The sequence below is a fragment of the Halomonas faecis genome, from assembly GCF_010993975.1.
In the GTDB taxonomy this organism is placed as follows: domain Bacteria; phylum Pseudomonadota; class Gammaproteobacteria; order Pseudomonadales; family Halomonadaceae; genus Halomonas; species Halomonas faecis.
Genome location: NZ_JAACZO010000001.1, coordinates 1 through 114609, shown reverse-complemented (window position 1 = coordinate 114609; position 114609 = coordinate 1). Strand labels below are relative to the sequence as shown.

102 protein-coding genes and 1 riboswitch (1 of these 103 only partly in view) are annotated in these 114609 nt (G+C 65.3%); of the genes, 46 read left to right on the top strand and 56 right to left on the bottom strand.

What is annotated here, in order from left to right:
* The 8 genes from GFD32_RS00510 to GFD32_RS00475 all read left to right on the top strand — a co-directional run.
* On the top strand, positions 1 to 1238 hold the 3' portion of the coding sequence (locus tag GFD32_RS00510; RefSeq protein ID WP_163574235.1) for an L-lactate permease. Its footprint begins 463 nt before the window's first position; the window shows 1238 of its 1701 coding nt (coding positions 464-1701); its start codon lies off the left edge, out of view; it ends in the stop codon at positions 1236 to 1238.
* Between the two features lie 161 nt (positions 1239 to 1399).
* Entirely contained in the window at positions 1400 to 2893 is a 1494-nt protein-coding gene (gene glcD, locus GFD32_RS00505) for a glycolate oxidase subunit GlcD (RefSeq protein WP_163574233.1), read from the top strand.
* An 11-nt stretch (positions 2894 to 2904) separates the two neighbouring features.
* Entirely contained in the window at positions 2905 to 4005 is a 1101-nt protein-coding gene (gene glcE, locus GFD32_RS00500; RefSeq protein WP_163574231.1) for a glycolate oxidase subunit GlcE, read from the top strand.
* 18 nt (positions 4006 to 4023) lie between these two features.
* Entirely contained in the window at positions 4024 to 5256 is a 1233-nt protein-coding gene (gene glcF, locus GFD32_RS00495) for a glycolate oxidase subunit GlcF (RefSeq protein ID WP_163574229.1), read from the top strand.
* A 288-nt stretch (positions 5257 to 5544) separates the two neighbouring features.
* Positions 5545 to 5946, top strand: a complete 402-nt coding sequence (locus GFD32_RS00490) for a GlcG/HbpS family heme-binding protein (protein ID WP_163574227.1) — start codon at positions 5545 to 5547, stop codon at positions 5944 to 5946.
* 71 nt (positions 5947 to 6017) lie between these two features.
* Positions 6018 to 6923 (top strand): DMT family transporter, encoded by a 906-nt coding sequence (locus GFD32_RS00485; protein WP_163574391.1) that lies wholly within the window; start codon positions 6018 to 6020, stop codon positions 6921 to 6923.
* A 397-nt stretch (positions 6924 to 7320) separates the two neighbouring features.
* Positions 7321 to 8148, top strand: a complete 828-nt coding sequence (locus GFD32_RS00480) for a formate/nitrite transporter family protein (protein WP_163574225.1) — start codon at positions 7321 to 7323, stop codon at positions 8146 to 8148.
* Between the two features lie 40 nt (positions 8149 to 8188).
* Positions 8189 to 9910, top strand: a complete 1722-nt coding sequence (locus GFD32_RS00475; protein WP_163574223.1) for a bifunctional protein-serine/threonine kinase/phosphatase — start codon at positions 8189 to 8191, stop codon at positions 9908 to 9910.
* 2 nt (positions 9911 to 9912) lie between these two features.
* Here GFD32_RS00475 and GFD32_RS00470 read toward each other — a convergent pair whose 3' ends face one another.
* From GFD32_RS00470 to GFD32_RS00455, 4 genes are all read right to left on the bottom strand, one after another.
* Positions 9913 to 10758 (bottom strand): carbohydrate ABC transporter permease, encoded by an 846-nt coding sequence (locus GFD32_RS00470; RefSeq protein WP_163574221.1) that lies wholly within the window; start codon positions 10756 to 10758, stop codon positions 9913 to 9915.
* A 34-nt stretch (positions 10759 to 10792) separates the two neighbouring features.
* A complete protein-coding gene (locus GFD32_RS00465; RefSeq protein WP_407081061.1) occupies positions 10793 to 11680 on the bottom strand; it encodes a carbohydrate ABC transporter permease in 888 nt (295 codons plus the stop codon).
* Positions 11681 to 11834: 154 nt separating this feature from the next.
* Entirely contained in the window at positions 11835 to 13124 is a 1290-nt protein-coding gene (locus GFD32_RS00460) for an ABC transporter substrate-binding protein (protein ID WP_163574219.1), read from the bottom strand.
* Positions 13125 to 13128: 4 nt separating this feature from the next.
* Positions 13129 to 14286 carry an ABC transporter ATP-binding protein gene (locus tag GFD32_RS00455; protein ID WP_163574217.1) on the bottom strand — a complete coding sequence of 386 codons (1158 nt, stop codon included), beginning with the start codon at positions 14284 to 14286 and terminating at the stop codon, positions 13129 to 13131.
* Between the two features lie 228 nt (positions 14287 to 14514).
* Between GFD32_RS00455 and GFD32_RS00450 the strand changes: the two genes are divergently transcribed.
* Together GFD32_RS00450 and GFD32_RS00445 are read left to right on the top strand one after the other, a co-directional pair.
* Positions 14515 to 16086 (top strand): bifunctional GNAT family N-acetyltransferase/carbon-nitrogen hydrolase family protein, encoded by a 1572-nt coding sequence (locus GFD32_RS00450; RefSeq protein WP_163574215.1) that lies wholly within the window; start codon positions 14515 to 14517, stop codon positions 16084 to 16086.
* Between the two features lie 3 nt (positions 16087 to 16089).
* Positions 16090 to 16881, top strand: coding sequence for a M90 family metallopeptidase (locus GFD32_RS00445; protein WP_163574212.1), 792 nt, complete (start codon positions 16090 to 16092; stop codon positions 16879 to 16881).
* Positions 16882 to 16891: 10 nt separating this feature from the next.
* Here the strand turns inward: GFD32_RS00445 and GFD32_RS00440 are convergent, their stop codons facing one another.
* The 3 genes from GFD32_RS00440 to GFD32_RS00430 are packed head-to-tail and all read right to left on the bottom strand — an operon-like array spanning position 16892 to position 19371.
* Positions 16892 to 18079, bottom strand: coding sequence for a DUF4236 domain-containing protein (locus GFD32_RS00440; protein ID WP_240455498.1), 1188 nt, complete (start codon positions 18077 to 18079; stop codon positions 16892 to 16894).
* 36 nt (positions 18080 to 18115) lie between these two features.
* The gene (locus tag GFD32_RS00435) at positions 18116 to 18481 is read right to left on the bottom strand and encodes a hypothetical protein (protein WP_163574209.1); all 366 of its coding nucleotides are present in this window, start codon (positions 18479 to 18481) and stop codon (positions 18116 to 18118) included.
* Positions 18478 to 19371, bottom strand: coding sequence for a LysR family transcriptional regulator (locus GFD32_RS00430; protein WP_163574207.1), 894 nt, complete (start codon positions 19369 to 19371; stop codon positions 18478 to 18480). Before GFD32_RS00430 ends, GFD32_RS00435 begins: the two co-directional genes overlap by 4 nt.
* A gap of 126 nt (positions 19372 to 19497) precedes the next feature.
* Here GFD32_RS00430 and GFD32_RS00425 point away from each other — a divergent pair, with 126 nt between their 5' ends.
* From GFD32_RS00425 to GFD32_RS00415, 3 genes are all read left to right on the top strand, one after another.
* Positions 19498 to 20673 (top strand): TauD/TfdA family dioxygenase, encoded by a 1176-nt coding sequence (locus tag GFD32_RS00425; protein ID WP_240455497.1) that lies wholly within the window; start codon positions 19498 to 19500, stop codon positions 20671 to 20673.
* Positions 20674 to 20752: 79 nt separating this feature from the next.
* Positions 20753 to 21682 (top strand): ABC transporter substrate-binding protein, encoded by a 930-nt coding sequence (locus tag GFD32_RS00420; RefSeq protein ID WP_163574205.1) that lies wholly within the window; start codon positions 20753 to 20755, stop codon positions 21680 to 21682.
* Between the two features lie 80 nt (positions 21683 to 21762).
* The gene (locus tag GFD32_RS00415; protein ID WP_163574203.1) at positions 21763 to 22440 is read left to right on the top strand and encodes a TVP38/TMEM64 family protein; all 678 of its coding nucleotides are present in this window, start codon (positions 21763 to 21765) and stop codon (positions 22438 to 22440) included.
* Between the two features lie 4 nt (positions 22441 to 22444).
* Here GFD32_RS00415 and GFD32_RS00410 read toward each other — a convergent pair whose 3' ends face one another.
* On the bottom strand, positions 22445 to 23770 hold the full coding sequence (locus tag GFD32_RS00410) for a glycosyltransferase (RefSeq protein WP_163574201.1): 1326 nt from the start codon (positions 23768 to 23770) through the stop codon (positions 22445 to 22447).
* Positions 23767 to 24717 (bottom strand): LysR family transcriptional regulator, encoded by a 951-nt coding sequence (locus GFD32_RS00405; RefSeq protein ID WP_163574199.1) that lies wholly within the window; start codon positions 24715 to 24717, stop codon positions 23767 to 23769. Before GFD32_RS00405 ends, GFD32_RS00410 begins: the two co-directional genes overlap by 4 nt.
* Before the next feature lie 102 nt (positions 24718 to 24819).
* Here GFD32_RS00405 and GFD32_RS00400 point away from each other — a divergent pair, with 102 nt between their 5' ends.
* Entirely contained in the window at positions 24820 to 25722 is a 903-nt protein-coding gene (locus tag GFD32_RS00400) for an alpha/beta fold hydrolase (protein WP_163574197.1), read from the top strand.
* Positions 25719 to 26792 carry a tartrate dehydrogenase gene (locus GFD32_RS00395; RefSeq protein WP_163574195.1) on the top strand — a complete coding sequence of 358 codons (1074 nt, stop codon included), beginning with the start codon at positions 25719 to 25721 and terminating at the stop codon, positions 26790 to 26792. Before GFD32_RS00400 ends, GFD32_RS00395 begins: the two co-directional genes overlap by 4 nt.
* 75 nt (positions 26793 to 26867) lie before the next feature.
* On the opposite strand, the gene GFD32_RS00390 is transcribed toward GFD32_RS00395, so the two are convergent.
* Both GFD32_RS00390 and GFD32_RS00385 read right to left on the bottom strand, forming a co-directional pair.
* Positions 26868 to 27521, bottom strand: a complete 654-nt coding sequence (locus GFD32_RS00390) for a cytochrome b/b6 domain-containing protein (RefSeq protein WP_163574193.1) — start codon at positions 27519 to 27521, stop codon at positions 26868 to 26870.
* Between the two features lies 1 nt (position 27522).
* Positions 27523 to 29088, bottom strand: coding sequence for a tetrathionate reductase family octaheme c-type cytochrome (locus tag GFD32_RS00385; protein ID WP_163574191.1), 1566 nt, complete (start codon positions 29086 to 29088; stop codon positions 27523 to 27525).
* Positions 29089 to 29480: 392 nt separating this feature from the next.
* Here GFD32_RS00385 and GFD32_RS00380 point away from each other — a divergent pair, with 392 nt between their 5' ends.
* Complete coding sequence (locus GFD32_RS00380) at positions 29481 to 30815, top strand: NAD(P)/FAD-dependent oxidoreductase (RefSeq protein WP_163574189.1); 1335 nt, start codon at positions 29481 to 29483, stop codon at positions 30813 to 30815.
* An 11-nt stretch (positions 30816 to 30826) separates the two neighbouring features.
* Positions 30827 to 31171, top strand: a complete 345-nt coding sequence (locus tag GFD32_RS00375; RefSeq protein ID WP_163574187.1) for a hypothetical protein — start codon at positions 30827 to 30829, stop codon at positions 31169 to 31171.
* Positions 31172 to 31299: 128 nt separating this feature from the next.
* On the opposite strand, the gene wrbA is transcribed toward GFD32_RS00375, so the two are convergent.
* Positions 31300 to 31896: an NAD(P)H:quinone oxidoreductase gene (gene wrbA, locus GFD32_RS00370; RefSeq protein WP_163574185.1), complete on the bottom strand. Its 597-nt coding sequence runs from the start codon at positions 31894 to 31896 to the stop codon at positions 31300 to 31302.
* 90 nt (positions 31897 to 31986) lie between these two features.
* A complete protein-coding gene (locus GFD32_RS00365; RefSeq protein WP_163574183.1) occupies positions 31987 to 32871 on the bottom strand; it encodes a class I SAM-dependent methyltransferase in 885 nt (294 codons plus the stop codon).
* A 270-nt stretch (positions 32872 to 33141) separates the two neighbouring features.
* On the opposite strand from GFD32_RS00365, the gene GFD32_RS00360 reads away from it, so the two are divergent.
* The 5 genes from GFD32_RS00360 to GFD32_RS00340 all read left to right on the top strand — a co-directional run bounded on the left by GFD32_RS00360 (position 33142) and on the right by GFD32_RS00340 (position 37481).
* Positions 33142 to 34137 (top strand): succinylglutamate desuccinylase, encoded by a 996-nt coding sequence (locus tag GFD32_RS00360; protein ID WP_163574181.1) that lies wholly within the window; start codon positions 33142 to 33144, stop codon positions 34135 to 34137.
* 209 nt (positions 34138 to 34346) lie between these two features.
* Entirely contained in the window at positions 34347 to 35117 is a 771-nt protein-coding gene (locus GFD32_RS00355; RefSeq protein ID WP_163574179.1) for an ABC transporter ATP-binding protein, read from the top strand.
* Positions 35118 to 35138: 21 nt separating this feature from the next.
* Entirely contained in the window at positions 35139 to 35843 is a 705-nt protein-coding gene (locus GFD32_RS00350; RefSeq protein WP_163574177.1) for an ABC transporter permease, read from the top strand.
* Positions 35843 to 36574: an ABC transporter permease gene (locus tag GFD32_RS00345; protein WP_163574175.1), complete on the top strand. Its 732-nt coding sequence runs from the start codon at positions 35843 to 35845 to the stop codon at positions 36572 to 36574. The genes GFD32_RS00350 and GFD32_RS00345 overlap by 1 nt, the downstream gene beginning before the upstream one ends.
* Before the next feature lie 142 nt (positions 36575 to 36716).
* Positions 36717 to 37481 carry a transporter substrate-binding domain-containing protein gene (locus GFD32_RS00340; protein ID WP_163574385.1) on the top strand — a complete coding sequence of 255 codons (765 nt, stop codon included), beginning with the start codon at positions 36717 to 36719 and terminating at the stop codon, positions 37479 to 37481.
* An 81-nt stretch (positions 37482 to 37562) separates the two neighbouring features.
* Here the strand turns inward: GFD32_RS00340 and cadR are convergent, their stop codons facing one another.
* Positions 37563 to 38030 carry a Cd(II)/Pb(II)-responsive transcriptional regulator gene (cadR, locus tag GFD32_RS00335; RefSeq protein ID WP_163574173.1) on the bottom strand — a complete coding sequence of 156 codons (468 nt, stop codon included), beginning with the start codon at positions 38028 to 38030 and terminating at the stop codon, positions 37563 to 37565.
* Between the two features lie 244 nt (positions 38031 to 38274).
* Between cadR and GFD32_RS00330 the strand changes: the two genes are divergently transcribed.
* Complete coding sequence (locus GFD32_RS00330; RefSeq protein ID WP_163574171.1) at positions 38275 to 40527, top strand: heavy metal translocating P-type ATPase; 2253 nt, start codon at positions 38275 to 38277, stop codon at positions 40525 to 40527.
* Between the two features lie 6 nt (positions 40528 to 40533).
* Here GFD32_RS00330 and GFD32_RS00325 read toward each other — a convergent pair whose 3' ends face one another.
* Complete coding sequence (locus GFD32_RS00325; protein ID WP_163574170.1) at positions 40534 to 41727, bottom strand: cation:proton antiporter; 1194 nt, start codon at positions 41725 to 41727, stop codon at positions 40534 to 40536.
* A complete protein-coding gene (locus GFD32_RS00320; RefSeq protein ID WP_163574168.1) occupies positions 41717 to 42445 on the bottom strand; it encodes a glutamine amidotransferase-related protein in 729 nt (242 codons plus the stop codon). Before GFD32_RS00320 ends, GFD32_RS00325 begins: the two co-directional genes overlap by 11 nt.
* A gap of 151 nt (positions 42446 to 42596) precedes the next feature.
* Between GFD32_RS00320 and GFD32_RS00315 the strand changes: the two genes are divergently transcribed.
* Positions 42597 to 43391 carry a TraX family protein gene (locus GFD32_RS00315; RefSeq protein WP_205598989.1) on the top strand — a complete coding sequence of 265 codons (795 nt, stop codon included), beginning with the start codon at positions 42597 to 42599 and terminating at the stop codon, positions 43389 to 43391.
* A gap of 87 nt (positions 43392 to 43478) precedes the next feature.
* Here GFD32_RS00315 and GFD32_RS00310 read toward each other — a convergent pair whose 3' ends face one another.
* The 9 genes from GFD32_RS00310 to GFD32_RS00270 all read right to left on the bottom strand — a co-directional run bounded on the left by GFD32_RS00310 (position 43479) and on the right by GFD32_RS00270 (position 52803).
* On the bottom strand, positions 43479 to 44594 hold the full coding sequence (locus tag GFD32_RS00310) for a 5-(carboxyamino)imidazole ribonucleotide synthase (RefSeq protein ID WP_163574164.1): 1116 nt from the start codon (positions 44592 to 44594) through the stop codon (positions 43479 to 43481).
* A gap of 23 nt (positions 44595 to 44617) precedes the next feature.
* A complete protein-coding gene (gene purE, locus GFD32_RS00305; RefSeq protein WP_163574162.1) occupies positions 44618 to 45130 on the bottom strand; it encodes a 5-(carboxyamino)imidazole ribonucleotide mutase in 513 nt (170 codons plus the stop codon).
* A gap of 98 nt (positions 45131 to 45228) precedes the next feature.
* Positions 45229 to 47238 carry a TRAP transporter permease gene (locus tag GFD32_RS00300; protein ID WP_163574161.1) on the bottom strand — a complete coding sequence of 670 codons (2010 nt, stop codon included), beginning with the start codon at positions 47236 to 47238 and terminating at the stop codon, positions 45229 to 45231.
* Between the two features lie 24 nt (positions 47239 to 47262).
* Positions 47263 to 47691, bottom strand: a complete 429-nt coding sequence (locus tag GFD32_RS00295; protein WP_240455502.1) for a DUF1850 domain-containing protein — start codon at positions 47689 to 47691, stop codon at positions 47263 to 47265.
* Between the two features lie 84 nt (positions 47692 to 47775).
* A complete protein-coding gene (locus tag GFD32_RS00290; protein WP_163574157.1) occupies positions 47776 to 48735 on the bottom strand; it encodes a TAXI family TRAP transporter solute-binding subunit in 960 nt (319 codons plus the stop codon).
* A 166-nt stretch (positions 48736 to 48901) separates the two neighbouring features.
* Entirely contained in the window at positions 48902 to 50113 is a 1212-nt protein-coding gene (locus tag GFD32_RS00285) for an NnrS family protein (RefSeq protein ID WP_163574155.1), read from the bottom strand.
* A gap of 169 nt (positions 50114 to 50282) precedes the next feature.
* Complete coding sequence (locus GFD32_RS00280) at positions 50283 to 51272, bottom strand: ABC transporter substrate-binding protein (protein WP_163574152.1); 990 nt, start codon at positions 51270 to 51272, stop codon at positions 50283 to 50285.
* Positions 51269 to 52009: an ABC transporter ATP-binding protein gene (locus GFD32_RS00275; RefSeq protein WP_163574150.1), complete on the bottom strand. Its 741-nt coding sequence runs from the start codon at positions 52007 to 52009 to the stop codon at positions 51269 to 51271. Before GFD32_RS00275 ends, GFD32_RS00280 begins: the two co-directional genes overlap by 4 nt.
* Positions 52009 to 52803: an ABC transporter permease gene (locus GFD32_RS00270; RefSeq protein WP_163574149.1), complete on the bottom strand. Its 795-nt coding sequence runs from the start codon at positions 52801 to 52803 to the stop codon at positions 52009 to 52011. The genes GFD32_RS00275 and GFD32_RS00270 overlap by 1 nt, the downstream gene beginning before the upstream one ends.
* Positions 52804 to 53004: 201 nt before the next feature.
* On the opposite strand from GFD32_RS00270, the gene GFD32_RS00265 reads away from it, so the two are divergent.
* Positions 53005 to 55080, top strand: a complete 2076-nt coding sequence (locus tag GFD32_RS00265) for a TonB-dependent receptor (protein WP_163574147.1) — start codon at positions 53005 to 53007, stop codon at positions 55078 to 55080.
* Positions 55081 to 55176: 96 nt separating this feature from the next.
* Positions 55177 to 55491, top strand: a complete 315-nt coding sequence (locus GFD32_RS20035; RefSeq protein ID WP_320416203.1) for an XRE family transcriptional regulator — start codon at positions 55177 to 55179, stop codon at positions 55489 to 55491.
* A gap of 124 nt (positions 55492 to 55615) precedes the next feature.
* On the opposite strand, the gene GFD32_RS00255 is transcribed toward GFD32_RS20035, so the two are convergent.
* Positions 55616 to 55804: a hypothetical protein gene (locus GFD32_RS00255; RefSeq protein ID WP_163574143.1), complete on the bottom strand. Its 189-nt coding sequence runs from the start codon at positions 55802 to 55804 to the stop codon at positions 55616 to 55618.
* A 187-nt stretch (positions 55805 to 55991) separates the two neighbouring features.
* Between GFD32_RS00255 and GFD32_RS00250 the strand changes: the two genes are divergently transcribed.
* A complete protein-coding gene (locus GFD32_RS00250; protein ID WP_163574141.1) occupies positions 55992 to 56375 on the top strand; it encodes a DUF5362 family protein in 384 nt (127 codons plus the stop codon).
* A 4-nt stretch (positions 56376 to 56379) separates the two neighbouring features.
* On the opposite strand, the gene ilvD is transcribed toward GFD32_RS00250, so the two are convergent.
* Positions 56380 to 58068 (bottom strand): dihydroxy-acid dehydratase, encoded by a 1689-nt coding sequence (ilvD, locus tag GFD32_RS00245; protein ID WP_163574140.1) that lies wholly within the window; start codon positions 58066 to 58068, stop codon positions 56380 to 56382.
* 150 nt (positions 58069 to 58218) lie between these two features.
* Between ilvD and GFD32_RS00240 the strand changes: the two genes are divergently transcribed.
* Positions 58219 to 58893 carry a hypothetical protein gene (locus tag GFD32_RS00240; protein ID WP_163574138.1) on the top strand — a complete coding sequence of 225 codons (675 nt, stop codon included), beginning with the start codon at positions 58219 to 58221 and terminating at the stop codon, positions 58891 to 58893.
* 6 nt (positions 58894 to 58899) lie between these two features.
* Here GFD32_RS00240 and GFD32_RS00235 read toward each other — a convergent pair whose 3' ends face one another.
* On the bottom strand, positions 58900 to 60288 hold the full coding sequence (locus tag GFD32_RS00235; RefSeq protein ID WP_163574136.1) for an SLC5/6 family protein: 1389 nt from the start codon (positions 60286 to 60288) through the stop codon (positions 58900 to 58902).
* A riboswitch (TPP riboswitch) is annotated at positions 60278 to 60394 on the bottom strand. (Overlaps the previous gene by 11 nt.)
* Before the next feature lie 146 nt (positions 60395 to 60540).
* Here GFD32_RS00235 and GFD32_RS00230 point away from each other — a divergent pair.
* A complete protein-coding gene (locus GFD32_RS00230) occupies positions 60541 to 61227 on the top strand; it encodes a hypothetical protein (protein WP_163574134.1) in 687 nt (228 codons plus the stop codon).
* Between the two features lie 16 nt (positions 61228 to 61243).
* On the opposite strand, the gene GFD32_RS00225 is transcribed toward GFD32_RS00230, so the two are convergent.
* Both GFD32_RS00225 and GFD32_RS00220 read right to left on the bottom strand, forming a co-directional pair.
* Positions 61244 to 61843 (bottom strand): peroxidase-related enzyme, encoded by a 600-nt coding sequence (locus GFD32_RS00225; protein ID WP_163574132.1) that lies wholly within the window; start codon positions 61841 to 61843, stop codon positions 61244 to 61246.
* Between the two features lie 153 nt (positions 61844 to 61996).
* Positions 61997 to 63496 carry a CoA-acylating methylmalonate-semialdehyde dehydrogenase gene (locus GFD32_RS00220; protein ID WP_163574130.1) on the bottom strand — a complete coding sequence of 500 codons (1500 nt, stop codon included), beginning with the start codon at positions 63494 to 63496 and terminating at the stop codon, positions 61997 to 61999.
* A 187-nt stretch (positions 63497 to 63683) separates the two neighbouring features.
* On the opposite strand from GFD32_RS00220, the gene GFD32_RS00215 reads away from it, so the two are divergent.
* Both GFD32_RS00215 and katG read left to right on the top strand, forming a co-directional pair.
* On the top strand, positions 63684 to 64631 hold the full coding sequence (locus GFD32_RS00215; RefSeq protein ID WP_163574128.1) for a LysR family transcriptional regulator: 948 nt from the start codon (positions 63684 to 63686) through the stop codon (positions 64629 to 64631).
* A gap of 232 nt (positions 64632 to 64863) precedes the next feature.
* Positions 64864 to 67047: a catalase/peroxidase HPI gene (katG, locus tag GFD32_RS00210; RefSeq protein ID WP_163574126.1), complete on the top strand. Its 2184-nt coding sequence runs from the start codon at positions 64864 to 64866 to the stop codon at positions 67045 to 67047.
* 166 nt (positions 67048 to 67213) lie between these two features.
* Here the strand turns inward: katG and GFD32_RS00205 are convergent, their stop codons facing one another.
* The 6 genes from GFD32_RS00205 to GFD32_RS00180 all read right to left on the bottom strand — a co-directional run bounded on the left by GFD32_RS00205 (position 67214) and on the right by GFD32_RS00180 (position 72921).
* Positions 67214 to 67882 (bottom strand): amino acid ABC transporter permease, encoded by a 669-nt coding sequence (locus GFD32_RS00205; protein WP_163574124.1) that lies wholly within the window; start codon positions 67880 to 67882, stop codon positions 67214 to 67216.
* A gap of 3 nt (positions 67883 to 67885) precedes the next feature.
* The gene (locus GFD32_RS00200; protein WP_163574122.1) at positions 67886 to 68626 is read right to left on the bottom strand and encodes an amino acid ABC transporter ATP-binding protein; all 741 of its coding nucleotides are present in this window, start codon (positions 68624 to 68626) and stop codon (positions 67886 to 67888) included.
* Between the two features lie 19 nt (positions 68627 to 68645).
* Positions 68646 to 69314, bottom strand: coding sequence for an amino acid ABC transporter permease (locus GFD32_RS00195; RefSeq protein ID WP_163574120.1), 669 nt, complete (start codon positions 69312 to 69314; stop codon positions 68646 to 68648).
* 61 nt (positions 69315 to 69375) lie between these two features.
* Complete coding sequence (locus tag GFD32_RS00190; RefSeq protein WP_163574118.1) at positions 69376 to 70233, bottom strand: ABC transporter substrate-binding protein; 858 nt, start codon at positions 70231 to 70233, stop codon at positions 69376 to 69378.
* A gap of 247 nt (positions 70234 to 70480) precedes the next feature.
* Complete coding sequence (locus GFD32_RS00185; RefSeq protein WP_163574117.1) at positions 70481 to 71962, bottom strand: protein adenylyltransferase SelO; 1482 nt, start codon at positions 71960 to 71962, stop codon at positions 70481 to 70483.
* A 56-nt stretch (positions 71963 to 72018) separates the two neighbouring features.
* Positions 72019 to 72921 (bottom strand): LysR substrate-binding domain-containing protein, encoded by a 903-nt coding sequence (locus tag GFD32_RS00180; protein ID WP_163574383.1) that lies wholly within the window; start codon positions 72919 to 72921, stop codon positions 72019 to 72021.
* Positions 72922 to 73031: 110 nt separating this feature from the next.
* Here GFD32_RS00180 and GFD32_RS00175 point away from each other — a divergent pair, with 110 nt between their 5' ends.
* Positions 73032 to 73916: a DMT family transporter gene (locus tag GFD32_RS00175; RefSeq protein ID WP_163574115.1), complete on the top strand. Its 885-nt coding sequence runs from the start codon at positions 73032 to 73034 to the stop codon at positions 73914 to 73916.
* Positions 73917 to 73922: 6 nt separating this feature from the next.
* Here GFD32_RS00175 and GFD32_RS00170 read toward each other — a convergent pair whose 3' ends face one another.
* From GFD32_RS00170 to GFD32_RS00155, 4 genes are all read right to left on the bottom strand, one after another.
* Positions 73923 to 75188, bottom strand: a complete 1266-nt coding sequence (locus GFD32_RS00170; protein WP_163574113.1) for a TRAP transporter large permease — start codon at positions 75186 to 75188, stop codon at positions 73923 to 73925.
* Complete coding sequence (locus GFD32_RS00165) at positions 75185 to 75751, bottom strand: TRAP transporter small permease (protein ID WP_163574112.1); 567 nt, start codon at positions 75749 to 75751, stop codon at positions 75185 to 75187. The genes GFD32_RS00170 and GFD32_RS00165 overlap by 4 nt, the downstream gene beginning before the upstream one ends.
* Positions 75752 to 75760: 9 nt before the next feature.
* Complete coding sequence (locus GFD32_RS00160; RefSeq protein WP_163574110.1) at positions 75761 to 76744, bottom strand: TRAP transporter substrate-binding protein; 984 nt, start codon at positions 76742 to 76744, stop codon at positions 75761 to 75763.
* Between the two features lie 235 nt (positions 76745 to 76979).
* Positions 76980 to 77432 carry a hypothetical protein gene (locus GFD32_RS00155; protein WP_163574108.1) on the bottom strand — a complete coding sequence of 151 codons (453 nt, stop codon included), beginning with the start codon at positions 77430 to 77432 and terminating at the stop codon, positions 76980 to 76982.
* A 312-nt stretch (positions 77433 to 77744) separates the two neighbouring features.
* Here GFD32_RS00155 and GFD32_RS00150 point away from each other — a divergent pair, with 312 nt between their 5' ends.
* Positions 77745 to 78674, top strand: coding sequence for a siderophore-interacting protein (locus GFD32_RS00150; protein WP_163574106.1), 930 nt, complete (start codon positions 77745 to 77747; stop codon positions 78672 to 78674).
* Between the two features lie 113 nt (positions 78675 to 78787).
* Here GFD32_RS00150 and GFD32_RS00145 read toward each other — a convergent pair whose 3' ends face one another.
* Together GFD32_RS00145 and GFD32_RS00140 are read right to left on the bottom strand one after the other, a co-directional pair.
* The gene (locus GFD32_RS00145; protein WP_163574104.1) at positions 78788 to 79399 is read right to left on the bottom strand and encodes a biliverdin-producing heme oxygenase; all 612 of its coding nucleotides are present in this window, start codon (positions 79397 to 79399) and stop codon (positions 78788 to 78790) included.
* Positions 79400 to 79433: 34 nt separating this feature from the next.
* A complete protein-coding gene (locus tag GFD32_RS00140; RefSeq protein ID WP_407081060.1) occupies positions 79434 to 79652 on the bottom strand; it encodes an RNA polymerase sigma factor in 219 nt (72 codons plus the stop codon).
* A gap of 139 nt (positions 79653 to 79791) precedes the next feature.
* On the opposite strand from GFD32_RS00140, the gene GFD32_RS00135 reads away from it, so the two are divergent.
* The 5 genes from GFD32_RS00135 (at position 79792) to GFD32_RS00115 (ending at position 84084) form a co-directional block, all read left to right on the top strand.
* Entirely contained in the window at positions 79792 to 80391 is a 600-nt protein-coding gene (locus tag GFD32_RS00135) for a 2-hydroxychromene-2-carboxylate isomerase (RefSeq protein ID WP_163574100.1), read from the top strand.
* Positions 80388 to 81254 carry an AlkA N-terminal domain-containing protein gene (locus tag GFD32_RS00130; protein ID WP_240455495.1) on the top strand — a complete coding sequence of 289 codons (867 nt, stop codon included), beginning with the start codon at positions 80388 to 80390 and terminating at the stop codon, positions 81252 to 81254. Before GFD32_RS00135 ends, GFD32_RS00130 begins: the two co-directional genes overlap by 4 nt.
* A 25-nt stretch (positions 81255 to 81279) precedes the next feature.
* Entirely contained in the window at positions 81280 to 81786 is a 507-nt protein-coding gene (locus tag GFD32_RS00125) for a methylated-DNA--[protein]-cysteine S-methyltransferase (protein ID WP_163574098.1), read from the top strand.
* 246 nt (positions 81787 to 82032) lie between these two features.
* Positions 82033 to 82692, top strand: coding sequence for a response regulator transcription factor (locus GFD32_RS00120; protein WP_163574096.1), 660 nt, complete (start codon positions 82033 to 82035; stop codon positions 82690 to 82692).
* Positions 82693 to 82701: 9 nt separating this feature from the next.
* Entirely contained in the window at positions 82702 to 84084 is a 1383-nt protein-coding gene (locus GFD32_RS00115) for a sensor histidine kinase (RefSeq protein WP_089685580.1), read from the top strand.
* On the opposite strand, the gene GFD32_RS00110 is transcribed toward GFD32_RS00115, so the two are convergent.
* The 6 genes from GFD32_RS00110 to GFD32_RS00085 all read right to left on the bottom strand — a co-directional run bounded on the left by GFD32_RS00110 (position 84053) and on the right by GFD32_RS00085 (position 89901).
* Positions 84053 to 85081, bottom strand: a complete 1029-nt coding sequence (locus tag GFD32_RS00110; protein ID WP_163574094.1) for an AbrB family transcriptional regulator — start codon at positions 85079 to 85081, stop codon at positions 84053 to 84055. The genes GFD32_RS00115 and GFD32_RS00110 overlap by 32 nt on opposite strands.
* A gap of 3 nt (positions 85082 to 85084) precedes the next feature.
* On the bottom strand, positions 85085 to 86593 hold the full coding sequence (locus tag GFD32_RS00105; protein ID WP_089685576.1) for a tripartite tricarboxylate transporter permease: 1509 nt from the start codon (positions 86591 to 86593) through the stop codon (positions 85085 to 85087).
* Between the two features lie 13 nt (positions 86594 to 86606).
* The gene (locus tag GFD32_RS00100) at positions 86607 to 87062 is read right to left on the bottom strand and encodes a tripartite tricarboxylate transporter TctB family protein (protein WP_163574093.1); all 456 of its coding nucleotides are present in this window, start codon (positions 87060 to 87062) and stop codon (positions 86607 to 86609) included.
* A 64-nt stretch (positions 87063 to 87126) separates the two neighbouring features.
* A complete protein-coding gene (locus tag GFD32_RS00095; protein ID WP_163574091.1) occupies positions 87127 to 88125 on the bottom strand; it encodes a Bug family tripartite tricarboxylate transporter substrate binding protein in 999 nt (332 codons plus the stop codon).
* A gap of 133 nt (positions 88126 to 88258) precedes the next feature.
* Entirely contained in the window at positions 88259 to 88912 is a 654-nt protein-coding gene (locus GFD32_RS00090) for a flavin reductase family protein (protein ID WP_163574089.1), read from the bottom strand.
* The gene (locus tag GFD32_RS00085; protein ID WP_163574088.1) at positions 88909 to 89901 is read right to left on the bottom strand and encodes a 5'-nucleotidase; all 993 of its coding nucleotides are present in this window, start codon (positions 89899 to 89901) and stop codon (positions 88909 to 88911) included. The genes GFD32_RS00090 and GFD32_RS00085 overlap by 4 nt, the downstream gene beginning before the upstream one ends.
* Positions 89902 to 90140: 239 nt before the next feature.
* On the opposite strand from GFD32_RS00085, the gene GFD32_RS00080 reads away from it, so the two are divergent.
* Together GFD32_RS00080 and GFD32_RS00075 are read left to right on the top strand one after the other, a co-directional pair.
* Positions 90141 to 90737, top strand: a complete 597-nt coding sequence (locus GFD32_RS00080) for a cytochrome b (RefSeq protein WP_163574086.1) — start codon at positions 90141 to 90143, stop codon at positions 90735 to 90737.
* A gap of 137 nt (positions 90738 to 90874) precedes the next feature.
* Positions 90875 to 91279, top strand: coding sequence for an NUDIX domain-containing protein (locus tag GFD32_RS00075; protein WP_205598988.1), 405 nt, complete (start codon positions 90875 to 90877; stop codon positions 91277 to 91279).
* Positions 91280 to 91496: 217 nt separating this feature from the next.
* Here the strand turns inward: GFD32_RS00075 and GFD32_RS00070 are convergent, their stop codons facing one another.
* A complete protein-coding gene (locus GFD32_RS00070) occupies positions 91497 to 92087 on the bottom strand; it encodes a TetR/AcrR family transcriptional regulator (protein ID WP_163574084.1) in 591 nt (196 codons plus the stop codon).
* Between the two features lie 94 nt (positions 92088 to 92181).
* Between GFD32_RS00070 and GFD32_RS00065 the strand changes: the two genes are divergently transcribed.
* Positions 92182 to 92685, top strand: coding sequence for an HPP family protein (locus GFD32_RS00065; RefSeq protein WP_163574082.1), 504 nt, complete (start codon positions 92182 to 92184; stop codon positions 92683 to 92685).
* An 85-nt stretch (positions 92686 to 92770) separates the two neighbouring features.
* Positions 92771 to 96436 (top strand): exodeoxyribonuclease V subunit gamma, encoded by a 3666-nt coding sequence (recC, locus tag GFD32_RS00060; RefSeq protein WP_163574081.1) that lies wholly within the window; start codon positions 92771 to 92773, stop codon positions 96434 to 96436.
* Positions 96437 to 96451: 15 nt separating this feature from the next.
* On the opposite strand, the gene GFD32_RS00055 is transcribed toward recC, so the two are convergent.
* Together GFD32_RS00055 and GFD32_RS00050 are read right to left on the bottom strand one after the other, a co-directional pair.
* Positions 96452 to 98602 (bottom strand): protein-disulfide reductase DsbD family protein, encoded by a 2151-nt coding sequence (locus GFD32_RS00055; RefSeq protein WP_205598985.1) that lies wholly within the window; start codon positions 98600 to 98602, stop codon positions 96452 to 96454.
* A gap of 52 nt (positions 98603 to 98654) precedes the next feature.
* The gene (locus GFD32_RS00050) at positions 98655 to 99752 is read right to left on the bottom strand and encodes a TlpA family protein disulfide reductase (RefSeq protein ID WP_163574079.1); all 1098 of its coding nucleotides are present in this window, start codon (positions 99750 to 99752) and stop codon (positions 98655 to 98657) included.
* Positions 99753 to 99886: 134 nt separating this feature from the next.
* On the opposite strand from GFD32_RS00050, the gene pdxR reads away from it, so the two are divergent.
* The 3 genes from pdxR to recD all read left to right on the top strand — a co-directional run bounded on the left by pdxR (position 99887) and on the right by recD (position 108082).
* Positions 99887 to 101308, top strand: coding sequence for a MocR-like pyridoxine biosynthesis transcription factor PdxR (gene pdxR, locus GFD32_RS00045; RefSeq protein ID WP_205598983.1), 1422 nt, complete (start codon positions 99887 to 99889; stop codon positions 101306 to 101308).
* Positions 101309 to 101618: 310 nt separating this feature from the next.
* Positions 101619 to 105743: an exodeoxyribonuclease V subunit beta gene (gene recB, locus GFD32_RS00040; RefSeq protein WP_163574077.1), complete on the top strand. Its 4125-nt coding sequence runs from the start codon at positions 101619 to 101621 to the stop codon at positions 105741 to 105743.
* Positions 105740 to 108082 carry an exodeoxyribonuclease V subunit alpha gene (recD, locus tag GFD32_RS00035; protein WP_163574075.1) on the top strand — a complete coding sequence of 781 codons (2343 nt, stop codon included), beginning with the start codon at positions 105740 to 105742 and terminating at the stop codon, positions 108080 to 108082. Before recB ends, recD begins: the two co-directional genes overlap by 4 nt.
* 149 nt (positions 108083 to 108231) lie before the next feature.
* Here recD and GFD32_RS00030 read toward each other — a convergent pair whose 3' ends face one another.
* From GFD32_RS00030 to GFD32_RS00010, 5 genes are all read right to left on the bottom strand, one after another.
* Complete coding sequence (locus tag GFD32_RS00030) at positions 108232 to 109080, bottom strand: DUF2726 domain-containing protein (protein WP_163574073.1); 849 nt, start codon at positions 109078 to 109080, stop codon at positions 108232 to 108234.
* A gap of 97 nt (positions 109081 to 109177) precedes the next feature.
* A complete protein-coding gene (locus GFD32_RS00025) occupies positions 109178 to 110329 on the bottom strand; it encodes an SIR2 family protein (protein ID WP_163574072.1) in 1152 nt (383 codons plus the stop codon).
* Between the two features lie 93 nt (positions 110330 to 110422).
* A complete protein-coding gene (locus GFD32_RS00020) occupies positions 110423 to 112174 on the bottom strand; it encodes a hypothetical protein (protein WP_163574070.1) in 1752 nt (583 codons plus the stop codon).
* A 112-nt stretch (positions 112175 to 112286) separates the two neighbouring features.
* On the bottom strand, positions 112287 to 112853 hold the full coding sequence (locus GFD32_RS00015; RefSeq protein ID WP_163574069.1) for a hypothetical protein: 567 nt from the start codon (positions 112851 to 112853) through the stop codon (positions 112287 to 112289).
* A 299-nt stretch (positions 112854 to 113152) separates the two neighbouring features.
* Positions 113153 to 114124: a permease gene (locus GFD32_RS00010; protein WP_163574067.1), complete on the bottom strand. Its 972-nt coding sequence runs from the start codon at positions 114122 to 114124 to the stop codon at positions 113153 to 113155.
* A 99-nt stretch (positions 114125 to 114223) separates the two neighbouring features.
* On the opposite strand from GFD32_RS00010, the gene GFD32_RS20095 reads away from it, so the two are divergent.
* A partial coding sequence (locus GFD32_RS20095) for a LysR family transcriptional regulator (protein ID WP_163574065.1) occupies positions 114224 to 114609 on the top strand: 386 nt, incomplete at its 3' end.

The following is a 114609-nucleotide window of genomic DNA, read 5'->3' as shown; positions in this document are numbered from 1 at the left end:
CGGTCTCCTTCGGTGCCGTGGGCACGCCCATCGTGGTCGGCGTCACCGGCGGCATCGACCGGTCCGGCATCAGCGAGGCACTGGAAGCGGGCGGCTACACCTGGCTCGAGTATTTCCGCCTGATCGCCGCCGAAGTGGCCATCGTGCATGCTCTGGTCGGCGTGCTGATGCCGCTCATCATGGTGGTGATCATGGTGCGCTTCTTCGGCGCCAACCGTTCCTGGAAGGAGGGGCTTTCGATCACGCCGTTCGCCCTGTTCGCCGGCGTCGCCTTCGTGGTGCCCTACGCCCTGGCCGGCGTGCTGCTGGGACCGGAATTCCCGTCGATGATCGGCGCCATGGTCGGCCTGGCCATCGTCGTGCCGGCGGCGCGGCGCGGCTTCCTGCTGCCCAAGGACACCTGGGACTTCGCTGAGTCCAGCCAATGGCCGGACAACTGGATCGGCAATCTCGAGATCAAGCTCGACGACGTCACCGGCAAGGCTCCGATCTCTACCTTCATGGGCTGGGTGCCCTACGTGCTGCTGGCCGTCTTCCTGGTCATTTCGCGCACCGTCGAACCGGTCAAGAACGCCCTGACCTCGTTCGCTTTCGGCTGGAGCGACATCCTCGGTGAAGCCGGCGTTTCCGGCAGCATCCAGCCGCTCTACCTGCCTGGCGGCATCCTGCTGATGGTGGTGCTGGTCACCGCAGTGATCCATCGCATGCGCGGCAGTGAACTCAAAGCCGCCTTCGGCGAATCCTCCAAGACCCTGCTCGGCGCCGGCTTCGTGCTGATCTTCACCATCCCCATGGTGCGCATCCTGATCAATTCCGGGGTCAACGCGTCCGATCTGGTCTCCATGCCGGTGGCCATGGCACGCTTCGTCGCCGATGGCGTGGGTGACATCTACCCGCTGTTCGCACCGGCCGTGGGCGGCCTGGGCGCCTTCATCGCCGGCTCCAACACGGTGTCGAACCTGATGCTGTCGGACTTCCAGTTCAACGTCGCGCAGCAGCTCGGCATCTCCACCGCCATGATGGTCTCCCTGCAGGCCGTGGGCGCCGCCGCGGGCAACATGATCGCCATCCACAACGTGGTGGCCGCCTCGGCCACGGTGGGCCTGCTGGGTCGCGAAGGCGACACCATCCGCAAGACCATTCTGCCGACGATCTACTACCTGCTGTTCGCCGGCGTGATCGGCCTGGTGGCCTTCTACGTGCTGGGCGTCTCCGACCCGCTGCTCAGCCTCGGCTGACCGGCATAAGCCTGGCAACTCACCGGCCCCGCCAAGATTGGCGGGGCCGTCGTCGTTGTCCTCCGACCGATTGGCCCAGAATATCTGAAAATATTTTCCATTTACATATCTCAACCTCTCCACCTAGAATGCAGTCAGGCATCGCCACCTTGGGAGAGACCATGAACATCCTCTATGACGAACGGCTCGACGGGCCGCTCCCCAACCGCGACCCGGCCGAGGTGCAAGCCGACCTGGCCCGCCACCTGCCCGACATGACGCTGCTCCATCGCGAGGAGGACATGCGCCCCTTCGAGTGCGACGGCCTCTCGGTCTACCGTGCGCTGCCCATGCTGGTGGCCCTGCCCGACACCCTCGACCAGGTGCGCACCTTGCTGGCCCGCTGCCATGCGCTTGGCGTGCCGGTGGTGACCCGCGGCGCCGGCACCGGCCTCTCCGCGGGCTCGCTGCCGCTGGAGCAGGGCGTGCTGCTGGTGCTGTCGCGCTTCGCGCGCATCCTCGAGATCGACCCCGAAGCGCGCACCGCCCGCGTCCAGCCCGGCGTGCGCAACCTGGCCATCTCCGAAGCGGCGGCCCCCTACGGTCTCTACTACGCCCCGGATCCCTCGTCGCAGATCGCCTGCTCCATCGGCGGCAACGTGGCCGAGAACGCCGGCGGCGTGCACTGCCTCAAGTACGGTCTCACCGTGCACAACGTCATCCAGGCGCAGGTGCTGACCATCGAGGGCGAGACGCTGACACTGGGCAGCGATGCCCTGGATGCCCCCGGCTTCGACCTCATGGCGCTGTTCACCGGCTCCGAGGGGATGCTCGGCGTGGTCACCGAGATCACCGTCAAGCTGCTGCCCAAACCCGAGACCGCCAAGGTGCTGATGGCCAGCTTCGACGACGTGGAAAAAGCCGGCCTCGCCGTGGGCGACATCATCGAGGCAGGCATCATCCCCGGCGGGCTGGAGATGATGGACAAACTCGCCATCCAGGCCGCCGAGGACTTCGTCAAGGCCGGCTATCCGGTCGGCGCCGAGGCGATCCTGCTGTGCGAACTCGACGGCGTGGAGGCCGACGTCGACGACGACTGCGCGCGGGTCCGTCGGGTCCTGGAAGCAGCCGGCGCCACCGAAGTGCGTCAGGCACGCGACGAGGCCGAGCGCGCCCGCTTCTGGGCGGGCCGCAAGAACGCCTTCCCTGCCGTGGGCCGCATGTCACCGGACTACTACTGCATGGACGGCACCATCCCGCGTCGCGCCCTGCCCCGCGTGCTCACCGGCATCGCCGAACTCTCCGAGCGCTACGGGCTGCGCGTGGCCAACGTCTTCCACGCCGGCGACGGCAACATGCATCCGCTGATCCTCTTCGACGCCAACCGCGAAGGCGAGCTCGACGTCGCCGAAGCGCTGGGCGGCGAGATCCTCGAGCTCTGCGTGGCCGTGGGCGGCACCATCACCGGCGAGCACGGCGTGGGCCGCGAGAAGATCAACCAGATGTGCGCCCAGTTCCGTCCCGACGAGCTGGCCACCTTCCGCGCCGCCAAGGCCGCCTTCGACCCCGCCGAACTGCTCAACCCGGGAAAGAACATTCCCACCCCAGCGCGCTGTTCGGAGTTCAAGACCATCAAACAGGCGGCGGACGCCCCCGCCACCAGCGAGCAAGGCTGACAGGATCGCCCATGGCTAGCACTGCACCCACCGACTATCCCGGCCACGACGCCAGCGCCGCGCTTGGCGAGCGTCTTCGCCAGGCCGCCGCCGAGCGCACCCCGCTACGCATCGTCGGCGGCGACACGCGCCACTTCTACGGTCGTCCGGTGGAGGGCGAGACCCTATCCACCGCCGAACACCGCGGCATCACCTTCTACGACCCGGTGGAACTGGTCGTCTCGGTGCGTGCCGGCACGCCGCTCACCGAGCTGGAAGCGGCGCTGGCCGAGCACGGCCAGATGCTCGGTTTCGAACCGCCGCGCTTCGGCGAAGCCAGCACCGTCGGAGGCATGATCGCCACCGGACTCTCGGGACCGCGCCGTCCCTGGGCCGGCGCCGTGCGCGACTTCGTACTCGGCATCCGCCTGATCAACCACGAGGGCATCGAGCAACGCTTCGGTGGCCAAGTGATGAAGAACGTCGCCGGCTACGACCTATCGCGGCTGATGGTCGGCGCCCAAGGCTCTCTGGGCGTGATCGGCGAGGTATCGCTGAAGGTGATCCCGCGCCCGCTCACCACCCACAGCCTGCGCCTGGAGCTACCGCTGGCCGATGCCCGCCAACGCCTCGCCGAGTGGGGGCGCGAGCCGCTGCCGATCAGTGCTGCCGCCTGGCTAGACGGTGCATTGCACCTGCGTCTCGAAGGCGGCCCCAGCTCGGTGGCCGCGACCCGTGAGCGCATCGGCGGCGACGACCTGGACAACGCCTGGTGGGACGCCCTGCGCGATCTCGCGCTGCCCTCCTTCTCCGCCGACGATGCCCGGCCGCTGTGGCGCCTCTCGCTGCCGCACCGCGCTCCCGACCTGGGGCTGGCCGAGATCGACGACACGACCATGCTCCACGACTGGGCCGGCGCCCAACGCTGGCTGCGCACCGAACTCGACCCCGAGGTGCTGCGCGAGGCGTGCCGCGAAGCCGGTGGCCACGCCACCTGCTACGGCCCCCGCGCGGCCGGCGTCGAGCCCTTCACGCCCTTGCCCGCGGTGCTGATGAAGTACCACCGCAACCTCAAGGCCGAGCTCGACCCGCACGGCATCTTCAACCCCGGCCGACTCTACGCCGACCTCTGAGATTGACGAGAAGCTGACATGCAGACGCACTTCACCGAGGAAGCCCTCAAGCAGCCGCACATCCGCGAGGCCGACCGCGTGCTGCGCAGCTGCGTGCACTGCGGCTTCTGCAACGCCACCTGCCCCACCTACCAGCTGCTCGGCGACGAGCGCGACGGGCCGCGCGGGCGCATCTACCTGATGAAGCAGATGCTCGAGAACCCGGACGACGACGGCCTGGTGACCGAGCAGACCCGGCTGCACCTGGACCGCTGCCTGACCTGCCGCAATTGCGAGACCACCTGCCCATCGGGCGTGGAGTATCACAAGCTGCTCGACATCGGCCGTGCCGAGATCGAACGCCGCGTGCCGCGCAAGGCCAGCGAACGGGCGCTGCGCTTCGGGTTGCGCAAAGCCCTGGTCGATCCTCGACGTTTCCAGGCACTGCTCAAGCTGGGGCTGACCTTCAAGCCGCTGGTGCCGGGTGCGCTCAAGGACAAACTGCCGCCGGCCCCGGTGGATGCCGGCACGCGCCCCGACCATCAGCAGCACGCCCGACAGATGTTGATCCTCGAGGGCTGCGTCCAGCCGGGACTCTCGCCCAACACCAACGCTGCCACGGCGCGGGTTCTAGACCGCCTGGGCATCGGCCTCACGCCGGTCGGCGAGGCGGGTTGCTGCGGGGCCATCGACTTCCACTTGAACGCCCAGGACGACGGCCGGGCACGAGCCAGGGCCAACATCGACGCCTGGTGGCCCCACATCGAGGCCGGGGCCGAAGCCATCGTGCAGACGGCCAGCGGCTGCGGCGCCTTCGTCAAGGAGTACCGCGACATCCTCGCCGACGACCCGGCCTATGCCGAGAAGGCGGCACGGGTCAGCGAACTGGCCAAGGACCTCGTCGAGGTGCTGCGCGACGAGGATGTCGCGCCGCTCGCCGTCAAGGAGAGCCGCAAGCTGGCCTTCCACTGCCCCTGCACCCTGCAGCACGCCCAGCGGCTCGGCGGCGCCGTGGAGGGCGTGCTCGCCAAGCTCGGCTTCACGCTGACGCCGGTGGCCGACGCCCACCTGTGCTGCGGCTCGGCGGGCACCTACTCCATCACCCAGCCGGAGCTCGCCACCCAGCTGCGCGACAACAAACTCGACAACCTGGAAGCAGGGCATCCGGAAACGATCGTGACCGCCAATATCGGCTGCCAGACCCACCTGGCCAGCGCCGGCCGCACCGAGGTCAGGCACTGGATCGAGATCGTCGACGAAGCGCTGACATGAATCGTCACCGCGCTCATGCATTCAGCTGCCAGACCCACCTGGCCGGTGCCGGCCGCACCGAGGTCAGGCACTGGATCGAGATCGTCGATGAGGCTTTATTGCCAACATGAGGGGCGCCGGGGACAGGTCGAAGAGGAGGTCCTTCGCCAGGAATGGCAAAGGTAGCGCCCAGGGAGGGGTTCACAGCGCCTCCTCGCAGACCTGTCGCCGGTACAGCCCCGGTGATGGCGACACCATCTGCGACGGCTCTCTTCATAGCCAATCGCATCATCCAACCAGGAGTCCCTGATGAATACCAAGCCCGTACTGACCCTCAGCGAGGTCAACGCCCTCCTCGACGCCGCCCAGCAGGAAGCCGAAGCCAACGGCTGGAAAGTGACCATCGCCGTGGCCGACGACGGCGGCCACCTGCTCGGCCTGCGCCGCCTCGACGGCGCCCCGGCCATGACCGTGGGCATCGCCACCGAGAAGGCACGCAGCGCCGCCCTCGGCGCCCGCGAAACCCAGCAGTTCGAAGAGATGATCAACGGCGGCCGCAACGCCTTCCTCTCGGTGCCGCTGCAGGGCATGCTCTCCGGCGGCGTGCCGGTATGGGTCGAGGGTCAGATGGCCGGCACCGTGGGCATCTCCGGCGTCAAGCCCGACCAGGACGTGCAGATCGCCAAGGCGGCCGTTGCCGCCATCGCCTGACACCCACCTCTGACGTATCCTTGAAGCCCCGCCTCGTGCGGGGCTTCACGCTTACCACCGTCGAGGATGCCATGCCGCTGCTGTACTTGCTGCCACCGCTGGGCGCCGTGCTGATCTGGTCCGGCAACATGACCATCAACCAGCTCACCGTGGGCGCCATCGCGCCGAGCAGCATCGCGTTCCTGCGCTGGGTGCTGGCACTCGCCGTGCTCACCCCCTTCGTCGCCCCCAGCGCCTGGAAGCACCGGGCCACCATTCGCCGCGAATGGCCCAAACTGGCCACCCTCGGCATGCTCGGCATGGCGCTGTGGCAGGGCCTGGCCTACGTCGCCGCGGAGACCACCAGCGCCACCAACATGGGCATTCTCGCGGCCATGGTGCCCTTGCTCACCGTACTGCTCAGCGCCCTGATCCTGCGCGAAGCGCCGACCCTCGGCGGCACTCTGGGCGGCGGCGTGGCACTGATCGGCGTGCTGGTGCTGCTGGGCCGCGGCAATCCGGCCTCCTTGCTCGGCCTCGAGGTCGCGGTGGGCGATGCGCTGATGGTGGTCGCCGCCACCTGCTACGCCCTCTACGGGGTGATGCTCAAGCGCTGGCCGCTGGACCTTCCGCCCTGGGTGGTGCTCTATGCCCAGGTATGCTTCGCCGTGCTGTTGCTCCTGCCCCCCTACCTGCTGGGGCCCATGACGCCGGTGGATGCCGGCAACGTCGGGCTGATCGTGTACGCCGGCATTCCCGCCTCGATCGTCACCACCTACCTGTGGATGCGCGCCATCCGCCAGATCGGTGCCAGCCGCGCCAGCATCTTCATCAACCTGATGCCGCTGTTCAGTGCCATCATCGCCATGCTCGCCCTGGGCGAACGGCTGGCCGTCTTTCATGTCATCGGCGGCGCCCTGGTGCTCGCTGGCGTGCTCATGGCCCAAACGCTGACCCGGCCGCTCGCTCGCCGCCCCTCCCTGCGCAGGGAGGGCTGACTGCCCTGCCGTATACCGGTTCGCCGATGCACAGCCGCGAAGCATGAGCGGCGGCGGATGCCCCATCATGCAACCCGATGGCGCACCGGCTCCGTGCGGCAGGACGCCTGCCCCCCCCTTCGACACACCCCATCTATCTGAAAAAAGACTCGTTTTCTTTGCTTCGCCGCCTTGGGCACGCCACTTGCTAGGGTCACTGGCAACGGTGATCTCCGGCGATCGCCCGGGCAATGCGGCCCCGACACACTCGACTCTGGCTGGACAACGGCGTCCTCACTCACCTGGCTACAGGTGCGTGCGGACGCCGTTTTTTTGCGTGTCGCCAGTGCCGAAGCGTTCGACCCGGGATCGAGGCTCGCCGATATCACGAAACCCTGCTCAACGCATGAGGAAGATCATGTCTTATCTGGTTCCATCGGAATTCGTCACCAAGATGGTCGACGCGGGCGAATCCAAGGTACACATGTCGACGCGCGACACCCTGATCCGCGGCTTCATGGCCGGCGCCATTCTCGCCCTGGCAGCGGTCTTCGCCGTCACCGTCGCCGTAGAGAGCGGCTCCTTCCTGCTCGGCGCCGTGCTCTTTCCCGTCGGCTTCTGCATGCTCTACCTGATGGGCTTCGACCTGCTGACCGGCGTCTTCATGCTCACCCCGCTGGCGCTGCTCGACCGCCGCCCAGGGGTGACGCCACAGGGCATCCTGCGCAACTGGGGCCTGGTGTTCGTGGGCAACTTCGCCGGGGCACTGACCGTCGCGGCGATGATGGCGTTCGTCTTCACCTACGGCTTCAACACCGACCCGGGGGCGGTGGGCGAAAAGATCGCCGGCGTCGGGGAAGCGCGCACCCTGGGCTACGCCGACTACGGGCTGGCCGGCTGGCTCACCATCTTCATCCGCGGCATGCTGTGCAACTGGATGGTTTCCATGGGCGTGGTGGGCGCGATGATCTCCACCCACGTCAGCGGCAAGGTCATCGCCATGTGGATGCCGATCATGCTGTTCTTCTTCATGGGCTTCGAGCACTCGGTGGTGAACATGTTCCTGTTCCCCTCGGCGATGATGATGGGCGGCGGATTCTCGGTGATGGACTACCTGCTGTGGAACGAAATTCCCACCGTGCTGGGCAACCTGGTGGGCGGCCTCGCCTTCACCGGCCTGACCCTCTACACCACCCACGTGCGCACCGCCCCCAAGCGTGCTGCCGTGCGCCCGGTCACCCCTTGATGCGACACGCAAACGCCCCGGCCACGACCGGGGCCACCGCATGAGCCAGCTGCGCATCGCCCTGGGGCAGCACACCGAGCCTGGACGCAAGGCCCGCAACCAGGACTGCCACGGCTGCCGGGTGCCGCCCGGCCCCCAGATCGGGCTGAAGGGCATCGCCCTGGCCATGGCCGACGGCATCAGCAGCAGCGAGGTCAGCCAGGTCGCCAGCGAAACGGCGGTCAAGAGCCTGCTCGACGACTACTACGCCACCTCGGAGGCCTGGTCGGTTCGCCACGCCGTGGAGTGCGTGTTGACGGCCACCAATGCCTGGCTGCATGCCCAGTCACGCCGCGGCCCCCACCGCTACGCACCCGACAAGGGCTACGTCTGCACGTTCAGCGCCCTGGTATTCAAGGCGACCACCGCCCACCTCTTCCACGTCGGCGACACCCGCATCTACCGGCTGCACGGTGGCGGGCTGGAGCCGCTCACCCACGACCACCGTCTGTGGGTCTCGCAGGAGGAGAGTTACCTGAGCCGGGCACTGGGCGCCGACGCCCTGGTGGAGATCGACTACCGCACCTTGCCGCTACAGGTCGGCGATACCTTCCTGCTGGCCACGGACGGCGTCTACGAGCACATCGAGGCACAGGACATTCTGCACACCATCGAGGTGCACCGGGGCGACCTGGACGAAGCCGCCCGGCGCATCGTCGCCCAGGCCTACCGGCAGGGCAGCGCGGACAATCTCAGCGTCCAGATCGTGCGCATCGAGGCGTTACCGCGAAGGGAAGTCCCGTCATCCCTGCACGGGGAGGTCGAACGACTGCCCTTCCCGCCGCTGCTCGAACCCCACGACCGTTTCGACGGCTATCGGATCCTGCGCGAACTGCACGCCAGCAGCCGCAGTCACGTCTACCTTGCCCTGGACGAGACCGATGGCTCCCGGGTGGCGCTCAAGACGCCCTCCCTCGACCTGCGCGACGACCCCGGCTACCTGGAGCGGCTGCTGATGGAGGAGTGGATCGCCCGGCGCATCGACAACCGCCACGTGCTCGATGCCGGCCCACCGGACCGCGAGCGCCGCTACCTCTACACCGTCACCGCGTTCATCGAGGGGCAGACGCTGGCGCAGTGGCTGAACGACCATCCCACGCCCGACCTCGAAACGGTACGCGGCATCGTCGAGCAGGTCGCGCGGGGCCTGCAGGCACTTCACCGCCACGAGGTCCTGCACCAAGACCTGCGCCCCGAGAACCTCATGATCGATGCCAACGGCACGGTGACGCTCATCGACCTGGGCTCGGCGCGGGTCGCCGGCATCGTCGAGTCGGCCACCACCCTCGAACCGCCCGCCCTGCCGGGTACGGCCCTCTACATGGCGCCGGAATACTTCCTGGGCGAGGTCGGCACGACGCGCTCGGACCTCTACTCCCTGGGGGTACTGACCTACCGAATGCTCTCGGGTCGCTATCCCTACGCCACCCGGGTCGCCCGCACGCGCACGGCGGCGACCCAGCGGCGCCTCACCTATCGCTCGGTACTCGACGAGGAACGGGCGATTCCCGCCTGGATCGATGCGACGCTAAAGAAGGCCGTACACCCCAATCCCGAGAAGCGCTACCAGGAACTCTCCGAATTCCTCCACGACCTGCGCCGCCCCAACCCGGCCTATCTCGAACGCACGCGCCCACCGCTGATCGAGCGTCACCCGGTCGCCTTCTGGCAAGGCGTATCGGCCATCCTCGCCGTACTCCTGCTGCTCGCGTTGCAGCGCTGAACTCAGCGTATCCCCGCCCGCAGGAACGACTGCACGAACTGGCGCTGGAAGAGCAGGAAGGCGACCAGTAGCGGCGCGATGCTGAGCAGGGTGGCGGCACTGATCGTGGCCCAGTTGACGCCCGTCTCCGGTGCCGAAAAGATCCCCAGCCCCACGGTGAGTGGACGGCTTTCCACCGAGTTGGTGACCACCAGCGGCCACAGGAAGTTGTTCCAGTGATGGCTGATCGAGACCAGGCCGTAGGCCAGGTAGGTGGGCTTGGCCAGCGGCACGTAGACCTTGAGCAGCACCGCCATCCAGCTGCACCCTTCGACCCGGGCGGCGTCTTCCAACTCGCGGGGAATGGTCTTGAAGGTCTGGCGCAGCAGGAAGATGCCGAAAGCGCTGGCCACGTAGGGCAGGCCGATGCCGGCGATGGTGTCGACCAGCCCCAGCCCACTGGCGATGCGATAGTTCTCGACGATCAGCACCTCGGGAAACACGAACAGCTGGATCAGCACCAGCATGAACAGGAAGTCCTTGCCGGGAATGGGAAAGCGCGCGAAGGCGAAGCCCGCCAGAGTGCACACCACGAACTGGGCGGCAACGATGCCGGTGACCAGCAGAAAGGTGTTGAGGTAATAGCGCGCAAAAGGCGCCTGCTCCCAGGCATCGGCGAAGTTATCCAGGGTCAGCGGCGTCAGCAGGTCGAAGCGCACCATGAACTCGGCCGGGTGGAAGGCCGCCCACACGGCGTAGAGCAGCGGAAATATCCACACCACCGCCAGCAACCAGGCGGCCGTCGTCTCCAGCCTGGGCAGGCAGGTAACGAGGCGGGGCGCGGGTCTAGCGGCGTCGGCAGCGGTCATGGTCGAGCTCCCGGCAACATCATGATGATCGCTCTCATTGATAGTGAGTCCGGCGGTCGAGCACACGGAACTTGATGGTTGCCACCACGGCCAGCACCAGCAGAATCACCACCGTGATGGTGGCCGCATAGGTGCGGTCGAAGAACGAGAAAGCGTTCTCGTAGACGTAATAGAGCAGCAGGTTGGTGGCGTTGTTGGGCCCGCCCTTGGTGAGGATGAATAGGTGGTCGACCACGCGCACGGCGTTGATCAGCGCATTGATCAGCACGAACAGCGTAGTGGGCATCAGCAGCGGAAAGGTCACCCGCCAGAAGAAACTCCAGCGACTGGTACCCTCCAGGCTCGCCGCTTCCTCGAGTTCGGGTGGAATGCTCTGCAGCGCCGCCAGATAGAAGATCATGAAGAAACCGGCCTCCTTCCACACCGTCATCACGATCACCGAGGTGAGCGCCACTGCAGGGTCACCCAGCCAGTTGGGGCCGCTGATGCCCAGCAAACCGAGCAAGTGGTTGAACAGCCCGATCTGCGGCGCGTAGAAGAACATCCAGATGTTGGCCGCGGCGATCATCGGCAGGATCGTCGGCGTGAAGTAGGCCATGCGCACCAGTCCCCGGCCCGGCAGGCGGCCGTTGACGAACAGTGCCATGCCCAGCGCCAGGGCGATGGAGGTGGGAATGGTGCCCAGGGCGTAGAAGAGGTTGTTGCGCGCCACTTGCCAGAAAGTGCTGTCCTCGAGCAGCAAGGCATAGTTCTCCAGCCCGACGAACTCGGTCGGGGCGCCGCGAAAGCCGGGCAGGAAGAGGCTGTTGATCAGAGTGGCGACGGTGGGCAGGTAAGCGAAGGTGCCGAGCAGCACCGCCGCCGGCAGCAGCAGCAGCGCGCCGTAGATCTGCATGCGGCGGTCGGAGGTCGGGTTCACCATGGTTCGTCCTGTCGTGGGGGCTACCCGGGGACAAAGGCCTCTGAGGAGGCGCTGTGAATCCCTCCCTGGACGCTACCTTCGACATCCTGTCGAATGACCTCCTCATTGGCCTGTCCCCGCGCCCCCTTGATCGCGGTTATCAGCTCTCAGGGCGTCAGCGCGCGTAGCGACGCAGTGCCGCGTCGGCCTCGGCTTGAGCCTGGGCCAGCGCTTCCTGCGGCGTCATCTGGCCGGTCAGTGCTGCCTGGACGGCGTTGTCCAGCGCGCGGCGCACCCGTCCGCCCTGGTAGGTGGCCAGCTCCGCGGTGGCGTGCTCGAGCTGGTCGCGGGCCACCGCTGCCGGCGGGAACGCCTCGACGTAGTCCTGCAGCGCCTCTGTCTCGTAGGCCGCCGGGCTCACGCCCATGTAACCGGTCTCGATGGACCAGGCGGCGGCGCGCTCCGGGGCGGTCATCCAGCGGATGAAGGTCATGGCCGCACGCCGCTCCTGCTCGCTGGCATCCTTGAAGAGATAAAAATTGCCGCCGCCGGTCGGGCTGCCGCGCTGGACGTTCATGGGCAGCATGGCCACGCCGAGGTCGAAGTCGGCCTCGTTCTTCACCGCCGTGAGGTTGCCGGTGCTGTGCCACATCATCGCGGTGGACTCCTCGATGAAGTTCTGACGCAGCGTGCCCCATTCGATGGTTCCATCGGGCATCGCCGCGTGCTCGCTGGCCAGCGACACCCAGTACTCCAGAGCCTCGACGGCCGCCGGGTCATTGAAGTGGACCTCGGTCCCGTCCTCGCTCATCAGGCGGTGGCCGTTCTGGAAGGCGAAAGCCTGGAACATCCAGTAGGGATAGCCGGTTGAAGGCACCATCACGCCCCACTGCTCGCCATCGGAGGCCTCGCGCACCGCGGCGGCCATCTCGGCCATTTCCGCCCAGCTCTCCGGCGGCGTATCGGGATCGAGGCCGGCCGCCTCGAACGCCTCCTTGTTCCAGTAGAGCACGATGGTCGAGCGCTGGAAGGGGATGCCGTAGGTCTGGCCGTCGAGAGTGCCGTTCTCCATCAGTGCCGGGTAGAAGCTATCCAGCCACTCGCGCTCCTCGTCGCTCTCGACCACCTCGTCGAAGGCGACGATGACGTCCTGCTCGATCAGCTCGTAGAGGTCGATGGAGAACATCACCGAGAGCTGCGGAGCGTCGCCGGCCTCGACCGCCGACATGGCGCGCACCCGGGTGTCGTCATAGTTGCCGGCATAGATGGCATCCACCGCGATGTCGGGGTGCTCGGCCTCGAACTCGGCCACCAGGCCATCGATCACCTCGGTCAAGGCCCCGCCGACTGCCACCGGGTAGTACATGGTGAGTTCGACCGGCTCCTGCTGGGCGGCGGCTTGCCCGGCCACCAACAGGCCGGCAGCGGCCAGACCGCTCAGGGTACGTGGAAGGAAAGCGCTCATGGGTTCACTCCTGTGGATGGGTGCCGTGCAGGGAGGACACTCTGCGTGCCTCGCCCGGCGTCAGCGGATGCGGCGGAGCCGCGACGTCATGACCGGAAAGAGCCAGGCGCTGCCCGCTCTCGCCATCGAAGAAGTGCGCCGAGGCCGACGCCCACTGCAGCCGGCAGGCATCGCCGGGCTGCCGGTCGGGCACCCCCGGCACCCGGGCGCGCAGCTGCTGACTGCCCACCTGCAGGCGCACGATGGTATCAGCGCCCAGATATTCGGCATCCAGCACCTCGGCAGGTACCCCGGGAGCGTCGGGCGGAGCCAGCTGAACCGACTCGGGACGCAGCCCCAGCCAGTGCCCCTTGGCGGCATGGTCGGCGACATGGCAGCGGGGCTCGCCATCGATCACCGCGCCGTCCGCCGCCGCGGCCAGTGCCACCAGGTTCATGGCCGGGCTGCCGATGAAGCTCGCCGCAAAGGCCGTGGCCGGGCGGTCGTAGAGTTCGCCGGGAGTGCCGTCCTGCACGATGCGCCCCTCCTGCATCAGGATCACCCGATCGCCCATGCTCATCGCCTCCACCTGATCGTGGGTGACGTAGATCACCGTCATGCCCAAGCGCTGCTGGAGCGCCTTGATCTCGCGGCGCATCTCGCCGCGCAGGCGCGCATCCAGGTTGGAGAGCGGCTCGTCCATCAGGCAGATGGGGTGCTCGGAGATGATCGCCCGGGCCAGCGCCACCCGCTGGCGCTGGCCGCCCGAGAGCTGGGCCGGCTTGCGTTCGAGATACTCCGTGAGCCCGACCAGCTCGGCCACCCGAGCGAGACGTTCGCTGCGCTCGGGCTTGGGTACCTTGCGGCTGCGCAGGCCGAAGACGATGTTGTCGGCCACGTTCAGGTGGGGGAAGAGCGCATAGGACTGAAAGACCATGCTGATGCCGCGCTCGCCCGGTGCCAGCGGCGTCACATCGCGCTCACCGATGTGGATGCGCCCGGCGCTGGCCGGCTCGAGACCGGCGATCATCCGCAAGGTGGTGGACTTGCCGCAACCCGAGGGGCCCAGCAGGATCACGAACTCCCCAGGCGACACCGTAAAGGAGACGCGGTCCACCGCGGCCACCCCGGCCCAGTGCTTGCTGACGTCTTCGAGTGTGATTCGCTTTTTGTCGTCGCTCATGCCTTGCCCGGTATCGCTGCCCTTTGCCTTCACAGGCAGGGGAATCACCTGCTGGGTCACTTGCCGCTCCCCTCAAGCGTAGCCGCTCGCGCCGGTTTGTCTTCCCTGCAGGATGCGCACGCCTCATGACCCCGCGATGACCGACCGATGACGCATCGGTGACATCTCGCAGGGCGGCCGGGCGAGCGTGCTAGAATGCCGCACCTCCTAGGCTCAGGAAGACTTGCCATGTCCCTCGACGACCTGCACCTCAACCTGCGAAACCTGACCCCGGACGACTACCCGCAGCTTCAGGCACTGATGGACCGGGTCTACGACGACATCGGCGGTGCCTGGCCGAAACCGACCATCGACAAGCTGATCAAGGAGTTTCCCGATGGGCAGATCGTCATCGAGGATGACGAGACCATCGTCGGCGTGGCCCTGACCGCCCTGGTGGACTACGACACCTTCTCCAATCCCCACCGCTACGACGACCTGATCGGCAAGCGCGAGACCATCCTCAACGAACCCGATGGCGACGCCATGTACGGGCTCGACGTGCTGATTCATCCGGACTATCGCGGCTACCGACTGGGCCGGCGCCTCTACGAGGCGCGCAAGGAACTGTGCCGCTCCATGAACCTGCGAGCGATACTGGCCGGCGGACGCATCCCGCAGTACCACGAACACGCCCACGAGCTCACGCCGGCCGAGTACCTCGACAAGGTGGCCCGCAAGGAGATCCACGACCCCATCCTCTCCTTCCAGCTGGCCAACGACTTCCAGGTCAAGCGTCTGCTGCGCAAGTACCTGCCCGAGGACGAGAAGTCCCAAGGCTATGCCACCCTGCTGGAGTGGAACAACATCCTCTTCGAGCCCGCCGAGCGGGTGCTGGAGAACCGCCCCACCCAGGTCCGCGTGGGCGCGGTGCAGTGGCAGATGCGCGAGTTCGAGTCCGTGGAAGCGGTGCTGCAGCAGGTGGAGTACTTCGTCGACGCGCTCTCCGACTATCAGAGCGATTTTGCCGTCTTTCCGGAGCTGTTCAACGCCCCGCTGATGGGCCTTCAGGATCGCGCCGCCCAGCAGGACCAGCAGGCGGCGATCCGCTTCCTGGCCGGCTTCACCGAGCAGTTCGTCACCGAGCTGTCGCGCATGGCGGTGGCTTACAACATCAACATCGTCGCCGGCTCGATGATCGAGCTGCGCGACGACGACCGCCTCTACAACGTCAGCTACCTGTGCCACCGCGACGGCACCATCGAGCATCAGGACAAGCTGCACATCACGCCCCAGGAGCGCCGCGACTGGGTGATCGACGGCGGCGACGAACTGCGCGTCTTCGACACCGACGCCGGCCGGGTAGGCATCCAGATCTGCTACGACGTGGAGTTTCCGGAGCTGTCACGACTGCTCGCCGACCAGGAACTCGACATCCTCTTCGTGCCTTTCTGGACCGACACCAAGAACGGCTACCTGCGAGTGCGACACTGCTCCCAGGCGCGCGCCATCGAGAACGAGTGCTACGTAGTGCTGTGCGGCAGCGTGGGCAACGTACCCTCCATCGAGAACCTCGACATCCAGTACGCCCAATCGTCGGTGTTCTCGCCCTCGGACTTCGCCTTTCCCCACGACGCCGTGCTCTCCGAGACCACGCCGAATACCGAGATGGTGATGTTCTCGGACCTCGACCTGACGCGACTCACCGTGGTGCGCGCCGAAGGCTCGGTGACCAACCTCAAGGACCGCCGCAAGGATCTCTTCGACCTCCGCTGGCGCGACTGGTCGTGGAAGTCGGGGGCCGACCTGGAGGAGAACTGAGCCGTGCTCGGCCGCCTGAAACGGTGGCGCGACGCGCGCTTCGCCACCCGCCACCCCCTGCCCGAGGCGGACTGGTCCGAGGCGCGCACGCGCCTGCCGCTGCTGGCGGCGCTCACCGACGGCGAGGCCGAACGGCTGGGCTGGCGGGCCTGGCGCTTCCTGCACGCCAAACGCATCAGCCTGCACCCGGATCTGGCCGAGCGCACGCCCTTCGATCTGCCCGCCCGCCTGGCACTGGCCGCCCAGGCCTGCCTGCTAACCCTGGGCTGGAGCGATGCCGAACACGATGAGGCCTTCGCCGGCGTGCACGAGATCCAGATCCTGCCCGACGCCTTCCGTCGCCAGGTGGAGGAGATGGACGAGTTCGGCGTGATGCACGCCTACGAGGACGAGCGCGCCGGCGAGACCTCCCACCAGGGGCCAGTGGTGCTCTCCTTCACCGACCTCATGGAGAGCGGCGGCTTCGATGGCTTCAACGTGGTGATTCACGAGCTCGCCCACAAGCTCGACATGGGCAACTCGCTCGACGTCGACGGCTTCCCGCCGCTACCCCGGGACATCGACCCCAGGCAGTGGCACCGCGTGTTCACCGTGGTGTGGGACGACCTGCAGGCGCACCTGGATCGCGGCGATGACACGCCCATCGACGACTACGCTGCCAGTCATCCCGGCGAGTGCTTCGCGGTGTGCTGCGAGCACTTCTTCACCGCCCCGGACGTGCTCCACGCCGCCTACCCCGAGCTCTACGCCTTGCTCGAACGCTACTTCCGCCAGGCGCCGCTAGCGCGGCTGTGATGCATGCAGCCTACACCAGCTTGAACGGTTCGATAGCCCTGAAGATGCCGGTCTTGGTCATGTCGCGGCGTAGCGTGAAGGCCTCCACGGCGGCCACCGGATCGACCCGGTCCAGGCTGTCGAAGTCGATCGCTTTCCATTGCTGGCGAGTGACCTTCACGCTATAGAGATACTGGTCGCGCTCGCTCCCAGTGGCGGGGTCGGTCACCTGGCGATACCCGGAAACACGAACTTCCTGGACGGCGGGAAGGCGAGCGAAGACCGCCCCCAGCACGCGGAAGGCCATGCCATGCACATGGTCTCGGTAGAGCTTGCGCTGTCGGGTGGCGCTGAGTCGTTTCGGGGTGAGCTTCACCTGTTTGGCGGGCATGGTCCAGTCGCGATCTGGCATCTCGTCCTCAGCGGGCAGCTCGATGTCCACGGCAAGGGTGCGGTCATCCTGGCCCAGATCGAAGTCGATGACGGTCTCGCACGGCCAGTCGATCTCTTCCAGCCGCTGACACAAGGTTTTCTCCATCGCGCCCCGATCGTGCCACACCTCCTCGTTTTCCCGACGATAGCGCGCGAACTCGGCGGCATCATGCTCGGCCTTTCGCCATTCCCAGTCGCGGTAGGCCTGGTCGAAAGCCGCCCGTCGGTGGCGGTTCTCCGCTTCCCGGCGGTGCTTCATCGGTGGCCACAACGCATGCCACCAGGCCGGCTTCCGCGGCTCGGGCGGCACGGGTGGTGGCTCTTCGAAGTCACTCGGGGTGTAGCGGCTCATTTGCGGCGGTGGCGTATCCTCGTGCAGCCGGCCCAGATATTCGAGATTCTCGTTCAACCGCTGGCAGTATTCCTCCAGCCGCTCGCGCAGCGACGCCCGTGCATGGCGGCGCAGCACGCGCGCCTCGCTCTCGCTCAGCCGAGTCCCATCGCCGTGAAAATAGCGAATGGCGCCACGGTCATCGATCTCGAGCCGCAAAGGCAGGGCGTCACCTCGAGCCAACCGGGCCTCCAGTGCCGAGGCAGAACGGGAACGCCCGCTGCCGCCATGCGGCCGGATGTCGTGACCGACCCCGTTCGAGCTCACCGAGACCTCGAGGCTCCGTTTGCTGCGGTTCAAACGTATGCCTGGTGCCAGTGTGATTCGACGCTGGAAACGAAAACCCAAGGCGACCTCCTTGTCGATCCATTCTAGTGAACACAGGGGAGCGGACACGACGCACGCACCGCCAATCGGAGCCGGCACATCGTGTCACTCCTCCGGGCGCGTGGACCAGCGGCGTACCCCCTCTTGGGGCAGGCGGTCCGGACACGCCAGCTGCCGTGTCGACCAGGTGATCTGGCCACGCTGGCGACACACGTCGGGACCGCCTCGATCTGCGGGGAACGCCAAGCCACGCCACCGCTCCAGCCATTCGCCATCGACGAGCACCCCGATTTCCACGTCCCGCCCGTAGCGTTCGAACTTCCGGTCTCGCCACGGAGCGCGCTCCTGCCAGCTGCGTGCGGGCTCAACGCTAGGTCCTTCGCGCCCCTCGCGGGCATCGGCCAGTGCGACCCCGGCCATGACCGACCACACGGCGGCAACCGTCAGCGCAACGCTGCGATATCGACTCATGCTCGTTCTCCCCCTGACGGCGGCCATGGCCCCGTCGGCTGCAACCATTCCCACAATAGCATCACGTCGGGATGGGCGCCGTGTCGCGCCGGCCGCACCAGCCAGAAGGCCTCTTCGCTGGGCACGGCCAGGGAAAAAGGCGCCACCAGGTCGTCACGGCCCTCGAGCAGGCGTCGATGGGTCAGCGCCACGCCGCCACCCCGGCTAGCCAGCGTCAGGGTCATCACCTGGTTGTCGCAGGTCAGAGCCGGGCACTCCTGCTCGAGCCCGGCCACCCCGGCCCGTTCCAGCCAGGTCGTCCAGCCCACGGCGAAGCCCACCGCGTGCAGCAGGGTACGGCCGGCTAGGTCGGCCGGCTCATGCAGCATCGTCGCCAAGGACGGCGCACAGGCCGGCAACAGACTCTCGTCTCCCAGCGACACCGCCTGCATGTCCGCCCAGTCGCCCAGCCCGTAGCGAATCTCCAGGTCGGCGCCCTGGGGACCGAAGTCGTCGGGCCAGATGGCGCTGACCAGGCGCACGGCCACTTCCGGGTGGGCGCGGTGGAAATCCAGCAGGCGCGGCGCCAACCAGCTCTGCTGGATGACCGGCGTGGTGCGCAGGGTCACCGCCCGCGACGGCGTACCGCCGAACACTTCCTGAGTGCCCTCGGTGAGCCGCGCGAAGGCGTCGTGGATGCTGGGCAGCCAGGCCTGTCCCGCCGGGGTCAGCGTCAAGCTGCGCGGGTGACGCACGAAGAGCTTCTGCCCCAGGCGATCCTCGAGCAGCCGGATGCGCTGGCTGATCGCCGCCTGGGTCACGCCCAGCTCACGGCCGGCGGCGGTGAAGCTGAGAGTGCGCGCTGCCGCCTCGAAGGCCTGCAGCCAGATCAGGGGAGGCAAGGCATCCATGAGAAAGTAAGCTATAAGCTGAGTTTGGCCATAGGGGCCAGATTAATCGTTTGTCAGCGTCGTTACCACATCCCACCCTATTGAGCCTTGATCGTCATCAACCCGTCAGCAACCGTGGAGGCTCGGATGCACACCGCCCCTTCCCCCGATGCGCCTGTCGACTCGCCGGCCATGCACGAACTCGCACCTTACGCCGACGCTCCCCGACTGAGCGACGCCCAGCCCAATGCCGATGGGCTCAGCCTGTTCTGGGAAGATCATGCCCAGGCCCGGTTGCCCTGGCTGTGGCTACGCGACCACTGTGCCTGCACCGAATGCCGACATCCGCAGACCCGTGAGCGCCTGGTACTGCCGCGTGCCGAAAGCGATCCGGCCAGCGACGTCCAGGTGCAAGGCGGCCACCTGCAGTTGACCTGGTCCGATGGCCACCAGAGCCACTTCGACGGCGGCTGGCTGCATCAGCGTCGCCCTGGAGCCGCCCCTGCCTCGCCGCTGCCCGCCCCGCGACCGTGGGGCGACGACTACCGCCTCGAACGGGTCGACCACGCTGCTTTCACCGGCAATGCGGCCGGCGAACGCGCCTGGCTGGAAGCGCTGCTGCGCGACGGCCTGGTGCTGCTCGAGAACGGCCCGCTCGCCGATGAAGAAGTGAGCCGGCTGGCCACGCGCATCGGCCCGCTTCGCGCCACCAACTTCGGGGCTCGCTTCGACGTCCAGTCCAAGCCCAACCCCAACAATGCCGCCTACACCGCCATCGCCCTGGCCCTGCACACCGACCTGCCCAACTGGCAGCACCCGCCGGACATCCAGTTGCTGTATTGCCTGGAGAACGATGCCGAAGGCGGCGAGTCGCTGTTCGCCGATGGCTACCAGGTCGCCGAGGCGCTCCGGCAGGAAGACCCGGAGGCCTTCCGCCTGCTCAGCGAGATGCCCATCGACTTTCGCTTCCAGGACGAAGACCAGGACATCGCCGTGTGCGCACCGATCCTGACCTGCAATGCCGAGGGCCGGGTCGTCGACGTGCGCTTCAACAACTGGATTCGCGACACCCTGCGCCTGCCCGCCGAGGTCATCGAACCGTGGTATCGCGCCTACCATCGCTTCTGGACGCTGCTCCACGACCCTCGCCATCAGTTGGACCTGACCCTGCGTCCCGGCGACATGATCGCGTTCGACAACCGCCGCGTACTGCACGGACGCGGCGCCTTCGACCCCAACACCGGACGGCGCCACCTGCAGGGCACCTATCTCGACCGCGACATGCTCGAATCGCGTCTGCGGGTGCTGGCCCGCCAATCTTGATTCGCACGAGATCCCACTGACCCGGCGTCACACAAACCAACCACAAGGCGCCGGTAACAACCACGACGAGGAGACTCGCATGAAACTACCCTTGACCGTTACTTTCTCCGCCCTGGCCTGCGGCCTGGCTACTCACGCCACCGCCGACGACGCCACCCTGGACTTCGGCGTACCGGCCTGGCCGGGCATCACCGTCAAGACAGAGATCGCTCAGCAGCTGCTGGAACCGCTGGGCTACGACACCCGCCGCCACGACGTCGGCCTGCAGGTGATCTACCAGGGCCTGGAAAGCGGCGACGTCGACGTCTTCCTGGGGGGTTGGATGCCCGCCCAGCGCGAGATGTTCGAGCCGCTCGAGGCCGACGGCACCATCCAAAGCCTGGCCAACAACGTCGACGGTGCCCAGATGACCCTGGCCGTGCCGGAATACCTGTACGAGCAGGGCATCCGGAGCTTCGCCGATCTCGACGAGAACCGCGACCGGTTCGACGGCAAGATCCACGGCTTCGGCGCCGGTTCCGCGGCCAGCGAAATCCTCAACGCGGCCATCGGCGACGATGCCTGGGGTCTCGGCGACTGGCAGCTGGTGGATACCAGCACGGTCGGCATGCTCGGCGCCGCTCGCGACGCCATCGAGCGCGAGGAAGCCATCGTCTGGGTCGGCTGGACGCCGCACTGGATGAACCTGGAGCTGCCGATGCGCTACCTCGACGACCCCGAAGACCTGTTCGGCGAGAACAACGGCGAGAGCGACGTGCTGACGCTGATGCGCGGCGACTACGCCGAGTCCCATCCCAACCTGGCCGAGTTCTTCTCCCAATTCGCCTTCAGCGCCGAAGAGCAGAGCTGGATGATCCGCGAATACGGCCAGGAAGAACGTGACGTCGATGACGTGGCCAGCCAGTGGATCCGCGACAACGCCGAGCGCGTGGAAGCGATGCTCGCCGACGTCACCGACCGCGATGGCGAACCCGCCTGGTCGACGGTGCGCGAATCGCTTTCGCTTTGACGCCCCAACCGCGGACGCCATTGGAAGGCGGGCTCTGCCACCGTATCCTGTAGCCCCCTAGGCAGCCCAGGCGTCCGCCCATGCCCCGTTCGGTCATTTTCCTGCTGGTCGCCCTCGCCATGCTGGTGGCGCTGGGACTCGGCTGGCAATGGCTGGCGCTGGAAGACGTGCTCACCGTCGAGGCGCTGCAAACGCTGGCAAAGGGTTCCGTCGCCTGGCGCGACGCCAACTGGGCGGTACTGGTGATCATGGCCATCTACGCCGGCGCCTCGCTGGTGATGTTCCCGCTGAGCCTGCTGGTGGCACTGACGGGGCTACTGTTCGGTCCCTGGTGGGGCTTCGCCTATGCACTGGCCGGCACGCTCGCCGCCTCGGCGCTCACCTGGTGGGTAGGGAGACGCCTCGGCCGCGAGACCCTGCTGCGCCACGGCGGCCAGCGCCTGCGCGGCCTGTCGCGCTACCTGGCCGGCCGCGGCATTCGCACCATGACGCTGGTGAACCTGCTGCCGCTGGCCCCTTTCACGCTCACCAATCTGATGGCCGGCGCCTTCCGGCTGCGCTTTCGCGACTACCTGATCGGCTCGACCCTGGGCATCGTTCCCGGTCTGGCCGGCGTCACCCTGCTGGGCAGCCAGCTCGGCGAGCTGGCCACCGCCGACAGCCGTGGCGACCTGGCATGGGCCCTGGGTGGGCTACTGACCGGCGTGATGCTGCTGGCCGGACTCAAGCGCTGGGCCAAGCGTCGCCGCCGGCGCTGAAGCGTCATTTCTCGGGCAGTTTCGAGGGGGCGTGATGACGACGCGGCCACCAGTCGGGGCGGTCGTGCTCCCACTCCTCCTGCACCAGCTGTTTCAGCAGCCGCCCGCGGTGACAGAGCATGCGCCATTCGGCACCGAGCCGAGCGCGCACCCGCTCCCAACCGCCGTCGTCGGCATGAGTGAAATCGCCACCGCGTGCGATGGCGGCACGGTAGACGGCCAAGCAGCGCTCGGCACAGCTCGCTTCATCGTAGGCCGCTGCGGTGGAGCGAGCGCCCTCCACCAGGGGCCTGCGTACGGCGCGAGCCGACAGCGACACCAGGGCCTCGGCGAAGTCATCGGCATCATCGTGGTCGAGCCGTCGCCCGTTCGCGCCGTCTCGGACCACCTCGCGAACACCGGGAGCGTCCACGGCCACCACCGGCAGCCCCGTCGCCATCGCTTCGGCGATCACCATGCCCTGGGTCTCGCTGTGCGAGGCGAAGGCGAAGACGTCCATGGCGTGGTAGGCATCGATGAGCGACTGCCCCTCCAGACGACCGGTGAAATGCACCCGCGCGGCGACCCCCTCGCCCTCCGCAGCCTCGATCATCGCCCCGCGCGCGTCACCCTCGCCCACCACCAGGAAGTGCGCCGTCGGCAGGACGGCCAGCGCCTTGGCCACTGCCACGGCGAGAAAGGCGAGGTTCTTCTCCCGGGCCAGCCGCCCCAGGTGGCCGATCACGTAGGCGTCGTCCGTGATGCCGAACCGCCGCCGCCAGGCCACGCCGCTACCGGCCGCGAAACGCACCGTATCCACGCCGCTGGGCACCACGTGAATGGCCGGGTTGGCGTCGCGCTCGAGCAGCAGGTCGCGGATGCTCTCGCTGGGCGCGATCACCGCATCGCACAGGTGGGTGTACTCAGTGGCCAGCGCCTTGGCAAAGCGTTGCATGCGCGGTGAGTCGCCGGGCACGTAGTGGGTGTAGTGCTCGTAGAGGGTGTGGTGGGTGAACACCAGCGGCAGCCCATAGGTCTCGGCGGCCCGCACCGCGGTGTCGCCGAGCAGGAAAGGGTGGTGAGCATGCACGATATCGGGGTCGAAGGCCTCGATGGCCTCGAAGAGCTGGCCGGGAATGGGCACGGGCAGGGAAAAGTCGCTGCCGTTGAAGTGCTGAACCGCCGTGACCCTGACCACGTCGGCCTCGTAACGCGGCTGCCCCTCGAGGCGCGGCGCCACCACCAGCACCCGGTGGCCGGCAGCCTGCAGCTGCGCCTTGAGACGCTGCACCGATTCGCTGACTCCGCCGACGATCGGCAGATAGGTGTTGGTGAACATCAGGACGTTCACGTTGAGGTCGCTCCTTGCTCGGCGGTTTCCGTGATCGGCAGTGGGGGTACGCGACGCCCCATCTCTTGCTCAAGATAGGCGATGAAGGCACGAATCCGCAGCGGCACGTGACGCCGCTGCGCGTAGATGGCATGGAAGTCGGCGCGCACACCCTGCCAGGCGGGGAGTAGCTCGACCAGTGCACCGCTTTCCAGGTAGGCGTGGACATCCCACCAGGATCGCAGGGCGATGCCGTGGCCATCCAGGGCCAGACGCACGATGACCTCGCCGTCGTTGCTGGCCAAGGGGCCATCCACCTTGACCGTCTGCCTGGCGCCAGCGCCGTCGCGATGCTGGAAGCGCCACAGCGCATAGTCGCTGGCGTTCTCGCGCAACACCAGGCAGGGATGGGCGGCCAGGTCGGCGGGGCTCTCCAGCGGCGACATTCGTGCCACGTAGTCGGGCGACGCGCACAGCACACGGCGGTTGTCGAGAATGCGGCGTGCTACCAGGCGCGAATCCGGCGGCTCGCCCACGCGAATGCCCACGTCTACGTCGCGCTCGCCGAGATTCAAGGGAAAGTTGGTGAGCTCGAGCCCGGCCTCGATGCCGGGGTGCTGGCGACAGAAAGCCGAGAGCAGCGGTGCCACGTGACGCCGACCGAAGCCAAAGGTGGCATTGACCGTCAGTGGCCCGGAGAGCGCCGCACGCTGCTCACCCAGCGTCTCTTCCAGCTCGGTGAGTTCTTCGAGAATCGCCGCGCCACGCGCCAGATAGCGCTCGCCCTCGGCGGTCAGCGTCAACCGCCGCGTGGTGCGGCTCGCCAGCGTCACGCCCAGCCGCGTTTCGAGCTGCTTGAGGCGCTTGCTCACCGCCGACAGCGACAGTCCCAACGTGCGCGCCGTGGCAGTAAGGCTGCCGGCACGCGCCAACTGCTGAAAGAAGGCCAGATCGTCGAGCGGGGCCACGACATTCTCCACTTAAACGCAACAATGCCTTTCCATTCAGCCCGATTATCTCCCATCCAACAAGGGCTAGACTGTCACCGCCACCCCCGAGGGAGAGAGACGATGTTCACGGGCTTTCGCACCTTCGACATCGCCACCGATGACGACGTGCACGTCCACGGCCGGATCGGCGGCTCCGGGCCACCGCTGCTGCTGCTCCACGGCCACCCCCAGACCCACGCGATCTGGCACCACCTGGCCGAACCGCTGGCACGCCACTACACCGTGGTGACCACCGACCTGCGCGGCTACGGCGACTCCGCCAAGCCCGCGGGCGAACCGGACCACGCCAACTACAGCAAGCGTGTCATGGCCGCCGACCAGGTCGCCGTCATGCGCGAACTGGGTTTCTCGCGCTTCTCGCTGTGCGGCCACGACCGCGGCGGGCGTGTCGGCCACCGCCTGGCCATGGATCATCCCGAAACGCTCGAACGACTGATGCTGCTCGACATCGCCCCCACGCTGGCCATGTACGAGCAGACCGACCGCACCTTCGCCACCGCCTACTTCCACTGGTTCTTCCTGATCCAGCCGGCGCCACTGCCGGAGACGCTGATCGAAGCCTCGCCCGAGGACTACGTCACCCGCACCATGGGCGGCCGCCACGCCAGCCTCGACGCCTTCGACCCGGCGGCCATCGCCGAGTACCAGCGCTGCCTGGCCCAGCCCGGCGCCGCCCACGCCCTGTGCGAGGACTACCGCGCCGCCGCTACCATCGACCTGGAGCACGACCGCGCCGACCGCGACACGGGCCGGCGCATCGCCTGCCCGCTGCGCGTTCTGTGGGGTCAGCACGGCGTCATCGAGCGCTGCTTCGACCCCCTCGCCGAGTGGCGGCACGTGGCCGAGCGGGTCGACGGCGAGGCCCTGCCGTGCGGCCACTACCTGCCCGAGGAGGCGCCTGAGACGCTGCTCGCGCAGATCACCGACTTCTTTCCCCACGACCAACCAGGAGACACCCCATGACCCATCGCATCGCGGTCATCCCCGGCGACGGCATCGGCAAGGAGGTGATGCCCGAAGGACTTCACGCCCTGAAAGCCGCCGCCAAGCGCTTCGCCATCGATCTCGAACTCGAGCACTTCGACTTCGCCAGCTGCGACTATTACGCCGAGCACGGCCAGATGCTCCCCGACGATTGGTTCGAACGGCTGAAGGACTTCGACGCCATCTTCTACGGCGCCGTGGGCTGGCCGGAGACGGTGCCCGACCACATCTCGCTGTGGGGATCGCTGCTGCAGTTCCGCCGCCGCTTCGACCAGTACGTCAACCTGCGTCCTTGCAAGCTGCTGCCCGGCGTGAAGAGCCCGCTGGCCGACCGCGCCCCCGGTGACATCGACTTCTACGTGGTACGCGAGAACACCGAGGGCGAATACTCCAGCGTCGGCGGCAAGATGTTCGAGGGCACCGAGCGCGAGGTGGTGATTCAGGAAACCGTGATGACCCGCACTGGGGTCGACCGGGTACTGAAGTTCGCCTATGAGCTGGCTCAGTCGCGCCCACGGAAAAAGCTCACTTCGGCCACCAAGTCCAACGGCATCGCCATCACCATGCCGTGGTGGGACGAGCGCGTGAAGGCCATGGGGGCCAACTACCCGGAGGTGAGCGTCGATCAGTTCCACATCGACATCCTCACCGCCAACTTCGTCATGCATCCCGACTGGTTCGACGTAGTGGTAGCCAGCAACCTGTTCGGCGACATCCTCTCCGACCTGGGCCCGGCCTGCACCGGCACCATCGGCGTGGCCCCCTCGGCCAACATCAACCCCGACGGCACCTTCCCGAGCCTCTTCGAACCCGTGCACGGCAGCGCGCCGGACATCGCCGGGCGCGGCATCGCCAACCCCATCGGCCAGATCTGGTCGGGTGCCATGCTGCTCGAGCACCTCGGTCACCGGCAGGCCGCCGATGCCATCGTCGCCGCCTTCGAGGCGGTGCTCGCCGAGGGCGACCCGGCGGTGCTGACACCGGATGTCGGCGGCCAGGGCTCCACCGAGAGCCTGGGCCGTGCCATTGCCGAGCGCATCGCCGGCTGAGACCGCCCACCAGCGCAACGCGGCCACCCGACGATGCCGGGTGGCCGCCATGCGCTCTATCGCCGGACCTCGAGCCTAGCGTCCCGCCGAGCCCTTGCCCGATGCCGGTGGCGGTCGCTTGATCGCCGCCTCGTCGTGCACCTCCTCCCAGCCGGTGATCATGGCCTTGATATACGCCAGGGGCGTGTGGCCGGCGGTCGCCAGGTAGACATGCATGATCAGGAAGGCGAGCATCAGGAAAGCGCCCAGGGTATGCAGGCGTGCCACCCGCTCCAGATCGAGGAAGGCAGGCATGCTGGCGTAGAGACTTCCCCAGAACAGGTAGAGCAGACCGGATATCCAGATCAGCGGATTGATCACCAGCTTGACGCCCAGATAGGCCAGCCGCTGCAGCGGGTTGTGCTTGTGTGCCACGGTGACCCGGTAGGGGTGCGGCGCACCGACGAAGATGCCGTGGACGTAATAGCGCGTCACGGCACCGATGCGCTCCAGGGTAGGCAGGTACTGCTTCCACTGGCCGGTGGTGAAGTGCCAGAAGATGGCGAAGATCCACAGGCCGATGAGCAGCCAGGCCGCCGTCTCGTGGACCCGTACCGCCAGGCCGAACTTGAGCAGGTCGTGCACGCCGTGGATACCGAAACCGGTGAACAGCAGGGTGAAGATCAGCGCCGCCTGGGCCCAGTGCCAGAAGCGCTCGAAGCGGGTGAACAGGTAGAGTCGCTCGCTCATGTCAATGCCCCTTCTTGCGACGGTTGCGGTTCACGAAACGCAGAGCGCCATGGCCCAGCGCCCCCAGCAATACCAGGCCGGCGAGGCCGAAGCCGAAGCGGTCGAGCCCGGCATGGCGGTCGCGCCCCGGCATCCACACCCCGTCCACACCGGCCAGGCGGCCGTCGTCGCTGTGGCACTGGCCGCACTTCAGGGCGTCCTCGCCGGGCGCCACCATGTGAGTGATCGGCCACAGCATCGCAGTATCGACGAAGTCGTACTCGCCGCTGAACGGCTGGCCGGCGATGCGGGTGCCCGCCTCGAGCGCCTTGTCCCAGTCGAAGTTGTACCAGAACGCAGTATCGTTGCCGGGAATCGCCACCTGGGGCCTCAGCAGCGTCTGGTGCACGGTGTCGTAGGGCTGCTTGCCGAGCGCCCGCTTGACCGGCCAGATGCGTGAGTCTTCCCCGCCCGGCGTGCCGTGATACGCATTGATCAGCACGCGCTCGCTGGGGTCGATCTCGGTCTCGGCAGTGACGAAGGTGGTGTTGCCGTTCCACCACAGGTACTCGGGCACTACGTTCTCGCCGAGGACGAAGTCGCCCTTCTTGCTGTCGTAGATGACGTGGCCCTTGTCGTCCTTGCGCTGGATGGGCTCGCCGTTCTCGTCGAGCTGCCCGGCCGTGGACCAGTCCCAGGCCATCTTGGTGGGCACACCGCCGCGGGCGAAGGTGGGAATGTGGCAGGTCTGGCAGGCCAGCGCCCGGGTGTGCTCGTTCAGGCGCTGGGCATGGCTGCCGTCCTCGTGGGGCGAGCTGCCGTGGCAGGCCTGACAGGTGGTGGGGTTGCGATCCTCGTGGGCACCACGCAGCAGCGCCCCGCCGACATCCACCGCCGTGCCCTGGATGCGGCTGCCAGGCACGTCATGACTTTCGGTCTGGTGGCATTCGCTGCAAGCGAAATCGCCCCCTTCGGCGTCCATGTGCACGTCCAGCGCGTGGTTCGCCTCGACCAGCGAGGAGTCCAGGTCGCCGTGCTTCACGCCGTCGCCGCCACCGCCGTAGAAGTGACAGGCGCCGCAGGTTTCCCGCGAGGTCCGCCCCACGTTCTGCGACGCCTTGACCAGATCGGTCTGCTCCGCGTTGGGATAGCCGGCCCAGCCGCCCTTCTTCACGTAATCGCCGGTGTTGTGGCAGGCCAGGCAGTCGACGCGGCTCTCGTCGCTGAAGTCGAAGGTGTCGTCCTCCCAGCCGTAGCCCACGTGGCAGGACTGGCAGAACCCCTCGTTGGACTGATCGGAGATGCAGAAGGTGTTGATCATCGACTTCTTGCCCAGCGTCTCGCCGCTGTGCGGATTCTCGTACTCCCAGGTCCAGTGGCGGGTCGCCATCACCTGCTGCGACGCCTCGGTATGACAGCCGAGGCAGGCCTCGGTGACTTGTTCGGCCCGATCGAACGGGCCTTGGAGTTCCTCGAAGGCGGTGTGATCGGCGGTGCTGGCGAAAGCTCCGGAGGCCAGCGCCAGGCACCATAGCCCCAGCACCACGCCTGGCAGCCCTCGCCATCGTTGATTGTCGGTATCGTTCATTCCCTTTTCCCTCACTGCAGCCTGCGCCTCTCGTTGTCGGGGCGCTTTGTCGTGTTGTCTCGGCTTTCCCCCTTCACCGGCAGCGCCGGGGCGGGGCGTCACTGAAAGTCTGGCAGAGAGGGGGGAAGGGAAACTGACCGGGGTCAACAAACCACGCGACAGAATTCAAGACTTTTGTCGCGCCAGGCCGGCATTAAATTGCGACAATCTGACCTGCGTCAAACGACCGCAGACCGCTCACACGACTATCTGCACACAAATGACACCGCAACGGTTGAGGAATATTGATATGCGTCAATAAACCGCAGTCGATGAGGCTACAGAATCCCCCGAAGGAGAAATAAAATTATAAAGATATAACTATAAGCGCTTCCAAGATCACAGGAGTCCCCATGACACGCCAACACTCTCCCGCTGGCCAGCTCGACCGGCGCCAGCTCCTCAAGCTGGGGGCCGGTCTCGGGGCAGCCAGTTTCTTTTCTGCAGCCAACCTGCAGGCCAAGACCATCGCTACCCGAGCCCGTATCGTCATTCTGGGCGGGGGCGCCGGCGGAATGGCCATGGCCAATCGCCTTTCCCAACGCCTCGACGGTGCGAGCATCACCATCGTCGAACCACGCGAGCGGCACCACTATCAGCCGGGCTGGACCTTGGTCGCTTCCGGTGTGTGGAACCCCGAGCGTACCGTGCGAGCCAATACCGATTTCTTGCCCCGCAGAGTGGACTGGACGCGCACGCCAGCGGTAGGCATCGACGCCGAGCAGCACCGTGTCACCCTGGCCGATGCCAGCACATTGGACTACGACATCCTGATCGTTGCCACGGGGCTGCAGCTCAACTACCACCTGATCGATGGCATGTCACCAGAACTGGTTGGCGACCACGGCATCGGCAGCGTCTATGCCAGCCTCGAAGCTGCCACCCGAACCCGCGATGCCATCGATGCCTGGATCGCCGGGGGCGGCGGTCAGGGGCTATTCACCACACCCCCCACCGCCATCAAGTGCGCTGGCGCACCGATCAAGATGGCCTTCACGACCCTGTCCCGCATCAAAGCTGTTGAGAGGCGAGACGCCTTCGCAATGGACTACTTCACTCCCAGCGACGGTATGTTCAGCCAGCCCTGGATCAGCGACTTCCTAAAGCAGCGCTTCGACCGTGAGGGCATCACTCGTCACCACGGCCAGCACTTGAGCGCCATCGACCCCGGCGCCCGTCAGGCCGAGTTCACGCTCCGTGATGGCTCCACGGAAGTGCGTGACTTCGACTTCATTCACGTGGTCCCCCCGATGAGCGCTCCGGACTTCGTCAAAGCCAGCGACCTGATTGCAAAACAGGGCCCCTTCGCTGGCGAGTGGCTGGATGTGGACATCCACACGCTACAGCACAACCGTTACCCCGAAGTGTTCGGCATTGGCGATGTGATCGGAGCGCCCATCAACAAGACCGGAGCCAGCGTCAAGGCCCAGGCACCGGTCGTGGAGGCCAACCTAGTTGCCCACCTCCAAGACCAACCCCCCTCGGCGCGCCACGACGGTTACACTTCCTGCCCACTCATCACCGACATCGGCAAGGCCATGCTGGTGGAGTTCGGCTATGACAATGACCTGGCCTTCCTGCCATCGTTCTCTTTCATCGACCCCAAGGAGGAATCCTGGGCCGCCTGGGTGCTCAAGGATTACCTGCTACAACCCGCCTACTACGCCATGCTCGAAGGCCGCATCTAAGGAGTTACGCCATGTCGTTCACGCTCTCGGGCATCCTCGCGGTACTGGCCAATGCCCTCCCCCCTTTTCTTCCGCTGATCCTAGCGATGGTGGCACTGTTGATTACTGTCCAACTGATCGGCCACTTGCGTGGCTATCGCTTGGTCAACCATCACTGCCAGCTGACCGCCATCGTCTCCCTGCTGGTCGGCATTTCGACTCTGTGGTGGCTACCTTGGCTCACGCATTCTCGCCTGGCATTCGTGGCCACTCTCACTGACTGGGCTGCTTTGATCGTGGCAGCCCTGGGCGTGGCCATAGTGACCTGGCTGGTATTGCATCCGCTGAGCTATCTGGTTCGTGGCCAGCTGCGCTGATTGAGCCGACGATGGCCCCTTCTGCTCCTGCCTAACGTCTAAGGCCCCGTCCGGCATCGCTCGGACAGGGCCTTTCGTGATGGCACGTTACCCAGGCTACAATCAGTAGCCGGAGGTGCATGTGCCGTTCAGCCAGCCAGCTTGCTAGCGATCTTGGCCACGTGTTCCCCCTGGAAGCGGGCTATCTTCCGCTCGCGCTCGTCGGGCTGGCGCGAACCGTCGCCGCCGGCGATGGTCGAGGCGCCATAGGGATTGCCGCCACCGGCCTGGTCGAAGACGTACTGCTCGCCGATGCCGTAGCCCAGCGGCACGATCACCATGCCGTGGTGCGCCAGTGTGTTCCAGAATGACGTGATGGTGGTCTCCTGGCCGCCACCGGTACCGGTGGAGGTGAAGACGCTGGCCACCTTGCCGCGCAGACCGCCCTTGGCCCACAAACCGCCGGTCTGGTCGAGGAAGGTACGCATCTGGGCCGACATGTTGCCGAAGCGAGTGGGACTGCCGAAGATCACCGCGTCATAGTCACCCAACTCCTGAGGCGCCGCTTCCGGGGTATCGAACTGCTGACCGCCGGCCTGGGCGAATGTCTCATTGTCCATGGTTTCCGGCACCCGCTTGACGGTGACTTCGACACCAGGAACCTGGCTCGCGCCTTCGGCGACCAGCTTTGCCATGGTGTCGATATGGCCGTACATGGAGTGGTAGAGCACAAGCACCTTCGTCATAACCGTTTTCCTCCGTTGGTTGTTGATGGTCACAGGGTACGGCATAACGTAGTGCAAAAAAGCGAAGGTTTTCGTTGGCGAGGTTCGAATTCATCGATTGCTGCGACGCCACACCCCTTCCAGAATGCGCACCTTATCGGCAGCCAAGTTGTCGCGCAGGTTTCGCCCCATGCGCGGAAAATCATCGCCGAAGAGCAGGGGTGGCCCCGGCAGGCTCGGCTTCACGGGCGGTACCGCAGCACCGCCCTCCCGGTCGCTGCGTGTCTGCCGCCAGGCCAGCGCAGCTTCGGTGACATCGCGCAACGTCTCGGGCACGAAGCCGGCCATGGCCAAACAGCGCTCGAGCTGCTCGCGACTGCGCAAATGACTGGTCGTCTGGCTACGTGCCCAAGGTACCGGCAGCGCCAGTGGCTCTGGGTTGTCACCGGTCACCACCTCGTGCAGCAGCACCTTTCCGCCCGGCCGCAACAGACGCTGCCACTCGGCCAGGACACGCGGCACCTGGGGCATGTTCATCAGCGCATGCTGACACCACACCACGTCGAAGCTGGCGTCGGCGAGCGGCACGACAGCGGCATCGGCACACAAAAAGCGGGTGCGCTCGGCAAGCCCGGTGGACGCGCTGAGCCAGGCGGCGACCTCGACGAAGGCAGCCGTGATGTCGACCCCGGTCACCGTGGCGCCGTACTCGGCGGCCAGCAGCCGGCTCGCCCCGCCGGTGCCGCAGCCCACGTCGAGCACGCGCTCGCCGGGGCCGACGAAACCCAGCGTGGCCAGGGAGCGGCTGGCCGTGCGCCCGCCCAGGTGCAGCTGATCGATGCCGGCAATGACATCCAGCGTCAGCCGATCCGGATCGTGGCCGGCCTCACGAAAGGCATCGCGTAGCCGCGCTACCAGCTCCCGGTCGCCGCCAACGCCGACCGCTGCATAGTGATCGTTGAGTTGGCGGCTGAGATCGAGCGTATCCTTGGACATGAGGACTCTCTCAACGTTGGCGGATGAAAATGTAGTCTACCGACACCCGGTCCGGGCCCCCATTGGGCCATGGTCAGGGGCAGCAGCGTCATTTTCACGATCGCACCGGCGTTTTCACCAGCCCGACGCCGGGGCTTGTGAGCGGCCACGCTCCGCAGGATGGTGACAGAGCTTCGCTCGCTACGACCCAACGGGATCTGCGCATGCCCTCAGTCCACGTGCCATACCCGACGCTCTGCCGCCCCCACACCAGCCGGTCCGGAGGCCGCCATGCTCGCTGAGTGGCTCGATACCAGCCTGGACGGCAAGCCGCCGGCAACTCGATGGGGAAGCGTGAACGGGGGGCGCTTCACCCTGGTCGGTCCTGGGCTGCTGGAACTCGTGCCCGATGATCCCGGCCCAGCCGCCCGCGCCTGCGTGCTCTCGGCCGGCATCCACGGCAACGAGACCGCGCCCATCGAGCTGCTCGGCGATTGCCTGGCCCGACTCGAGGCCGGCAAGCTCCGCCTGGGCGCGCCGCTGCTGGTCATCCTCGGCAACCTCCCCGCCATCCGCGCGGGGGTGCGCTTCGTCGACACCAACCTCAACCGGCTGTTTCGCCGTGACCTCGACGAACGGGGCGACGAGCCCGACCGCGCCCGCGAACTGATGGCCGCCGTGGATGCGTTCTTCGCCCGTCATTCCGAGTGCGCACGCCTGCATTACGATCTGCATACGGCGATACGCGACAGCCGCTACCCGCGATTCGTCGTCGAACCCTGGGCCGAGTCCCGCACGCCAGCCGAACAGTGGCATTGGCTGGCTGCCGCCGACATCCAGGCCGTGCTCCATCAGCACCAGCACAGCTGGACCTTCTCGCACTATTCCAAGCATTACCATGATGCCGCCGCCTTCACCCTGGAACTCGGCCGCGTGCGCCCCTTCGGTGCCAACGACCTGTGCGCCCTCGCCCCCATGGGGCGGCTGCTCGCGGCGCTGGTTGCCGGTGAAACGCCCCCCGCCGCCGACCCGGCACGCATGGCCTTCTTTCGCGTCTCACACGAGCTCAAGCGCCAGGGGGAGGCGTTCCGCCTCTGCTTCCCCGACGACACGCCCAACTTCACCGAGTTCGCGCCCGGCACACGGCTCGCCGAGGACGATGTCGGCGGCCCCTTCACGGTGGACGAAGCGCCGCTGCACGTGGTGTTCCCCAATGCCAACGTCGAGCTCGGCGCCCGTGCGGCACTGCTGGTTCGCCCCGCGCCACGGCCCGATGGAAGGGACTGAGCGGCCGATCGGCCGATTGCCGCCATCACCCTCGCACCGTCACAATCGGCGATAACAACAATCAGGAGATCGCTCATGTCACACCATTCGTCACTCACCGTTCCCGGTCCTCGAAAGGGCAACGACGGCCTACCTGCCGAAATCCCATCGGCCTGTTAGAATCGCCCACTTTCCGTGCCCGTCCGTTCGTCCCGACCTGGAGCCATCCCATGGCCGATACCCCGCTACCGCTCGAGGTGCGCAACATCAAGAAGCGCTTCGGCGATACCGACGTGCTCAAAGGCCTGTCGCTCACGGCCCACAAGGGTGACGTCATCACCCTGATCGGAGCCTCCGGTTCCGGCAAGAGCACCTTCCTGCGTTGCATGAACCTGCTGGAGCAGCCCGACGAGGGCGAGCTGATCGTCCATGGCGAACCCGTCCGCTTCAAACGGACCCGGCACGGACGCGAGCCGGCGGACTGGAACCAGGTGGTGCGCATGCGCGCCAAGCTCTCCATGGTGTTTCAGAGCTTCAACCTGTGGGCCCACATGACGCTGCTGGAAAACGTCATCGAAGCCCCGGTGCACGTGCTCGGCAAACCCAAGAAAGAGGCCATCGAACACGCCCGCGCCCTGCTCGAGCGCGTCGGTCTCACCGAGCGTGCCGATGCCTATCCGGCGCAAATGTCCGGCGGCCAGCAGCAGCGCGGCGCCATCGCCCGGGCACTGGCCATGGACCCGGAAGTGATGCTCTTCGACGAGCCCACCTCGGCGCTCGACCCCGAGCTGGTCGGCGACGTGCTCAAGGTGATGCGCGATCTGGCGGCCGAGGGCCGCACCATGATCGTGGTCACCCACGAGATGGCCTTCGCGCGCGACGTCTCCAGCCAGGTGATCTATCTCCACCAGGGAGTGATCGAGGAATCCGGGCCACCCGACGAGGTGATCGGCAATCCCCAGTCGGAGCGCCTCCGGCAGTTCCTGGCGCCCAAACACTGACGGGCACGTGAGGAGAACGTCATGATCGACCTGCATGGCTACGGCCCGCGCCTCGCCGAGGGCGCCCTGATCACCATCGAGCTGGCACTGCTGTCGCTGGTGCTAGCCGTCGTGCTCGGCCTGCTCACCGCCAGCGCCAAGATGTCGCGCAGCTGGCTGGCCCACCGCCTCGGCACCCTCTATACCACCGTCATCCGTGGCGTTCCCGACCTGGTGCTGATGATGCTGCTGTTCTTCGGCGGCCAGATGGGCGTCAACCTGTTCACCGACTGGCTCTATTACCAGTTCGACATCGACATCTTCATCAACATCAACGAATTCGTGGCCGGCGTGGTCACCATCGGCCTGATCTTCGGCGCCTACATGGGCGAGACCTTCCGCGGCGCCTTCATGGCGGTGGACTCGGGACAGATCGAAGCCGGTCGCGCCTACGGCATGGGCCCCTGGCTGGTGTTTCGGCGCATCCGTTTCCCGCTGATGATGCGCCACGCGCTGCCAGGCATTTCCAACAACTGGATGGTGCTGCTCAAGACCACCGCCCTGGTGTCGGTAATCGGTCTCTCCGACATGGTTCGCGTGGCGGCCGAGGCCTCCAAGGCCACTCGTGAACCCTTTACCTTCATGCTCATCGTGGCAGCGATCTATCTGCTGATCGCCAGCGTCTCGGAGTGGATCTTCGCCCGACTGCAGAAGCGCTACAACATCGGCTACGGGGAGGTGGAGTGATGGAAGCTCTGCTCGAACGCCTGGAAGGCCTGCTGGCCGACAACAGCATCTTCACGCTGCAGACCCTCTCCTATTACGGTGAGGGTCTGGTGACTACCGTGCAGCTGGTGTTCCTGTCGCTGGTCATCGGCCTGGTGGCGGCGGTGCCGCTGGCCATCGGCCGGGGGTCCCAACGCTCCTGGGTCAAGTGGCCAATCTTCGCCTATACCTACGTGTTCCGCGGCACCCCCCTGCTGGTGCAGCTCTATCTGATCTACTACGGCGTGGTGTTCGTGGAGGGCATTCAGGAAACCTGGCTGTGGGCGATTCTCGAAAAGCCCTTCGTGCCGGCCCTGATCGCCTTCACCCTCAACACGGCGGCCTATACCACCGAGATCTTCCACGGCGCCATCAAGGCCACGCCGCGCGGCGAAATCGAAGCGGCGCGGGCCTACGGCATGTCGCGTCGCCTGATGATGCGGCGCATCGTGCTGCCCAGCGCCTTCCGTCGCGCCCTGCCCGCCTATGGCAACGAGGTGATCTTCATGCTCCACGCCAGCGCCATTGCCAGCGTGGTCACCATCATGGATCTGACCGGAGCGGCCCGCTTCGTCTACGCCCGCTACTATGCGCCCTTCGACGCCTTCCTGTTCGTGGCGGCCATCTACCTGTGCGTGACCTTCGCCATCCTCTTTTTCTTCCGCTGGCTGGAGAAGCGGCTGCTGGCTCACCTCAAGCCGGCCGGCGGCTGAGCCGAACGTAAAACGTGCGTTGGGAACCGGCGTTTAAACCCGCGCCGATTCCCCCTTCCGGGCCATCCGGCTATCCGCTAAGGTTGGCCTGTCATCACCCACGAGGTGCATCCACCCAACACAGGGGACAACAACCATGAAGATCCAGAAGATCCTGAGCCTCGGCGCCCTGAGCGCTGCCCTGATCGCCGGCACCGCCAACGCCGAGGTTCGCGACATTCGCATCGGCGTCGACGTACCCTACGAGCCCATGGAGTACCGCACGCCGGACGGCGAACTCACCGGCTTCGACATCGACCTGGGCAACGCCATGTGCGCCGAGATCGGCATCCAGTGCGAGTGGGTCGTGCAGGGTTGGGACGGCATCATCCCCGGCCTGATGGCCCGCAAGTACGACGCCATCATGTCGTCGATGACCATCAATGAAGAGCGCCGCGAGCAGGTGCTGTTCTCCGATCCCTACATCACTCCGCCCTCCGCCTGGTTCGCTCCCGCCGACGTGGAGATCGGCACGCCCTCCGACGAGACGCTGGAAGGCATGACCATCGGCGTGCAGCGCGGCACCCTGCAGGACAACTACGTCACCGACATGTACGGCGACGTGGCCGACGTCAATCGCTATGCCACCGCCGACGACATGGTCCTCGACATGGACTCCGGCCGGCTCGATGCCGTCTTCCTCGACTTCCCCATCGGCAAATCCACCCTGCTGGACAGCGAGGCCGGCGATTACAAGGTGGTCGGCGAGATGATCACCGAACCCAAGGAGTACTTCGGCGAAGGCTTCGGCATCGCCTTCCGCCAGCGTGACGAGGCACTGGCCGAGGCCTTCAACCAAGCGCTCGCCACCCTGCAGGAGAACGGCACTTACGACGAGATCCACGCCAAGTATTTCGGCGAGGAATGAGTGCCACGGCGGATGACCGCCAGCGCGTTCGATGAGCCTCGACTCCCACATCGCCCCGGCCTTGGCCGGGGCGATGTGCGTTCAGCCCGCCCCACCGCCACGGTGTGCCCCCGGCACATGACTCGCCTCGTTCGGCACCGCCAGCGCCGCGTCGCCCAGCGGCTGCGATAGCTCCTGCAGAATGCCGCAATGCGCCGAGTCCGCCGCCCCCTCGCAACGCGCGCGCAAATTGATCAGGGCCTCGCGCAGCGCCTCCAGCTGAGCGATGCGCGCCTCCACGTGGGCGAGATGCTCGTCCACCAGGCCGTTGACAGCATCGCAGGGCTGGCGGGGGCGGTCGTGGTAGTCGAGCAGGGTGCGGATCTCGTCGAGGGTCATGTCGAGCGCCCGACAGTGGCGGATGAAGCGCAGCCGCTGAGCGTGGGCATCGCCGTAGAGCCGATAATTGGCCGCACTGCGCGCCGGTTCGGGCAACAGCCCCTCACGCTCATAGTAGCGGACCGTTTCCACTGCGCAGCCGGTGGCTGAGGCGAGTTCGCCGATTTTCATGACATCTCCCTACCAAGCAGCGATATCACTCGGGGCTGATCCGTCGACAGGTCTACAAGGAGGCGCTATGAATCCCTCCCTGGACGCTACCTCAGCCATCCATGGCTGAGGACCTCCTTTCCGACCTGTCCCCGGCGCCCCTCGTTGCCTCCGGCCATGGCCTTGCACTCGAGCAGCAAAGAAACCTTGACCCTATAGCCACTACAGGGTGTGTCATGTAGACAGAATTGGCAAGGAGCCCGACATGACCACACGACCGACCTGCGATGGCTGCTGCGAGGCACGTGAGTTCGACTCATCCTCCACCGCCGAGGGCGCTCCAGCCGGGACGCGCCCACTGCGCCTGCACATTGCCGACATGTGCTGCCCCACCGAAGAGGGACTGCTGCGCCGCGCTCTCGAGGGCATGCCCGGCATCGAGGCCCTCGAGTTCGACCTGATGGGGCGCGTACTCACCGTGCACCACCGCGACGCCGACGAGGAGACGATCCGTCAGCGCATCGCCGCCACCGGCATGACGGCGGAAACCCTGGACGCAACCCGTCGTTCCGAACCGCCCAGCGAGCGCGAACCCTGGGGCAAGCTGGTCGTGGCGGCCCTGATCGCCCTGACCGCCGAAGCGAGCGAATGGGCCGCCCTCGCCACACCCTGGCTGCCCGGCATTCTGGCACTGACCGCCATCCTGCTGGTCGGCCTGCCCACCTGGAAGAAGGGCTTCATCGCTCTGCGCCACCGCACGCTCAACATCAACACCCTGATGAGCGTGGCCGTCACCGGCGCACTGCTCATCGGCCATTGGGCCGAAGCGGCCATGGTGATCGTGCTCTTCACCCTCGCCGAACGCATCGAGGCGCGCTCCCTGGGCCGCGCTCGACGCGCCATCCGCGAGCTGCTCGACCTGGCCCCGGAAACGGCCAACGTGGCCCAGGCCGACGGCCGTTTCGAACGCCAGCCGGCCGAATCGGTTGGCGTGGGCAGCCTCGTGCGGGTACGCGCCGGCGAGCGCCTGGCTCTGGATGGCGAGGTGGAAGCGGGTCACCCGACGCTGGACGAATCGCCCATCACCGGTGAAAGCCTGCCGGTGGACAAGGCACCCAGGGCGAGCGTCTTCGCCGGCAGCATCAACCGCAACGGCGAATTCACCTATCGCACCACCCGCGCCGCCAGCGACACGACGCTGGCACGCATCATCCACGCCGTGGAACGGGCCCAGGCGAACCGTGCCCCCACCCAGCGCTTCATCGACCGCTTCGCGGCAATCTATACGCCCGCGGTATTCGCACTGGCCATCGTCGCCGCGCTAGCCTGGCCGTGGCTGTTCGGCGTCGGCTGGTTCGAAGGCATCTACCTCGGCCTGGTGCTGCTGGTGATCGCCTGTCCCTGTGCGCTGGTGATCGCCACTCCGGTGACCGTCGTCAGCGGCCTGGCCGCCGGGGCGCGGCGCGGCATCCTGATCAAGGGCGGCGCCTTCCTCGAGCAAGGCCATCGCCTGGCCTGGCTCGCCCTCGACAAGACCGGCACCCTGACCCGCGGCAAGCCGGTGCAAAGCCACTGGGAAGCCGTCGACGACAGCCTGGACGACGCGACACGCCAGCGCCTGACCGCGCTCGCCGCGGGGCTCGCCACCCGCTCCGGGCACCCGGTTTCCGCCGCCATCGCCACGGCAGCGACAGAGGCCGGCATCGCCCCGCTCGAGGTGAGCGAGGTCAACGAACGGCCCGGCCAAGGCATCGTCGCCACCTTCGAAGAGCGCCCAGTGTGGCTCGGCAACCGCCGACTGCTGGAGGCGCACGCCAGGCTGGACGAGGCACTGGCCGAACGGCTGGCCGAGCGCGAGGCGCGAGGGGAAACGGTGGTGCTGCTCGGCGAAGGAGACAGGCCGCTGGCACTGTTCGCCGTCAGCGACCCGCTGCGCGAGACGAGCCGCGCCGCGGTCGAGGCCCTGCACGCGCGCGGCGTGAAGACATTGATGCTCAGTGGCGACAACCCGGCCAGCGTCGCCCGCATCGCCGAAGCGGCGGGCATCGACGAAGCCCGCGGCGCCCTGCTGCCTGACGAAAAGCTGGCCATGATCGAGTCGCGCTCCCGCCAGGGATCCGTGGGGATGGTAGGCGATGGCATCAACGATGCACCCGCCCTGGCCCGCGCCGACATCGGCTTCGCCATGGGAGCTGCCGGTAGCGATGCCGCCATCGAGACCGCCGACGTGGCGCTGATGGACGATGACCCGCAGCGCTTGAACGACTTCCTCGACCTGTCGCATGCCACGCATCGGATACTGATCCAGAACATCGTTCTGGCGCTGGGCATCAAGGCGGTCTTCCTGGTACTGGCCTTCAGCGGTCACGCCACGCTGTGGATGGCGGTGTTCGCCGACATGGGGTCCAGTCTGCTGGTCGTGGCCAACGGGCTACGCCTGCTCACCGACTCGCCGTCGCGCGCCGGTGAAGGCCGCGCCAGCCGTCAATCCAAGGATCCCCAGCCTGCCCAGCCATGACGGCAGTCAGCGCAGAACGCGGCGCACCATCAGCGGTCCCAGCACTTCGAAGACCACGGTGGACGCCACGACGGCAGCGATCAGTACGCCACCGTGCTCCGGAAAGCGTTCCATGGCCAGCAACGCCATGCCCATGGCCACGCCGGCCTGGGGCGTCAGCGCCAGACCGATGTCATGGGGTAGCTCGGCCTGGCGAGAACGGGCCAGGCGCACGCCGAGCACGCCGCCCAGATAACGCCCGCCCAGGCGCAGCAGCAGATAAGCCAGCGTCAGCCCCAGCGCATCGTCCAACCGCATCAGGTCGACGCTCGCCCCGGAAAGCACGAAGAAGAACACCAGGAAGGGCCACTCGATGTGCTCGATCTCGCTGAACGAGCGGGTGTGGTGGCGCGACAGGTTGGCCACCAGCGCACCCGCCACCATGGCAGCAAGCAGGGCAGAGACATCCAGCCAGTCGGCCAGGCCGGCGAGCAGCAGGATCAGCGCAATGGCCTCGACCTGAGTGGGCTCGCCGGGACGCAGGCGTCCCGTCAGCCAGGCTGCCGGTAGCCCCACTAGGGCACCGAGCAGCAGCGCTCCGCCCAGCTCCCAGGCGGCATGCAGCAGCGCCAGACTGCCTTCCCCCGAGAGCCACCAGCCCAGCAGTGCCATGGTCAGCCCGAAGGCCAGCACGCCCCAGCCATCGTCGATGGCAACGATGCCCATCAGCAAGCGGGCACGCAGTCGAGTGTCGCCGCTCTCGCGCACCGTTTCGCTCACCGCGGCCGGGTCGGTGGCCACCGAAATGGCTGCCAGGCTGGCCGCCACCACCAGGGGAAACCCCAGCAGCCACAGCCCGATGCCAACCGCCAGCACCCCCACCGCGATGACCGACAGCGAAACGATGAGAATCAAAGGGCCGGTATGCCGCAAACGATCCCGGGTCAATTCCCCGCCCAGCAGGAAAGCGACCATCACCAAGGCCACTTGAATCAAGGGTTCGCCAAGCCCGTCCAGCGGACGTGCGTCCGAATGCCCAAGCAGCGCCTGCTGCACGAACGCCACCCCCACGCCAACCAGCACCAGCAGGGAAATGCGCGGCAGCCGGGTGCGTGCTGCCAGGGCATCGGCCAGGATGCTGCTGGACAGGATCACGCCCAGCAGCACCAGGGCTGCCGTCGCCGATGACGGTGCCTCCCAGGGTAGCGAACTAGCCGACATGCACTGGGTGGTGCATCGCACGACGCAGGAAGGCGAGAATCCAGCGCGCCATCAGGGTATCGTCCACCGGCGACGTCAGCGACGCCTCGCCTTCCCGCACGCGGGCGTCGCCGATGTCCCCGGCACGCAGCGCCATCAGGTCGCGGGAGTACGCCTTGGTGAACTCGGGATGGCCCTGCACGCCCAGGAAGTGCTCCCCTACCTGCATCAGGTAGGCAGGACAGAAGTCGCTGCCGCCCAGCACCCGCGCACCGGGCGGCAACTCGACCACCTGATCCTGGTGGCTCACCACCAGGTCGAGCGTATCCTGCGCCGGCGCCATCCACTCGGGCCGCTCGGTCACCTGGTTGAACGACAGGCCCACGCCCCAGCCTCGGGGGCTCTGGATCACCCGGCCACCCAGTGCCTTGGCGATCAGCTGGTGACCGAAGCAGATTCCCACCAGCGGCTTGCCGGCCTGCCATAGGGTCCGCACGAAGGCTTCGAGATCGGCGATCCACGGCAGATCGTCATTGACGCTGAATTTCGCGCCGGTGGTCATCCAGGCATCCACCGCCTCGACGCCATCGGGGAACTCGCCGTCGAGGCAGCGCCACACGCGCCAGCTCAGGTTCGAATCCACGGCGGCAAACAACTGCGCGAACATCTCGGGGTAGTTGCCGTGCCGCTCGCGCAGCTCCGGGGCCACATCATCGCACTGCAGCAGACCGATCCTCATTCTTTATCCTTGCGCCTCCTCGTCGTTGGCCTTCGCATACCGGCCGGTGTCGCGCCCTGGCAACAGGGAACCCCAGAGTACAGCCGCCGGTCAACGCATCGCTATCGTCATCGGAAAGACCCGGGAGGACAGGATGTATGTCCCAAGCCCCATGATCACACGCCCCGTCACTGCCCCATCACGCCCCGCCTCCACCTGGACCGGCTGGGGACAGTGGCTGGCGCTCATCACCATGACCTTCGACCACCTGACCCGTTACGTGCTGCCCAACGACTGGCAGCTGGAGTCGGCGGGCTCATCCTTCGGACGCATTGCCTTCCCGCTGTTTGCCGCCATGGTCGCCTGGCACGGGCTGTTCAACACTCGCAACCCGCTTCGCTACGCCCGGCGCATACTGGTGATCGGGCTGATCGCCCAGTTGCCTTACATGATGATGCCTCGGGCTTCCGACGCCTTCATCCTCAACGTCTGCTTCACCCTCTCGCTCGGGCTGAGTTGGGGAGCCATGCTGAACGCCCTGCTGGAACATCACCGGCGACGGGACGTCGGTGCGCTCTGGCTGGTGCTGGCCACGCTGGCCTCGCTGCTGGCCTGGCAGTGGCTGGGCGACTGGGTCGAGTACGGTCACGAGGGCCTGCTGCTGATTCCGCTGTTCATGCTGGCCATGCACCGCCTCCACCACACCGGACCCGCCATGCCCCAACGGCTCACCGCGGTGGCTTGCGCCATACCGGCGCTGGTGGCGACCGGCCTGCTCAACAGCAGGCCTATCGCCAAATCGTTCGCCATCGCCACCAGCCTGGCGGTGCTGGGACTGGCCGCCGGTGCCCACCGCCTCACTCCGGCCGTGCCTTTCGCCATGCCACGCTGGCTGTGGCTCGCCTGGTACCCCGGCCACTTCGCTCTCATGGCGTTGTGGGTGTGGGGCCTCGCCTTGTGGGAATGACCAACGGTGCGGGGACGCCTGGCCTGCTCGGACGACACGACGGCCCCGCACGGGCGGGGTCTTCGCGGCTAGCGGACGCGCACCCGGCTACTCGAAACTGAAGCGCGATGCCGGCGCCTCGGGCAGCAGGGCCGCGCAGGTACGCACCTTCTCGAGCAGCTCGGCATGAGTCGGCGCCAGCAGATTGACGTGCGCCAGCTTGCGGCCGGGACGCTCGCCCTTGTCGTAGCGGTGCAGGTGGGCGTCGGGGATCGCCAGGAGATCGGCGCTGTCGCCCTCGCGGCCGATGACGTTGACCATGCAGGTGGGCATCCGCGCCGCGGTATCGCCCAACGGCAGGCCCTGGATGGCACGCAGGTGGTTCTCGAACTGGCTGGTCACCGCGCCGTCGATCGACCAGTGGCCAGAATTGTGTACCCGGGGGGCCATCTCGTTGGCCATCAGGCCGCCGTCGCGGGTCTGGAACAGTTCGAGAGTCAGCACGCCCACGTAGTCGAGCGCATCGAGCAGCGCCCGGATGTAGTCATCGGCGGTCTGCTGCACGGTGTCGTCCAGGTCCGGCAGGGGGGCGAGCGAATAGCGCAGGATACCGTCAACGTGGACGTTCTCGGCCATGGGGTAGAAGACCACCTGGCCGTCGCGGCCCCGCACGGCGATGATCGACACCTCGCGCACGAAATCGACGAAGGCCTCGACGATCAGCCGCGGATGACCGATGGAGCGCCACGCATCGCCCGCCTCGGCCGGGTCGCGGATCACCGCCTGACCCTTGCCGTCGTAGCCCTCGGTAACCGACTTGGCCACCACCGGGCAGCCCAGCTCACGGGCCGCCGCCTCCAGCTCGTCGGCGTGTTCCACCAGCCGGTAGACCGGGGTGGGAATGCCCAGGCGGTCGAACAGCGCCTTCTCTTCGGCGCGGTTCTGGCACACGCGGATCGCCTCGCTCGACGGATAGACCGGCTTTTGCTCCTCGATGGCCTGGACCAGCGCCACCGGCAGGTGCTCGAACTCGTAAGTCACCAGGTCGACCTTGGCCAGGAAGTCGTCGAGAAGATGGTGCTGGTCCGTATACAGCATGACATCGCCGATGCCTGCGCTGGGGTGGCCGGTGGTATCGAGGAAGGTGAAGCGGTTGGCCAGCGGATAGCCGGCCAGCGCCAACATGCGACCGAGCTGGCCGGCTCCCAGTACGCCAATGTTCATGTCACGTGTCTCCTCTCGCTGGCTCACTCGGCCGCGGGACGCGGGTCAGGGTTGTCGAGCACCGTCTGGGTCTGCTCGGCGCGGAACGCCGCCACGGCCGCTTGCACCGTCTCGTCCTGCAAGCCGACGATCTGGGCGGCCAACAAGCCGGCATTGGTGGCTCCCGCCTTGCCGATGGCCAGCGTTCCCACGGCGACGCCGCCGGGCATCTGCACGATGGAGAGCAACGAATCGAGCCCCTTGAGCGCCTTGGATTCCACCGGCACCCCCAGCACCGGCAATGGCGTCTGCGCGGCCACCATGCCAGGCAGGTGGGCTGCACCGCCGGCCCCGGCGACGATCACCTGGATGCCGCGCTCGGCGGCACCTTTCGCATAGTCGAACAGCAGGTCGGGGGTGCGATGGGCGGAGACGACGCGGGTCTCGCAGGCCACGCCCAGACGCTCGAGCATCGTCACGGCGTGCTCCATGATCGGCCAATCGGACTTGGAACCCATGATCACGCCAACGCGCGGCGCCTGGTTGGAGGTCGACATCGGAGGCTCCCGGTTACTGTCGGCAGGAAACGAAGGGCAGACATTCTAACGGCGCCTCTCGGCGCCGTCATCTTGACCAGTCGTGCAGACCGGAACGATCAGCCGTGAGCGGCCCGTCCCTCGCGGCGGCTGGCCAGCCAGTTACCGGCCAGCGCCAGTACCATCACGGCCGCTCCACTCGCCTCCACCAGCAGATTGGGGTAGAACACCGCCACGATGGCCGGCAATAGCAAGGCACGCACCGGCCACGACATGCGCGTGAAGAGGTACCCCTCCAACGCGGCGGCAAAGGCCCCCAGCGCCAGAAAGGCGATCACCGCATTCCATACCACCACCGGCACCGGCCCGCCCATGATGATCTCCGGGTTGTACACCATGAACACCGGAATCAGGTAGAGCCCCTTGGCGAACTTCCACGCCTGGAATGCCGTATCCATGGGTTTGGCACCGGCAATCGCCGCCCCGGCGAAACCGGCCAGAGCGATGGGCGGGGTGACGTTGGAGTCCTGGGAGTACCAGAACACCACCAGGTGGGCGATCAGCAGCGGCACGCCGAATTCGGCGGTGAGGGCGGGGCCGACCAGCACGATCAGCACGATGTAGCTGGCGGTCACCGGCAGGCCCATCCCCAGCACTAGGCTGGCCAACAGCACCATCACCAGCGCCAGCAGCAGGTTGCCGCCGGAAAAGGCCAGCATCATGGAAGAGAATTTCAGCCCCAGTCCAGTCAGGCCGACCACGCCGACGATGATTCCCGCCACGGCACAGGCCATGGAGACCGCCACGGCGTTGCGAGCGCCCAGCTCCAGGCCGCCCATCAGCTTTATCAGGCCCGCCTTGAACGCCTCGCGAAGCGTCTCTCCGGTCACCCTCTGGCCCTCGCGAGGAGCGATGAACAGGAACCACACCGCGAAGCGCAGTACCGCCACGGCCAGCATGGTGAGGATGGCGTAGTAGCCCACGCGCATGGGCGACATGTTCATGACCAGCAGCCAGATCAACACCGCCAGCGGCAGCAGAAAGTGCCAGCCAGATCCCATCACATCGCGCATCTGCGGCAGCTCCGCACGAGACATGCCCTGCATCCCCTGCTTCAAGGCGATGATGTGCACGAAGAGGTAGACGACGCCGAAGTACATGATGGCCGGCAGGATGCTGACCTTGACCACTTCCAGGTAGGGCATCCGCGTATACTCGGCGATCAGGAAGGCCCCGGCCCCCATCAGCGGCGGCATGATCTGACCACCGGTGGAGGCCGCTGCCTCGATGCCGCCGGCCTGGTGCGGCTTGTATCCCAGGCGCTTCATGAGCGGGATGGTAAAGGCCCCGGTGGTCACCACGTTGGCGATGGCGCTACCGGAGATGGAACCCATGCCCGCCGAGGCGATGACCGCCGCCTTGGCCGGCCCGCCCCGCTGCCGACCGGTGGCCGCATAGGCCAGGTCGATGAAGAACTTGCCGGCACCGGTGACTTCCAGAAAGGCGCCGAACAGCACGAAGATGAAAATGTAGGTGGCGGCCACACCCATGGGCAGGCCGAAGATGCCCTCCTGGCCCAGATAGAGCTGGCCGACCAGACGATCCAGGTTGTAGCCACGATGCTCGAGAATGCCGGGCAGGAACTGCCCCAGCCACGGCAGCTCGCCGCGGGGGCCGGAAAAAGCGTACAAAATGGCGATGAGGCCAATGACGGTCATGCCGAGCCCCACCGCCCGGCGTGCCGCCTCGAGTACGGTCAGGGTGGCGATGCACCCCACCACGATATCGGTCTGGCTCCAGAAGCCCGCACGGTTGATGATCTCGTCCAGGTAGAGCGCCAGGTAGCCGCCGGTAATCAGGGCGCCGACGACGAACAGTAAATCGACGAGGCCGCTGATGGGGCCGCGGGCGCGCGCGGCGCCCAACAGCGGAAACATCAGGAAGGCCAGCACCATGATCAGCATCAGGTGAATGCTGCGCTGGTAGAACAGCCCCAGCGGCTGAATGCCGGCGGAATAGAGCTGGAACAGCGACAGACCCACTGCCACCAGGGTGATCAGCCACAGCACCGCACGGGAGTGAGGCGCCTGACTGCCGGGAATGACGGGGGAGGTTCCCGAATCACTCATCTGCATTCTCTCTAGGATTTTCGTTCACTCGCGGGCATCGTCGGCGGAGTTCAAGCGCACGGTGACGCGCTCGCCCTCAGCCAGGGCACTCAGGCTGATACGCCGGGTATCGACCACCAAACGATGATCGACGCGCATCGACCCGACACGCAGCACGTAGGCGTTGCCCGGCACCGGCTCGTCGATGTCCTCGATCCAGTATCCGCCCTGGCCGTCGGAGACCTGCCGCCCTCGCCCCAGCACGTGATCGAGCCCGGCAGCAAAGTCGGGCAGGTGGCTGCGCTCGAGTACCATGTGCCCGTCGTCATGACGGTAGCAATCGAGCACCGCGAAGCCCTCGACGGAATGATTCCACTCCAGACACCAGCGACTGCCTTCCGGCATCGCCAGCGCAACCAAGGGTTCGCCCTCGGCATCCAGCACTTCCAGCCGCGCGGGCGCCGGGTCGGCCATCGCGACCACCGACAGACACGACAGCAGGGCGGGCAACAAGGCCCACCCTGCATTCGGGTGTCGTTCAGGCATCGCCAACCACGCTCAGGGGCGTTGGTGGTCGGCGATCTCGGCATCCACTTCTTCGTAGTAGCGCAGCGCGCCGGGGTGGAAGGCGATCGGCGTGGAGTCGGTGCTGAACTTCACGGTGGTGTCGTTGGCCGCCGGATGCACCTCGATCAGTTCGTCGGTGCGCTCGAAGAGCATCTTGGTGATCTGGTAGGCCAGTTCTTCGTCCATCTCGCTGCTCACCGCCAGCACGTTGGGAATGCCGATGGTCTGGACGCCTTCCTCCATGCCTTCGTAAAGGCCGGCGCGCAGCTCGTAGGGAGCGAACACCGACACGGCTTCGCGAGCGTTGGCGACCTCTTCGTCGGACAGGCCGATCAGGCGAATGTCGCGGGTGGTAGCCAGGTTCATGATGGAACTGGTGGGCGGCCCGACGCTCCAGAAACCGGCGTCGATGTCGCCATCGCGGATGGCATCGGCAGTCTCGTTGAAGTTGAGGCGCCGCGGATCGATGTCGTCGTAGGTGATACCGTTGGACTCGAGCACCGCGCGGGCATTGAGCTCGGTACCGCTACCGGGTGCGCCCACGGAGACCACCTTGCCCTCGAGATCGGAGAGCGACTCGATGCCGGAATCGGCCAGGGTGACGATCTGCACGGCGTTGGGGTAGACGGAAGCCAGGGCCCGGATGTTCTCGAGCTGACGGCCCTCGAAGTCGCCGGTGCCACTGTAGGCCTGGTGGACGGTATCGGCCAGGGCCAAAGCGAGGTCGGAATCGCCACGCCATACCAGCCCCATGTTCTCTACCGAAGCACCGGTGACCTCGGCCACGGCTTCATAGCCCTCGATGTGCTCGCCGATCATCTCGGCCATGCCACCCCCCAGGGGGTAATAGGTGCCGCCGGTGCCGCCGGTGGCAATGGACAGCTGCTGGGCCGAAGCCAAGGGCGCCGTGGCCAGCAGGGATACTGCCGCAATGTATGTCAGAGCTCGCATGGGATGTCTCCCTCCTGAAACGGGATCGTTTGTGATTATCGACTCCTGCCCGATGCCGTCGGGCACTGCAAGAACCTAGCATGCCCGCATCGGACACGGCCAACCGGTCCTTTCTACGTTTCAGGATAGTCACTCACGAGGCAGCGCCAGGCTGGCCGAGCCGACATCATCCAGGCAGGCCATCCGGCCGCGCCCGACACAGCATGCCCGCATAGCTCAGCACATAAAGGCCATAGGCCAACAGCCATAGCAGGGCCGGAAGCACCACGCCCAGCACCAGGTAGTGCTGCGGCCAAGCCAGCGGCACGCCGTTGCGCAACAGCGTGGCGGCAAGCAGACAGCCGAGTGCCCCCCAGATCGGGCGCGGCAGTTGCAGCGGACGCCCGGTATGGCGCAAGCCAGCGATGCAGAACACTGCCAGCACGGCCGTGCCGATGGCGCCGAGGAACAGCACATGGCGGCCGGCATAGGAGGGCAAGCCGTCGAGCAGCGCCGACAGCCCTACCAGCACCAACCCCAACGTGATCCACACGTAGGCCAGGGTGAGCAGCAACAGGTAGAGCCGTCCCATGGCCCGCCCCCAGGGCCACTCGGCGAGACGATCGGCCTGGGCCGCAGCCGCCGCCAGGGCGATCCAGCCGGTAACCGGATGGCCACGCGCCACGAAATCGGCAACCACGAACACCAGCAGGGTGGCCACCGCCAAGTGCTCGCGCGCCGGGGTGAATCGCACCGACCCCGGGGCGCCGCTGTCGGCGACGGCGGCCATGGCCACTACCCTCACGATGCGCGAAGCGGTCACGGCGATCGTCACCAGCAACAGATTGGCCGCCAGATGCAGCCAGTCCAGCGGTACCAGGCGCACGGGCAATGCGTCCAGCCAGGTCAGATAGAAGCCGAGCTGCGACACGACGAACGCGATCAGCAGCCCTCCCAGGCTGAGATGACGCCGCCCGTCGAGGGACACGAGGGCGGGCAGCGCCCAGGCCACCAGCGTCAGCGGAAACGCTAGGTTGGCAACCGCCACCACGGCTGGCGGAAACCAACCGGCTAGCCACATCGCCAGGCGCCCGACCAGCCACAGCAGCACCAGCGCCAATAGGGGCAGACCGGTGAGCGGCGCCAGCTTCGCCCAGGAAGGAATGGCAGTGAGCAGAAAACCGGCGAGCGCCGCCGCCACGAAACCGAAGAGCATCTCGTGGGCGTGCCACAACAGGGGCGGCATGCCAGTCTCCAACGTCAGTTGCTGCAGCAGCCCACCCACCCAGGGCACCAGCGCCAGCGGCGCATAGAGCGCGGCGAGCAGGAAGAAAGGGCGAAAGCCGTAGGCCAGCAGCGCAATGCGCTGGCCGGGAATCGCCGCTGACGAAACGGACATGGGATCTCCTCCGAGAGGCTAATGCAGTTAGCGGCACGGCTCGAGGCGGATCCGGCGACGGGGCTGCGAGGGGGCGCTGTGCTCCCTATCCGCCCTGTCCCCGGCGCCTCTCGCTTGGGCAACTGTGCAGCCTCGAAAACGACCGATAATCAACTGGCAACACAGCGATTCAAGCCTTGTCCAGATAGAAGCCATCGTCAGGCAGCCCGCCACCGATGAAACCGCTGGAGAGCTCGGCCAGCGACGAGAAGAAATCTTCCAGCGCCGGACGCGCCTCCTGGGCCGTGCGCATCTCCAACCGCGTGCGCGCGATGGCCCCTTCGAATACCGGAGCCGGCAGCGGCGCATTCTCGGCCCCAAGCTGCGCCGCCGCATCGGGGTTGGCATTGACCCACGCTACCGCCTCGCCCACGGCGCGCTGTACGGCGGCGATCCAGTCGGGGTGTGCGTCGAGCAGCTCGCGACGACAGATCACACCGGCCTGAGGCAGCGCCGGAGCCTCCCCAGTGAGACGCGCCCACTCCTGCTGCAGATCGAGCTCGCGAGGCTCGAGTCCCAGCGAACCGGCCTGGCGACGGGTCGCGGTGCGCATCGGTTCCGGCAGCACGGCAGCATCCAGGCGCTGGGCCAGAAACAGTTGCACGGTCTCGAAGGGGCTCGCCTGATAGGTGATCCGCAGGTCGCGACCCACCTCCAGACCTTCGCGGGCCAGCAGGTAGCGCAGCACCAGGTCCGGCATGTCGCCGCGCCACGGCACGCCGACCTGACGCCCGGCCAGATCGGCGAGGCGGGTCAGCGGCGCTTCGCGGGCCAGCACCCCCAGGGTGCCCCACACGTTGACGTTCATCAGCACCACCGGCACGCCGCGGTTGTAGAGGTTGGCCGCCACGTTGGTAGGCGTGGCAGTGAGCTGCACCTCGCTGCCGGCGATCCAGGCACGCAACTGGTCGGGGTCGCGCCAATCGCGCAGCTCGCTGCCGCCCACCAGGGCATCCAGGCGTTCGTCCCGCAAGGCACGGGCCAAAATCACCTGGGGCAGCCCCAGCGGCGTGGCGGCGCGCAGGCCAGGTTCGGAAGCCAGGCCGATTCCCGGCAGAACGGCCAGAGAGGCGGAAGCGGCGGCGAATTGCAACAGTTGGCGGCGTCGGCGGTCGATCATGCATTTACCTCATCGGGTCGAAACAGGAAGCTCTCGGCGACGGCAGGATGCCGCAGAAGCGCCCCGGCAGCCTCGTAAAGGAAGGCGGCGTCACGCTCGGCGAAGGGGCGCTCGACGTACGCTTCATGGACGATGCGCCCCGGCGCTGGCGACAGCACCACGATCCGGTGTCCCAGGCGCAACGCCTCGGTGAGATCGTGGGTGACCATCAGCGAGGCGATACCGCGACGCGCCAGCAAGTCGAGCAACAGCGCCTGAGCTTCGCTGCGCAGGCCCACGTCCAGGGCGCTGAAGGGCTCGTCGAGCAACAGGCAGTCGGCGTCCACCGCCAGGGCGCGGGCCAGGGCGACGCGTTGTTGCATGCCGCCGGAGAGTTCGTGGGGAAACTGGTCGTGGCACTCGGCGAGGCCCAACTCGGCGGCGAGCGCCCGGGCACGAGCCAGTCTTTCGCGACGCGGCACGCCGACCGCCTTGAGTCCCAGGGCGATGTTGTCGAGCAGGCGGCGCCAGGGCAGCAGGCGCCCCTCCTGGAAGACCACCGTGCTGCGGCGAAAGTCGTCATTGACGTGACCCTCGGCGGGGGTGACCAGACCTGCGGCGATGCGCAGCAGGGTGGTCTTGCCGCAGCCCGAGGGGCCGACCAGGCAGACCGACTCGCCCGGCGCGAGCGTCAGACTCACGCCGTCGAGCACGCGACTCATGCCGAACGTATGGCCGATGGCATCGAGCTCGAGCATCACGCCTCTCCCCGCCCTGTCTGGCGCCAGGGCTCCATGCGTCGCTGCAGCGGACGCAGCAGACCATGCTCGGCAACGATCAGCAGCAGCACCACCAGTACGATCCAGGCCATGGCCGCCGCGGTATCGAGGTTGACCCGCGCCACCGCCAGGCCGGCACCGATGCCCTCCTCGGCGGCGAACAGCTCGGCCATCACCGCTACCTTCCAGGCCACGCCCAGGGCCGTAATCAGCGCCGGAAAAACGTAGGAGACGATGTGCGGCAGGTGGAAGTCGACCAGCCGCATCAACGGCGGCACCCGGAAGGCGTCGGCCATCTCCTGCAGGCGCCGGTCACGCGTCAGCGCTCCCATCTGCGCCCCGGCGAAGGCCACCGGCAGGGTGGTGGCCATCACCGTGTAGATCGTCGCCGCCGAACCGCTGCCGAACCACAGAATGGCGAGCACGATCCAGGCGATGGGCGGAATGCCCAGCAGCACCGTGGAGAGCGGCTCCAGCGCCCGCCCCAGGGTGCGCGACAGCCCCGCCAGAAGGCCCAGCGCGATGCCCGCCAGCGCCGCCAGGGCGAAGCCGGACATGGCACGCCAGGTGGTGGCCCACACCGCAGTGGCCGCCTCGCCTTGCCGCGCCAGCTGCACCAGCGCTCCCAGGGCATCGCGTGGCCCCGGCAGCAGGAAGCTGCCATAGGCCTCACTGCCCCACTCCCACAGCGCCACGAACAGCAGCACGCCGGTGAGACTCCCGCCCCAGCCCAGCAGCGTTGCGACACCCCGCGCCGTCAGCGACCGCTTCATACGTCTCTCCACGAAACGAACAAGAATGATTGCATTTTGCTTCAGCAGGCGAAGCACCGCGTTGACGCCGGTCAATCGACGATGCGGTGCCGATACCCTCCTTTCCGCCTGGCGCCCTGAACGACGCTCTTCTGACATGGATCAAAACGCGAATCTATATAAATTGCATTATAGTTGCATCTTTTGATCAGGAGGAACCCCATGCGACCATCGACCACCCTCGCCCCGCTGGCCCTGGGCGTCGCGACGGCAATCAGCCCCCTGGCAGGCGCCGAGACGACGCCTGACTACGCTCTGCCCAGCCTCACCGTCACCGCCAAGGGCTATGCCGCCGACGAACTGGACACGCCCAAGGCCACCCTGCGCCTCGACCCCGGGTCCGTCGCCGTGGCCGCAAGCGTCGGCAGCCTGTTCCGCGGACAGCCGGGCACCGCCGTGCACAGCGACGGTGCCTGGGGGCAGAACCCGGTACTGCGCGGTTTGAAGAAGGAGAGCATCGTGCTGCAGGTGGACGGCGTGCGCATCAACTCGGCCCAGCCGGCCGGCGCCCTGGCCTCTTTTGCCAGCCTCGGCCTGCTCAACAGCGTCGAGGTGGTCAAGGGCCCCGGTTCGGTGCTGCATGGCAGCGGCGCCCTGGGTGGCGCAGTCAACCTGCGCACCCCAGACGCCGAGTTCACCGCCGAGCCCTCGATCACCGGGCGCTTCGCGACCAGCGCCGGCAGCGTCGACGAGAGCCTCGGCGGCGGCGCCGTGGTGCAGCTCGCCAATCGCGATCACGCCCTGGTGCTGGGCGGCACCGCGCGTGACGTGAGCGACTACGACACCCCCGAGGGGCGGGTCGACGACAGCGGCTTCGAGTCCGGCGCCTTCCTGCTCAAGTACGCCTTCCGCCTGGCCGACGACCACCGCCTCACGCTCAACGTCCAGAACCAGGAGGACCGCGACGTCTGGTATCCCGGTTCACGAAAGCTCGGCCCGGCCGCGCCGCTCGGCACCCTGACCATCCATTCGCCGCGCCAGCAGCGCGAACTCTACGAGGTGGGATACGCAGGCAAGGTGGGCCCCGGCACTCTGGAAGCGAGCCTGTATCGCCAGGAGATGTATCGCGAGATCCGCGCCTGGTCCAGCGGCCTCGAGCGCAACCAGGTGTGGAACGACGTCACCTTCACCACCGATGGCATCCGCACCCAGTACCGTCTGCCGCTGGGTGAGCGCCACCTGCTCACCCTGGGTGCCGAAGCCTGGGAGATGAGCGGCGATCCGCAACGCTTCAGCTACCGGGGCATGAGCAACGATGTGGTCGCCAATTCACCGTTCCGCGACGGCGAGATCGAGAGCCGCGGCCTGTTCGTCCAGGACGAGGTGCTGTTCGACGACTGGACGCTGCTGGCCGGCGCCCGCTACGACAGCACCAGCGGCGATGCCGCCATCAAGGGCAGCGGCGCGAATGCCACCCGCGACGGCCTGAGCGACACCAGCGACACCCTCTCCTGGTCGCTGGGTGCGATCTACAATCTCTCACCGCTGGTCAACCCCTACGTCAGCCTGGGCTCGGCCTACCGCGCCCCGGACATGCGCGAGCGCTTCGAGGACGCCACCCGCGGCGACGGCTATTACCACGTGGGCAACCCGCAGCTCGATCCCGAACGTTCCACCAGCCTGGAAGTCGGCCTGAAGGGGCGCAGCGAACGCGGCGAATACCGCCTGGCGGCCTTCCATACCCGCATCGACGACTACATTGCCGGGCGGGTGACGGGCGACATCAATCCGCAAGGGCTGCCGATCAAGCGCACCGAGAACCTCGACCGGGTCGAGATCCAAGGCGTGGAGGCGGGCTTCACCCTGCCCCTGGATGGACAACTGGCCGGCGGCCACTGGCAGCTCGACGGCAGCCTGACCTGGCTGCGTGGCACCAACGAGCAGGACGACGAACCGCTGTACCAGATGCCGGCCCCCGAGGCGACCCTGGGCATCGGTCAGCAGCCGCCGTCCGGCTTCCACTGGCATGCCCAGGTGCGTGCCGTCGATGGCCAGGATCGCACCGCCGACACGTTTTCGGGCGGTAACGAACGCACCACGCCGGGCTATGCCACGGCCGATCTCGGCCTGGGCTGGCGTTTCGGCAAGACCGCCGGTCTGTCGTCCCTGGAGGTAGGGCTGGACGTCAACAACCTCTTCGACCGCGGCTATCGCGAGCACCTGACGGACCAACCCGTTGACGGCGAGCTACTGGCGCCCGGCTTCGGGGTCGTGGCCACCCTGCGCGGCCGTTTCTGACTGCCGCTCCGCCGCCCGCTGGCCGGGCGGCGGGGTTCCGGCGAGCCGACGAAAAACGTCGATCGACAGGGCTGGAAAAAATGCCGCTTTCCTTCCATGATGTGGAGGTCGTCATTTCCTCACTGGAGCAACATGAGTACGGCACGTCCGATCCCCAGCGCGGAGCGCAGCGAACCTCCGCCTAGTTGCCCTGACCTCGACGTCAGGGATCTGGAAAAACGTACACGCCTCATGCGCATCGTTACCCGGCTGATCGCGGTTTCCGACCTCGGCAGTCGCGACATCGCCCGCCGCGCCGGCCTGCCGGTGCAGAAGATCAGCGACCTGCTCTCCGGTCGCCTCGAACATCTCTCGCTGGACGAGCTGCGCCTGGTCTATCGCACCATCGACCCGGACGGCGCTCCGCACTAGCCAGCCCTCTCACGGCCGCCCCATGACGAAACGCCTCGTCCGTACGACGAGGCGTGCTCGGGTTTTTATCGAGCGGAATGGCCACGGGAGTGACTGACACCGGCCCGAGCCAGTGGATGCCGGGTCAGTTCTCGCGCTGCTCGTAGGCTTCGGCTGCCTGCACGGCATCCTTCTTGCTGTCGTGCTGGGAGACAACGACCTCGTTCTCGGGTTCCGTCTCGTCGACGACGTTCCACCCGGTGACATTGTGGTGGATACCGTCGACATCGTAGATGGGCTCGATGCGTGCTTGCTTGTTGCTCGCTTTGGGCATTCTCCCTCCCGATTCGGAAACGGAGCCGGGCACCACCGGCATGGTTGCCCCTCTCACGCTAGCCAAACGTTCGGGGGATTGCCAACCCCTGCCGGACCCATTCGGGAGCCGTGCTGAGGCAGAACCGCTTCGACAGATGGTAAAATGGCGTAGGCAACGCCATTCCCTATCGACAAGGAGCATGACCATGGACAAGGACGCCTCCCAGGAGTCCCTGCGCAATCTCATCGAGCCGCTCTACCGCGGCAAGTTCTGGATGCAACTGACCGGTGTGATGCTGATCCTTTCGGGCATCATGACCGCACTCTCCATCATCGGCCTGATCGTGGCATGGATTCCCATCTGGGCCGGCGTGGTACTGATGCAAGCCGCCGGAGCCACCCATCGCGTCTACACCGGCAGCGATGCACACGAAATGAAGTACGCCATGAGCAAGCTGAAGACCTACTTCACCATCTTCGGCGTACTGATCCTGATCTACCTGATCTTCGCCGTGCTCGGCATGCTGATGGGCATTGCTGGCATGGGCTTCGGCATCATGGGCGGCCACGGCGGCATGGGCAACTGGTGAGCCGTCACTCCCACTGATCCGTTACCGCCCCGGTGCTGGCCGAACTGACCAACCGAGCGTACTTGGCCAGCACGCCACGAGCGTAACGCGGCGCCGGCTGACGCCAGGCGGCGCGGCGGCGCATCAGTTCCTCGTCGGAGAGGTCGACGTCGATGGTGTCGGCCATGGCATCGATGGTGATGGTGTCGCCGTCCTCAACCAGAGCCAGCGGGCCGCCGTCGAAGGCTTCCGGGGTGACGTGACCCACCACGAAACCGTGGCTGCCGCCTGAAAAGCGGCCGTCGGTGATCAACGCCACCTCGTCGCCCAAGCCACGCCCCATGATCGCCGAGGTGGGAGTGAGCATCTCGCGCATGCCGGGTCCACCGCGCGGCCCCTCGTAGCGAATCACCACCACGTCGCCGGCCACCACGGTGCCGTCGTTGATACGTGCCTGGGCCTCCTCCTCGGAACCGAACACCCGTGCCGTGCCGAAGAAGCGGGTCCCCTCCTTGCCGGTGATCTTGGCCACCGCCCCTTCCGGCGCCAGATTGCCGTAGAGCATGCGCAGATGGCTCTCGGCCTTCACGGGGTGATCCAGCGCCGCGATGATTCGCTGGTCATCGGGATAGGGGGCGACATCGGCCAGATTCTCGGCGAGCGTCTTCCCCGTCACCGTCAGGCAGTCGCCGTGGAGCAGGCCGGCATCGAGCAGCGTTTTCATCAGTGGCTGGATGCCGCCGATGGCCACCAGCTCGCTCATCATGTAATGACCGCTGGGGCGCAGGTCGGCGAGCACCGGTACGCGCTTACCGATGGCGGTGAAGTCGCCCAGAGCGAGAGCCACCCCGATGGTGCGGGCCATGGCGATCAGGTGCAGTACGGCGTTGGTGGAGCCGCCCAGGGCGATCACTACGGTGATGGCGTTCTCGAAGGCCTCCCGAGTCATGATATCGGAGGGCTTGAGGTCGCGTTCGAGCAGCTCGAGCACCGCGGCGCCGGCCGCCTCGCAATCGGCACGCTTGTCCTCGGAAACGGCGTTCTGCGCCGAACTGCCGGGCAGGCTCATGCCCAGCGCCTCGATGGCCGACGCCATGGTGTTGGCGGTGTACATACCGCCGCAGGAGCCGGGACCGGGAATCGCCGTCTCCTCGATCTGCTTGAGCTCGATCCGATCGATATCGCCGCGGCTGTGGGCGCCCATGGCCTCGAATACCGAAACGATGTCGGTATGTCCCTTGCCGGGCAGGATGGTGCCGCCATAGACGAAGACGCTCGGCCGATCGAGCCGCGCCAGGCCCATCAGGCAGCCCGGCATGTTCTTGTCGCAGCCACCGATCGCCACCACGCCATCGAAGCCCTCGCAGCCGGCCACCGTCTCGATGGAGTCGGCGATCACCTCCCGCGAGACCAGCGAGTACTTCATGCCCTCGGTACCGTTGGCGATGCCGTCGGAGATGGTGATGGTGTTGAAGATCACTCCCTTGCCGCCGGCACCGTCGGCGCCGCGACAAGCCTGCTCGGCCAGCTCGCCGATATGACTGTTGCAAGGGGTGAGATTGCTCCAGGTGGAGGCGATACCCACCTGGGGCTTGGTGAAGTCGCTGTCGGTGAAGCCCACCGCACGCAGCATGGCGCGACTGGCCGCCTTGCCGGGGCCATCCACCACCGGAGCGGAGTGACGACGGCGTGAGTCCTTCGGGGTATCGCTCATGGGCGGCCTCCTCGGTTCGGTCAGGGAATCCTCTGAGGGTGGCTGCCCGAACGCCGCCTGACAACTCCCCCGTCGAAATACAGGGGTCAAACGCTGACGTTTGGCTGCTAGGCTGGGTACCCACCATCTCGAGAAGACACAGGAGACGCTATGCGACCTCTCATCACCGGCCTGCTGATGGCCACCGCCCTGCCCGCCCTCGCCGACGGCACGGCCACCATGGAAAGCGGTAGCGGCCAGAATCATGCCGTTGTGGAAGTGAGCTGGGCGGGAGACGACCTGCGCATGGATTTCCCTGACCAGTCCCAGGCCGGCTTTATGCTGCTCAAGGACGGCAAGGGCTACATGGTCAGCGACATGCAGGGACAGACCGTGATCATGGAAATGGCCAAGCTCAGGGAAATGGCGGAAGGCATGGCGGGTGATGCCGGAGCCGAAACCCCCATGGCCGATGAACAGGCCAGCGAGGTCAATTCGCTGGAGGCCACGGGCGAGACCGAAACCGTGGCGGGCGTCGAGGGCGAACTCTACCGCATGTCCTGGACGGACAAGGCCGGCAACCGCCACGACAACGAACTGGTGCTCAGCGACGACGCCCGAGTGCGCGAACTCTCGGCCGGCTTCGACGCCTACCAGCAGTCGATGACCGGTGAAGCGGATGCCGTTGCGGCCGCCCTCGCCGAACGTGAGCTGGGCCTGTTGCGCTTCGGCGACCGCTTCCGCCTGACCTCGCTCAGCGGCGAGAGCCCCGACACGGCACGCTTCGAGCTGCCCGAAGATGCCCAGACTTTCGAAGACATGATGGGCTCGGCACTGTCTCAGTAAGCCACCTCAATGAACCGCCTGGCGGCACGCCGGCCTGCCCCAGGCGATCGACACGCTGACCAGCGTGGAAGCCACCAGCGCCCCCAGGAAAGGCGGCAGCGTCGGCACCCCGCCGGGGAAGCTGGCCGCCACCAGGCCAGCCGCCAGACTGCCCTGGGCCACCCAGCCCGGTAGCACGGCGCCGGCCATGCCCGCCACGCCGCCGGCCACGGCAGCCAGCGGGCTCATGCGTCGCCACAGTCCCAGCAGCACTGGCACCACGATGGCCGCGCACAGCAGGTCGGCGATCAGAAACAGACGCAACACCGACAGCCCCTGCAGCGCCACGACCACCACCGGCACCATCAGCACCAGGGTGACCCAGCGGGCCCCGCTGATCGCCAACCCTCTGCGGCCACTGCCGGTCACGGCCAGCGAAGCGATACCGTTCTGCAGGGTATCCACACTGGAGGCCACCAGGGTCACCGCCAGTACCAGTGCCGGTAGGGCGAGCCATCCTGGCGCCTCGGAAAGCAGCGCGAAGAAGGGAATCGGCGGGTCGCCCAACGCCACGCCGCTCATGGCGGCCAGCATGCCCAGCCCGCCGACCAGCGCCACGACCAGCACGGTGGTACCCCCGCCCAGCCAGGCACCACGCCCCAACGCCCGATCGTCCCTGGCCGCCCACACCCGCTGCCAGTAGCCCTGATGAAAGAGGTTGGCCGCCGTCACGGCGATGATCAGGGTCAGCGCCACGCCCAGGGCACTGCCGACGGCAACCGACGGCAGTGCCGCGGCGTCGGGCATCGCAGGCAGCCGCACTAGCGCCACACCCCCCACCACCAGCAGCAGGACGATCAGCAGCCATGCCTGCCAGCGATCGGTCGCCAGGCTCGCGCGCAACCCACCCACTGCGGTGTAGAGCAGCGTGGTCACGGCCACACCGATGATCACCAGGCTCGGCGGCACGTCGGAGAGCAGCGCGGTGATCGAGCCGATGGCGGTCAGCTCCGCTGCCAGGAAGCAGGCCATGTAGAGGATCGACACCAGCGACACCCAGCGGCGCACGCCGGCCCCATAGCAAGCCTCGGCGAACTCGCCGATGCTGCGCCCTTCCGGCAGGCGGCGCCGAATGGCCGGCCCATAGAGCCCCAGCACGATGAACGGCAGTGCCGAACCGATGGCATAGCCGGCCAGCGCCAACGGGCCCACGAAGGCGCCGATTTCCGGCGGAGCGAAGAGAATCCAGGCGCCCATTCCGGAGGCAAGGAACGACAGCCCGAGGGTCTGCGCACCCTGGGAATTCCGTGCCGTCACATAGTCGTCGAGGGGGCCATCGGCGCGGCGCGCCCGCAGCCCCAGAACCGCAAAGCACAAGAGCGCCGCGCCGAGCACGGCAGACGTCAGGTAGGGCATGTCGCACTTCCTCCGCCGGTATCAACCGGATCAGGTTCCAGGGTCAGCGCATGGCGCTTTCTCAGTCTCCGGCCTCTCAATGGCCGAGACTCCCCTGGCGACAGTGAATGAATGCTGGCCCGGCAGTGCCGGGACGCTCATCTTCGGCCGAGACGATGTCACTGTAAAGGCCACTCAGGCTTCCATCAGCCAGCACCAATGGTCATACTCCCTTTTAAATGCCTGTCGCACGCCAACGACACCGAGACCGCCATGTCCTACTCCGAAGCCAAGGAACACGCCTCCGGGCGATTGCACGACATCTTCGCCGAGCCCTACACCGCCTTCGGCAACGAGGTCATCGAACGCCTGCTGCACCTGCGCGTGGCCATCGAGGCGCTGATCCGGCAGCCCATGGATGAAGCAAAGCTCTGGGTACGGATCATTCATGGGTGGGAAAATGGTGGCTTCGAACCGGCGGACCTCGAGCACAGCGACCACCGCATCGCCTCGCTGAGCGACTTCGAGAGCGTGACCCAGCGCTATCAACGCGCCTTCGAGACCCAGCAGCCGCTGCCTCAGGACGACGCCACCTCCCTGCTGGCCCAGCCGCTGGCCGAGGCCATCGCTCGCACCGAAGCCTGCGGTCAGCACCTCGATGAGGAGACACGCAGGAGTCCCGCACGCTGGCCTGCCTTCGAGCAGGGTCTCTACCTGTATACGTTCTTCAAGGTCTATCACCGCCTCACTTACGGCGAGGACGACACCTACCGCTCCATCTTCTGCGAAACCCCCGACGGCCCTCGCGAGATTCACGAGTTCCACGTCGAAGAGGGCGAGTTCGCCGTGGTGGCCCCCACCCATGGGGCCAGTGGCGACACGCTGCTGGTCCTGCACATCAGTCAGCTGGCGCCGGTGCTGCAATTGCTGGAAGAGTGCCAGCTAGCCGCCAAGCGCTAAGCAGGGCGTTGCCCCGCTATTGCGCTGCCGGCTTCTCCCGCGGCACCCGCCCCATCAGGTAGAACTCCGGGTTGGGCGGCGTGCCGGTCAACGAGACCAGGCGATTGGAGAGGGCAAAGAAAGCGGCAATGGCACCGATGTCCCAGATGTCGTCGCGGGTGAACCCCACCTCGATCAGGCGCATTTCCCATTCATCGTCGAGCTCCCCCACTTCCAGACCACAGTACACAGCGAAATCGAGCATCACGCGGTGCCGCTCGCCGAGCGGCGCGGTGCGGTGGTTGACCGCGACCTGGTCGGCGAGCAGCGGGTTCTTACTGTAGATGCGTACCAGCGCGCCATGGGCCACCACGCAGTAGAGGCAGCGATTGCGGGCGCTGGTGGCCACCACGATCATCTCCTTTTCGGCTTTGGTGAGGGTGTCCGACTCCCGCTCCATCAGCGCATCGTGGTAGGCGAAGAAAGCACGGAACTCGTCCGGTCGATGGGCCAGCATCAGAAAGACGTTGGGCACGAAGCCGGCCTTCTCCTGCACGGCGAGAATGGCATCGCGTACGTCGACGGGCAGGTCCTCTAGGCTCTCGGGAATCGGAAAGCGGCTGATGGCGGCGGTCATGACGGCTCCTGGCATTGTGATTGTTCGGGCAACATCATTCCAGTTAACGTCAACGTCAATCTCGTGTCCATACACCCTGGGTATTAGTCGCGCCGCAACGAAACGGCCCCGCCTCTGGCGAGGCGGGGCTGTGGTGCCGCTGAGCGGTAACAGTCAGCTCAGCGAGATGGTGCTGTTGATGCCGCTGGAAACGTTCTCGGGCTCGAACCAGCGGGCGGTGACGGTCTTGGTCTGGGTCCAGAAAGCGATGGCCTGCTTGCCGTTGGGACCCAGGTCGCCCAGCTTGGAAGCGCGGGAGCCAGTGAAGCTGAAATAGGCCACCGGCACCGGAATCGGCACGTTGATCCCCACCTGGCCGACGTCGATGTCGGTCTCGAAGCGGCGCGCCACCCAGCCGGAATTGGTGAAGATGGAAGTGCCGTTGCCGTTGGGATTGGCGTTGATGAACTCAATCGCCTCGTCGAGGGTATCGACGCTCACCACGCACAACACCGGCCCGAAGATCTCCTCGCGGTAGATGGTCATTTCGGCGGTCACATCGGCGAACAACGTGGGGCCGACGAAGTTGCCGTTCAGGTAGCCCTCCACCTGGCAGCCGCGACCGTCCACCAGCAACCGGGCGCCTTCCTGCTCACCGGTGGCGATCAGCCGCTCCACGCGCTCCTTGGCCGCCGGCGATACCAGCGGGCCGAGATCGGCATCGCGCTGCGTGCCGGGCCCCACCTTCATGTTGCGTGCACCCTCGACGATGTCATCCAGCCATTCGCGGGCATCGCCCACCAGCACGACCACGGAATTGGCCATGCAGCGCTGGCCGGCGGCACCGAAAGCGGAGCCGAGCAGGTTGTTGATGGCCTGGCTGCGGTTGGCGTCGGGCATCACCACGCAGTGGTTCTTGGCGCCCATCATCGACTGCATGCGCTTGCCGGCGGCAGCGGCGCGATCGTAGAGCAGCGAGCCCACGTGGGTGGAACCGATGAAGGAGAGCGCCTTGATGTCGGTGTGATCGGCGATCTGGTTGGCCACATCCGGACCGCCATGAACGACGTTGAGCACACCCGCGGGCACACCGGCCTCATGGGCCAGCTCGACCAGCCGCATGGTCGAGCTCGGGTCTTGCTCGGAGGGCTTGAGCACGAAGGTGTTGCCCGTGGCGATGGCCAGCGGGAACATGAAGCAGGGCAGCATGATGGGAAAGTTGAAGGCGGTGATGCCGGCGCCCACGCCCAGCGGCTGGTGCATGGTGTAGACGTCCACTTCGCTGGCAGCGTTCTCGGCCAGCTCGCCCAGCTGCAGGCTGGTGATCGAGCAGGCATGCTCGACCACTTCCAGACCACGCCCCACTTCGCCGGCGGCATCGGGCAGCGTCTTGCCGTGTTCCTCGGTGATCAGCGCGGCCAGCTCGTCGGTATTGTCGCGGATCAGCGCCTGGAGCTTGAGCATGATGCGCATGCGCTTGGCCAGCGGCACCTTGCGCCACTCCTTGAAGGCCGCCTTGGCACTGGCCACGGCACGCTCCACTTCATCGGCAGTGCAGAACGGTACCCGGGCGACCACTTCCTGGTTGGCCGGATTGACCACGTCGCGCCAGTCCCCGCTCTGGGACGGGACGGCCTGGCCGTCGATGTACATGGGAATTTCGCGAACGGACATAATGGCGTGCTCCTCTTTCGAGACGATCTTGAGGTTGTTGTGGCGACACGGCGTGCGATTAGACTTTATGTGTATAAAAACACGAAGTGAGTTAACATCGAGTCTATCCAGACGTCGGATGGCGTGACAACGGGCACTCAGGCACATTGCTTGTGTACTCACGCACAACACGCTCGGGAGCCACCTCATGCTCGACTGGCAGGACATCCACATCTTCCTCGAGGTGGCGCGCAGCCAGCGCCTGACCGATGCCGCCCGCCGCCTGGGGCTCGACCACTCGACGCTTTCCCGGCGTACGCGTCGCTTCGAACGGCAGCTCAACACCCAGCTCTTCGAGCGTAGCACCCACGGCTACCACCTGACCGAAGCCGGCCAGCAGCTGCTCGCCCATGCCGAAGAAATGGCCCGCCATGCTTTCGAGGCCAGCGAGAACCTCACCGACAAGAATCACCAGATCAGCGGCCAGATTCGGCTTGGGGTGACCGAGGGTTTCGGCACCTGGGTGATCGCCCCGCTGCTCTCGGCCTTCTGCGAGCGACACCCCGGCATCACCCTGGATCTGCTCGCCCTGCCGCGGGTGGTCAACCTGAGCCGCCACGAAGCGGATCTGGCCATCACCGTCGAGCGCCCGGCAAGCCCCGGCCTGGTGATCTCGCGGCTGTGCGACTACCGCCTGCGTCTCTACGCCAGTCACGACTATCTCGCTCGCCACGGCGTTCCCAAAGACGTGGCCCAACTGAGCCACCACCGGCTGATCGGCTACGTCGACGACCTGATCTTCAGCGAGCAGCTCAATTACCTCGATCCCCTACTCGACCCGGCGGTGGTCGGCCACCCCGGCCCGCATTTCGCCATGCGCAGCACCAGCGTGACCACCCAGCACGCCGCCTGCCTTCACGGTGCCGGGCTGGCGGTACTGCCCTGTTTCATGGCCACCCCCACGGCTTCGCTAGTCAACGTGCTGTGCGGAGAGGTCGAAGTGGTGCGACAGTTCTGGATCACCGCCCGTCAGGAGCAGCGCCAGCTGGCCCGCGTTCGTCTGTTGTGGGACTTCTTGCGCGAAGCGCTGGAGATCAACCGTGGTTTCCTGATGGGCGAGGCCGAAACGCTGAACCTGATCGCCACCCCTCCCTGAAGCACCGCAAGACTCGGGCATGCCCGTTCGCATCGGCGATAAGTAATACCTATCGCAACCTTCATGAATACCACATTGAGGCGGAGAGTCAGCGCAAGGTAACTTGTCGAAAGGTAGACGAGATGCCGCGAGGCCTGATCAGTCGCCGCATCCCCACTTCGATCGACGGCAACAGAAGGCACGCTCGTTTATTGGCCAAAACGCCATACAGCCTCAAAACCGGGAGAACACCATGAGCGAACAAAACACGGCAGGCAAATGCCCAGTGATGCACGGCGCCAACACCGCGGAAGGCAGCGACAGCCTGGACTGGTGGCCGGAAGCCCTGAACCTGGACATCCTCCATCAGCACGACCGTAAGACCGACCCGATGGGCGAGGACTTCGACTACCGCCAGGAGGTCAAGAAGCTCGACTTCGAGGCGCTGAAGAAGGACATGCACGCCCTGATGACCGATAGCCAATCATGGTGGCCGGCCGACTGGGGGCATTACGGCGGCCTGTTCATCCGCATGTCCTGGCACGCGGCGGGCACTTATCGCGTAGCCGACGGCCGCGGCGGTGGCGGCACCGGCAACCAGCGCTTCGCCCCCATCAACTCCTGGCCTGACAACGCCAGCCTCGACAAGGCACGCCGGCTGTTGTGGCCGATCAAGAAGAAGTACGGCAACAAGATCAGTTGGGCCGACCTGATCATCCTGGCCGGTAACGTCGCCTACGAATCCATGGGCCTGAAGACCTTCGGCTTCTCCTTCGGCCGCGAAGACATCTGGCACCCCGAGAAGGACATCTACTGGGGCGCCGAGAAGGAGTGGCTGGCCCCCTCCGACGAGCGCTACGGGAACGTCGACAAGCCCGACACCATGGAAAACCCGCTGGCCGCGGTGCAGATGGGCCTGATCTACGTCAACCCGGAAGGCGTCAACGGCCAGCCGGATCCCATGAAGACCGCCGAACAGGTCCGCGAAACCTTCGCCCGCATGGCGATGAACGACGAGGAGACTGCGGCGCTGACCGTTGGCGGCCACACCGTCGGCAAATGCCACGGCAACGGCGATGCAGAAGCCCTGGGCGCAGAGCCCGAAGCGGCCGACGTCGAGGAACAAGGCCTCGGCTGGTCCAACCCCAACATGCAGGGCAAGGCCTCCAGGGCGGTGACCTCCGGCATCGAGGGCGCCTGGACCAAGAACCCAACCCAGTTCGACATGGGCTACTTCGATGCCCTTCTCGATCATGAGTGGGAGCTGAAGAAGAGCCCCGCCGGCGCCAACCAGTGGGAACCGGTGGACATGAAGGAGGAGGACAAGCCGGTCGATGCCAGCGATCCCTCCATTCGCCACAATCCCATCATGACCGACGCCGACATGGCGATGAAGGTGCACCCTGACTACCGGAAGATCCTGGACGCGTTCCGCCAGGATCCCGAGTACTTCAAGGACTGCTTCGCGCGAGCCTGGTTCAAGCTGATCCACCGTGACATGGGGCCAAAGTCGCGCTACATAGGCCCGGAAGCCCCGGAAGAAGACCTGATTTGGCAGGACCCGGTACCGGCCGGCAGCACCGACTACTCCGTCGAGGCAGCCAAGCAGAAAATCGCCGAGAGCGGTCTGTCCATCGGTGAGATGGTCAGCACCGCCTGGGACAGCGCGCGGACCTTCCGCGGCTCCGACATGCGCGGCGGTGCCAACGGCGCGCGCATTCGCCTGGCCCCACAGAAGGACTGGGAGGGCAACGAGCCGGAGCGTCTGGCCAAGGTACTGACGGTTTACGAGCGGATTGCCGCCGATACCGGTGCCAGCGTGGCCGACATCATCGTACTGGGCGGTAGCGTGGGCATCGAGCAGGCCGCCAAGGCTGCCGGCCACGACGTCCTCGTTCCCTTCTCGCCGGGGCGTGGCGACGCCAGCGACGAAATGACCGATGCCGACTCCTTCCAGTATCTGGAGCCGCTGGCCGATGGCTTCCGCAACTGGCAGAAGAAGGATTACGTGGTAAAGCCCGAGGAGATGCTGCTCGACCGCGCTCAGCTGATGGGGCTTACCGCTCCCGAGATGACCGTGCTGATCGGCGGCATGCGCATGCTGGGCACCAACCACGGAGGCACCAAGCACGGCGTGTTCACCAACCGTGAAGGCCAGTTGACCAACGACTTCTTCGTCAATCTGACCGACATGAACAACGCCTGGAAGCCGGCCGGCAACGGTGCCTACGAGATCCGCGACCGCCAGAGCGATCAGGTGAAGTGGACCGCCACCCGCATCGACCTGGTGTTCGGTTCCAACTCCATCCTGCGCTCCTACGCCGAGGTGTACGCCCAGGACGACAACCAGGAGAAGTTCGTCAAGGACTTCGTCAAGGCCTGGACCAAGGTGATGAACGCCGATCGCTTCGATCTGGAGAAAGTGGCAGTGTCATAAGCCAAACGCCATGCCTGGCAGCATGGAAACGCCCGGGTGCCTGTGAACTGACACCCGGGCGTTTTTTCGTCTTCGGTTCCGCACTGCATGGAGAGGCACTCGACGGCCTTGGCGTCCTTCTGTGCCGCTACTCTCCCCGGCACTTCACTCAGCCTCCCCTGATCGCTCAGTGGCTGGTCACCCCCGGTACGTAAGTCCGCCTCTCGAGGAGCCCCAGCAGACTCGCCACCGTGGAAGTGAGCACCAGATAAATCAGCCCTGCCCAGAGAAAGACCAGGAAGAAATCCAGGGTGCGCGAACCGATATCCGAGGCAATGGAGGTGATCTCCACCACGCCGATGGCATAGGCGATGGAAGTGAACTTGAGCTCGATGATCGCCTCGTTGGACCATTGCGGGATCACCCGGCGTAGCGCCTGAGGCAGCATGATATGGCGAATCGCCTGCCACTGGGTCATCCCGCATGCCCGTGCCGCCACCAGCTGTCCCTTGGGCACCGACAGCACCGAACCGCGGAAGTACTCGGCCTGGTAGGCCGCACTGTTAAGGGTGATCGCGATCACCGCGGCGGTGAAGGCGTCGAACACGATGCCTACGTGGGGCAATCCCAGGTAGATGAAGAACATCTGCACCAACATGGGCGTGCCGCGAAACAGCTCCACGTAGACGGTGCTGATCCAATAGAAGAGCCGATTGCCGTAGACCCTGGCCCAGCAGAGTACCAACCCCAGGAAAAAGCCCAGCGTGATGGCGATCACCCATAGCGACAGCGTGACCGGTACACCCTTGAGAAGCTCCGGCAACCACTCGATGCCGAATTCGATGAATTCCCGCATGGCTCACCCGTGCTCCGCAATGACGTTGAGGAAGGCCCGGGTCCGCTCGTGAGTGGAGTCGTTGAACATGGACTCCGGAGGCCCCTGCTCGACGATGACGCCGTTCTCCATGAAGATGATCTCATCGGCGGCCTGCCTCGCGAAGCTCATCTCGTGAGTGACCACCACCATGGTCATGCCCTCGACGGCCAGTTGCTGCATCACCCTCACCACCTCGCCGGTCAACTCCGGGTCCAGCGCCGAGGTAGGCTCGTCGAACAGCAGTACGTCGGGGTCCATCGCCAAGGCCCGGGCAATGGAGACGCGTTGCTGCTGGCCACCGGAGAGCTCGGCGGGATAGGCGTCGGCCTTGTCACCCAGGCCGACCCGCTCCAGTTCACGATGCGCCCGCTGGGTAGCGGTTTCCTTATCCGTGCCATTGACCTTGATCTGGCAGATACGCACGTTGTCGAGCACCGTCAGATGAGAGAAGAGATTGAAGTCCTGGAAGACGAACCCCATCCGCGCCCGCATGGCGTCGATGTTGGAATCCAGCACCTCATCGCCGTTGAGATAGATGCGCCCGGCATCCGGCACCGTCAGGTGATTGATACAGCGCAGCAGGGTGCTCTTGCCGGAGCCAGAGGGACCGATCAGCACCTTGGTCTCACCCTTTTTCAGACTGAAGCCGATGCCCTTGAGCACCTCGAGGCCGTCGTAAGCCTTCTTTACATCCTGCACGTCCAGAATCAGATCGTCGGCCATTATCGGCGTTCCTTTCGCATCATTTTTCGAAGCCCGGCACGGCCAGCTTGCGCTCAAGGGCATACAACAGGCTGTTGCCTGTCCGATTGAGGATGAAGTACAGCAGCGCCACCACGGCGAATACCGTCAACACGTTGCCCTGGGTGCTGGTAATGATGTAGTGCGCCTGGCGGGTCAGCTCGACCACCCCGATGACGTAGGCCAGGGAGGTCTCCTTGATCTCCGAGGAGAACTCGTTGGTCCAGGGACCGATGGCATGCCGCGCCGCCTGAGGAAAAACGATGTGGCGGATCGCCTTGACCTTGGACATGCCCATGGCACGGGCGGCCATCATCTGCCCGGTTGGCACCGACTGGAAGGCACTACGGAATATCTGCGACTGGTAGGCTGCCGAACGCAACCCCATGGCCAATACGGCGGCGCCGAAGGCCGAGATATCGACAATACCCGAGAGGCCATAGAAGAAGATGAACAGCATGATGATGATCGGCACGCCCCGGAAGACACGCTCGTAGAGCGTGAGCGGCCACTGTATCAGCCGGGTCCTGGGGCCATAGAGCTGCACCAGGCAGATCGCCATGCCCAGCACGAAACCGATCGCCAACAGGGCGGCCAACAGCACGATGGCCACCCCCAACCCCTTCAGCAGGAAGGGGAAATCGCGTAGCAGTACGTCGTAGATATCCATGCCGACTTCCCTGACGTGACGGGCGCCCTCCCTGATGGAAGGGCGCCCATGTCACGGCGACTCATTCGTTACCCAGCTCGGGAAGACCGGCCACCGGTTTCTGGTAGGTGTCGACGAAAGCGGGCATGTGCCCCGGAATGGCAGGAACGGTGACACCGGGGATGTAGTCGTCGACAATCTCGCCCCACTCGCCGGACTCATAGATGGCTAGGATCCCCTGGTTGAGGTCACCGAGGATCTCCTGAGGATCGCCCTTGGATACCGCCAGCGCCAGTGGTGCGCGGATAAATATCTTGCCCGCCATCTTCACCGGCTTGCCAGCGTTGATGTACTCCTGGGCAGAGGTATCGTCGACGATGACCGAGGAGATACGACCGATCGCCATGTCGTCCACGGCGGTGACGTAATTGTCGTACTTGGCCAGCTCGACGTCGATATCACTGGAGTTCACCACGTTCTCTTCCATCCAGGCCTGCTGTGAAGAGCCGCCCTGAACGCCAATGCGGGCCCCGCAGCATACGGCGGTAAAGACATTGAGGTCGGAGTCTTCGGGCACCAACACCACATCGTTGGTTTCCCACCAGGGGATGGTGAAATCGATGTTTTCGCTACGCTCTTCGGTGACGGTGAGGCCAGTGGCGAGGATATCGATCTTCTCCGCCGCCAGTGCCGGAATCAGAGACGGGAAAGGCATGTCCTGGAACTCGATCTCGATGCCGACCTCCTCGGCAATCGCCTCCATGGCGTCGATGGCAATGCCCTTGAATTCTCCCCCCTCCACATAGGCCCAGGGCGGGAAGGAGGCCTCAACACCAACCGTGTAGGGGTCCTGTGCAGAGGCCGTCGTGGCCAGCCCGCTGCCGATGACCAGGGTTCCCATCAGGGCGGCAGGCAGAAGCGATGCTTTTATTCCTTTCATGACATTCTCGCGTGTTGGTGAGTTTTATTATTCCGCCACGTCAATATGAGTGCCCCTTTTCACGGCTGTCAAATCGCCGAGGGTGCCATGGAGCCAGTTCGAGCCCCCTCCAACGGGAGTATCGCGTCGAGTGCGGGCAGGACGACACCAGCCATTACCGTACCCATGGCCTGCAGGAACCGCCACTCACCCAAGCTTCGTGAAGCGCACCGAACGTGGCCCGCAAAGCCGCCACCCGGCCCCCAGCTCAAGTGCCGCAGAAGGTGCGCAACACCCGTTCGGCCGGCTCGGCCGGCCGGGCATGGGCCTCACGGCCGGACTGCTGGGAGAAGGGCGCGGCCAATACCTCGCGCAGTGTCTCGAAGGGGCCGAAGTCGTCCTGCTCGGCGGCATCGATCACCGCCTGCACCTGGTGGTTGCGAGGAATATAGAGCGGATTCGCGGCTTCGAGCCGGGCGACGATCTCGTGCGCCGTCACCGCCTCGCTTGCCAGACGCTGGCGCCAGCGCGGCAGCCAGCGCTCGATGCCCTCGGCGCGCTCGAAGAGCTCGAGCAGACCAGGGGCATCCGACTCCACCGCCTCGGCCAGGCGGCGAAAGCCCAGGGTGAAATCGGCGCGGCCAGTCTGCAGCGTCTCGAGGAAGCCCTCGGCCAGTTCGCGGTCGCCCTCCTCTTGCGTTGCCAGACCCAGCTTGGCACGCATCACCGTCAGCCATTCGGCCTCATAGCGCGGCTCGTACGCCTCGATGACCTGGGTAGCCTTGTCGATGGCCGCGTGCTGATCGTCGTCGATCAGCGGAATCAGCGTCTCGGCGAAGCGCGCCAGGTTCCACTGGGCGATCCACGGCTGGTTGCGATAGGCATAGCGGCCCTCCTCGTCGATGGAGCTGAACACCGTGGTCGGCGAGTAGGCCTCCATGAAGGCACAGGGGCCGTAGTCGAGGGTCTCGCCGGCGATGGCGCAATTGTCGGTATTCATCACTCCGTGGATGAAACCCAGCCCCATCCACTGGGCCACCAGCGCCGCCTGGCGATTCGCCATGGCCTCGAGCAGCGCCAGGTAGCGCTCCCCGGCGGGCTCGGCGGCGGTCGACTCCAGCAAGCGTGGGTAGTGGCGCTCGATGGCCATGTCGGCCAGGGTACGCACCGCTTCGACGTCGCCGCGCGCGGCGAAGTACTGGAAGGTCCCCACGCGCAGGTGGCTCGCGGCCACCCGCGTCAACACCGCACCGGGCTCCGGCACTCGGCGGAACACCCGCTCGCCGGTGGTCACCGCGGCCAGCGCGCGAGTGGTGGGCACGCCCAGCGCATGCATCGCCTCGCTGACCAGGTACTCGCGCAGCACCGGGCCCAGCGGCGCGCGTCCGTCGGCACCCCGCGAGAATGGCGTCATCCCCGCCCCCTTGAGCTGGATGTCGCGCAGCCGGCCCTCACGGTCGGTCACTTCGCCGAGCAGTACCGCACGACCGTCGCCCAGGCGCGGATTGAACTGGCCGAACTGATGCCCGGCGTAGGCCTGGGCAATGGGCTCGGCGCCTTCCGGCACCACGTTGCCGGAAAGCCACGTCGCCGCCTCCTCGGCAGCGAAGCGGCCCAGGTCGAAGTCCAGTTCTTCGGCCAGCGGCCGGTTGAAAGCCACCAGTCGCGGTTCGGGCACCGGTACGGGCTCGAAGCGCAGGAAGAAACGCTCGGGCAGGCGGGCATAGCGCAGGGTGAACTCGGGAAACATGGCGACTCCGATCGTCGGGCCTGCACGGCCGATGAGTGGATACCCGAGTATAACGGTCAGGATTGGAGTCTTCGAGCCGGCATCGCCGTTCCGTTCACGTCCCTTGGCGACAGCTCTTCCCGGATCAGCTCGGCCAGCCGCCGGGCCGGCTCGGTGGGTCGCCGCGCCGCGCGGTGCAAGGCCAGCTCCACGGCGGGCAGCGGCGGCAGGCCGCTGGTTTCGTCCAGCGCCCGCAGCTGAGGGCCGAGCATGCTGCGAGTGACCACCACGATGGCCAGCCCCGCCTGCACCACCGGCGCCAGCCCGGCCATGGACTGACTGGTGTAGGCCACCCGCCAGTCCCGCCCCGCCGCGGCCAGCGCCTCTTCCGCCACCTCGCGGAACAGGTCGGCCCCCGGCGAGTAGAGCGCCAGCGGCAGTGGGTCCGAGAGCGAGGGCTGGCGTTCCAGCCCCACGGCCCAGGCCAGCGGCTCGCGACGGATCACCTCGCCACCCGGTGAGCGACGCTGACGCGTCACCAGCGCCATGTCCAGCTCGTCGGCGCGCACCCGCTCGACGAGATCGGCACTGGTGCCACACGCCACCTGCAGTCCCACGTCGGGATAGAGCTGGTGGAAGTATGTGAACACCGCGGTGAGCAGCGGCGCATAGTCCTCGGGAATGCCCAGGTTCAGCTCGCCGGTGATCCGCCGCGTGCGCATGTCGGCCAGCGCCTCGTCGTTGAGCGCCAGCAGCCGACGCGCATGCCCCAGCAACCGCTCCCCCTCGGCCGTGAAGCGAATGCGCCGGCCTTGTCGCTCGTGCAGGGAAACGTCCAGCAGGCTCTCCAGACGACCGAGCTGCATGCTCACGGTGGACTGGGTATAGGCCAGGCGGCGTGCCGCTGCCGTCACGCTGCCGGTATCGGCCACGGCCACCAGGGTACGCAGCAGGCCAAGGTCGAGGGTCGGCGCACGCATGAATTCATCACCATCATTGATCAATGACATCAAGAACGATCGTTATCGTGATGATTGTGGACCGGCTAGCATGGCGACGCCACCCCCCCCCGACACAGGAGGTAGCCACCATGCAGCTGCAAACTCCACGGCTCACCCGAACGACGTGGCATGGCGCCGGCGCGGCCGGACTGGCGGTCGTGCTGTGGGCCTTGGTGCCGCTGCTGGTGGCCGCTGCCGGAAGCGTTCCTCCCCTGAGGCTTTCGGCACTGGCGTTGCTGGCCGGCGCACTAGGCACCCTGCCCATGGCACAGCGCCGGCGGCGGACCGAACCGCCCCTGGCGAATCGGCATGGCGTGGCGGTGTACGGCGGGGTTTCGCTACTGGTGGCCGGTGCCGTGGGCGCCTGCTTCGCCAGCCTCTCCTTGGCACCGGCCGCCGAGGCGGCACTGATCACCTACACCTGGCCGGTCCTCTTCCTGCTGGCGAGCCAGTGGCTGGCGCGGCGGCGGCTGTCACCGGCCACGCTGGCCGGTACCGGCCTGGCATTCTCGGGGGGTGCCCTGCTGGTGCTTCCGCAAGCCATGGCGGGCGGCTTCTCCGGCGCCTGGCACGGCTACCTGCTGGCGCTAGCGGCAGCCCTCTGCTGGGCGCTTTATTCGCTGGCCTGCCAGGTGCCCGGCTGGCGCCTCGGCGAGCGCATGCCGCACCTGCTGCTCATCGCCAGCGTGCTCACCGGCAGCGCCAGCTTGCTGCTGGAAGGCGTCAGCGAGATGCCCTCGGCTCCGGCGTTGCTGGCCATGGCGGCCCTGGGCCTGGGCCCCTACGGCATCGCCATGCTGGCCTGGGACTACGCCCTGAAAGCGCCCAATGGTCGGCACCTGGGCAACCTGGCCCACGGCGTACCGGTACTCGCCACCCTGTTCCTGGTAGTGAGCGGAGTGACGACCCCGGACTGGCGCCTGCCGGTAGCCGCACTGTTGGTGGTGGCTGGGAGCCTGACGGCCAGCCGGTGACGGCCCTCAGCGCGAGATGAGCCACTCGGTCAGCCACGGCTGCCAGGCCAGCAGCACCAGGGTGGCCAGGCTCGCCAGCAGGAACGGCAGCAGCGCGCGAAAGATGCGCAGGGGTGGCGTGCCGGTCATCGACGAGGCGATGTAGAGCCCCGCCCCCACCGGTGGCGTCAGCAGGCCCAGCACCAGAGTCAGGCACACCACCACCCCGAACTGATAGGGGCTCACGCCGAACTGTTGCTCGGCGATGGGCAGCAGGATGGGCACCACCAGAATCAGCGCGGCAATGCCGTCGATGATCATGCCCACCAGCAGCAGCACGCCCACCAGCAGCAGCAGGAACAGGAACGGATCGGTGGTCAAGGCGGCGATTCCCGCTGCCGCGAGCTGCGGTAGGCGCTCGTAGGTCACCACCCAGCCGAACACGCCGGCGGCGGCGATGAGCATGATCACCAGCCCGGCGTTCATCGCCGTGCGCTGCAGCACCGCCGGCAGGCACGCCAGGCGCAGTTCGCCGTAGAGGAAACGCCCCAGCAGCAGCGCGGCGAGCGAGGCCAGCGCCGCCGACTCGGTGGGCGTGGCCACTCCCAGCAGGATGCCGCCGATGATGATCAGCGGAATGCCGAGCGCCGGCAGCCCCATCACCAGCGCCCGACGCGCCTCGGAACGGCTCGGCCAGCGACCCTTGGGATACTGCTGACGGATGCCCACCACGGCAATGGCCAGAAAGAAGGTCAGCCCCAGCAGCAGCCCCGGCAGAATGCCAGCGATGAACATCTCGGCGATCGGCACCTGGGCCATGACCCCGAACAGCACGAACAGCATCGAGGGGGGGATGATCGGCGAGAGCAGCCCGCCAGCGGCGGTGATCGCCGCGCTATAAGGACGGTCGTAGCCCTCGGCCTCCATGGCCGGCACCATGGCCCGCGACATGATGGCGATCTGCGAGGCGGCCGAACCGACGATGGAGGCCATCATCATGTTGGCCACCAGATTGATGTAGGCGAGCCCCCCGCGAAAGCCACCCACCAGCAGTCGCGCCAGGTCGATCAAGCGCCGCGTGACGCCGCCCTCGTTCATCAGCTCGCCGGCCAGCATGAACAGCGGGATCGCCAGCAGGCCGTAGCTCTCGATGGCAGAAAACAGCTGTTGGGGGTAGGACTCGAACAGCACCGTATTGTCCGACGCCTGGATGTACACCATGGCAGTGAGTCCCAACACCAGGGCGATGGGCACGCCCCCGAACAACAGCAGGACGAAGGCGGCAATGGTCATGGGCCAGTCCCCGGGGGAGCGGAAGCCGTCTGGGGTTCGCGCAGCCTGCGCAGGGTCTTGCCCAGATTGACCAGGCCATGAAGGGTGAGCGACACCGCGAACCACGGCACGATCAGCCACACCCAGAACTTGCGCACCCCCAGGGTCTGGGTGTTCTCGGCATAGATGAAATTGAAGGTCTCACCCTGGAACGCCTGGAGGTCGAAGCCCAGTCGGGCGAGGGTCAGCGGTTGGTACCAGCGCCAGCATAGCCACAGCAGCAGCACGGCGAAGAGCAGTACGACGGCGTCGACGAAGGCCTCGAGCCAGCGGCGTGCCGCCTGGGGGAGGGCATCGGCGAGCAGCGTCACGGCGATGCCCTGACGTCGCTTGAGCACCGCCGCAGCGATCAGGAAGGTCATCCAGATCATGGCATAGATGGCCAGTTCGCTGACCCAGTAGAGCGGACTGCCCGCGGCCCGAAAGGCCACGTTGAGCAGGATCAGCAGGGTGACCGCCGCTGCCAGAGTGGCGGCGGCGATCTCCTCCAGGCGGGCCAGGCGGCCGGAGAGGTGCGACAGCATCGGCTCCCCTTACTGGCGCAGCTGCTCGGCTTCCTCGCGCAGCGCCTCGAGCATCGGCGCTTTCTCGGCCCAGGTGGCCTCCCACTCGTCGATGGCCTCGGAGAAGAACTCGGCGTCGGCCTCGACGATGTTCAGGTCGAGCTGACGAATTTCCTCCTCCTGAGCGGCGTCCATCTCCTGGAAGCCGGTCAGCACGTTCTCCAGATGCTCCGACATGGTCGTCTCGATCAGCTCGCGATCCGACTCGTCGAGCTCGCGCCACACGCGGCCGGAGACTACGCCAACCATGGGAAACATCATGTGATTGGAGATCAGCAGATTCTCGGCCTGCTCGTAGAATTTGAGGATCAGGATGGAATCGAAGTCCATGTCGATGGCGTCCACCTGGCCGTTGGCCAGGGCATCGTAGACTTCGAGCAGCGGCATCGGCTCGGGGGCGGCACCGGTGGCCGTGTAGAAGTCGCGAATCGGCTCGAAGGGGGTGATGCGCAGGCGCATGCCTTCGAGACCCTCGGCGCTCTCGATGGGCTCGCGGCTGAGCACCTGGCGCATGCCCACCATGCCGTACCCCATCCCCACCAGGCCCACGCCCTGGGGCATCAGTTCGAGGAGCTCGCCGGCGGTGTCGGAGCGCAGCAGCGCCGCCGCATGGTCGACGTCATCGACCAGGTAGGGAGCGTAAAGCGCACCGAAGTCGGGAATGCGGTTGGAAATCTCGGCGATGGTCAGAAACGCCATGTCCAGCGCGCCGGTCTGCAACTGCTGGACCATCTGCGCCTCGTTGCCCAGTTGCTGGGCCGGGAACACGCTGACGCTGTGCTCGCCGTCGGAACGCTCAGCGAGCGTCTCGGCGAAGGCCTCGGCCTCGGTGGACCACAGGTGCTGCGGCGGGGTGATCAGCCCCAAGCGGAATTCCCGCGCCTGGGCGGAGAGCGAGGAGGCGGCCAGGGCGGTGGCGACCACGGCCAGGGTCAACGTCTTGATGCGGTTCATGGCAGGGTTCCCTTGTCTGTCCAGCACGGCGGCGCGGGGCCGCGCTCATTCGTTATGAACCCCAGAGCGTACCGCAAGCCAGGCGTTGATGGCACCTGGTACGCCGGCGCCATGGCCTACGCTGCCTCTCCGCCCTACCGGCCTTGGCGCAGGCAAGGGGGAGAAGCAACGCGTCGAGGCGGAATCGCGGAAAGCCGACAGCGCCGGCCCTTTCACGGGCCCGGCGGCCGGAGCATCACTCGAAGCTGGTGCAGACGGGCGCCTGCGCGGAGGGGTCGTGGCCCACCTCGAGATCGAGCGCTTCGCTGACGTCCGTCAGCGCCACGCGCCACTGGTGATCGACGCTCACCGGATCGCAGCGGCCCTCGCTGCCCTCGCCGAAGTTGGAATCGATCCAGTAGTGCACGTCGTAGAGCCTGCCCGCCTCGAGAACGCCCTCGAAGCTGACGGAGAACGCCGGATCCTCTGTCTGCTCCACGGTGGTGGATTCGGTGGCCACCACCTCGCCCGCCGTGACGTCATACACCGCCACCTCGACCGTCTGGCCGCCGTGGGGCGTGTTGAAGGTGCCGTCGCCGGCGAAGGTCAGGTCGTGGCCCTCGGCGGCCAGCGCAGGGGCCGCCGCAACCAGCAGCGCGGCGGGCAGCAGGTGCAGCGTTCCATGGCCAAGGATGGTCGGTAGTTTCATGACATACCTCCCGTATGCGTTCCAATGAATGCAAAGGCCACGCGGGCCCGTGCCCTCAGCATAGTTCATGCAGTTTTCCCCGAGCGGACCGTCCTCTAGTCCTGCCCCAGGTCTCCTCGCCCCACGAACTGATTGAGCTGCCCGAACGGTACGTGCACAGACGGCTATCCGTTTCACTCCCGGTTGGACGGCGGTTCCGTAACAAGGGGCCGACATGACGCGTTAGCCGGCACGGCCCCTCAAACCGACCAAGCATTGAGAATCATTATTATCATTGGTAGTGTTCGACTCTCCCAACAGGAGTTCCATGTCATGGCCGGACGCAGCAGCTATCGCCTCTTCGATATCACCCTGGCACGGCGCACCCAGGTCGGCGCGTCGCTGGTCAGGTTCACCTTCACCGGTCCGGACGTCGGCCAAATGGCCACCCATGCGCCCGACCAACGCATCAAGCTCTTCTTCCCCACGGCCGACGGCGACCTCGAGAGGCTCTTCGAGATCGCCAAGCGGGAAACGCATGACTGGTACGGTGCCTATCGCGCCCTGCCCGAGCAGGAGCGACCGCCGATGCGCACCTACACCATTCGCGCCCTGCGCCCGGAGCGGGGCGAGGTCGACGTGGAATTCGTGCTGCACGGCGACACCGGCCCCGCCTCGCGCTGGGCGTTGCGCGCCCGCCCCGGCGACCGCCTGGCCATGACCGCACCCGTCGCCGATGCCGAAGCCCCGGCGCTGGGCTTCGAATGGAAGCCGCCGCGCGATGTGCGGCGGGTGCTCATCGTCGCCGACGAAACCGCCCTGCCGGCGGCGGCCGGCATACTGGAGAGCCTGGCGTCGCGCTCCCAACGCCCCAGGGTCGAGGCCCTGGTCGAGGTTCCGCTCGATGCCGACATCCAGCCGCTGGCGCACGGCGCCAAGCTGCACTGGCTGCCGCGCGAAGCGGAACCGGGGTGCAGCCACGGCGAGCGCTTGCTTCAGGCCGTACAGAATATCGACCTCAGCGACGAGATCCGCGCCCTAGGTGGCACCCCCGAAACCGCGGACGCCCCCGACGACCTCGACGACGAGCGCCCCTTCTGGAAGGCGGCGACCCTCGATGACACCGCGCCCTTCTATGCCTGGATCGCCGCGGAAACCCGCGTGGCAAGAAGCATTCGCCGCTACCTGGTCAACGAGTGCGGCCTGCCCAAGCGCTACGTCACCAGCATGGGCTACTGGCGAGAGGGCAAAGCCATCGGTTGAGCCTCGTTACGCTGCTGTGCACCTGCCAGCTTCCTGGCCGGAACGTTCGATGCCGGACCACGTAGGACACGTCAACCGCATCCGCTGGTGACATCTCTCGGTAAAAGCTCTCGCTACTCGTTCGATATGTGCGCAAGCGGGCGAGCCAGAGATTCGACATGGACGAAGGCGTCGCGGGCTCCGGCGATGGCCCAGGCCTTTTCGGAATCGCTCAGCGGTATCGCATCCAGGTACCGGGTGAAGGTGCGCCAGTGCAAGCCTCGCCCCGTCTCCCGGGGTGCCAGATGGCGTGCGCCGAAGGATTCCGACATCCCCAGCTCGACGGCACTATTGAACAGGAAGGCGGCCCCGAGATTGGAGCCCTCGTTGACGTACAGCCAACCGAGAGCGGCCGGGGAACTGAGGGGTAGCGCCGGCGGGCACTGGGCGTCCAGCGCGGCCAGGTCGATGCCCAGATCTTCACAGTCGCGGCGGGTGTCGGAATAACGGCAACGTTCCGGCAGGTCGGGAATCCACTCGACCAGAGCCGCATCACGATAGAAGGCCATCATGTAACGCTGGAAGCCATACTGGACCGTCAGCAACCTGACATAGCCATCGCGACTTTCGAAAGGGCGTAGCGCCGACATCGAGCGTTCAACGCTGTCGTGCTGCCACTGAGTGGCCTGCTTCAGTCGCTTGCTCAAAGGATAGGTCGCGACGTCTTGCGGGTCGAGGGTTTCCATATCGAGCCTCCTCGTTAGGGAATACCGTGATGCCTCATATGTCAGGAGATGTCGAGATCCAGACGGTCCCCGACAGGCGTTTCCCGTGACGCTCACTCGTGGACTCAGCTTTGCGCCGCCACAGCTTGACGAACGCCTCCTGAACCAGATCTTCCGCCACGGCTTCGTTGTTCACGAGATGATCGATGCGCTTGATCAAGCGCGACCGCTCACTGAGGAACAACTGCAACAGGGCGCGAGGTGAGGTAGGCATGACAAGAGGGGTCGAAGTGGCATCAGAGGGATAGATATCATCGTACAAATGATATGCATTATCAATCGACCGACATTTCCCTACTCCAGGGCGAAATTCCAACTGCTAGACTGTGACGAGCCTGCATCGGAGAACAGCCATGTCGACCGCCGTTCGCTACTACTACACCCACGTTTCGCCGTGGAGCTACCTGGGCCATGCCCGCCTCGGCGAGATCGCCGCCCGGCACGGCGCCAACGTCGACTACGTGCCGATCACGCTGAGCGCCATCTTTCCCAAGACCGGCGGCGTGCCGCTGCCCCAGCGCTCCCCCGAACGTCAGGCCTACCGCCTGGTGGAGCTGCGGCGCTGGGCCCCACGCCTCGGCGTACCCCTCAACGCGGAGCCCAGGCACTTTCCCACCGACGACCGCCCCGCGGCTCGCCTGGCACTCACCGCCAAAGCCCACGGTCATGACATCGCCGCACTGTCGCTGGCCCTGATGCGCGCCTGCTGGGCCGAGGAGCGCGACATCGCCGCCCCCGGCACGCTGATCGAGATCGCCACCGCCTGCGGGCTGGACGGGCAGCGCCTGTTCGAGGAAGCGGAAGGCGACGCCGGCCAGCAACGCCTCGACGATGCCTGCCAGGCCGCCCTGGACGACGGCTGCTTCGGCGCCCCCTGGTACGTGGTCGACGGCGAACCCTTCTGGGGGCAGGATCGCCTCGACATGGTGGAAGAGGCACTGCACACGCTTTGACCGACGAGAACGCCACGACCGCCGCTGCGGAAGGCGTGCACCGCCACGCCGGGGAAGCCGGCGAGGCGCTGACGCTGTCGTATCGCCCGCCCTATGCCTGGCCGGCCCTGCGCGACTTCCTCGCCGGCCGGGCCATCGACGGCCTGGAGTGGGTCGACGAGGCGCACTATGGGCGGACTTTCCGCTGGGGACAGGCCCGCGGCCACTTCACCGCCGAGCATCGTCCCGAACATCACGCCTTCCGGGTATGGCTCGCCCTGGATGCCCCGAGCGCCCAGGCCCCGGTGGTACGCCGCATCCGCCGCCTGCTCGACCTGGACGCCGACACCGCCACCGTCGAGGCCCACCTCGCTCGGGCCGTGCCCACACTGGCGCTGACCGAGGGGTTGCGGCTGCCCGGCACCTGGAGCCCCTTCGAAGCGGGCGTGCGCGCCATCCTCGGCCAGCAGATCTCGGTCACCGCGGCGCGACGCCTCGTCGAAACGCTGGTGACGAACCTCGGCGAGCCGCTGGGCGGCCGGCGGTGCTTTCCCACGCCCGAGGCCATCGCCGCTAGCGATCTGGCCTTCCTCGGCATGCCCGGGTCGCGCCGCGCCACCCTGCGCCGCTTCGCGGCCTGGTATGCTGCAGGAGAGGCCGGCGACGAGCCGCTCGCCTGGACGACGCTCAAGGGCATCGGGCCCTGGACGGCGCGCTACGCCGCCCTGCGCGGCACCGGCCACCCCGACATCTGGCTGGCCGGCGACGCCGCGGTGCGTCGCGCCCTGCCGCACCTGGGCGACACCGACCCGGCCGCGGCCGCCCCCTGGCGCAGCTACCTGCCCCTGCAACTCTGGTGTCACGACACGCTGTCACGAACCTAGTGTCACGAACCACGGAGCCACTACCATGACCACCGAGGCCTCGCCGCACGACGCTCTGGACTACTACCGCCCTCCCCATGCCGATGCCCTGGGCCTGATCCGAGTCCGCGCCGATGACGAGGGCATCACCGAGGTCGAGTTCGTCGCCACCGAGGACGAAGCCCCCCGCCCGAGCGCGCTCACAGCACGAGCCAGGCAGCAGTTCGACGAGTACTTCTCCGGCACCCGCCAGGCCTTCGACCTGCCGCTCGCCCCGCAAGGCACCGACTTCCAGCGCCGGGTATGGGATGCGCTGGCCACCATCCCCTTCGGCGAGACCCGCAGCTACGCCGAGATCGCCGAGCAACTGCGTTGCAAGGGCGGTCAGCGCGCTGTGGGCGCAGCCAACGGCAAGAACCCCATCGCCATCGTGGTGCCCTGCCACCGGGTGATCGGCAGCGACGGGCGGCTGACCGGCTATGCCGGCGGCATCGGCCGCAAGCAGTGGCTGCTGGCCCACGAAGCGGGCGAAATACCGCTGCTGCTAGAGTGAGAAACGGATACCAGCGGCCGATGACGGCTGGCCAGCCGTGCCGAATGCGGCGAAGCTAGGGTCCGACATTCCCCGGTAAGGAGCCGCATGATGAAGATCGTGATCCCCGACGACTGTCAGGACTGCGTCCGAACCCTGGACGCCTTCGACAACCTGCTGGCTTTTCTCGACGGCCGCCCAGTGAAGAACCTGGCCGGCTGAGTCGCTCGGCCACGGCCCCAGCGCCGAAAGTGATAACATACCGCCATGAAAGTGCTCGTCGTCGAAGACAATCTCAACCTCGCCCGCTCGATCTCCTCCTTCCTGGAAGAGTCGGGCTTTCAGGTCGATGCCTGCAGCGACGGCGAGTCGGCGGAGCACCTGCTCAAGGGCTCCAATTTCGACCTGGTGCTGCTCGACCTCGGCCTGCCCAAGGTCGACGGCATCCACCTGCTGCGCCGCCTGCGCGGCCGGCAGGACCACACCCCGGTTCTGATCATCTCCGCGCGCGACGACCTCGATCAGCGCGTACACGGCCTCGAGGTCGGCGCCGACGATTACCTGTGCAAGCCGTTCTCTCTGGTCGAAGTGGCGGCCCGCGCCAAGGCACTGGTGCGGCGCGCCAGGCAAGCCGGCAACGAGAGCCTGAAATGCGGCGCGCTGGAACTTCGGCCCGACAGCCACGAGCTGCTGGTCAATGGCGAGCCGGTCATCCTGCATCGCCGCGAGCGCGAAGTGCTGGAATACCTGATGATCAATCAGGGGCGTCTGGTCAGCAAGGAACAGATCATCGACCGCCTCTCCAGCCTCGACGACCCCATCACCCACAGTGCCGTCGAGACCTACGTCTCGCGCCTGCGCAAGAAGCTCGGCACCCATGCCGCACTGAAGACGGTGCGCGGCCTCGGCTACCTGCTCGATGGGTAGGGGCGCGCCATGATCTCCATTCGCACCCGCCTGCTGGTCTGGATCGGCCTGCCGTTCGTGCTGCTCGGCGTTGCCGCGCTCATCGTGGGCAACCTGCTGCTCTCCCGGCAGATCAACAGCACTTTCGATGCCATGCTGCTCAACGCCGCCGAGCGCGTCGAGAGGCGGGTCTACTCCGTCGATGGCGAGCTGCGCATCAACACCCACTACTTCAGCATCAGTACCCTGGGCAGCCGCGGCGAAGGCAAGATCTTCTACCGAATACGGGATGCCCAGGGCAAGATGCTGGCCGGCTTCCAAGGCCTGGAAGGCCCACCAACGCCAGTGGAGGAGCCGGTCTTCTACGATACCCGCTACGCCGGCAACGCCTTGCGCGCCGTGGCCATCACCTTTCCCGTTCAGCGCTCGACCCAGCGCAGCACCATCGAGGTGATCGTCGCGGAATCGACCGAAACGCGTCAGGATCTGATCAACGACTTCCTGCTGACGCTGTCGGGCCTGGTGGCGGCCGGAGGACTGATCGCGGTGAGCATCGCCCTGCTCGCCATCTATCAGGGCCTGGCTCCCCTCAAGGCGATCAGCCGCTCGCTGCGGCGGCGCTCACCCAACGACCTGGAGCCCATCGAGGCCGCGGTTCCCCGCGAAGTCTCGGCGCTGGTGGCCAGCATCAACGGCCTGATGGCCCGAATGCGCCAGAGCATCCACAACACCCAGCAGTTCAACGCCGACGTTTCCCACCAGCTCCGCACCCCCGTCTCCGAGATTCGAGCGCTCGCCGAACTCACCGGCCGGCAGTGCGAAGACGCCGCGGCACGCCGCAACCTGCAAGAAATCGAGCGCATCGCCGAAGGCGCCGGCTACACGGTGCAGCAGTTGCTCACCCTCGCCAAGACCCGTCACGAACTGGTGGACACCGCTTCACTGGCCCCGGTGGACCTCGGCGAGGTCTGCCGTGACGCCTGCACCGAGGCGATCGCGCGCATCTACCAACGCGGCCAGGAACTCGAATTCCACGACAACGACAGCGGTAGCCGCGTCATGGCCGATGCCATCATGCTGCGCTGGCTGATCCAGAACCTGATCGAGAACGCCAGCCAGCACGCCGGCGGCGGTCAGCCCTATCGCGGCACCATCCACGTGGCGGCGCTCCATCGTGACGGCAAGCCCGCCCTGCGGGTCAGCGACGACGGGGTGGGCGTCTCGCCCGATGAGCTGCAGCACCTCACCGAGCGCTTCTACCGCGCCAGTCCCGAAACGCCGGGCAGCGGCCTGGGTCTGGCCATCGTCGACGAGGTCGCCAGAGCCCATGGCGCCACTCTGGAACTCGCCAGCCCGCCGGGCAAGGGACTGGCGGTCACGGTCACCTTTCCGACGGCCCCGGCCGCTGGCTGATCCGCTGCCCCAGGGAGATGATCAGGGGCCCCATCAGGATCAGCAGAAGCAGCCTCAGCACGTGATGCGAGACCACATAGACGGGGTCGATGTCCAGAGCCACGGCGATGACCGCCATCTCGCCCACCCCGCCCGGCAGCAGAGCCAGCAAGGCTGCCGTGAACGTGAGATCCGTGAAGGTGCCGATCGACCAGGCGAACGCCACCGCCATCGTCACCGCATAGGCGCCGAACAGCACGCCGTAACGCCCCACGCTGACGATTCGCGACCAGGTCGTATTGGCAAAGCGCGACCCCACCGAGCTGCCCAGAACCAGGAAGGTCAGGATCAGCACGATATCGGGCATGACCACGCCATGGCCCAGGCTCGACATGGCCGCCCCGACCAGAATGGGCCCCAGGAACTCGGGAATCGGCAGACGCAGGAGCTTCCCCAGCCACCAGCAGGCGGGCGCCAGTACCAATAGCGAGAGATCCCGCCACGAGGCGCCATTGCCTTGCCCCACGACGATGTCGCCCGCCATGTGACTGGCGAGCAAGGCCGCCGAGGCCACCACCATCACCAAACGCATGGCGTGGGTGATGGCGATCCAGCGAATGTCCGTCCCCAGGCGCTCGGCCAGCACCACGGCTCCGTTCATGCTTCCCGGGAAGGAACAGAACACCGCGCTCAGGCGACTCATGCCGCTGCGCGAGAACAGCCAGGTGCCACCGAGCAGCATCAGCACCATGTAGACCAGCATGGCCAGTACGCTCGGGTACCACTCCACCAGATGCCACAGTTCGGAGAGGTCGATGCGATTGCCGATGAACAGGCCGAGCATGGCGATGGAACTGCGGTGCAGCCGTTTGTCGACCCCCGTTTTCACGCCCCACAGTGAGGCGGCCAACACCATGAACAGCGGCCCCAGCATCCAGGCGAGGGGCAACGACGCCAAGGTGGCGATGCCGCCCCCCACCACACCGATGGCCAGCGTGACGACGGAACGCTGCCCCACCGGTCAGGCGCTCGCCCGCGGCTGACGGCGCGTGATCCGTTTGGCCAGGCGCTGACCGAACAGCGACAGCACCAGCAGCACCAGGATGACCAGCGTCATGGGGCGCTCCAGCACGTAGGCGATGTCGCCGCCGCTGATCTGATAGGAGTGCAGCAGCGACTTCTCCGCCATAGCCCCCAACAGCATGCCGATCACCATCGCCGGCACCGAATAGCCGTAGTGACGAAACAGCCAGCCCACCACCGAGAACACCAGCACCGTGGCCGGCCCCGTCATGTTGCCGGTCAACCCGAAGGAGCCCATCACCGCCAGCACCAGCACCGAGGGGATCAGGTAACGCATCGGTACCTTGACGATGTTGGCGAGCAGCGGGATGAACAGCAGCCCGATGACGACCAGCAGGAAGACCTGGGCGAAGTTGGCGAAGATGATGGCATAGACCACATCGGTCTGCTGGCGGATGAACTGCGGCCCCCCGGTGATGTTGTGCATGGCGAAGGCCGCCAGCATCACCGCCGTGGCCCCGCCGCCGGGAATGCCCAGGGCCAGCAGGGTCGCCATGGAGCCGGCCTCGGAGGTGCTGTTGGCCGACTCCGAGGCGACGACGCCCTTGGGGTTGCCCTTGCCGAACGAGTCGGGATCCTCGTCGCGGCGCTGGGTTTCGACATAGGAGAGCAGGTTGGAAACCGACGACCCCACGCCCGGCACGGCACCCACGAAGACGCCGATCAGTCCCCCTCGGATCAGCACCCAGGGATAGCTGACGGCCATCTTGAAGCCCTGGAAGATCTCCGAGATCTTCACCTTTCGCGCCGCTTCGGATTCGACGATGAAGCCCTTGTTGGCCAGCTTGAAGAGCTCCGAAGCGGCGAACATCCCCATCATCGCCGGGATCACCGGCACGCCGTCGAGCAGGTAGGCCTGCCCCATGGTGCCGCGCGCCATGCCCAGCTCGTTGAAGCCGATGGTACCCACCAGCAGCCCGACGAAACCGGCCATCAACCCCTTCAAGACCTGTTCGCCCCGGAGGCTGGCGATCAGCGTCATGCCCCACAGGATGACCGCGAACATTTCCGCCGGCCCCAGCTTCAGGACCATGAACGACAGCGGCTGGATCATCACGAACAGGATCAGATACCCCATCAGGACGCCCAGCACCGACGATACCAGCGCCACGCCGAGCGCCTGGTTGTGTCGCCCCTGGCGGGCCATGGGATAGCCGTCGAACGCCGTGGCGATCGCCGACGACGTACCGGGAATGTTCATCAGAATGGCGGGGATGCCGCTACCGAACGAGCCCCCGGTGAAGATGGCGGTCAAGAAGAGCATCGCCTGCACGAAATCCATGTAGAGGGTCATCGGCAGGAAGATGGCCATCGACATGGAAATCTGCAGCCCCGGCGTCGCGCCGAACACCAACCCGATGACGATACCCGGCACGACCACCATCCAGGGCGAGAAACTCGAGAACAGCAGGGCCATCGCCTGCTCTACGGCGGCAAGATCGATCATGGTGTTCCCCTCCTCAGCCCTGAAGGATCAGCATGTGCATGGGATACGGCAGCATCTGGGCGAAGAAGAACGCCACGCCGAAGCCGAACGCCAGGCTGTAGCCCGCCAGAAGCGGCCACTTGCGCTCGCCCTTCAGCACCAGAAAGGCCGCGACGAACAGCACCGTGGCCACGTCGAAACCGATCGTTTCCAGGGAGATGACATAGGCGGCGAACAGGCCCACCACGGGCAGAGTCCGATGCAGCGGTTCGGCCTCTTCCTCCAGTCGCTGGAGCAGGGTTCCCCGCTTCACGCGCAGCACCACCTCGAGGGCCACGATCGCCAGCACCACGAGGGAGAGCGGCAGAATGAGCAACAGATTCTGAACGGTCGAGGAGACTCGGATGGCATCCAGCAGGTACCACAGGGTGAACACCGCCAGGGCCATGAGGATCGCGAGATCCCCATAGTCGCGTTTCTTGGCAGACATGGGACGACTCCAGGCGGCCCCGGTACACGACGGTACCGGGGCCGCACTTCGCTGAAGGGTTCGCTCAGAGCAGGTCGGCGTACTTCTTGAAGACTTCGAAGTTGGTCTTCATCAGCTCGTTGGAGCGCTCGGGACCGACCCACACGCCGCCGATGTCATTGGAGGAGAGGTGCTCCTGGACGTCCTTGCGGGCCAGCGCATTCTGAACCGCCTCGGCGAGGACCTCATAACGCTCGGGATACTGACGCTCGGTCTCGGCGGTGACGGCAAAGCCGCGCATGGAACCCTGCAGAACGGGCACTTCCAGGTCGAGCGGTTCCAGCGCTTCGTTCACCGTGGGCACGTCCCACTGGTCGATGCGCTCGTCGTTGACGATGGCCAGCGGCGTGAGGAATTCGCGAATGCCCTCGCTGCCCTGGGCGCTGATGGAGGTGAAATCGACCTGGCCGCCCGCCACGGCGGAGCGTGCTTCGCCACCGCTGTTGTAGGTCACCAGATTGAGGTTGTCCTGCGGGATGCCGGCTTCCTCGAGCAGCAGACGCACCATCATGTGACCGGCCGAGCCCTGCACCACCGAGGCGCGCACCTCACCGGGATTCTCGCGAATGGCCTCGAGCAACGACGGCAGATCCTCGTAGCCGGTGTCCTCGTTGGCGGCGATGAGATCCAGGTCGAACCACTGCAGGTTGATGTAGGAGAAGTCGTCGATCTCGTACTCCGCCCCGCCATTCAGGATGGTGTTGGTCAGGTAAGGGGCGAAGGTGGAGGCGTAGACGGTATAGCCGTCGTCCGGCTGGGACAGGACGTAGTTCGCGGAAATCTGGGTGCCCGCACCGGGACGGTTGGTCACCCGGACCGGCACTTCCAGCTCCTCGGAGAGGTAGTTGGACATGGCACGGGTCATCCGGTCGGCACTGCCACCGGTACCGAAGCCGACGATCAGGTCGATCGGGCGGTCGGGATAGTCGGCCGCCGCCGGTGCACTCATGGCCAGCGAAGCCAGCATGGCCGTGGCACCGACCGCCAGGGATTTTCCGCCGAGTTTTGCAAATTGTTCGATCATGGCGTGACTCACCTCATGTTATCGCTTTCGTTGTCAGGCCGATGTGCCTGTCAGCGAGAACCTTAGAGGCCCAACCTGTCACCAACCTTGCATACTGCCAATCTCAGACCATGGTCTAATGACCTAGCAGACATCATCGACCGCCGCGCCGCTGACCGCTCATCGCACTGCCCGACTCGGGGCGTTCCACCTCGAAACGGTCGGTGCAGCGTGCATAGTCGTTACCGGCCATGCGCCCGATGGGCCGCAACTCCTCGACGCTGACGTGGCGGCCGTCCCACAGGGCGTCGTCGACGTGGATCGACACCACCTCGGCGAGCACCAGGTTGCCGGCCAGCGGCCGGTCGCCGAAGCGCACGATCTCGCGCAGCCGGCAGCCGAAAGCCACCGGCGCGCTCGCCACCCGCGGCACCGAGACCCCGGCCATCGCCGCCTTCTCGAGCCCGACGTGAACGAACTCGTCCTCGCCGTGGTCCAGCCCCGCGCTGGTGGCGTTCATCTCAGCCACCAGTCCTTCGCCGCCGATGTGCACCACGCACTCCCCGACCTCCTCGAGGTTGCGGATGGTGTCCTTGGGGTTGGCGTCGCCGTCGAGCAGCGGCGAGAACCCCAGCACCGGCGGGTTGACGCTCACCACGTTGAAGAACGAAAACGGCGCCAGGTTGGCGTTGCCCCGGGCGTCCAGGGTGGAAACCCAGGCGATGGGGCGCGGGCACACGCTGCCCGAGAGCAGTCGGTAGATCTTGCCCGGGCTGAGCCCATCTTCTTCCAGCAGGTAATCGCTCATGGAATATTCTCGTCACCCGATGTGTGAGGATGTCGGCCTTGCCTCTTCTCGCCGACGCTCAAACCTTGATTGAGCTGCCCGAAAGGTACATGCACCGACGGCAGAATGTCGCTGGTGGCCGAGAGATGGGACGCCTGGTCGTCGAAGAAGATGTGCGGCTCGATGATGCCGAGCACATGTTCCTTGGCGATGCCGCCGAGGAAATAGGCCTCGTTGACGGTCACGCCCCAGCTGCGCATGGTGTGGATGACCCGCTCATGAGCCGGTGCATTGCGGGCGGTCACGATGGAGACCCTGACCCTGGGACGATAGCGGCCTTGCGTCTCCTCCTCGCGCTGCTTCTCCAGCGACTGGATGCGGGCCAATTTACGCAGGAAAATAGCCAGCAGGCCCGCTTCGGCCGGTACCTGGGCATGGGTTCGCTCGTAGTCGCGAAACGCTTCGATCCCCTGCTCCTGGTAAATGGTTTCCGACTCATCGGTGACCAGCACGCCGTCGAAGTCGAAAGCGATGCGTAGCTCCTCCTCATCGGTCAGATCGAGATCCCCCGACGACAGCACCTGCCCCGCCGGATGCCCCGCCAGGATCGCCTGGTCGACGTCCTGGCGATTGGCCGACAGGAATAGGCTGATATTGAGTGCCGGGATAAAACGGTGGGGATAGCGCCCCTGCAGGAAGATCGCCCGCGTAATACCCAACTCATGGTGTTCGATCGACTTCATGACGCGCAGCCCGGTTTCCGGATCGTTGCGCGAGAGCAGCACCACCTCGATAGGGGGATCGTCGGGGCTCAGCTCGTTCAATGACAGCAAGCGCTTGATGAACGGAAAGGCCACGCCGGTCGCGAGCGGGATGTCTTCGTTATCGCGCTGATAGATGCGATAAGACGCCTCCCCCTGTTCGCGGAAGACCCGATCGGACTCCGCCAGGTCGAAGAGAGCGCTGGATGCCAGGCCAATGACCAGGCGTTCACTGAGATCGTAGGGCATGCTCGTCACTCACGGCCGATGACAAGGCGACGCTTGATTGACCATGCCCCAGGGATGACGGTCAATCAAGCGTCGGCTCTCCAGGTTGACCGACGCCTCAGGCCACCACCATTGATAACAATTATTACTTACTCTAGTATTTTATTCTCGCTGCATGAATCATCAGCCATGGCGGAACACGCTCGCCATCTGGCGCCTGGGCAAGGCTGACGATTGAACATTCCGTGGAGCCTTGAACGATGACTTCCCCCGCGAATCGCTGGCGAGACACTGCAAATCGCTACGGACTCGTCAGCCGAATCCTCCACTGGCTGACGGCAGCGCAAGTGACGCTGCTATTCGCCGTGCTGCTGGCCTGGAAAGGGCTCGGTGAGAACGCCGTCACGCTCTTTTTGGCAACGATCGGCCCCCACGGCTCGCTGGGCGTCATGCTGCTGCTGACGACCCTGCTACGCATGGCCTGGGCATGGAGCCAGCGTCAGCACCGGCCACCCCGTCCGCCAGGACTAGGCGGCTGGCTGGCTCGCTGCGTGCACCGGGCATTCTATGTGCTGTTGACCCTGATTCCGGTGATGGCCATCCTGCGTCAATATGGGCGGGGCGACCACCTGGTCTTCTATGGCAAGGAACTGCTGCCGGAAGCGGAGCGCCATATCGCCTGGATGGTAGCGCCTGCCGACCTGCTGCACAGCACCCTTGCCTGGCTGCTGTTGGGACTGATCGCCGGCCATGTGGCGATGGCGCTGGCCCATCGTCTGTGGCTCAAGGATGGCACTCTGGCGCGCATGCTGGGGTCTCCCCAAACCACACGACCCCCAAGCCAAACGCGCTCCTAACCGTCAAAGACTCACGCCACCTGTTCGATATCACCGCCATCGAGCATCCCCCCGGCTAGCGCAGCAGAGCGCGTTTCAGCGTTACGCTCGGGCGACAGGCCAAGGCTTGGGGTGGTTCGAACCTCAACGGAGGAAGTGTGCCGAGAACGATACGCTCCGCGTGTGCCGTCATTCAGCGCGAGGATGGTGCCATCCTGATGGTAAAGCGCCTAAACCCGCCCGAAGCGGGTTTATGGTCCGTTCCCGGCGGCAAGGTCGAGCCCGGGGAGAGCTTACGTGCCGCCGCCGCCCGCGAAGCGTTCGAAGAGACGGGGTTGCACGTCGACATTGGTCAACGGCTATGGACGGCACAGCTGGTCTTGGATGATGGCATCATCCATGAGCTGCACGACTTTGCCGCCACCACCATCGGCGGTGTCCTGCGTGCCGGTGACGACGCCGCCGAGGTACGCTGGATACCTGCCAGCCAGTTGGCCACCCTGCCGCTGGTCGCAGAACTGTTCGATCACTTATGCGCCGCGGGATTGGCTTCCCGCCTATAGAGGCAAGCAGTGGCTGCTGGCCCATGAAGCGGGCGAGGTGCCCTTCCACCTGGAGTGAACCGCCACCTCACAGCGGCAGGTGCAGGATGGTCCCGCGCAGCCCCCTCTCCTCGGCCCACAGCTTGCCCAGGGTCAGCGGCAGCGAGAAGCGACGCCGGCCGGCGCGCTGGTCACATGGTCGCGCCGATCGGCCGCGTCGGCCAGCACTGCGACGCGCTCAGGGTAGCATCCAGTCCGCCTCGCCCTCGCGGTCCAGGGGCCGGAGATCCAGCCCCAGCAGGGGCGCCAGCGCCGCCCAGGCGTCGTCCACGGCGTCCCACCCGAACAGGTAGGCGTTGACGATCATGCCGTCCAAGGTCACCTGGACGAGACGCGCCAGGCGCGATGCCCTCTCACCGTGCATCTCGGCGAGGATGTCCTCGACCAGGCCCTTCACCTCGGCCTTGTGCCGCTGCGAGAGCGCCAGCAGGGAGGCCGGCTCCCGGGCGTACTCCTCGGTCGCCTTGAGGAACATGCAGCCATGGAAATCCTCGGAAGCGAACCAGCGGGCATGCCAGTCGAAGACGGCGCGCAGCCGTGCCTCCGCCGTTTCCGCCGACTCGACCGCTGCGACCAGGGAGGCCATGAAGCGCTCGTGACGCTGGACCAGTACCGCCTCCACCAGCGCCTCCTTGCCGCCGAACTGATGATAGAGCGTCATCTTCGAGACCCCGGCCTCGTCCCGGATCCGGTCCACGCCAACCGCGTGATAGCCGTATTCCCCGAACAGTCGGGTCGCCGTCGCCAGGATGTCGTCGCGCTTGGTCATGAACACACCTCCTCGTCATCGGGCCCTTGCTCTGATTGGTCGACTCTACTACTGTACAGACCTGTCTGTACACAACCCTGACGAGGTAATCCCCATGCTCCACAAGATGAAGGGCGGCGGTGCCCTGCCGGCACGCCCCGACGGTCTCCAGATCCTCTCCGGCCTGGTGGGCGGTATCAGCGGCATCGGCCTGGTGGCCTGGCTGACCCGGCTCACCGAGGTGCCGCTGCTCATGGCGCCCTTCGGCGCCACCTGCGTGCTGCTGTTCGCCGCCCCGGGCGCGCCGCTGGCCCAGCCCCGCAACGTGGTCGGCGGCCACCTGGTCTCGGCGCTGGTCGGCCTGGTCGTCATGCAGTGGCTGGGCACCGGGCCGCTGGCCATGGCGGTCGGCGTCGGCGTGGCCATCGCCGCCATGCAGGCGCTGCGGGTGGTGCATCCCCCGGCGGGTGCCAATCCGCTGGTGGTGATGATGTCCGGCGCCGTCGGTTATGACTTCCTGCTGATGCCGGTGCTGGCGGGCTCGCTGAGCCTGGTGCTGGTGGCGCTGTTGCTCAACAACCTGGGGACGGAGCGCCGCTGGCCCACCTATTGGCTTTGACACCGAGACGGGCCGAAGCCGGCTTCATGCCTCCGGAAATTTCCGGCACCATGCAGGTCTGTCCCGTCACCGCGAAGGATTCGCCATGCTCCCGGCCTCCCACGCCGCCCCCCTCGAACCCGGCTTCATGGTGATCCACGGCAATCGCCTGGAGGCCCTGCGCGGCCTGGCGGTGGAGTGGATGACCCGCCACCCGCTGGGGCCGCTGGAGAACGAGACGATCCTGGTACAGAGCAACGGCATCGGCCAGTGGCTGAAGCTGGCCCTGGCCGAGGACGCCGCCGACGGTGGCGCCGGCATCGCCGCCGCGCTGGACGTCACCCTGCCGGCGCGCTTCCTGTGGCAGGCCTACCGCGCGGTGCTGGAGCAGGCGGAAGGCAGCGCCGAGGCGGTGCCCGCCACCTCGCCCTTCGACAAGACACGGCTGGTGTGGCGGCTGCTGCGCCTGCTGCCGGGCCTGATGGATGAGCCCGCCTTCGCGCCCCTGGCACGCTTCTTGGCGGACGACGCCGACCTACGCCGCCACCACCAGCTCGCCGAGCGCCTGGCCGACCTGTTCGACCAGTACCAGGTCTACCGCGCCGACTGGCTGGACGCCTGGGCGGCGGGCGAGGACGTGGTGATCTCCGCCCGCGGCGAGGCCCGGCCGCTGGATGAGGCCCAGCGCTGGCAGCCGGCCCTATGGCGAGCCATCGGCGACGACGTGGCTGCCACCCACGGGCCGGCGGGCATCGACGCCAGCCGCGCCCGGGTGCATCGGCGCTTTCTCGCCGCCGCCGAATCGCTCACGGCGGCGAATCGGCCCCGCGAACTGCCGCGTCGGGTGGTGGTGTTCGGCATCTCTTCGCTGCCCCAGCAGGCCCTGGAAGCGCTGGCCGCCATCGCCCGGGTCAGCCAGGTGTTGCTGTGCGTGCACAACCCCTGTGAGCACTACTGGGCCGACATCATCGAGCACAAGGAACTGCTGCGCGCCCAGCGCCGCCGTCAGCGACGCCGTGCCGGCATGCCCGAGCGCCTCGACGTGCTGGGCGACGGCGACGGAGAAGAGGCGTTGCACCTGCACGCCCAGCCGCTGCTGGCCGCCTGGGGCAAGCAGGGCCGCGACTACCTGCGCCTGCTCGACGAGCACGACGACGCTGGCGCCTACCAGGGGCTGTTCGAGCGCGAGGCGCTGCGCATCGACCTCTTCGAACCCTGCGTGCCCGACGATGGCCCGGGCCTGCTGCTGCAGCAACTGCAGGACGACATCCGCGCGCTGCGCCCGCTGGCCGAGACCCGCGACACCTGGCCGGCGGTGGACCCGAGCCGCGACGACTCCATCGTCTTTCACGTCGCCCACGGGCCACAGCGCGAAGTGGAGATCCTCCACGACCAGCTGCTCGACGCCTTCAGCAAGGATTCGACGCTCCGGCCCCGGGACGTGATCGTCATGGTGCCGGACATCGACCACTACGCCCCGCACATCCAGGCGGTGTTCGGGCAATACCCCAGCGACGGTGCGCGCCACATTCCCTTCACTCTCTCCGACCAGGCCGACCGCCACCGCGCGGCGCTGCTGGTGGCCCTGGAAACGCTGCTGCGCCTGCCGGAGTTGCGCTTCGCGGTAAGCGACCTGCTCGACCTGCTGGAGGTGCCGGCGCTGCGCTCCCGCTTCGGGCTGGCCGAGGCGGACCTGCCCACGCTGGCCCGCTGGATCGAGGGGGCCGGCATTCGCTGGGGGCTCGACGCTCGCCAGCGCGGCAGCCTCGACCTGCCCGAGGGCATGGAGCAGAACACCTGGGCCTTCGGCCTGCGCCGGCTGCTGCTCGGCTATGCGGTGGGCAACAGCGGCGGCGCCTGGCAGGGCATCGAGCCCTTCGACGACATCGGCGGCCTGGAGGCGAGCCTGGCCGGCCCCCTGGCGCAGTTGCTGGAGACCCTCGAAACCCAGTGGCAGCGGCTGCGCGAACCGCACGACGTGGACGACTGGGTGGCGATACTGCGCGAACTGCTGGAGGCCTGTTTCCAGGCCGACGACGCTGCCGACAGCCTGCTGCTCTCGCGTCTCGAGCAGGGCCTGCAGACGTTCCAGGAGAGCGCCCACGAGGCCGGCCTGACCCGCGAACTGCCGCTCTCGGTGGTGCGCGAACACTGGCTGGCGCAGATCGACGAGCACAGCCTGTCGCAACGCTTCCTGGCCGGTGCAGTCAACTTCGCCACCCTGATGCCGATGCGCGCCATCCCCTTCCAGCGGGTCTGCCTGCTGGGCATGAACGACGGCGACTACCCGCGCAGCCAGCCGCCGTTGGACATCGACCTAATGCACGGCGACTACCGCCCCGGCGACCGCTCGCGCCGCGAGGACGACCGCTACCTGTTCCTTGAGGCGTTGCTTTCGGCGCGCCGCCAGCTCTACGTCAGTTGGGTGGGGCGCAGCATCGTCGACAACGCCGAGAAGCCGCCCTCAGTGCTGGTCGGCCAGCTGCGCGACCACCTCGCCGCCGGCTGGCAGGTCGAGGAGGAATCGGAAAGCGGCGGCCTGCTCGCCGCGCTGACCACCGAGCATCCGCTGCAGCCGTTCAGCCGCACTTACTTCCCCTCCGAGGCGCAGCAGTCCGAACGCGACGTCTCGACCCGGCGGCTGTTCACCTATGCCCATGAGTGGCGCGACGTGCATTCAGCGGGTACGGAAGAGGGAATCGAAGCCGTGCAAAGCGTCACGGCCCCCCTCGCCGCTTTCGAGCAGGAAAATCCGCTCACCCTGGCCCAGTTAGGCAGTTTCCTGCGCGACCCCGCGAAAGCCTTCTTCAATACCCGCCTGAAGGTCTTCCTCGAACGCGAGGACATCACCAGCCTCGACCACGAACCCTTCACCCTCGACGGCCTGACCCACTGGCAACTGCAGGATGCCCTGATTCAGGCCCAGCGCCGCGCCATCGACGCGGGCGAGCCTCGCGAGCCGGCGCTGCACGACACCCTGGCCCGCCTGGAAGGCCAGGGCGTGCTCGCCATGGGCGCCTTCGCCAACCGCATGCGCGAAAGCCTCGCCGAGCCCATGGAAGCGCTGTTCGAGGCCTACCGAGAAGCGCTCGACGCCTGGCCCCATGCGGTAGAGGAGCCCGAGGCGGTGCGTCTCGACCTGCCCACCCGCAGCGCCCCGCCGCTGGAAGACTGGCTGGACCAACTGCGCAGGGACGACGCCGGCCACCGCTGCCGCCTGCTGCTCTCCAGCAGCAGCCTGATCGGCCAGAGCCGTGGTCGGGGCCAGTACCGCTGGGCCCAGTTGGTGCGCCCCTGGGTCGCCCACCTGGCCGGCAACCTCGCCGCGCCGCTGACCACCGAGCTGCTCTCCAAGGCCGGCCACGTCACCCTGCCACCACTGGAAGCGGAAACGGCACGAGAGCGGCTCGGCCACGTGATCGCCGCCTGGCAGGCCGGCATGCGCCAGCCGCTGCCACTGGCCTGCGACACTGCCTTCGCCTGGCTCGGCAAGGTCGACCAACGCGACGGCTCGGTCGCCAACAATGGCCCCGACAGCGACGCCTGGCAGGCTGCCCGCAAGGCCTACGAGGGCGACGGCTTCACCGCCGGCGAGGTGGACCGCAACCCCTACCTGGCCCACCGCTGGCCCAGCTTCACTGCGCTCTATGAAGCCCGCCACGACGCCGGCGGCTTCGCCGAGCTGACCCAGGGGCTACTTGCCCCGGTGCATCTGGCGGTGAAAGGCAATGGAAAACAAGCGATCTCACCCATCCTGCGTCGACAAACATAAGCCGCTCACCGACTTTCATTCGGTGACCAGATCAGTGAGCAATGTCGGAGTGAGCAATTGCGGCAACATTGTGGGTTTTTCAGCCCCTGGCGCATACCACAGATAAAGAGGCACGCCGTTTCTGTCATGGCGATTGAGAAAGGCCGTAATAGTGGGATCCCCATTGGTCCAGTCTCCCACCATGGTGGTTCCACCAGCCTGTTGAAAAGCATCCCGTGTCGCCTGGCGATCAATGGCATTCTTTTCATTCACCTTGCAAGTGACGCACCAATCCGCAGTGAAATATACGAATAACGGCGTGTCCTGCTGACGTAATTCATCAAGACGAACTTCATCGAAACGCAATGTCTGACGCGATTCATCGGCGGCCCCCAGAGTCTGTGAATAAGAGCTCTGTGAAAACGCCGCAGGAATGAACCACCCAACGCTCAGCGCCACCGCGGCAGCACACACTGCCGGTCCCCAGGACCCGCGTTTTCCGCTACGTTGGCGCAGGCCTGTCAACCAGAGCCCTGCTGCCAATAGCATGACTACGGCAAGGGTGGCGACCACGCCATCACTGGATAGTTGCTGTCCCAGCACCCAGAACAGCGCCAATGCGGTTACAAACATCGGAATGGCCAAGGCGTGCCTGACGCTCTGCATCCATGGCCCAGGACGCGGTAACTTGCGACTGAGCGCAGGAAAATAGCCAAGGATCAGAAAAGGTAGAGCAATGCCCAACCCCAGCCCCGCGAAAATCGTCAGCGCTGCCAGCGGTGGCAGCAATATTGCGGCACCCAGTGCCGTTGCCATGAACGGCCCCGAACAGGGAGTTGCAACGAAGGCTGCCAGTACTCCGGTCCAGAAAGCCCCCATGGCGCCGCCCTTCTCGGCCAACTGGGCCCCGCCATTGACCCCGCCAAGTTCGAACAAACCCGCCAGATTGAAGGCAATTGCCGAAATCAGGAGCGTCAAACCGACAATGACACGAGGATCCTGGAGCTGAAAGGCCCAGCCAATCTGAGCCCCAGCGGCACGCAAGGCAAGAATCCCCGCCCCGAGCAGCATGCATACCCCGACGACGCCTGCCGTATAGGCAAGGGCTTCCCGCCTCGCCTCACGAGGGCCGCCAGACAGTCTTGCCAGACCCAGTACCTTGAGGCTCAGAATCGGAAATACGCACGGCATGACATTGAGCAGTATCCCGCCGACAATGGCTCCGAACAGCGCCATCAGCATTACGCCAACGGTGCCACTCATGCGCTTTTCTTCAGCACTGTCATTGGTGACATGCCCATCAGCATCCGGCGCAGGTACAGAACCCGCATCCGCCTGGAAGGCCAATCCCGTGCCACCCGCAAGGGTCACTACCGCCTCGAGAGGCTCAGGCAATGTCTCTCCCGCCGCCGTTTCGACGATAAGATCATCCCCCTGGCGGCTGAAATCCTGCTGGGCGGCCGGATCGACTGCTCCATCATTTGCGACAAACAGGTGCGGTTGACCCAGCTTTACGCTGGCTGGCAAGGGAATGGAAATGCGAATTCGGGCGCCTGTGTGTTCGTAAGTGGCTCGTGCACCCAAAGGTCGCGGCAATGCCTGGCGCCAATGTTCAAAATCAGATTGATGGCGGGTCGACGTAGCGCCATCTCCAACGGACAGTTGCGCCGATAGAGTCGCTCTTTCGGGGAGGCAGGCATCTTCTCGACAGGCCAGATATTGAAGGTCGACCCGGACAGGAATCTTCGTCCCCTCGTCTAGGTGGTCCGGCACATTCAGTGGCACCAGGATGGCGTACGGGTGTTCGTAGACATGGTTCATCAAGTCATCGATGAACAGCGTCTCGGGGACCGGATATGCCGGCTCTCCTACCGTCACTCCATCGGGCAGTTGCCAGTCAAACTGTGGTGCAAGCCCTACGCTCCCGGGCTGTTTCCAGTAGCCGTGCCAACCATCCTGAGGTTGCATAACAACAGCAAGCGTTGTCTGCTCTCCCGCTGCCGGACGAGCACTCTCTGCCACAAGCGATGTCCGAATCATCACATCGCGCTGGCCCTCGGCGGAGCCTTGTGCCACGACCGCGCCTGGTGGTATCAAGGTCAGTACGCTTACTAAAGAGATCAACGCCAGCAGACGAACCGCGACGAGACCGCGCAACATAGTGGTTGGCATAGACAACAGGTCCATCAGGGATAGGCTTCTCCGTTGAATGGATGTCAGCATCGGAAATCGTCTGGTATCACTTGGCAACGATGCTCTGTACTGCTTCAGCCAACGCCGTATCCTGGGGACCTATGCGCTTGGCCACATGTCCACTACTGTCAATCAGCACGACGGTGGGAATCTGTCGGACGCCGAAGGCACGATAGAAGTCACCACTGGCATCAAGGGCAAGGGGAATACTGACTTCGTTGGCGTCACGGTAATCTTCAAGATCCGCAGGTGATGCCCATAGCCCGGATGAAACACCGATCCAGTCAATATCACCTTGCCTGGCCAGGCCATCCACGGTTTCACGAACGCGGCGACACGCTTGAGACGTTTCCGGCTGGCTCTCCTCAAGATACCACTCGCACCAAGGAGCAAAGAATACGATGCCACGAGGCTTGTCAGTGACTTCATCAGACAACTTAACAACATCGCCAGAGAGTGTGTTTAGCGTGAGTCCGTCGACGCTATCGCCAACGTTCAGCGCTTTCACCTTCGCGGTATCGGCACCTTGCGTGGCACTTTCATCATCATCGTTACCCTGCACGACTCGCTGGAGAGCATCCTCGAACTGTTGGTCATCTCGATGCCCGATATAGGAGATATGTCCACTCCGGTCGATGAGAACATGCTGCGGCGTGACTCGTAGATTGAGTGCTTCGGCGAGGGTGCCATCATCTACCGTGATCGGCATGCCAAGCCCCATCTCTTCGCGATATTTACGCGCGGCATCGGCGGTATCACTGAAACCGGTATTGACCGCTATGACCTGTATTTCATTGCCGTACGTTTCATAAATTTCCTGGAAACCGGGCATCTGCTGACGGCAAGGTACGCACCAGGTTGCCCAGAACTTCAGATACACGGGCGTTTCGCCGTACAGTTCGGATAGAGCAATCTGTTCACCATCCAGGGTGGTGACCGTGACATCGGGTCCTGGCTGGCCAATCAGAGACTCTCCTGCACTCCTGGCGCGATGCTCGCCGTCAGCCTCCTGGTCATAGGCCTCGACGGCCTGCTCCTCACTCTGCGTATCGCTGGCGGCGTTTGCCACAGAGGTGGTGCAAAGGCCGCCGACCAACAGCGCCAGCAGCAATCCATAGCGGATCGTCGGTGTTCGAGATGGCATCTTGAAATTCCTTGTCGGCCTGAACTGCAGCTGATTAGCGTTTCAGCAGCAGTGGAGAGTGATTAGTCAGGAGAGTAGTCTGGGCGTCGCACAGTACAGAAAAAAGCACCAAGAACTGACAATGTCGATATACCATGACTCGAACCATGAACTCTCTCCGCATCGCCGTTGATCGGCTCCACCGACGTTCGCTGGCCGAGCAGATACACGACAGCATTGCCACCGCGATCCGCGAGGGGCATCTCTATGAGGGGGCACGTCTCCCCTCCTGGCACGATCTAGCCACCCAGTTGAGTGTTGCCAGAGGCACGGTAAAAACCGCCTATGAACGGCTGGCCGACGACCAACTGGTAATCGCTCGCGGTGCCGCTGGAACCTTCGTCGCGAGCCCATTGCCCGCCGTCCAGACCAGCCCTGACGAGATTCCCACTCGGCTGCCACTGCCAGAGCTCTACCGTGATTTCGACAGCTCGCCGAAACCCTTTCAGGTCGGTGTTCCGGCGTCGGATATGTTTCCTTACAAGGTATGGTCCCGCACCATCACTCGCTATTCACGACTGGCCGCCATGGAAGCCACTCGCTACCACGATCCTCGGGGAGAAAGGGAGCTGCGAAAGGAAGTCGCCGCCTATCTCTCGGTCGCTCGCGGTCTACCGTGTTCCGCCGACCAGGTCATCATCACCAACGGCTATGCCGGCGCACTTGGCCTTGCCCTGCACGCGCTTGAGCTTGGTAACCGGCAGGTCTGGGTAGAGGATCCTGGCTACCCACTAGCTAATCGAGCGATATCACTGGCCGGCTACATTCCGGTCCCCATCTCGGTCGACACAGAGGGACTGGATGTCGCTGAGGGGTTAAGGCGTGCTCCAGATGCGTCTCTCGCCATTGTCACGGCCAGTCAACAGGCACCACTGGGCGTATCGCTCTCGCTGGCCAGGCGGTGCGCCCTGCTCCAATGGGCGGCTGCGACAGACGCCTGGGTCATCGAAGACGACTACCTCAGCGAACTAAAGCTCAGTGGCAAGGCCGCTCCAGCGCTGGCATCACTGGACGGCGATGGACGCGTCATCCATATCGGAACCTTCAGCAAGACCATCAGCCCCACTCTGCGGCTCGGTTTCATGGTCGTGCCATCGGCGCTGGTGAACCTTTTCGGAGACGTTGCTGCTGCACTATCGCCAGCTTCATCGTTAGCGACCCAGTTGACCGTTGCGGCTTTCATGCGTGATGGCTACTACTTACGCCATATCCGGCGCATGAAGAGGCTATATGCTCAGCGCCGCGATGCCTTGCTGCAACAACTAGGGCAAGGGTTGTCACCCAACACCATGGCAGGACTATCCCTACTGCTGACACTGCCGGACGGAGCCGATGATGTAAAAATCGCAGAAGCTGCTGAGGCGCTGGAGCTCGCTCCTGCACCACTGTCTACCTGGTATGCCGATAACAATGGTACGGCGACAAGTGGACTACTACTTGGCGTGACTAACCTATCGGATGCGGTCCTCGAGAGCAGTTGCCGACACCTCGAGGCCCTCCTCCAGCGACATGTATGATACGCAGAGCCTTCACGAGAAGCCTTGGCCACAGCGTTGCCATGACGCTATGGCCAGAACTCGGACTCAAGGCACCTCTGCAGCGGCTGGTTTTGAAACGTGGTCTAAGCCAATGGATAGCTACCCGGTAGAGTAAAAATGCCGCCTAGTGCACCATGTGGGCTTGCTCGAGTTTATTGAGGAGCCCATGTCGCTTTCTGCTGCCCTTCTTCTTTTTGGCTTCGTGGTGGTCGATGGTGACCGCCCGGTAGGCCTGCTTCGCCAGGCAGCGAAAGGCGCTAGCCCCTTACGCCGTCAAGGGAGATAGCTAATGAGCGACGTCGCGCAGCCAGTCGCGCTGGATCCACTCCACTTCCCCTTGCACGGCAGCCGCCTGATCGAGGCCAGCGCAGGAACGGGCAAGACCTTCACCATCGCCCTGCTCTACGTGCGCCTGGCGCTCGGCGCCCGCTCGACCGAGGACGAGACGGCCTTCTCACGCCCCCTGACGCCGCCGGAAATCCTCGTGGTGACTTTCACCAATGCCGCCACCCAGGAACTGCGCGAGCGCATTCGGGCGCGGCTGGTGGAAGCCGCCAATGTGTTTCTTGAAGGACGTGGGCCGGACCTGAGCCTCGCCGAGGCTTCGGGAGCAGGTCATAGCGGAGGTCATTCGGCAGGGATGCCGAATGCAGCGCCCAGGGAAGGGTTCACAGCGCCTCCGCGGAGACCTGCTGACGAAGCCGCCAGTGAGACTGGCCAAGGGGCGCCAGAGACAGGCCGTAGCGAGGGTCTCGATCCACTCCTCCTGGCCCTCCGCGACCAATACGACCCGGCCAGCTGGCCCGCCTGCGCGCGGCGCTTGCAGCTGGCCGCCGAGTGGATGGACGAAGCCGCCGTCTCCACCATCCACAGCTGGTGCTACCGCATGCTGCGCGAGCACGCCTTCGACAGCGGCAGCCTGTTCTCGCTGGAGCTGGAGACCGACCAGAGCGAACTCGAACAGGAAGTGGTGCGCGACTACTGGCGCAGTTTCTACTACCCGCTGGATGCCGAGGCGCTGGCCGAGATCGCCCAGTACTGGGATGCTCCCACCGAGGGCCGGTGCCCGCTCTACGCCGCCGTGCGCCCGCTGCTGCCCCATAGCGAAGCGCTTCATAGCCATAGAGACGATGCCCTCGATCACGACGCCCCGCCCCCCGCCGAGACCCTGGCCGCCGCCCGGGCCGAGCGCGATGCGCGCCTGACCGAACTCAAGGCGCCCTGGGCCGCCTGGCTCGACGAACTCGAACCGGCCCTGGAAGACGCCGCCCAGCGCAAGGCCTTCAAAGGGCAGAGCTTCAACGCCAAGAGCCGCGCCAACTGGCTGGGCGCACTGCGCGAGTGGGCCGAGGGCGAGGCGATTCGCCCGGCACTTACCCCCGCCGCCTGGAAGCGCCTCACCCCCGAGGGTATGGCGGAGATCTGGAAGGAAGGCACGCCGCCCCTTCCGGAGGCCTGGCAGGCCCTGGCCGCCCTGCCCGAAGCGCTGGCCAGCCTGCCCGAACCTCGCGCCGACCTGCTGATCCACGCCGTGCAATGGTGCCGGGCGCGCCTGGAGCGCGAGCAAGAGCGCCGCGCCGAGATGGGCCCCAACGACTTGCTCATCCATCTCGACAGGGCGCTCGACCGGGCCCTGAATGGCCCCAGCGCCGAGGCCCTGGCCCAGCGCATTCGCCAGCAGTTCCCGGTGGCGCTGGTCGACGAATTCCAGGACACCGACCCGGTGCAGTACCGCATCTTCGACCGGGTCTACCGCCTGGCCGAGAATTCGCCGGAAACCGGCGTCTTCCTGATCGGCGACCCCAAGCAGGCGATCTACGCCTTCCGCGGCGCCGACATCCACACCTACCTGCAAGCGCGCCGCGACACCGCCGGCCGCCATGTCACCCTGGGCACCAACTACCGCTCCAGCGCTGCCATGGTCGCCGCGGTGAATCGCTGCTTCGCATTCGCCGAAGCTCACCCGACCGGCGCCTTCCTGTTCAAGGAAAGCGACGGCAGCAATCCCGTGCCTTTCACAGCGGTGAAAGCCAAAGGCAGACAGGATGCCCTGACCGTCGACGGCCAGCCCCAGCCGGCCATGACCCTCTGGCAACTGGACGCCGACGATTCCCTCGGCAAGGGCGCCTACATGGGCGAGATGGCCGAGCGCTGCGCCTCGCGGATGGTCGCCCTGCTGGAGAGCGGCCGGCATGGCACGGCAGGCTTCGACGATGGCGAAACCTTCCAGGCACTCGCCCCCTCGGACATGGCGGTGCTGGTCAACGGCATCAACGAGGCCCGCGAGATCCGCCGCGCCCTGGCCCGGCGCGGGGTGAAGAGCGTCTACCTCTCCGACAAGGACAAGGTGTTCGCCTCGCCCATGGCCGGCGAGCTCGAAGCCTGGCTGCGCGCCTGCGCCGACCCCGAGGACGACCGGCTGCTGCGCGCGGCCCTGGCCACCCCCAGCCTGGGGCTGGATCTCGCCGACCTGGACCGCCTGCAGCAGGACGAGCTGGCCTGGGAAGCGCGGGTGCTGCAGTTCCGCGACTACCACCGCCTGTGGCAGCGCCAGGGCGTGCTGCCGCTGGTGCGCCGGCTGATGAGCGACTTCGAGGTGCCCGGTCGACTGCTGGCCGTTGAGTCGGCGGGCGACGGCGAGCGCTGGTTGACCGATCTGCTGCATCTGGGCGAACTGCTGCAGCACGCCAGCCAGGAGCTGGACGGCGAACACGCACTGATCCGCTTCCTGGCCGAGGCCATCGCCGACCCCGACGACCAGGGCGAGGCCCACAAGCTGCGCCTGGAGAGCGACGCCGACCTGGTGCAGGTGATCACCATCCACAAGTCCAAGGGGCTGGAGTACCCGCTGGTGTTCCTGCCGTTCATCGGCAACCACCGCCCCACCAAACCCGACGACTCGCCGCTGCGCTGGCACGACGCCGAAGGCCGACTGCGCCTGAGCCTGACCGCCGACGAGACGACGCTCGCCATCGCCGAGCGCGAGCGCCTGGGCGAAGACCTGCGCAAGCTCTACGTAGCGCTGACCCGCGCCCGCCACGCCACCTGGCTGGGCATCGCCCCGCTCAAGGGGCTGGAAGCCAGCGCCTTGGGTCAGCTGCTCAGCAACGGCGAATCGCTGACGCCGGAGAATCTCGGTGACAAACTGGCCGCTCTCAAAGGCAACGAGCCCGCCATCGCCATTCAGCCGGCACCGCCGGCCACCGCCGAGCGCTTCACCCCGGCGCAGGGCGACGGCGAGCTGGGCGAGGCACGGCTGCCCAAACGCCCGGCCCGCGAGCAGTGGTGGATCGCCAGCTACTCGGCGCTGCGCATCGGTGACACCCTGCTCGAACCGCAGACCGCCCCAGCGAGCACTGACTTACTCCACAGCGCCCCTACCATGGCGCCCACGGCGCCCGATGGCATGCTAGCCATGGCGACCAGTGCCGCCAATCTGCCCGAACCCACCACGCCGCTGGAGGCCACCGCCTTCGAGGTGATGGACGAGCCTCGAGATAGGACAGATCCAGATATGGAACGCCATCGAGCGATGGCCAGACAAGGCGATATCTCGCGAGAAAGCGGAGTTTACAAGCCAGTAAATGAGCATTTCGAGCGAGATATCAACGCAGTATGGCCGAGCGCAGATCGTTCCATGCATCGGTTTCCGCGGGGCCCCGGGCCCGGCACTTTTCTCCACGGCCTGCTGGAATGGGCCGGCCAGCACGGCTTCGCCCGCGCCGCAGAGGACGCCGCCCAGCGCGAAGACATGCTCGCCCGCCGCACCCAGCTGCGCGGCTGGACCGGCTGGCTGGAAACGCTCGACGGCTGGCTGGGCGGGCTGCTTTCCACCCCGCTGCCACTGCCCGACGCCGGCCCGATGCGGCTCAGCGAACTCACCGACTACCAGGTGGAGATGGAATTCTGGTTCGCCGCGCACCGCGTTTCGACTCAGGCACTGGACGCCCCCGTAAGCGCTCACACACTCGCCGGCGCCCTGCGCCCAGCGCTGGATGCCGACACCCTCAACGGCATGCTCAAGGGCTTCATCGATCTGGTCTTCGAACACCGGGGGCGCTACTACGTGCTCGACTGGAAATCCAACCATCTGGGGCCGGACGACGACGCCTACACGCCCGACGCCATGCGGGGCGCCATGGCCGAGAAACGCTACGACCTGCAGGCCGCGCTCTACCTGCTGGCCCTGCACCGGTTGCTCGCCGCGCGCCTGCCGGACTACGACTACGACCGCCACATCGGCGGCTCGCTGACCGTCTTCCTGCGCGGCATCGGCCCCGCCACGGCCAGCGACGGCCGCGGCGTGCACGCCGAGCGCCCACCCCGCGCACTGATCGAAACGCTGGATGCGCTCTTCCAGGGCCACGGGCCGACAGCGACCGCTCACTCCACGGACGCGGAGACGCCGGCATGAAAGAGATGAACGACCTGTTCGACGACCTGCCCGAGGCCCACCCCGCCCTGGAGGACACCGCGGCATTGCTCGCCCTGCTCGAGCGCTGGGTGGCACGCGGCTGGCTGCGCGCCCTGGACCGCGCCCTGGCGCTATTCCTGCAACGCGAGGTGCCCGATGCCCCCACGCCGCTGCTGCTCGCCGCAGCGCTGGCCAGCCACCAGCTGGGCCGCGGCCACGTGTGCCTCGACCTGGCGGCGACCCTGGCCGCGCCCGACCTCGCCCTCTCGCTGCCGCCGGAGGGCGACGACCTCAGCGACCCGCCGCCGCGGCCCAGCGAGGTGCTCGGAGGCCTGACCCTGGAACGCTGGCAGCAAGCACTCGCTCACCCCGAACTGGTCGCCGATGCCGCCCGGGGCGCCCCCGGCCACACCCCGCTGGTGCGCGGCGCCACCTCGTCCGGTCACTCACACCAAGGCCCCCGCCTCTACCTGCGCCGCTACTGGCAGTACGAGCAGGAGATCCGCAGCCGTATCGCCGCCCGGCTCGGCCGCCCCGAAGCCGCACCGGATGCCGAAACCCTGGCCACCGCCCTGGACGCCCTCTTCTCCTCCAACATGGAGATCGACTGGCAGAAGGCCGCCTGCGCCCTGGCCGCCCGCTCGCCCTTCGCGGTGATCACCGGCGGCCCCGGCACTGGCAAGACCACCACCGTGGTCAAGCTGCTCGCCCTGCTCCAGGCGTTGGCCCTTGGCAACCCCGAGCCGGAAAGTGCCCGAGCGCTGCGCATCCGCCTCGCCGCCCCCACCGGCAAGGCCGCCGCGCGCCTCAACGATTCCATTGCTGGCCAAGTGGCAAGCCTCGACCTGAGCGGTCTTGCGCCCTTGCTCGCGCGCGTAGCGAGCGAAGACGAGACAAGGCGGAGCCCGACGAAAACGCGGAGTTTACAAGACGTAAATGAGCAGTTTGAGGAGGGCTCCAACGCCGTATCGTCGAGCGCAGTAGCGCTGCTCCGAAACAGCATCCCCACGGAAGTCACGACGCTACATAGGCTGTTAGGCTCGCGCCCGGACACCCGCCACTTCCGCCACCACGCCGACAACCCCCTGGCGCTGGACGTGCTGGTGATCGACGAAGCCTCGATGGTGGACATCGAAATGATGGCCGCCGTGCTCAGCGCCCTGCCCAGCCGCGCGCGGCTGGTGCTGCTCGGCGACAAGGACCAGCTCGCCTCCGTAGAGGCCGGCGCCGTGCTCGGCGACCTGTGCCAGCGCGCCGAAGGCGGCCACTACACCCCGGCCACCTGCGACTGGCTGGAACGGGTGACCGGCACGCCGGTTCCCGAGCGGTACCAGGACGCCGACGGCCAGCCGCTGGACCAAGCCATCGCCATGCTGCGGGTAAGCCACCGCTTCGATGCGCAAAGCGGCATCGGCCGGCTTGCCGAAGCGGTCAACCGCCCGCTTGGCTACCAGAATCAGCAAGAGTCACAGAACGAGAAAGAGGCGCAGAAGGCGAAGAAGCGCGCGGTGCGCGAGATCTTCCAGCAGGGTTACGCCGACATCGCCCGCCTTGCCCTGGCGGACGCCGACGACCCGGCGCTGGATCGCCTGGTGGTGAACGGCGACCCGCCCGGCTTCGCCAATAGCGGCGAAGGCCGAACCGACCGCCGCGGCGAACCCATCGCCCCGCCGGTGGGCTACTGCCACTACCTGGAAATGCTGCGCAGCAAACGTCCCGACTCGAACACCTTCGGCGAAGGCGAAGCGCGCCAACCCTTCGACGACTGGGCCCGCGACGTGCTCGAAGCCCACGGCCGCTTCCAACTGCTCTGCGCACTGAGGAAAGGCCCCTGGGGCATCGAAGGCTTGAACCCACGCATCGGCCGCGCCCTGCGCCGCGCCGGCTGGCTCCAGGCCAGCGACCTGGAGTTGGAACAGGGGTGGTTCGAAGGCCGCCCGGTGCTGGTCACCCGCAACGACTACGGCCTGGGGCTGATGAACGGCGACATCGGCATCGCCCTCGCCGTGCCCGACGCCCGCCAACCAGGAAAAAAACTACTGCGCGTCGCCTTCCCTGCCTCCGATGGCAGCGGCAAGATCAAGTGGGTGCTGCCCAGCCGCCTGCAGGCGGTGGAGACCGTGTTCGCCATGACAGTGCACAAATCCCAGGGCTCGGAATTCACCCACACCGCCCTACTGCTCCCCGACGCCCCCAATCCCATCCTCACCCGAGAGCTGGTCTACACCGGCATCACCCGCGCCCGCCACTGGCTCACTGTGGTGGAAACCGGCCGCGGGATGCTGAATGAAGCCGTGACCAGGGAAGTGATGCGGGTGAGTGGGTTGGGGAGGTTGTAGATGAGCTGACATAGCCAAGGGTTGAGATATCAGCTATCGGCCAGAAGCGGACTTTTAAATGATCCTTATATAACGCTTGGGTTCAGAGGTGGCAGCGCGTCAGCGCCGACGTGCCTGGGGTCCACTGTTAGGTGCTTGTTTCTTTGTACTCATAAGCCACGCATCACTTCATAGATCAGTTTCTTGAATCCTCCCACGGTAGCTTCGCTCCGATCATAGGCTCTTATTCGAATCAGCTTTACATTTGACGCATTGAATATTTCATCTTTCATGCGGTCGTTTTTCGCCGCGCGCTCATTGTCATGGTGATGGCTATCCAACTCGATAAAAAACTTTGGCTCATAGCCTTTAATGCTATCGAAGACGACGCAATCAATGATCGCTTTGAAAAAGTATTCGCGACTTTCAGCGCTTAAAGAATCCCTTATGCCAGAATAATCAATAACGCAGCTTACTGCCACATTAGGATAGGGGTGGTAAGTTGGGAACACATCTCTTACCGCTTCGAAGAAAAACTGTTCTTGACGAGATTTGAACAATTTCGTGGTTTTCTGGCTTTCGCTATTGGTAGTCGTGGCTTTGATTGAAACGTTTTGACGACGCGCATCAGCTAACACTTCGGGTGTTTTTTCTTGAATCTCTTTTAGTATTTTAACAGCTAGTGGTCGATCTTGGTGTTGGGACGCATAACTCAGTAAACTATCGCTCTCGGTATCTTTTAGTAGAGAAAGCTTGCTGTCAATAAACTTTTCTACAAATGACTTTGAGAATGCATGCTGCTTTAGCTCGATTACCAAGCCCGGATACTCATATACTTTTTTCTTTTCGATTGGTGGTAGCGAGTCAGTTTCTACAAAGAATTCGGACTCGAATAATCGGATTGCTTGTGCGAACACTGGGTCTGAACCAATAAGATTCGAATTCAGGTACATGGTTTTCGCAATAGAATCCCATTCTTTATTGGCCAGCATGTGGAAAAGCGATTCTCTTTCGAACAAAGCCTGCTCCTTGTGTACATCTAACGCCTTGCTCACCGGACAATTAGGAGCGCAGCGAGTAATTTTTCCGAGTGTAGCAACTGGTTAGATGATGTTGCTACTGCATTAACCAATCAATACTTTTCGCATTGAGCCCGGAAGTGCTTAGTTCAGTTCTGTCCCAGTTCATGAACGAATAATTCCTGCGTATTTTCCAATCAGAGGAACCTGGCGGAGAATAGTCAAGGATTCTTGCAGGCCCCTTAGTAAGGCCCATCATTTCCAAATCATATTCAAACTCTGTGTAGTTGCGCATTAGATGGTAAAGCGCTTGCCGAGCATACTCATCATACGGAGGCAGCGAGTATCCCACGACGCTCAGACCAAAGTTCATCCCACCAGCCTGCTGCAAGCCTCTCCAGAGAGATTTTAGTGGGTTCGCGTAGAGAATTTTGGAGCTCGATGGCGACAGGATTAGCGGAGAACATTGCCAGAATTGCGTTTCCGTTAGTTGGGATAGGTCATCTACACGGTAAACATATCTAAGTGGATCGTCTTCGTGGGAAGGCCCAACAATCAGCGGTGAGCTTGAAACAGCGGTGCCATCCTTAAATACCGGATGCCTAGACTCCCAAGGGAACTCGTGTTGGCTTGCAAGCTCTCTATCTTTTAAAAACGTGGATTTGTCATACCAATCGATCGACCCATGTAGCTTGCTTAATAGTATTTCATCTTCTTCGGCTTCGCTATCAACTATTGAGGATGATATCCCTACTTCTTTAACGCGGCTCGGGAAAAGGCGATAAGGCTTCCCTAAAAAATCTAGAGTTTCCTCAATCAAGGTATCGTAATTAAAAGTTAGAACTACATCTTGAGGTAGCAGTCCTTCGCAGAACCTTATGCATTCGTCTGTTGGTGTTCTGGGTGTCCGCGAGTAAATGACCTCTTGTATGCCATTTCTAATCAGCAACTGAGATTCATTACCTTCATCACTCCACGTATCACTTCCACGCAGCCCAAGATAATGCTCTAAATCCAAGTAGGACATAAATTTTTCATAATCCACAGGTGCATCACAAGAAACGTGATCACAACGCTCCCTGTACTTGAGATACCAATCCAAATCTCTTTCAAGCTTGTTCTCAGAGCCGTATTTTCGGCTAACGGACTGTCGGACAAATTCAAACAGTTGCTCGCCAAGCGGCAAGCCTGCGTGAACAGAGAAGCCTGCACCAATAATGAAAATTCTGAATCTTGGTGAATAACTCATCTGCTTACCTGCTCATCTAACGCCGCGCCCTGCGGCAAATTTGGAGCGCAGCGGATAATTTGTCCGACAGGAGCGTCTTGTTAGAAACCTTCACTACCATCTGCGCAACCCCTCTGCCACCCCGTAAACACTAGAAACTACATGATGGAGCATTTGAAAACCCTGATGAATAAAGGGCAAGTCTCTATCTATTTCAATGAGACTAAATGCATCCTCAATTTTACTACTTGGAAGGTGAGCATCTGCATGCCTTAGTTCGTAAACACCAACTAGTGACGCCGTTATTTTTCGAACGAATTCCCTGTTATATTTTGAGGCCAATAGGTGTTCCAATGACTTTAGAGTGCCCCATTTTTGGCCCTTTGGAGGAGAAACAATGCCTTGCATTGCTTGAGCATCAAGGCTGTCCGCAATCAAGCGCGCCAAGTCCTTGGCTAAAGCAAAGAATGAGGCTTCATCTATAGAGCGAAATCTATGCGTCTTTTCTAGAAGCTCAGGAATAGCATTGTGATTTTGGAAGAGCTTAATGCCTAGTTTTTCCTGAGATAGCTTGTTAACTTCCTCAATACCTTTCGACAGAAACTCTTCTGGTGCTTGAGTATCTGCTGGCTCTGCCCTTACCTGGGATGCAAGCAGCTCTGCAGAAACGCCCCCTTCTGGTGCAACATTGTAGCCCGCCCATATTTGTTGTTGCCATTCTGGTAATAATCCAACGTCCTTTGCATAGACGTTTATCAGACCTAATTCATTAACACCAAAGTGGACCCCATGACCATAACTACAAGAAACCCTGCCCGTTTGCGCGGTATAAAAAGAAAGATGACCGCCTCGTCTATGGTATAGCGCCATCATCAGTTCTGGCTTGAACCAAAGCCATTTACCTGAATCAACTAGGTCACGACCACAACTCTTGTTTCCTTCTGCATCTGTAATAAAAAATACTGTAGGTTCTACTTCATCACCACGGACTTTGGGGCTTACAGTTCCCGGCATTATGATTTCGTTGCGCCAAAGCTCTCCGGATATTCTGTACAATTTACGACCATCAAACCCTCTCTCCCATGACTCGCCACGAGTATTTTCATCGGTGGGAATACCTGATATATCTGGCACATCTTCAGATTCATCGACATCAGTTCGGGAAACATGAAAAACGGCCATTTTTTCACCAAAAAGGTAGCCACCTTCATGTATTTCTCTGACAATTCCTTCCCAGCTGTCTTGTTCGTTACTCTCTTGACTGTACCCGTCACGCCATGAAATGTGCGAAGCGTCGTCACATATGATAGCTCGATTGTGATAGTGGGTCATATACAGTGCCAACCCTCTAGCACAAAGATAGTCTTTCAGATATTGGGATTTAATTTCTATTAGCGCGGGTGCGCTGTCATCCGCCTTCTTCAATCGTACAACTTCAATATACCCATCTTTCGGGCAAACCCAGGAATTTCCCTCTTGGACTAAGCCTAGCGTTACGACGATGTCCTGATTAATATGCCATATGTTGGGGCTATCATCATACGTCCTTTGCTCTAGAACGAGATGTACTCCTTCAAACTCCCCACTGTAATCTCTATACACCTCCGCTGGTATATATTCCCCATCTTCAACCCATCCCGAGTGCTCATGGCTTATGCCAACGTCCATCCAGCCCAGTTTCTTCGCTGAATCTATTTTATCAACCGGTATCGCGACTGATCCTGTTCCGAAGAAATCTTCTTTGTAACCTTCGTAGCCATACTTTCCTTGCTTCTCGTTGTGTAGAACAGTACGTAATGGTATCCATACCGATTTAGCGAAGCTTTTTCGGCGGATATCTTTCATTTCAAACCAGTCTTGATTCACCGTTGTTATTTCTCCTTGATTTGGGACCGCCCACTCCTAACGCCTGCAGCATGCGCGCCCATGGAATGGAGCCGAAGGCGCAATGTAATGGGCGTCGCCGTGCCTGCACTGGTTATGTTCTTTGTTCAGATTCACGGAGTGCCTGTTGAAAACGCTTCGCCAAGGAGTCCGGATCTGATAAGGAATTCAGACGACTGCCAACATGTTTCGCAAAATCCTCGAGAACATCCATGCTGTTATCACTCGGGGTGCCCGGCTTTGCGAGTTCTTCCCGAAGCGCTCTGAACGTTTTCACTGACAAGAATGATTCTTTGTCCTGGCTGGTTACTGTAGCTTCTAATTTGTGAGCCAATTGATTCCTGATCCTATTCAAGCGCCGAATCCCAACCGCTAGTTCCTGAATTTCTGGGGAGTAATCTTCTATGAGCCCTAGTTTTTGCGCAAAACTGAGCCGCGCTTTCTCCAAGTCCCCTAGAGCCGGATTAAATGCGACCAAGCATTCAGTAATAAAGTACTCGACAAAAAGATGTGCACGAAGAATGCGTCCAATAGCCCCAACATCCTGGTCCCATTTTTCATTAATTTGAGCAAGTTTTTGATCCATCTCGTCATTGAGCTTCTGCTTGCCCCCAGAGAGTTGAATCACTCGCTTGGCAATGTCTCTGTTGTCAATATCCAAGCATCCCCCTCAGAACATAACAGTTGTATTATGTAGCATACTTGATATTTCACTTGAACGCGCACGCGCGTTCAATAATGTTATACCGCGCGCTAGCCCACCTCTTATCTTATTGAAAAGTCTAAGAATTAAGTATAGTTTGGCAGAATAATACCGATCATCGTGCATGCTGCATATCCCCAACGAACATGCTCGCTGCCATTCCTGGCATAGCCGCTTTGGGTCGTGTGCTGTCGTTACTATTGCACCAGCGTAGTCTAATCTTATACATCCGGCCACAATCATAAGTTTAAAGTCTGCTAGTATACCAACGGATGGCTCGAAATTTCCATTATCCAACCAGCAGCGAGTGCTCCGGTCATGCCAAGCAGAAGATACAGGCCAAAGATCATCGGGCGAACGAGGCTCCATACTGCGATAGCCGAGTACAGGCTGATAGCCGCACCGGATATCAAGAAGGCCATCGCCGCTCCGGTCGGCAGTCCCATGTCGATCAGCCCTCGCAGCAGAGGCAGGGCAGCATATCCTTCAATGTAGAGCGGCCCACCGATGACGACGGCCATTGGCACTGCCCAGGCGGGCTCCACACCCGCCAGCAGGCTGAAGCCCGCCTCCCCTAGATGGGTTCGAACCAACGCCTCGATGGTCAGGGCAAACGCCAGCCAGCGCATGACCAGCCAGAAGGTACTCACTACTTCGACAAGGAACGGTGAGCGATTGCCGGTAACAGCGTCGGCAGCGTCCAGCTTCTCCGGTAAGGCCTCCTCCCTGACCCAAGGGGTACCGGGGGACCATCGGCACATCCCCTGGGTGATGGCGCCGGCACTCAGGCCCATCAGGAATGCCGCCAACAGCTTGCCGATAGCGAACGGCCAGCCCAGGATGCCCGCCGTCAGTATCAGCATGCCCGGATCGGTGATCGGGGAGGAAAGCCAGAATGCCATGGCGGCGGCCATGGGGACGCCCTGACGCAACAGCGCCGCGACGAGTGGCACGCTGGCGATGCCACAGACTGGGGTTATCGTCCCGACCAGGCTGGCAGCGAATATCGCCCGCCAGGGACGATTCTCCAGTACCCCACGCAGCCGGTCTGCGATGGCACTCACCGCGAGCCAACCGGCCAGCACGGCCACGAACACGATCAATGGCAAGAGTTTCACTAACTCGCTCAGTACCCCTCGCACCAGATCGGAGTTGGGCGCTGGCCATAACGAGCCGAGAATTAGCATCCCGGCGGTGATCCATCCTATAACGGATAGGCGTATGTTCACGTCCCCGTTCTCCCAATCAGCCCAACGATGGCCATAGAGTGGAACGGTAACTAGAATAAGGAAAACGAATTAATCTTATATCCTGAATCAGATAATCTGATGGCAAACCAGCTACGTGGCGATTGGTTGGTGGCGTTCGTTGCGGTAGTGCAGGCACGCAGTTTCACCGCTGCCGCAAAGCGAATGCACCGCACCCAATCGGCGATCAGCATGCAGATCCAGCAGCTCGAAACGGCGACGGGGACTCAGTTGCTGATTCGTGAGCGTGGCGGGGTCATTCCCAACGAGGCGGGTGAACGGCTGCTGCCCCATGCGCGTCGGATCGCGGATGCGCTGCGCGATGCGGCCTGGTTGTTCGGTAAACGATCCAGTAACCCCACCTGTTGCGATGTGAGTCAGCCCGGTAGAGTGTCTTTCCAGTGCCACGGCAGCAGCGTGTCGAGGTCGTCATCTTCGCCAAGCCTCGGCAGAGTCTCGAACACGAA

Excerpts from the sequence above, each read along its gene's own strand:
- GFD32_RS00365 (WP_163574183.1), bottom strand. The coding sequence starts at position 32,871 with ATGTCCAAGGATACGCTCGATCTCAGCCGCCAACTCAACGATCACTAT.
- GFD32_RS00380 (WP_163574189.1), top strand. The coding sequence starts at position 29,481 with ATGACACGCCAACACTCTCCCGCTGGCCAGCTCGACCGGCGCCAGCTC.
- recC (WP_163574081.1), top strand. The coding sequence starts at position 92,771 with ATGCTCCCGGCCTCCCACGCCGCCCCCCTCGAACCCGGCTTCATGGTG.
- GFD32_RS00270 (WP_163574149.1), bottom strand. The coding sequence starts at position 52,803 with ATGAAGCGGTCGCTGACGGCGCGGGGTGTCGCAACGCTGCTGGGCTGG.
- glcF (WP_163574229.1), top strand. The coding sequence starts at position 4,024 with ATGCAGACGCACTTCACCGAGGAAGCCCTCAAGCAGCCGCACATCCGC.
- GFD32_RS00355 (WP_163574179.1), top strand. The coding sequence starts at position 34,347 with ATGGCCGATACCCCGCTACCGCTCGAGGTGCGCAACATCAAGAAGCGC.
- GFD32_RS00125 (WP_163574098.1), top strand. The coding sequence starts at position 81,280 with ATGACCACCGAGGCCTCGCCGCACGACGCTCTGGACTACTACCGCCCT.
- GFD32_RS00400 (WP_163574197.1), top strand. The coding sequence starts at position 24,820 with ATGTTCACGGGCTTTCGCACCTTCGACATCGCCACCGATGACGACGTG.
- GFD32_RS00055 (WP_205598985.1), bottom strand. The coding sequence starts at position 98,602 with ATGGACCTGTTGTCTATGCCAACCACTATGTTGCGCGGTCTCGTCGCG.
- GFD32_RS00165 (WP_163574112.1), bottom strand. The coding sequence starts at position 75,751 with ATGCTGTCGCACCTCTCCGGCCGCCTGGCCCGCCTGGAGGAGATCGCC.
- GFD32_RS00265 (WP_163574147.1), top strand. The coding sequence starts at position 53,005 with ATGCGACCATCGACCACCCTCGCCCCGCTGGCCCTGGGCGTCGCGACG.
- GFD32_RS00025 (WP_163574072.1), bottom strand. The coding sequence starts at position 110,329 with ATGAGTTATTCACCAAGATTCAGAATTTTCATTATTGGTGCAGGCTTC.
- GFD32_RS00190 (WP_163574118.1), bottom strand. The coding sequence starts at position 70,233 with ATGAAAGGAATAAAAGCATCGCTTCTGCCTGCCGCCCTGATGGGAACC.
- GFD32_RS00120 (WP_163574096.1), top strand. The coding sequence starts at position 82,033 with ATGAAAGTGCTCGTCGTCGAAGACAATCTCAACCTCGCCCGCTCGATC.
- GFD32_RS00280 (WP_163574152.1), bottom strand. The coding sequence starts at position 51,272 with ATGATCGACCGCCGACGCCGCCAACTGTTGCAATTCGCCGCCGCTTCC.
- GFD32_RS00180 (WP_163574383.1), bottom strand. The coding sequence starts at position 72,921 with ATGCGTGCGCCGACCCTCGACCTTGGCCTGCTGCGTACCCTGGTGGCC.
- GFD32_RS00310 (WP_163574164.1), bottom strand. The coding sequence starts at position 44,594 with ATGAACATTGGCGTACTGGGAGCCGGCCAGCTCGGTCGCATGTTGGCG.
- GFD32_RS00145 (WP_163574104.1), bottom strand. The coding sequence starts at position 79,399 with ATGGAAACCCTCGACCCGCAAGACGTCGCGACCTATCCTTTGAGCAAG.
- GFD32_RS00090 (WP_163574089.1), bottom strand. The coding sequence starts at position 88,912 with ATGAGCGATTACCTGCTGGAAGAAGATGGGCTCAGCCCGGGCAAGATC.
- ilvD (WP_163574140.1), bottom strand. The coding sequence starts at position 58,068 with ATGAGCGATACCCCGAAGGACTCACGCCGTCGTCACTCCGCTCCGGTG.
- GFD32_RS00320 (WP_163574168.1), bottom strand. The coding sequence starts at position 42,445 with ATGAGGATCGGTCTGCTGCAGTGCGATGATGTGGCCCCGGAGCTGCGC.
- GFD32_RS00155 (WP_163574108.1), bottom strand. The coding sequence starts at position 77,432 with ATGAAACTACCGACCATCCTTGGCCATGGAACGCTGCACCTGCTGCCC.
- GFD32_RS00095 (WP_163574091.1), bottom strand. The coding sequence starts at position 88,125 with ATGATCGAACAATTTGCAAAACTCGGCGGAAAATCCCTGGCGGTCGGT.
- GFD32_RS00185 (WP_163574117.1), bottom strand. The coding sequence starts at position 71,962 with ATGTTTCCCGAGTTCACCCTGCGCTATGCCCGCCTGCCCGAGCGTTTC.
- GFD32_RS00465 (WP_407081061.1), bottom strand. The coding sequence starts at position 11,680 with ATGGTGAACCCGACCTCCGACCGCCGCATGCAGATCTACGGCGCGCTG.
- GFD32_RS00425 (WP_240455497.1), top strand. The coding sequence starts at position 19,498 with ATGCACACCGCCCCTTCCCCCGATGCGCCTGTCGACTCGCCGGCCATG.
- recB (WP_163574077.1), top strand. The coding sequence starts at position 101,619 with ATGAGCGACGTCGCGCAGCCAGTCGCGCTGGATCCACTCCACTTCCCC.
- GFD32_RS00150 (WP_163574106.1), top strand. The coding sequence starts at position 77,745 with ATGGCCGGACGCAGCAGCTATCGCCTCTTCGATATCACCCTGGCACGG.
- GFD32_RS00435 (WP_163574209.1), bottom strand. The coding sequence starts at position 18,481 with ATGAGTCGATATCGCAGCGTTGCGCTGACGGTTGCCGCCGTGTGGTCG.
- recD (WP_163574075.1), top strand. The coding sequence starts at position 105,740 with ATGAAAGAGATGAACGACCTGTTCGACGACCTGCCCGAGGCCCACCCC.
- GFD32_RS00395 (WP_163574195.1), top strand. The coding sequence starts at position 25,719 with ATGACCCATCGCATCGCGGTCATCCCCGGCGACGGCATCGGCAAGGAG.
- purE (WP_163574162.1), bottom strand. The coding sequence starts at position 45,130 with ATGTCGACCTCCAACCAGGCGCCGCGCGTTGGCGTGATCATGGGTTCC.
- GFD32_RS00225 (WP_163574132.1), bottom strand. The coding sequence starts at position 61,843 with ATGACCGCCGCCATCAGCCGCTTTCCGATTCCCGAGAGCCTAGAGGAC.
- GFD32_RS00170 (WP_163574113.1), bottom strand. The coding sequence starts at position 75,188 with ATGACCATTGCCGCCTTCGTCCTGCTGTTGTTCGGGGGCGTGCCCATC.
- GFD32_RS00085 (WP_163574088.1), bottom strand. The coding sequence starts at position 89,901 with ATGCCCTACGATCTCAGTGAACGCCTGGTCATTGGCCTGGCATCCAGC.
- GFD32_RS00235 (WP_163574136.1), bottom strand. The coding sequence starts at position 60,288 with ATGCCCTACCTGACGTCTGCCGTGCTCGGCGCGGCGCTCTTGTGCTTT.
- pdxR (WP_205598983.1), top strand. The coding sequence starts at position 99,887 with ATGACTCGAACCATGAACTCTCTCCGCATCGCCGTTGATCGGCTCCAC.
- GFD32_RS00325 (WP_163574170.1), bottom strand. The coding sequence starts at position 41,727 with ATGTCGGCTAGTTCGCTACCCTGGGAGGCACCGTCATCGGCGACGGCA.
- GFD32_RS00230 (WP_163574134.1), top strand. The coding sequence starts at position 60,541 with ATGTCCTACTCCGAAGCCAAGGAACACGCCTCCGGGCGATTGCACGAC.
- GFD32_RS00415 (WP_163574203.1), top strand. The coding sequence starts at position 21,763 with ATGCCCCGTTCGGTCATTTTCCTGCTGGTCGCCCTCGCCATGCTGGTG.
- GFD32_RS00455 (WP_163574217.1), bottom strand. The coding sequence starts at position 14,286 with ATGAGCGACGACAAAAAGCGAATCACACTCGAAGACGTCAGCAAGCAC.
- GFD32_RS00475 (WP_163574223.1), top strand. The coding sequence starts at position 8,189 with ATGAGCCAGCTGCGCATCGCCCTGGGGCAGCACACCGAGCCTGGACGC.
- GFD32_RS00080 (WP_163574086.1), top strand. The coding sequence starts at position 90,141 with ATGACTTCCCCCGCGAATCGCTGGCGAGACACTGCAAATCGCTACGGA.
- GFD32_RS00295 (WP_240455502.1), bottom strand. The coding sequence starts at position 47,691 with ATGGCCGACCCGGCGCCCGCGCGGCTGGAAGTGCTGGATGCCGAGGGC.
- glcD (WP_163574233.1), top strand. The coding sequence starts at position 1,400 with ATGAACATCCTCTATGACGAACGGCTCGACGGGCCGCTCCCCAACCGC.
- GFD32_RS00220 (WP_163574130.1), bottom strand. The coding sequence starts at position 63,496 with ATGTCCGTTCGCGAAATTCCCATGTACATCGACGGCCAGGCCGTCCCG.
- GFD32_RS00070 (WP_163574084.1), bottom strand. The coding sequence starts at position 92,087 with ATGACCAAGCGCGACGACATCCTGGCGACGGCGACCCGACTGTTCGGG.
- GFD32_RS00290 (WP_163574157.1), bottom strand. The coding sequence starts at position 48,735 with ATGCGAGCTCTGACATACATTGCGGCAGTATCCCTGCTGGCCACGGCG.
- GFD32_RS00105 (WP_089685576.1), bottom strand. The coding sequence starts at position 86,593 with ATGATCGATCTTGCCGCCGTAGAGCAGGCGATGGCCCTGCTGTTCTCG.
- GFD32_RS00100 (WP_163574093.1), bottom strand. The coding sequence starts at position 87,062 with ATGTCTGCCAAGAAACGCGACTATGGGGATCTCGCGATCCTCATGGCC.
- GFD32_RS00285 (WP_163574155.1), bottom strand. The coding sequence starts at position 50,113 with ATGTCCGTTTCGTCAGCGGCGATTCCCGGCCAGCGCATTGCGCTGCTG.
- GFD32_RS00050 (WP_163574079.1), bottom strand. The coding sequence starts at position 99,752 with ATGCCATCTCGAACACCGACGATCCGCTATGGATTGCTGCTGGCGCTG.
- GFD32_RS00065 (WP_163574082.1), top strand. The coding sequence starts at position 92,182 with ATGCTCCACAAGATGAAGGGCGGCGGTGCCCTGCCGGCACGCCCCGAC.
- GFD32_RS00360 (WP_163574181.1), top strand. The coding sequence starts at position 33,142 with ATGCTCGCTGAGTGGCTCGATACCAGCCTGGACGGCAAGCCGCCGGCA.
- GFD32_RS00175 (WP_163574115.1), top strand. The coding sequence starts at position 73,032 with ATGCAGCTGCAAACTCCACGGCTCACCCGAACGACGTGGCATGGCGCC.
- GFD32_RS00480 (WP_163574225.1), top strand. The coding sequence starts at position 7,321 with ATGTCTTATCTGGTTCCATCGGAATTCGTCACCAAGATGGTCGACGCG.
- GFD32_RS00215 (WP_163574128.1), top strand. The coding sequence starts at position 63,684 with ATGCTCGACTGGCAGGACATCCACATCTTCCTCGAGGTGGCGCGCAGC.
- GFD32_RS00420 (WP_163574205.1), top strand. The coding sequence starts at position 20,753 with ATGAAACTACCCTTGACCGTTACTTTCTCCGCCCTGGCCTGCGGCCTG.
- GFD32_RS00450 (WP_163574215.1), top strand. The coding sequence starts at position 14,515 with ATGTCCCTCGACGACCTGCACCTCAACCTGCGAAACCTGACCCCGGAC.
- GFD32_RS00350 (WP_163574177.1), top strand. The coding sequence starts at position 35,139 with ATGATCGACCTGCATGGCTACGGCCCGCGCCTCGCCGAGGGCGCCCTG.
- GFD32_RS00205 (WP_163574124.1), bottom strand. The coding sequence starts at position 67,882 with ATGCGGGAATTCATCGAATTCGGCATCGAGTGGTTGCCGGAGCTTCTC.
- GFD32_RS00195 (WP_163574120.1), bottom strand. The coding sequence starts at position 69,314 with ATGGATATCTACGACGTACTGCTACGCGATTTCCCCTTCCTGCTGAAG.
- GFD32_RS20035 (WP_320416203.1), top strand. The coding sequence starts at position 55,177 with ATGATGTGGAGGTCGTCATTTCCTCACTGGAGCAACATGAGTACGGCA.
- GFD32_RS00330 (WP_163574171.1), top strand. The coding sequence starts at position 38,275 with ATGACCACACGACCGACCTGCGATGGCTGCTGCGAGGCACGTGAGTTC.
- GFD32_RS00140 (WP_407081060.1), bottom strand. The coding sequence starts at position 79,652 with ATGCCTACCTCACCTCGCGCCCTGTTGCAGTTGTTCCTCAGTGAGCGG.
- GFD32_RS00490 (WP_163574227.1), top strand. The coding sequence starts at position 5,545 with ATGAATACCAAGCCCGTACTGACCCTCAGCGAGGTCAACGCCCTCCTC.
- GFD32_RS00470 (WP_163574221.1), bottom strand. The coding sequence starts at position 10,758 with ATGACCGCTGCCGACGCCGCTAGACCCGCGCCCCGCCTCGTTACCTGC.
- GFD32_RS00460 (WP_163574219.1), bottom strand. The coding sequence starts at position 13,124 with ATGAGCGCTTTCCTTCCACGTACCCTGAGCGGTCTGGCCGCTGCCGGC.
- GFD32_RS00375 (WP_163574187.1), top strand. The coding sequence starts at position 30,827 with ATGTCGTTCACGCTCTCGGGCATCCTCGCGGTACTGGCCAATGCCCTC.
- GFD32_RS00300 (WP_163574161.1), bottom strand. The coding sequence starts at position 47,238 with ATGAGTGATTCGGGAACCTCCCCCGTCATTCCCGGCAGTCAGGCGCCT.
- GFD32_RS00255 (WP_163574143.1), bottom strand. The coding sequence starts at position 55,804 with ATGCCCAAAGCGAGCAACAAGCAAGCACGCATCGAGCCCATCTACGAT.
- GFD32_RS00200 (WP_163574122.1), bottom strand. The coding sequence starts at position 68,626 with ATGGCCGACGATCTGATTCTGGACGTGCAGGATGTAAAGAAGGCTTAC.
- GFD32_RS00275 (WP_163574150.1), bottom strand. The coding sequence starts at position 52,009 with ATGCTCGAGCTCGATGCCATCGGCCATACGTTCGGCATGAGTCGCGTG.
- GFD32_RS00250 (WP_163574141.1), top strand. The coding sequence starts at position 55,992 with ATGGACAAGGACGCCTCCCAGGAGTCCCTGCGCAATCTCATCGAGCCG.
- GFD32_RS00135 (WP_163574100.1), top strand. The coding sequence starts at position 79,792 with ATGTCGACCGCCGTTCGCTACTACTACACCCACGTTTCGCCGTGGAGC.
- katG (WP_163574126.1), top strand. The coding sequence starts at position 64,864 with ATGAGCGAACAAAACACGGCAGGCAAATGCCCAGTGATGCACGGCGCC.
- wrbA (WP_163574185.1), bottom strand. The coding sequence starts at position 31,896 with ATGACGAAGGTGCTTGTGCTCTACCACTCCATGTACGGCCATATCGAC.
- GFD32_RS00385 (WP_163574191.1), bottom strand. The coding sequence starts at position 29,088 with ATGAACGATACCGACAATCAACGATGGCGAGGGCTGCCAGGCGTGGTG.
- GFD32_RS00345 (WP_163574175.1), top strand. The coding sequence starts at position 35,843 with ATGGAAGCTCTGCTCGAACGCCTGGAAGGCCTGCTGGCCGACAACAGC.
- GFD32_RS00240 (WP_163574138.1), top strand. The coding sequence starts at position 58,219 with ATGCGACCTCTCATCACCGGCCTGCTGATGGCCACCGCCCTGCCCGCC.
- GFD32_RS00160 (WP_163574110.1), bottom strand. The coding sequence starts at position 76,744 with ATGAACCGCATCAAGACGTTGACCCTGGCCGTGGTCGCCACCGCCCTG.
- glcE (WP_163574231.1), top strand. The coding sequence starts at position 2,905 with ATGGCTAGCACTGCACCCACCGACTATCCCGGCCACGACGCCAGCGCC.
- cadR (WP_163574173.1), bottom strand. The coding sequence starts at position 38,030 with ATGAAAATCGGCGAACTCGCCTCAGCCACCGGCTGCGCAGTGGAAACG.
- GFD32_RS00390 (WP_163574193.1), bottom strand. The coding sequence starts at position 27,521 with ATGAGCGAGCGACTCTACCTGTTCACCCGCTTCGAGCGCTTCTGGCAC.
- GFD32_RS00115 (WP_089685580.1), top strand. The coding sequence starts at position 82,702 with ATGATCTCCATTCGCACCCGCCTGCTGGTCTGGATCGGCCTGCCGTTC.
- GFD32_RS00315 (WP_205598989.1), top strand. The coding sequence starts at position 42,597 with ATGATCACACGCCCCGTCACTGCCCCATCACGCCCCGCCTCCACCTGG.
- GFD32_RS00485 (WP_163574391.1), top strand. The coding sequence starts at position 6,018 with ATGCCGCTGCTGTACTTGCTGCCACCGCTGGGCGCCGTGCTGATCTGG.
- GFD32_RS00430 (WP_163574207.1), bottom strand. The coding sequence starts at position 19,371 with ATGGATGCCTTGCCTCCCCTGATCTGGCTGCAGGCCTTCGAGGCGGCA.